Source organism: Glaciimonas soli, from assembly GCF_009497155.1.
Lineage (GTDB): Bacteria > Pseudomonadota > Gammaproteobacteria > Burkholderiales > Burkholderiaceae_D > Glaciimonas > Glaciimonas soli.
This window is the reverse complement of sequence record NZ_WINI01000001.1, coordinates 115,343-228,035: the sequence shown is the minus strand read 5'-3', so window position 1 is coordinate 228,035 and position 112,693 is coordinate 115,343. Positions and strand designations below refer to the sequence as shown.

119 protein-coding genes, 1 tRNA gene and 2 pseudogenes (1 of these 122 only partly in view) are annotated in these 112,693 nt (G+C 50.1%); 49 read left to right on the top strand and 73 right to left on the bottom strand.

Features of this window, described 5'->3' with window-relative positions:
- Window positions 1–19 precede the first annotated feature (19 nt).
- The 5 genes from GEV47_RS01125 to fdxA form a co-directional block, all read right to left on the bottom strand.
- Window positions 20–1,177, bottom strand: coding sequence for a tetratricopeptide repeat protein (locus GEV47_RS01125; RefSeq protein ID WP_153232886.1), 1,158 nt, complete (start codon window positions 1,175–1,177; stop codon window positions 20–22).
- A 170-nt stretch (window positions 1,178–1,347) separates the two neighbouring features.
- Window positions 1,348–1,599: a hypothetical protein gene (locus GEV47_RS01120; RefSeq protein ID WP_153232885.1), complete on the bottom strand. Its 252-nt coding sequence runs from the start codon at window positions 1,597–1,599 to the stop codon at window positions 1,348–1,350.
- A gap of 23 nt (window positions 1,600–1,622) precedes the next feature.
- The gene (locus tag GEV47_RS01115; protein WP_153232884.1) at window positions 1,623–2,963 is read right to left on the bottom strand and encodes a chloride channel protein; all 1,341 of its coding nucleotides are present in this window, start codon (window positions 2,961–2,963) and stop codon (window positions 1,623–1,625) included.
- A gap of 170 nt (window positions 2,964–3,133) precedes the next feature.
- Window positions 3,134–3,508 (bottom strand): group III truncated hemoglobin, encoded by a 375-nt coding sequence (locus GEV47_RS01110; RefSeq protein WP_153232883.1) that lies wholly within the window; start codon window positions 3,506–3,508, stop codon window positions 3,134–3,136.
- Entirely contained in the window at window positions 3,505–3,867 is a 363-nt protein-coding gene (fdxA, locus tag GEV47_RS01105) for a ferredoxin FdxA (RefSeq protein WP_153232882.1), read from the bottom strand. The genes GEV47_RS01110 and fdxA overlap by 4 nt, the downstream gene beginning before the upstream one ends.
- A gap of 229 nt (window positions 3,868–4,096) precedes the next feature.
- Here fdxA and GEV47_RS01100 point away from each other — a divergent pair, with 229 nt between their 5' ends.
- The 4 genes from GEV47_RS01100 to GEV47_RS01085 are packed head-to-tail and all read left to right on the top strand — an operon-like array spanning window position 4,097 to window position 6,760.
- Window positions 4,097–4,507 (top strand): OsmC family protein, encoded by a 411-nt coding sequence (locus GEV47_RS01100; protein WP_153232881.1) that lies wholly within the window; start codon window positions 4,097–4,099, stop codon window positions 4,505–4,507.
- 13 nt (window positions 4,508–4,520) lie between these two features.
- Window positions 4,521–5,105 (top strand): NADPH-dependent FMN reductase, encoded by a 585-nt coding sequence (locus GEV47_RS01095; protein WP_153232880.1) that lies wholly within the window; start codon window positions 4,521–4,523, stop codon window positions 5,103–5,105.
- On the top strand, window positions 5,102–5,428 hold the full coding sequence (locus GEV47_RS01090; protein WP_153232879.1) for a hypothetical protein: 327 nt from the start codon (window positions 5,102–5,104) through the stop codon (window positions 5,426–5,428). The genes GEV47_RS01095 and GEV47_RS01090 overlap by 4 nt, the downstream gene beginning before the upstream one ends.
- A 30-nt stretch (window positions 5,429–5,458) precedes the next feature.
- On the top strand, window positions 5,459–6,760 hold the full coding sequence (locus GEV47_RS01085; RefSeq protein ID WP_153232878.1) for a mechanosensitive ion channel family protein: 1,302 nt from the start codon (window positions 5,459–5,461) through the stop codon (window positions 6,758–6,760).
- Between the two features lie 52 nt (window positions 6,761–6,812).
- Here GEV47_RS01085 and GEV47_RS01080 read toward each other — a convergent pair whose 3' ends face one another.
- Entirely contained in the window at window positions 6,813–7,679 is an 867-nt protein-coding gene (locus GEV47_RS01080) for a pirin family protein (protein ID WP_153232877.1), read from the bottom strand.
- Between the two features lie 137 nt (window positions 7,680–7,816).
- Between GEV47_RS01080 and GEV47_RS01075 the strand changes: the two genes are divergently transcribed.
- From GEV47_RS01075 to GEV47_RS01065, 3 genes are all read left to right on the top strand, one after another.
- Complete coding sequence (locus GEV47_RS01075) at window positions 7,817–8,731, top strand: LysR family transcriptional regulator (protein ID WP_153232876.1); 915 nt, start codon at window positions 7,817–7,819, stop codon at window positions 8,729–8,731.
- Window positions 8,732–8,891: 160 nt separating this feature from the next.
- Window positions 8,892–9,338: a DUF1801 domain-containing protein gene (locus tag GEV47_RS01070; protein WP_153232875.1), complete on the top strand. Its 447-nt coding sequence runs from the start codon at window positions 8,892–8,894 to the stop codon at window positions 9,336–9,338.
- A gap of 162 nt (window positions 9,339–9,500) precedes the next feature.
- Window positions 9,501–10,208, top strand: coding sequence for a right-handed parallel beta-helix repeat-containing protein (locus GEV47_RS01065; RefSeq protein WP_153232874.1), 708 nt, complete (start codon window positions 9,501–9,503; stop codon window positions 10,206–10,208).
- Window positions 10,209–10,379: 171 nt separating this feature from the next.
- Here the strand turns inward: GEV47_RS01065 and GEV47_RS01060 are convergent, their stop codons facing one another.
- Complete coding sequence (locus GEV47_RS01060; protein ID WP_228124512.1) at window positions 10,380–10,658, bottom strand: lytic transglycosylase domain-containing protein; 279 nt, start codon at window positions 10,656–10,658, stop codon at window positions 10,380–10,382.
- A 67-nt stretch (window positions 10,659–10,725) separates the two neighbouring features.
- On the opposite strand from GEV47_RS01060, the gene GEV47_RS01055 reads away from it, so the two are divergent.
- Window positions 10,726–11,163 (top strand): NUDIX hydrolase, encoded by a 438-nt coding sequence (locus tag GEV47_RS01055; protein WP_153232873.1) that lies wholly within the window; start codon window positions 10,726–10,728, stop codon window positions 11,161–11,163.
- 55 nt (window positions 11,164–11,218) lie between these two features.
- On the opposite strand, the gene GEV47_RS01050 is transcribed toward GEV47_RS01055, so the two are convergent.
- Together GEV47_RS01050 and GEV47_RS01045 are read right to left on the bottom strand one after the other, a co-directional pair.
- Window positions 11,219–11,383 (bottom strand): Na+/H+ antiporter NhaA, encoded by a 165-nt coding sequence (locus GEV47_RS01050; RefSeq protein ID WP_153232872.1) that lies wholly within the window; start codon window positions 11,381–11,383, stop codon window positions 11,219–11,221.
- A 49-nt stretch (window positions 11,384–11,432) separates the two neighbouring features.
- Window positions 11,433–11,666, bottom strand: coding sequence for a hypothetical protein (locus GEV47_RS01045; protein ID WP_153232871.1), 234 nt, complete (start codon window positions 11,664–11,666; stop codon window positions 11,433–11,435).
- Window positions 11,667–12,691: 1,025 nt separating this feature from the next.
- Between GEV47_RS01045 and GEV47_RS01040 the strand changes: the two genes are divergently transcribed.
- Both GEV47_RS01040 and katG read left to right on the top strand, forming a co-directional pair.
- Window positions 12,692–12,889, top strand: a complete 198-nt coding sequence (locus GEV47_RS01040) for a hypothetical protein (protein ID WP_153232870.1) — start codon at window positions 12,692–12,694, stop codon at window positions 12,887–12,889.
- A gap of 37 nt (window positions 12,890–12,926) precedes the next feature.
- Window positions 12,927–15,071, top strand: a complete 2,145-nt coding sequence (katG, locus tag GEV47_RS01035) for a catalase/peroxidase HPI (RefSeq protein WP_153232869.1) — start codon at window positions 12,927–12,929, stop codon at window positions 15,069–15,071.
- A 179-nt stretch (window positions 15,072–15,250) separates the two neighbouring features.
- Here the strand turns inward: katG and GEV47_RS01030 are convergent, their stop codons facing one another.
- Complete coding sequence (locus tag GEV47_RS01030) at window positions 15,251–15,979, bottom strand: glutathione S-transferase (RefSeq protein ID WP_153232868.1); 729 nt, start codon at window positions 15,977–15,979, stop codon at window positions 15,251–15,253.
- A gap of 138 nt (window positions 15,980–16,117) precedes the next feature.
- On the opposite strand from GEV47_RS01030, the pseudogene GEV47_RS19435 reads away from it, so the two are divergent.
- A pseudogene (locus GEV47_RS19435) lies at window positions 16,118–16,436 on the top strand (transposase); the annotation flags it as partial.
- Between the two features lie 28 nt (window positions 16,437–16,464).
- On the opposite strand, the gene GEV47_RS01020 reads toward GEV47_RS19435, so the two are convergent.
- Together GEV47_RS01020 and GEV47_RS01015 are read right to left on the bottom strand one after the other, a co-directional pair.
- Entirely contained in the window at window positions 16,465–17,211 is a 747-nt protein-coding gene (locus GEV47_RS01020; protein ID WP_407646179.1) for a cysteine hydrolase family protein, read from the bottom strand.
- Window positions 17,212–17,782: 571 nt separating this feature from the next.
- Window positions 17,783–18,664 carry a DNA-binding protein gene (locus tag GEV47_RS01015; RefSeq protein ID WP_153232867.1) on the bottom strand — a complete coding sequence of 294 codons (882 nt, stop codon included), beginning with the start codon at window positions 18,662–18,664 and terminating at the stop codon, window positions 17,783–17,785.
- Window positions 18,665–18,880: 216 nt separating this feature from the next.
- On the opposite strand from GEV47_RS01015, the gene GEV47_RS01010 reads away from it, so the two are divergent.
- The gene (locus tag GEV47_RS01010; protein WP_153232866.1) at window positions 18,881–20,020 is read left to right on the top strand and encodes a tyrosine-type recombinase/integrase; all 1,140 of its coding nucleotides are present in this window, start codon (window positions 18,881–18,883) and stop codon (window positions 20,018–20,020) included.
- Window positions 20,021–20,167: 147 nt separating this feature from the next.
- On the opposite strand, the gene GEV47_RS01005 is transcribed toward GEV47_RS01010, so the two are convergent.
- Together GEV47_RS01005 and GEV47_RS01000 are read right to left on the bottom strand one after the other, a co-directional pair.
- Window positions 20,168–20,473 (bottom strand): helix-turn-helix transcriptional regulator, encoded by a 306-nt coding sequence (locus GEV47_RS01005; RefSeq protein ID WP_153232865.1) that lies wholly within the window; start codon window positions 20,471–20,473, stop codon window positions 20,168–20,170.
- A gap of 126 nt (window positions 20,474–20,599) precedes the next feature.
- A complete protein-coding gene (locus GEV47_RS01000; protein WP_153232864.1) occupies window positions 20,600–21,166 on the bottom strand; it encodes a DUF2726 domain-containing protein in 567 nt (188 codons plus the stop codon).
- 17 nt (window positions 21,167–21,183) lie between these two features.
- Here GEV47_RS01000 and GEV47_RS00995 point away from each other — a divergent pair, with 17 nt between their 5' ends.
- From GEV47_RS00995 to GEV47_RS00965, 7 genes are all read left to right on the top strand, one after another.
- Entirely contained in the window at window positions 21,184–21,369 is a 186-nt protein-coding gene (locus GEV47_RS00995; RefSeq protein ID WP_153232863.1) for a hypothetical protein, read from the top strand.
- Between the two features lie 74 nt (window positions 21,370–21,443).
- Window positions 21,444–21,755, top strand: a complete 312-nt coding sequence (locus tag GEV47_RS00990) for a hypothetical protein (RefSeq protein WP_153232862.1) — start codon at window positions 21,444–21,446, stop codon at window positions 21,753–21,755.
- A 323-nt stretch (window positions 21,756–22,078) separates the two neighbouring features.
- On the top strand, window positions 22,079–22,288 hold the full coding sequence (locus GEV47_RS00985; RefSeq protein WP_153232861.1) for a major capsid protein: 210 nt from the start codon (window positions 22,079–22,081) through the stop codon (window positions 22,286–22,288).
- A gap of 115 nt (window positions 22,289–22,403) precedes the next feature.
- The gene (locus tag GEV47_RS00980; protein ID WP_153232860.1) at window positions 22,404–23,819 is read left to right on the top strand and encodes a hypothetical protein; all 1,416 of its coding nucleotides are present in this window, start codon (window positions 22,404–22,406) and stop codon (window positions 23,817–23,819) included.
- 5 nt (window positions 23,820–23,824) lie between these two features.
- Complete coding sequence (locus GEV47_RS00975; RefSeq protein WP_153232859.1) at window positions 23,825–24,130, top strand: DUF2523 domain-containing protein; 306 nt, start codon at window positions 23,825–23,827, stop codon at window positions 24,128–24,130.
- Window positions 24,130–25,308, top strand: coding sequence for a zonular occludens toxin domain-containing protein (locus tag GEV47_RS00970; RefSeq protein WP_153232858.1), 1,179 nt, complete (start codon window positions 24,130–24,132; stop codon window positions 25,306–25,308). Before GEV47_RS00975 ends, GEV47_RS00970 begins: the two co-directional genes overlap by 1 nt.
- A 467-nt stretch (window positions 25,309–25,775) precedes the next feature.
- Window positions 25,776–26,669: a rolling circle replication-associated protein gene (locus GEV47_RS00965; protein ID WP_153232857.1), complete on the top strand. Its 894-nt coding sequence runs from the start codon at window positions 25,776–25,778 to the stop codon at window positions 26,667–26,669.
- On the opposite strand, the gene GEV47_RS00960 is transcribed toward GEV47_RS00965, so the two are convergent.
- The gene (locus GEV47_RS00960; protein WP_153232856.1) at window positions 26,650–27,192 is read right to left on the bottom strand and encodes a hypothetical protein; all 543 of its coding nucleotides are present in this window, start codon (window positions 27,190–27,192) and stop codon (window positions 26,650–26,652) included. The genes GEV47_RS00965 and GEV47_RS00960 overlap by 20 nt on opposite strands.
- Before the next feature lie 183 nt (window positions 27,193–27,375).
- Between GEV47_RS00960 and GEV47_RS19430 the strand changes: the two genes are divergently transcribed.
- From GEV47_RS19430 to GEV47_RS00900, 12 genes are all read left to right on the top strand, one after another.
- Window positions 27,376–27,798: a hypothetical protein gene (locus tag GEV47_RS19430; protein ID WP_228124511.1), complete on the top strand. Its 423-nt coding sequence runs from the start codon at window positions 27,376–27,378 to the stop codon at window positions 27,796–27,798.
- Between the two features lie 124 nt (window positions 27,799–27,922).
- Complete coding sequence (locus GEV47_RS00950; RefSeq protein WP_194270545.1) at window positions 27,923–29,572, top strand: replication endonuclease; 1,650 nt, start codon at window positions 27,923–27,925, stop codon at window positions 29,570–29,572.
- Between the two features lie 230 nt (window positions 29,573–29,802).
- Window positions 29,803–30,336, top strand: a complete 534-nt coding sequence (locus GEV47_RS00945) for a hypothetical protein (protein ID WP_153232854.1) — start codon at window positions 29,803–29,805, stop codon at window positions 30,334–30,336.
- Window positions 30,337–30,339: 3 nt separating this feature from the next.
- On the top strand, window positions 30,340–31,104 hold the full coding sequence (locus tag GEV47_RS00940) for a hypothetical protein (protein WP_153232853.1): 765 nt from the start codon (window positions 30,340–30,342) through the stop codon (window positions 31,102–31,104).
- Between the two features lie 103 nt (window positions 31,105–31,207).
- Window positions 31,208–31,813 (top strand): hypothetical protein, encoded by a 606-nt coding sequence (locus tag GEV47_RS00935; RefSeq protein WP_153232852.1) that lies wholly within the window; start codon window positions 31,208–31,210, stop codon window positions 31,811–31,813.
- Window positions 31,814–31,815: 2 nt separating this feature from the next.
- Window positions 31,816–32,199 (top strand): M15 family metallopeptidase, encoded by a 384-nt coding sequence (locus GEV47_RS00930; protein WP_153232851.1) that lies wholly within the window; start codon window positions 31,816–31,818, stop codon window positions 32,197–32,199.
- A 2-nt stretch (window positions 32,200–32,201) separates the two neighbouring features.
- Window positions 32,202–32,402, top strand: a complete 201-nt coding sequence (locus GEV47_RS00925) for a hypothetical protein (RefSeq protein ID WP_153232850.1) — start codon at window positions 32,202–32,204, stop codon at window positions 32,400–32,402.
- The gene (locus GEV47_RS00920) at window positions 32,392–32,535 is read left to right on the top strand and encodes a hypothetical protein (RefSeq protein WP_153232849.1); all 144 of its coding nucleotides are present in this window, start codon (window positions 32,392–32,394) and stop codon (window positions 32,533–32,535) included. Before GEV47_RS00925 ends, GEV47_RS00920 begins: the two co-directional genes overlap by 11 nt.
- Window positions 32,536–32,574: 39 nt before the next feature.
- A complete protein-coding gene (locus GEV47_RS00915) occupies window positions 32,575–33,243 on the top strand; it encodes a hypothetical protein (RefSeq protein ID WP_153232848.1) in 669 nt (222 codons plus the stop codon).
- A gap of 2 nt (window positions 33,244–33,245) precedes the next feature.
- Window positions 33,246–33,839 (top strand): hypothetical protein, encoded by a 594-nt coding sequence (locus GEV47_RS00910; protein ID WP_153232847.1) that lies wholly within the window; start codon window positions 33,246–33,248, stop codon window positions 33,837–33,839.
- Window positions 33,827–34,231: a hypothetical protein gene (locus GEV47_RS00905; protein WP_153232846.1), complete on the top strand. Its 405-nt coding sequence runs from the start codon at window positions 33,827–33,829 to the stop codon at window positions 34,229–34,231. Before GEV47_RS00910 ends, GEV47_RS00905 begins: the two co-directional genes overlap by 13 nt.
- Before the next feature lie 35 nt (window positions 34,232–34,266).
- Window positions 34,267–34,515, top strand: a complete 249-nt coding sequence (locus GEV47_RS00900; RefSeq protein WP_153232845.1) for a hypothetical protein — start codon at window positions 34,267–34,269, stop codon at window positions 34,513–34,515.
- A gap of 3 nt (window positions 34,516–34,518) precedes the next feature.
- Here the strand turns inward: GEV47_RS00900 and GEV47_RS00895 are convergent, their stop codons facing one another.
- The 3 genes from GEV47_RS00895 to GEV47_RS00880 form a co-directional block, all read right to left on the bottom strand.
- Entirely contained in the window at window positions 34,519–34,998 is a 480-nt protein-coding gene (locus GEV47_RS00895; RefSeq protein ID WP_153232844.1) for a hypothetical protein, read from the bottom strand.
- A gap of 516 nt (window positions 34,999–35,514) precedes the next feature.
- The gene (locus GEV47_RS00890) at window positions 35,515–35,892 is read right to left on the bottom strand and encodes a hypothetical protein (RefSeq protein WP_153232843.1); all 378 of its coding nucleotides are present in this window, start codon (window positions 35,890–35,892) and stop codon (window positions 35,515–35,517) included.
- A gap of 475 nt (window positions 35,893–36,367) precedes the next feature.
- Complete coding sequence (locus GEV47_RS00880) at window positions 36,368–37,444, bottom strand: tartrate dehydrogenase (RefSeq protein WP_153232841.1); 1,077 nt, start codon at window positions 37,442–37,444, stop codon at window positions 36,368–36,370.
- Between the two features lie 136 nt (window positions 37,445–37,580).
- On the opposite strand from GEV47_RS00880, the gene GEV47_RS00875 reads away from it, so the two are divergent.
- Both GEV47_RS00875 and GEV47_RS00870 read left to right on the top strand, forming a co-directional pair.
- Entirely contained in the window at window positions 37,581–38,501 is a 921-nt protein-coding gene (locus GEV47_RS00875) for a LysR family transcriptional regulator (RefSeq protein WP_153232840.1), read from the top strand.
- Between the two features lie 108 nt (window positions 38,502–38,609).
- Complete coding sequence (locus GEV47_RS00870) at window positions 38,610–39,683, top strand: linear amide C-N hydrolase (protein ID WP_153232839.1); 1,074 nt, start codon at window positions 38,610–38,612, stop codon at window positions 39,681–39,683.
- A gap of 157 nt (window positions 39,684–39,840) precedes the next feature.
- Here the strand turns inward: GEV47_RS00870 and GEV47_RS00865 are convergent, their stop codons facing one another.
- The 5 genes from GEV47_RS00865 to GEV47_RS00845 all read right to left on the bottom strand — a co-directional run bounded on the left by GEV47_RS00865 (window position 39,841) and on the right by GEV47_RS00845 (window position 44,479).
- Entirely contained in the window at window positions 39,841–41,091 is a 1,251-nt protein-coding gene (locus tag GEV47_RS00865) for an acyl-CoA dehydrogenase family protein (RefSeq protein ID WP_153232838.1), read from the bottom strand.
- Window positions 41,092–41,152: 61 nt separating this feature from the next.
- On the bottom strand, window positions 41,153–41,917 hold the full coding sequence (locus tag GEV47_RS00860; RefSeq protein WP_153232837.1) for an SDR family NAD(P)-dependent oxidoreductase: 765 nt from the start codon (window positions 41,915–41,917) through the stop codon (window positions 41,153–41,155).
- A gap of 19 nt (window positions 41,918–41,936) precedes the next feature.
- Window positions 41,937–42,701 (bottom strand): SDR family oxidoreductase, encoded by a 765-nt coding sequence (locus tag GEV47_RS00855; protein WP_153232836.1) that lies wholly within the window; start codon window positions 42,699–42,701, stop codon window positions 41,937–41,939.
- Between the two features lie 51 nt (window positions 42,702–42,752).
- Window positions 42,753–43,784: a phosphotransferase family protein gene (locus GEV47_RS00850; RefSeq protein ID WP_153232835.1), complete on the bottom strand. Its 1,032-nt coding sequence runs from the start codon at window positions 43,782–43,784 to the stop codon at window positions 42,753–42,755.
- Between the two features lie 23 nt (window positions 43,785–43,807).
- Window positions 43,808–44,479, bottom strand: coding sequence for a histidine phosphatase family protein (locus tag GEV47_RS00845; RefSeq protein ID WP_153232834.1), 672 nt, complete (start codon window positions 44,477–44,479; stop codon window positions 43,808–43,810).
- 119 nt (window positions 44,480–44,598) lie between these two features.
- On the opposite strand from GEV47_RS00845, the gene GEV47_RS00840 reads away from it, so the two are divergent.
- Entirely contained in the window at window positions 44,599–45,507 is a 909-nt protein-coding gene (locus GEV47_RS00840; RefSeq protein WP_153232833.1) for a LysR family transcriptional regulator, read from the top strand.
- A 93-nt stretch (window positions 45,508–45,600) separates the two neighbouring features.
- On the opposite strand, the gene GEV47_RS00835 is transcribed toward GEV47_RS00840, so the two are convergent.
- The 7 genes from GEV47_RS00835 to GEV47_RS00805 form a co-directional block, all read right to left on the bottom strand.
- Entirely contained in the window at window positions 45,601–46,167 is a 567-nt protein-coding gene (locus GEV47_RS00835; protein WP_322741548.1) for a P-loop NTPase family protein, read from the bottom strand.
- Between the two features lie 115 nt (window positions 46,168–46,282).
- A complete protein-coding gene (locus tag GEV47_RS00830) occupies window positions 46,283–46,840 on the bottom strand; it encodes a DUF2726 domain-containing protein (RefSeq protein ID WP_153232832.1) in 558 nt (185 codons plus the stop codon).
- Window positions 46,841–47,103: 263 nt separating this feature from the next.
- On the bottom strand, window positions 47,104–47,847 hold the full coding sequence (locus GEV47_RS00825; protein ID WP_153232831.1) for an SDR family NAD(P)-dependent oxidoreductase: 744 nt from the start codon (window positions 47,845–47,847) through the stop codon (window positions 47,104–47,106).
- A 107-nt stretch (window positions 47,848–47,954) separates the two neighbouring features.
- Window positions 47,955–48,599, bottom strand: coding sequence for an NADPH-dependent F420 reductase (locus GEV47_RS00820; RefSeq protein WP_153232830.1), 645 nt, complete (start codon window positions 48,597–48,599; stop codon window positions 47,955–47,957).
- A 58-nt stretch (window positions 48,600–48,657) separates the two neighbouring features.
- Complete coding sequence (locus GEV47_RS00815) at window positions 48,658–49,530, bottom strand: pirin family protein (protein ID WP_228124509.1); 873 nt, start codon at window positions 49,528–49,530, stop codon at window positions 48,658–48,660.
- 348 nt (window positions 49,531–49,878) lie between these two features.
- Window positions 49,879–50,835, bottom strand: a complete 957-nt coding sequence (locus tag GEV47_RS00810; RefSeq protein ID WP_153232829.1) for a LysR family transcriptional regulator — start codon at window positions 50,833–50,835, stop codon at window positions 49,879–49,881.
- 91 nt (window positions 50,836–50,926) lie between these two features.
- A complete protein-coding gene (locus GEV47_RS00805) occupies window positions 50,927–51,868 on the bottom strand; it encodes a LysR substrate-binding domain-containing protein (protein WP_153232828.1) in 942 nt (313 codons plus the stop codon).
- A 158-nt stretch (window positions 51,869–52,026) separates the two neighbouring features.
- On the opposite strand from GEV47_RS00805, the gene GEV47_RS00800 reads away from it, so the two are divergent.
- Window positions 52,027–52,725: a pirin family protein gene (locus GEV47_RS00800; RefSeq protein WP_153232827.1), complete on the top strand. Its 699-nt coding sequence runs from the start codon at window positions 52,027–52,029 to the stop codon at window positions 52,723–52,725.
- Window positions 52,726–52,780: 55 nt separating this feature from the next.
- Window positions 52,781–53,203 (top strand): DoxX family protein, encoded by a 423-nt coding sequence (locus tag GEV47_RS00795; protein WP_153232826.1) that lies wholly within the window; start codon window positions 52,781–52,783, stop codon window positions 53,201–53,203.
- 291 nt (window positions 53,204–53,494) lie between these two features.
- Here GEV47_RS00795 and GEV47_RS00790 read toward each other — a convergent pair whose 3' ends face one another.
- From GEV47_RS00790 to GEV47_RS00755, 8 genes are all read right to left on the bottom strand, one after another.
- Window positions 53,495–54,541: a WD40/YVTN/BNR-like repeat-containing protein gene (locus tag GEV47_RS00790; RefSeq protein ID WP_153232825.1), complete on the bottom strand. Its 1,047-nt coding sequence runs from the start codon at window positions 54,539–54,541 to the stop codon at window positions 53,495–53,497.
- Between the two features lie 8 nt (window positions 54,542–54,549).
- Complete coding sequence (locus GEV47_RS00785) at window positions 54,550–56,967, bottom strand: efflux RND transporter permease subunit (protein ID WP_153232824.1); 2,418 nt, start codon at window positions 56,965–56,967, stop codon at window positions 54,550–54,552.
- A 56-nt stretch (window positions 56,968–57,023) separates the two neighbouring features.
- Window positions 57,024–58,970, bottom strand: a complete 1,947-nt coding sequence (locus tag GEV47_RS00780; RefSeq protein WP_153232823.1) for a DUF1302 domain-containing protein — start codon at window positions 58,968–58,970, stop codon at window positions 57,024–57,026.
- A 93-nt stretch (window positions 58,971–59,063) separates the two neighbouring features.
- Window positions 59,064–60,440, bottom strand: coding sequence for a DUF1329 domain-containing protein (locus tag GEV47_RS00775; protein WP_153232822.1), 1,377 nt, complete (start codon window positions 60,438–60,440; stop codon window positions 59,064–59,066).
- A gap of 110 nt (window positions 60,441–60,550) precedes the next feature.
- On the bottom strand, window positions 60,551–61,957 hold the full coding sequence (locus tag GEV47_RS00770; protein ID WP_194270544.1) for a coniferyl aldehyde dehydrogenase: 1,407 nt from the start codon (window positions 61,955–61,957) through the stop codon (window positions 60,551–60,553).
- Window positions 61,950–63,233 (bottom strand): DSD1 family PLP-dependent enzyme, encoded by a 1,284-nt coding sequence (locus GEV47_RS00765; protein WP_153232821.1) that lies wholly within the window; start codon window positions 63,231–63,233, stop codon window positions 61,950–61,952. Before GEV47_RS00765 ends, GEV47_RS00770 begins: the two co-directional genes overlap by 8 nt.
- The gene (locus GEV47_RS00760) at window positions 63,230–64,441 is read right to left on the bottom strand and encodes an MFS transporter (RefSeq protein ID WP_153232820.1); all 1,212 of its coding nucleotides are present in this window, start codon (window positions 64,439–64,441) and stop codon (window positions 63,230–63,232) included. Before GEV47_RS00760 ends, GEV47_RS00765 begins: the two co-directional genes overlap by 4 nt.
- Window positions 64,442–64,448: 7 nt before the next feature.
- Window positions 64,449–65,771 (bottom strand): D-arabinono-1,4-lactone oxidase, encoded by a 1,323-nt coding sequence (locus GEV47_RS00755; RefSeq protein WP_228124508.1) that lies wholly within the window; start codon window positions 65,769–65,771, stop codon window positions 64,449–64,451.
- A 314-nt stretch (window positions 65,772–66,085) separates the two neighbouring features.
- Between GEV47_RS00755 and GEV47_RS00750 the strand changes: the two genes are divergently transcribed.
- Window positions 66,086–67,129, top strand: a complete 1,044-nt coding sequence (locus tag GEV47_RS00750; RefSeq protein WP_153232818.1) for an AraC family transcriptional regulator — start codon at window positions 66,086–66,088, stop codon at window positions 67,127–67,129.
- Between the two features lie 334 nt (window positions 67,130–67,463).
- Here the strand turns inward: GEV47_RS00750 and GEV47_RS00745 are convergent, their stop codons facing one another.
- Together GEV47_RS00745 and GEV47_RS00740 are read right to left on the bottom strand one after the other, a co-directional pair.
- A complete protein-coding gene (locus GEV47_RS00745) occupies window positions 67,464–67,847 on the bottom strand; it encodes a VOC family protein (protein ID WP_153232817.1) in 384 nt (127 codons plus the stop codon).
- Window positions 67,848–67,963: 116 nt separating this feature from the next.
- Window positions 67,964–68,443, bottom strand: a complete 480-nt coding sequence (locus GEV47_RS00740; protein ID WP_153232816.1) for an acyl-CoA thioesterase — start codon at window positions 68,441–68,443, stop codon at window positions 67,964–67,966.
- A 108-nt stretch (window positions 68,444–68,551) separates the two neighbouring features.
- On the opposite strand from GEV47_RS00740, the pseudogene GEV47_RS19830 reads away from it, so the two are divergent.
- A pseudogene (locus GEV47_RS19830) lies at window positions 68,552–68,770 on the top strand (hypothetical protein); the annotation flags it as partial.
- Here GEV47_RS19830 and GEV47_RS00735 read toward each other — a convergent pair.
- Window positions 68,703–69,746, bottom strand: coding sequence for an MBL fold metallo-hydrolase (locus GEV47_RS00735; RefSeq protein WP_153232815.1), 1,044 nt, complete (start codon window positions 69,744–69,746; stop codon window positions 68,703–68,705). The pseudogene GEV47_RS19830 and the gene GEV47_RS00735 sit on opposite strands and share 68 nt — an antisense overlap.
- Window positions 69,747–69,881: 135 nt before the next feature.
- On the opposite strand from GEV47_RS00735, the gene GEV47_RS00730 reads away from it, so the two are divergent.
- Window positions 69,882–70,496 carry a TetR/AcrR family transcriptional regulator gene (locus GEV47_RS00730; RefSeq protein ID WP_153232814.1) on the top strand — a complete coding sequence of 205 codons (615 nt, stop codon included), beginning with the start codon at window positions 69,882–69,884 and terminating at the stop codon, window positions 70,494–70,496.
- 70 nt (window positions 70,497–70,566) lie between these two features.
- Here the strand turns inward: GEV47_RS00730 and GEV47_RS00725 are convergent, their stop codons facing one another.
- Window positions 70,567–71,457: a LysR family transcriptional regulator gene (locus tag GEV47_RS00725; protein ID WP_153232813.1), complete on the bottom strand. Its 891-nt coding sequence runs from the start codon at window positions 71,455–71,457 to the stop codon at window positions 70,567–70,569.
- Window positions 71,458–71,625: 168 nt separating this feature from the next.
- Between GEV47_RS00725 and GEV47_RS00720 the strand changes: the two genes are divergently transcribed.
- The 4 genes from GEV47_RS00720 to fnr all read left to right on the top strand — a co-directional run bounded on the left by GEV47_RS00720 (window position 71,626) and on the right by fnr (window position 75,428).
- On the top strand, window positions 71,626–72,510 hold the full coding sequence (locus tag GEV47_RS00720) for an MBL fold metallo-hydrolase (RefSeq protein WP_153232812.1): 885 nt from the start codon (window positions 71,626–71,628) through the stop codon (window positions 72,508–72,510).
- A gap of 44 nt (window positions 72,511–72,554) precedes the next feature.
- The gene (locus tag GEV47_RS00715) at window positions 72,555–73,250 is read left to right on the top strand and encodes a DsbA family protein (RefSeq protein WP_194270543.1); all 696 of its coding nucleotides are present in this window, start codon (window positions 72,555–72,557) and stop codon (window positions 73,248–73,250) included.
- A 208-nt stretch (window positions 73,251–73,458) separates the two neighbouring features.
- Entirely contained in the window at window positions 73,459–74,547 is a 1,089-nt protein-coding gene (locus GEV47_RS00710; protein WP_228124507.1) for a fatty acid desaturase, read from the top strand.
- Between the two features lie 128 nt (window positions 74,548–74,675).
- The gene (gene fnr / locus GEV47_RS00705) at window positions 74,676–75,428 is read left to right on the top strand and encodes a fumarate/nitrate reduction transcriptional regulator Fnr (protein WP_153232811.1); all 753 of its coding nucleotides are present in this window, start codon (window positions 74,676–74,678) and stop codon (window positions 75,426–75,428) included.
- A gap of 21 nt (window positions 75,429–75,449) precedes the next feature.
- Here fnr and GEV47_RS00700 read toward each other — a convergent pair whose 3' ends face one another.
- Window positions 75,450–76,247 (bottom strand): acyl-CoA thioesterase, encoded by a 798-nt coding sequence (locus GEV47_RS00700; RefSeq protein ID WP_153232810.1) that lies wholly within the window; start codon window positions 76,245–76,247, stop codon window positions 75,450–75,452.
- A gap of 85 nt (window positions 76,248–76,332) precedes the next feature.
- On the opposite strand from GEV47_RS00700, the gene GEV47_RS00695 reads away from it, so the two are divergent.
- Together GEV47_RS00695 and GEV47_RS00690 are read left to right on the top strand one after the other, a co-directional pair.
- Entirely contained in the window at window positions 76,333–77,415 is a 1,083-nt protein-coding gene (locus tag GEV47_RS00695) for a calcium:proton antiporter (RefSeq protein WP_153232809.1), read from the top strand.
- Between the two features lie 96 nt (window positions 77,416–77,511).
- Entirely contained in the window at window positions 77,512–79,353 is a 1,842-nt protein-coding gene (locus GEV47_RS00690) for an amidohydrolase (protein ID WP_153232808.1), read from the top strand.
- A 153-nt stretch (window positions 79,354–79,506) separates the two neighbouring features.
- On the opposite strand, the gene GEV47_RS00685 is transcribed toward GEV47_RS00690, so the two are convergent.
- The 3 genes from GEV47_RS00685 to GEV47_RS00675 form a co-directional block, all read right to left on the bottom strand.
- Window positions 79,507–80,835, bottom strand: a complete 1,329-nt coding sequence (locus GEV47_RS00685) for a hemolysin family protein (protein WP_153232807.1) — start codon at window positions 80,833–80,835, stop codon at window positions 79,507–79,509.
- 265 nt (window positions 80,836–81,100) lie between these two features.
- Window positions 81,101–81,985: a universal stress protein gene (locus GEV47_RS00680; RefSeq protein WP_194270542.1), complete on the bottom strand. Its 885-nt coding sequence runs from the start codon at window positions 81,983–81,985 to the stop codon at window positions 81,101–81,103.
- Window positions 81,986–81,987: 2 nt separating this feature from the next.
- Window positions 81,988–83,451, bottom strand: a complete 1,464-nt coding sequence (locus GEV47_RS00675; protein ID WP_153232805.1) for an amino acid permease — start codon at window positions 83,449–83,451, stop codon at window positions 81,988–81,990.
- Window positions 83,452–83,663: 212 nt separating this feature from the next.
- Between GEV47_RS00675 and hutC the strand changes: the two genes are divergently transcribed.
- Complete coding sequence (hutC, locus tag GEV47_RS00670) at window positions 83,664–84,368, top strand: histidine utilization repressor (RefSeq protein ID WP_153232804.1); 705 nt, start codon at window positions 83,664–83,666, stop codon at window positions 84,366–84,368.
- Window positions 84,369–84,442: 74 nt separating this feature from the next.
- Here the strand turns inward: hutC and cfa are convergent, their stop codons facing one another.
- On the bottom strand, window positions 84,443–85,612 hold the full coding sequence (cfa, locus tag GEV47_RS00665) for a cyclopropane fatty acyl phospholipid synthase (protein WP_153232803.1): 1,170 nt from the start codon (window positions 85,610–85,612) through the stop codon (window positions 84,443–84,445).
- Between the two features lie 262 nt (window positions 85,613–85,874).
- Here cfa and GEV47_RS00660 point away from each other — a divergent pair, with 262 nt between their 5' ends.
- On the top strand, window positions 85,875–86,507 hold the full coding sequence (locus tag GEV47_RS00660; RefSeq protein ID WP_153232802.1) for a LysE family translocator: 633 nt from the start codon (window positions 85,875–85,877) through the stop codon (window positions 86,505–86,507).
- A 69-nt stretch (window positions 86,508–86,576) separates the two neighbouring features.
- Here the strand turns inward: GEV47_RS00660 and GEV47_RS00655 are convergent, their stop codons facing one another.
- The 6 genes from GEV47_RS00655 to GEV47_RS00630 form a co-directional block, all read right to left on the bottom strand.
- Window positions 86,577–87,551 (bottom strand): alpha/beta hydrolase, encoded by a 975-nt coding sequence (locus tag GEV47_RS00655; protein WP_153232801.1) that lies wholly within the window; start codon window positions 87,549–87,551, stop codon window positions 86,577–86,579.
- A gap of 92 nt (window positions 87,552–87,643) precedes the next feature.
- On the bottom strand, window positions 87,644–88,525 hold the full coding sequence (locus tag GEV47_RS00650) for an SGNH/GDSL hydrolase family protein (protein WP_153232800.1): 882 nt from the start codon (window positions 88,523–88,525) through the stop codon (window positions 87,644–87,646).
- Window positions 88,526–88,549: 24 nt separating this feature from the next.
- On the bottom strand, window positions 88,550–89,758 hold the full coding sequence (locus tag GEV47_RS00645; RefSeq protein WP_153232799.1) for a YeeE/YedE family protein: 1,209 nt from the start codon (window positions 89,756–89,758) through the stop codon (window positions 88,550–88,552).
- Between the two features lie 104 nt (window positions 89,759–89,862).
- Window positions 89,863–90,516: a 3-oxoacid CoA-transferase subunit B gene (locus tag GEV47_RS00640; RefSeq protein ID WP_153232798.1), complete on the bottom strand. Its 654-nt coding sequence runs from the start codon at window positions 90,514–90,516 to the stop codon at window positions 89,863–89,865.
- A gap of 22 nt (window positions 90,517–90,538) precedes the next feature.
- Window positions 90,539–91,234 (bottom strand): CoA transferase subunit A, encoded by a 696-nt coding sequence (locus tag GEV47_RS00635; protein WP_153232797.1) that lies wholly within the window; start codon window positions 91,232–91,234, stop codon window positions 90,539–90,541.
- Window positions 91,235–91,470: 236 nt separating this feature from the next.
- Complete coding sequence (locus GEV47_RS00630; protein ID WP_153232796.1) at window positions 91,471–91,875, bottom strand: acyl-CoA thioesterase; 405 nt, start codon at window positions 91,873–91,875, stop codon at window positions 91,471–91,473.
- Window positions 91,876–92,042: 167 nt separating this feature from the next.
- On the opposite strand from GEV47_RS00630, the gene GEV47_RS00625 reads away from it, so the two are divergent.
- Window positions 92,043–93,737, top strand: a complete 1,695-nt coding sequence (locus tag GEV47_RS00625) for an electron transfer flavoprotein-ubiquinone oxidoreductase (protein ID WP_153232795.1) — start codon at window positions 92,043–92,045, stop codon at window positions 93,735–93,737.
- A gap of 57 nt (window positions 93,738–93,794) precedes the next feature.
- Here GEV47_RS00625 and GEV47_RS00620 read toward each other — a convergent pair whose 3' ends face one another.
- From GEV47_RS00620 to yaaA, 20 genes are all read right to left on the bottom strand, one after another.
- Window positions 93,795–94,349, bottom strand: coding sequence for an NUDIX domain-containing protein (locus GEV47_RS00620; RefSeq protein ID WP_153232794.1), 555 nt, complete (start codon window positions 94,347–94,349; stop codon window positions 93,795–93,797).
- 57 nt (window positions 94,350–94,406) lie between these two features.
- Entirely contained in the window at window positions 94,407–94,706 is a 300-nt protein-coding gene (locus tag GEV47_RS00615; RefSeq protein ID WP_153232793.1) for a DUF2818 family protein, read from the bottom strand.
- A gap of 25 nt (window positions 94,707–94,731) precedes the next feature.
- Window positions 94,732–96,243 carry an NADH-quinone oxidoreductase subunit NuoN gene (gene nuoN, locus GEV47_RS00610; protein WP_153232792.1) on the bottom strand — a complete coding sequence of 504 codons (1,512 nt, stop codon included), beginning with the start codon at window positions 96,241–96,243 and terminating at the stop codon, window positions 94,732–94,734.
- A gap of 17 nt (window positions 96,244–96,260) precedes the next feature.
- Entirely contained in the window at window positions 96,261–97,751 is a 1,491-nt protein-coding gene (locus GEV47_RS00605) for an NADH-quinone oxidoreductase subunit M (RefSeq protein ID WP_153232791.1), read from the bottom strand.
- 47 nt (window positions 97,752–97,798) lie between these two features.
- Entirely contained in the window at window positions 97,799–99,853 is a 2,055-nt protein-coding gene (gene nuoL, locus GEV47_RS00600; RefSeq protein WP_153232790.1) for an NADH-quinone oxidoreductase subunit L, read from the bottom strand.
- 77 nt (window positions 99,854–99,930) lie between these two features.
- Window positions 99,931–100,239: an NADH-quinone oxidoreductase subunit NuoK gene (gene nuoK, locus GEV47_RS00595; protein WP_153232789.1), complete on the bottom strand. Its 309-nt coding sequence runs from the start codon at window positions 100,237–100,239 to the stop codon at window positions 99,931–99,933.
- An 11-nt stretch (window positions 100,240–100,250) separates the two neighbouring features.
- The gene (locus tag GEV47_RS00590) at window positions 100,251–100,916 is read right to left on the bottom strand and encodes an NADH-quinone oxidoreductase subunit J (RefSeq protein WP_153232788.1); all 666 of its coding nucleotides are present in this window, start codon (window positions 100,914–100,916) and stop codon (window positions 100,251–100,253) included.
- A gap of 105 nt (window positions 100,917–101,021) precedes the next feature.
- Window positions 101,022–101,510, bottom strand: coding sequence for an NADH-quinone oxidoreductase subunit NuoI (gene nuoI / locus GEV47_RS00585; protein WP_153232787.1), 489 nt, complete (start codon window positions 101,508–101,510; stop codon window positions 101,022–101,024).
- Between the two features lie 18 nt (window positions 101,511–101,528).
- The gene (nuoH, locus tag GEV47_RS00580; RefSeq protein ID WP_153232786.1) at window positions 101,529–102,596 is read right to left on the bottom strand and encodes an NADH-quinone oxidoreductase subunit NuoH; all 1,068 of its coding nucleotides are present in this window, start codon (window positions 102,594–102,596) and stop codon (window positions 101,529–101,531) included.
- Window positions 102,596–104,950, bottom strand: coding sequence for an NADH-quinone oxidoreductase subunit NuoG (nuoG, locus tag GEV47_RS00575; protein WP_153232785.1), 2,355 nt, complete (start codon window positions 104,948–104,950; stop codon window positions 102,596–102,598). The genes nuoH and nuoG overlap by 1 nt, the downstream gene beginning before the upstream one ends.
- 68 nt (window positions 104,951–105,018) lie before the next feature.
- Entirely contained in the window at window positions 105,019–106,314 is a 1,296-nt protein-coding gene (gene nuoF, locus GEV47_RS00570) for an NADH-quinone oxidoreductase subunit NuoF (protein WP_153232784.1), read from the bottom strand.
- Window positions 106,311–106,814: an NADH-quinone oxidoreductase subunit NuoE gene (gene nuoE / locus GEV47_RS00565; protein ID WP_194270541.1), complete on the bottom strand. Its 504-nt coding sequence runs from the start codon at window positions 106,812–106,814 to the stop codon at window positions 106,311–106,313. The genes nuoF and nuoE overlap by 4 nt, the downstream gene beginning before the upstream one ends.
- A gap of 51 nt (window positions 106,815–106,865) precedes the next feature.
- Window positions 106,866–108,119: an NADH-quinone oxidoreductase subunit D gene (locus tag GEV47_RS00560; protein WP_153232782.1), complete on the bottom strand. Its 1,254-nt coding sequence runs from the start codon at window positions 108,117–108,119 to the stop codon at window positions 106,866–106,868.
- A gap of 4 nt (window positions 108,120–108,123) precedes the next feature.
- Window positions 108,124–108,723, bottom strand: a complete 600-nt coding sequence (locus GEV47_RS00555) for an NADH-quinone oxidoreductase subunit C (protein WP_153232781.1) — start codon at window positions 108,721–108,723, stop codon at window positions 108,124–108,126.
- A gap of 15 nt (window positions 108,724–108,738) precedes the next feature.
- Complete coding sequence (locus GEV47_RS00550; RefSeq protein ID WP_014005578.1) at window positions 108,739–109,215, bottom strand: NuoB/complex I 20 kDa subunit family protein; 477 nt, start codon at window positions 109,213–109,215, stop codon at window positions 108,739–108,741.
- Window positions 109,216–109,219: 4 nt separating this feature from the next.
- Window positions 109,220–109,579: an NADH-quinone oxidoreductase subunit A gene (locus GEV47_RS00545; protein ID WP_322741513.1), complete on the bottom strand. Its 360-nt coding sequence runs from the start codon at window positions 109,577–109,579 to the stop codon at window positions 109,220–109,222.
- Between the two features lie 188 nt (window positions 109,580–109,767).
- A tRNA-Leu gene (locus tag GEV47_RS00540) sits at window positions 109,768–109,852 on the bottom strand.
- A 95-nt stretch (window positions 109,853–109,947) separates the two neighbouring features.
- Window positions 109,948–110,382, bottom strand: coding sequence for a preprotein translocase subunit SecG (secG, locus tag GEV47_RS00535; RefSeq protein ID WP_153232780.1), 435 nt, complete (start codon window positions 110,380–110,382; stop codon window positions 109,948–109,950).
- Window positions 110,383–110,501: 119 nt separating this feature from the next.
- Complete coding sequence (gene tpiA, locus GEV47_RS00530; RefSeq protein ID WP_322741547.1) at window positions 110,502–111,254, bottom strand: triose-phosphate isomerase; 753 nt, start codon at window positions 111,252–111,254, stop codon at window positions 110,502–110,504.
- A gap of 257 nt (window positions 111,255–111,511) precedes the next feature.
- Complete coding sequence (gene yaaA / locus GEV47_RS00525; protein ID WP_153232778.1) at window positions 111,512–112,288, bottom strand: peroxide stress protein YaaA; 777 nt, start codon at window positions 112,286–112,288, stop codon at window positions 111,512–111,514.
- Between the two features lie 34 nt (window positions 112,289–112,322).
- Here yaaA and GEV47_RS00520 point away from each other — a divergent pair, with 34 nt between their 5' ends.
- Window positions 112,323–112,693, top strand: the 5' portion of a protein-coding gene (locus GEV47_RS00520; protein ID WP_153232777.1) for a putative toxin-antitoxin system toxin component, PIN family. It continues 79 nt past the right edge of the window; the window shows 371 of its 450 coding nt (coding positions 1–371); the start codon lies at window positions 112,323–112,325; its stop codon lies off the right edge, out of view.

The window sequence follows — 112,693 nt, the reverse complement described above, 5'->3', positions numbered from 1 at the left end:
TCGTACGTTCGTGGTGTGCTTAATGAATTTGACGCGCCTTGAGCAGGTCAAGCTTGGCGGCATACAGATCGTGATCATGTCGGGTCGTGCTATTTTTCAGCGCGATCGACAAATGCTTCGTGGCTTCATCGGTCTCGCCTAAATGCAGGCACGCGATACCAAGCCAGAATTGGAACTCGTGATAGTACGGATCACGTGAGAGCTCTTTGATAAATAGTGCTTTGGCTAACTTGTAATTTCCAGCCCGCATTGCATCCATACCCAAATTGAAATAGTGGAACGGGGCTTCAGGTTCGAGTTGTGCCAGTTTGGTGGCCAATGCTTCAGATTCGGCTACACGTCCTTGATCGTGTAGCACTGCGACCAGGTTGTAGATGATCACGGTATTGTTCGGTTCCAGCGCTAATACTTGGCGAAATGCTTGTTCAGCTTGCGCCAAGTTGCCATGGCGTCGATAAATGACGCCGAGCGTATTGTAGGAACTTAAGAAATGCGGATCTTGCCGGATTGCTTCGCGCACCCACCAATAGGCATCATTTACCTGTCCCGCGGCCAATGTTTCCGCCGCCCGGTTATTCATATACATGGCGATGACGGTGGCTTCGTCGATATCGAGCAAGCGTTGACCAGTGATGTCTTCCGGCGGCAGAAAATCTATCGTCATCAAACGGCTCTGGTCGTAGGGAGTCTCAATGATGGAATTGTGTTTTTTAGCCAGGCTCACGTTGACGTGGTCGCTGGCGAAATAGATATCACCGTTGCGGGTCCAGGATGCATCCATTATCACTTGCTGGAAGTGTACTGTCAGGCCAAGTTCACGCGCGAAAGCAGCAGTCATAATGACTAGCGACAGGCAATTTCCATAGCGCGTATCGAATGTTTGCGCGGCGTTGCGCGTCATCGTCGATTCATACTCAAGTTTGAGTTGGCTTTTAATATATAAGGCATTGAACAGGCCGCTTTGCGGTCCTTCTGTGTGAATTTGACGAGCGATGTCTGGACTATTGAGATAGTTCTTCATCGCGCTGCTGACGGCAAACACATCGGCTACGTCAATACGCTGTGACGGCGGGGTAAAAAATTGATCGTTGAATAAGTTATCAGCCCGCGGTGGGGCCTGCGTGCTAGCGCAGGCGGCGAGCAAGAAAGATAACACCAGAATGAGAAATCTCTTCATTTGGCACCACCGTTAAGATGGGATTTAATTCCGGGCCGAACTCAGTCCGCGTTCATTAGAAATGCAGATAATTGAGCATACACCTGCCGCAGGCTGTCGTGAATCCGATTTAAAAACAGCCTGATTGCTATTAATGATAATACAATTAATTCACGAGGCGCGTATAGCTTTTAGAGCAGCTGTTGTTGCACGAGTTTGATTAGTAATGCATGTTCCGGTTTCGAATTAACCGACATGCGTTGGAAGTCGGAGCCGATCTTTAGGTCAGCAAACAATCCAGTCGGATCATCATGGAAATGTAGAAACGGCTTTGATCGGAAATAGAACACGCCGCGCGATCGCTCGCGTAACCCGATGATGGATTGTAAACTGGTAAGCAGTTCTTCTAACGAATCTAATGTCGCAGAGCCGGCGTGCTTCATTGATGCTTTCGTTTGATTCGATCTCAGGTTTCAGCCGATAGGCTGCCATTGTTCTGAGACTGGACCAAAAGCGCAGCGTTTCGCTTCTGTTTTACGTGTCCGAGCACGCGGCATACTGCCACCGAGCCAACCACAGAAAATAGCATAGGCACCAAAAAATCATGATTAATACGGGTGAATTCTGCTACCAGAATCACCGCAGTTATCGGCATATTCATGGAGGCTGCCAGGAAGGCAGTCGCACCTATGATTGCAAACGCGCCTGATGGCGTACCCGGCCATATATTGGCCCACAAGCCGCCTAGCAGGATAGCGAGCAACGCGCCAATTGCCAGACCTGGCGTCAGCAAGCCACCTTGTGCTCCGGCGCGCAAACTGCTGGCTGTGATAACGACACGTAACAGTAAGAGGATGGCCGCGAGGCCTATTGTCAGTTCGTTGTTGATCCCGAGTTGTACCGGTGTTTTTCCGTTCCCCAGAAGTTGCGGAAAACTGATCGCCAGTAAGCCTATCATCGTAAAGTTAAGGACTGACAAAACCGGAAGTTGCCAATCGCTGGGGGCTGAATCACGTGCACGGCTGGTCAGTTCGACGAATCCGAAAGCGGCAATACCGAATAGCGGCCCCATTACGATAGCCCATATGATGAGGCTGGTACTCAGGACGAAATGAGAAATTGTGTATAGGGACTCGTTACCAAGTCCGATCCATGCAATAACTGCCCCAATCACCGACGTTGCAAGGGCGGGCAGCAGCGCTGACATGCTGAATGTCCCAACCAGCACTTCAAGCACAAAAACGGCACCGCCGAGTGGCACGTTGTACACTGCGGCCAGACCGGCGCCAGCGCCACAAGCGACCATCAAGCGACTTTCTTGCACCGTCAATCCGGCCCGATGTGATAACCAGCCGGCGATCATGGAGCCGATTTCACGCGGCGCAACTTCACGGCCTAATGGCGACCCCAGAGCAACCGTAATAATTTGCAGCAGCGCATGGATAGTCGTAGAAACAATGGGCATACGCGGATCGTCAGACTTTACCGCCTTTTTAATACTGATCAGTTTCGTCCCGAAGCGGTATAACAAATACCATCCGCATCCTGCGACCAGACCGCAAACAACAAGTACAGCGACTCTACGCTCCGGTGATGCTGCGCTGGCACCCTCAAAGAAGCTCTCGGAACCGATCAATTGATGCAGACTATAGCCATACGCACCATGCTGGATCGCATGCAACAGCAGTGCGAGCAACATGCCGCCGATACCACCGCCAATGCCGACCAAAACAGTGACGGTAGCAAGCTTTATCAATGGACTTTTCTGATCAGCATTGTTGTTTTGAGTGAGCGTAGGCTTCGGCATATTGAGAAGTGATGCAATATCTGAAAAGGAGGAGGGGATCTAAATTATCCCCGTGGATTATACAGAGACCGTGCGGAAAGCTTATTCGTACTCAATATTTGAAATTTAGCCACGGATCTTAATATCGGTCAAAGTTGAGTATTTAGATTGTCGCGCGTAATGATGATGAGTTAAGGAACGACCACCTCACCAAAAAAACCTAATTGCAAACTGCTACCGATTCTATGTGCAACGATATTGAATTGTGCCGCTTGTTCGGCTTCAAACATGCGGCCGGTAGTAAGTTCAAAATGATTCAGCCAGCGAGCAAAATGCTCCGGTTCGATGCCGCTCATTGCCATATGCTTACCGTAGACATTGCCTTGGAAGCCTCCAGTTCCCAGCACTACTGAACACCAGAATTTGACCATGCGTTCCAGATGCGATGTCCAATCGCCCTGAATATGATTTGCAAAGACAATAGATAGCACCGGATCTTGTCTGACTTCGGCATAAAAATTCTCGACCAGTAGTTTGATCGATGCTTCGTTTATTTCTAATTTCATTGTTTTTTATGGGAAGAAAGCGTGGATGGGGAAATTTCCAAAAAAGCTAATTTGTCATGTGCAGAGCTCCACAGCGCATGTTCTGACAATGGCGTTTTTGAGCGGGTGATCGGCTTCCAATCTGAACGCGCCGCCAGTTCTGCATTTAATCTGCTGAAATGGCGCTGATCGTCTGGCAAGTCAATCTCGTTATAAATTGCGCCAACCGGACATTCCGGCACGCACATTGAACAATCGATGCACTCGTCCGGCGCGATGACCAGAAAATTCGGGCCTTCACGGAAACAGTCCATCGGACAGACGTCGACGCAGTTGGTGTACTTGCAGAGAATGCAGGAGTCGGTGACTACAAAGGGCATGGCGAATTTCTGGAGTTGACGGTCGCTTTAGGCTTTACCCGGCGGCGGAGGATTTTCTCATATTCGGCTGTTGTGTGTTGCCGCGACTAAAGTTAGCCTCTTGACCTGTTATTCACAAAAAATTGTGTAAATTTCCATTTTTTTTGCAACTTGTTCTGAATATGCAATATTTTAGGTATTCTGTACGCATCAAGCGAAATATCCCGATGGCAATAAAGGAGAGTATGCAATGACCATATCCACTGTACGCGCCGTTAGCGGCACTACGCCTTACACGGTAACGTTGACGGACGATCAGGGACACCAATGGCTAGGTGATGAACCAGCGGAAGCAGGTGGTGCCGATGCAGGCCCTTCGCCATCCCAGATTTTGCTATCCAGCCTTGGCACTTGCACCATCATCACGCTGCAGATGTATGCGGCACGCAAACAGTGGCCGCTGACTGGTGTTGAGGTGAGGCTACAGTTCAATCCCAACGGCAAGCCTGCTGCGGACGTCACTGACATTACCAGGCATATCACTTTGCAGGGCGATCTCGATAGCGAGCAACGCGAACGCCTGTTACAGGTAGCTAATGCCTGCCCTATACACAAGGTTTTGAGCGGCGAAATTCACATCGCCACCGATTTTTCTCAGTGATCAGGAGTCTCAAATGTCCGCCGCCATCAAAATCCTTGCCATTTCGGGCAGCTTGCGCCGTCAGTCTTACAACACCGCATTGTTGCGAGCCGCGCAATCCTTAGCCGAGCCCGACATTGCGTTAGAAATCGCCACTTTGCATGGAATTCCGCTCTACGACGGTGATCTGGAGCAGCAGGACGGCCTGCCGCAAGCCGTGAGTGAACTCAAAGCACGCATATTGGACAGCGATGCCTTGCTGTTGGCTACGCCGGAGTACAACAACGGTATTCCGGGCGTTTTCAAAAATGCGATTGATTGGCTTTCGCGTCCTTCGTCGGATATAGCGTTGGTTTTTGGTAGTCGCCCGGTTGCGATTGTCGGTGCCTCGCCAGGCGGCTTCGGCACAATTCTGGCGCAGAACGCTTGGTTACCCGTCATTAGGACACTGGGAGCGCGTCATTGGAGTGGCGGTCGCCTGATGGTTTCCAGAGCGCACAAAGTATTTGACGATAGTGGAGAGATGATTGATGAAGGCGCGCGCAAGCAACTGAGCGATTTCATGCGTGGCTTCGAGCAATTCGTCCGCGCCAACCATATCCGTTTGAGTGAGGGATGATGCCGATGGTACGCGTTGGTTCTCTATTTCAGGCGTGGCTGGCTTTGGCTTTCCTGGTAGCCACGGTGCTTATCCCAACTTTGGCAAATTCTGCAGAAACGAATTCCGTAGCAGGCACTATGCACGACGTTACTGCCACCCTAAAAGTATTCAATCGCGACATCGTCACATTCAGATCAACATTGATGGGTATCTCATCACATGACCGGGCGTTACGTGCCAAGGCTAGGATTGAAGATCAGCTTGATAATCCGGGACCGAAAAAGGTGACCATACAAGCTAGCCCACTGGGTAGTCTGGTGCAAATTGACGGCGCGACCTAGTTTATTGTCACTGCCGACGATGCGGATACGTTGCAACAGGAATCTCTTGAGGTAGCGACACGCAATGCAGCGACTGCGCTTGCTGGGGCAATCGAGGCGACGCGTGAAAGCCGTTCGCTCGACAGCGTTGTGCGGTCGGTGGTGATCGCGGCTATTGCCACCGTCGTCTTGTTCGCTTTGCTGTGGGGATTGCGATGGATTCGGCAAGCAATTGAGCGTTGGCTGGTCCGAGTAACTCAGGCGCAAACGGATGCTTTGCGTGCGCATCGGGTGGAGTTCGTTCGCCAGGATCGTATGATCTGGTTCGCCCGCACTACAGTCAAAACTTTTCATCGAATTTTGATACTGCTTCTGCTCTATGAGTGGGTCAGTCTGGTGCTTGCGCAATTTCCCTACACGCAAGTGTGGAGCGCCCATCTGAATGGATTCCTGTTCGGCCTTGTTGCCGGCATTGGTAGCAGCATCCTCAACGCAGTTCCCGGCATGTTGACCGCTCTCGTCATCTTCTTCATCGCGCGTTTTGTCGGACGGATGCTCGATAATTTCTTCGAAGGAGTACGCACTGGCCAGACCAAAGTAAGTTGGCTTGATCCCGAAGTAGCTACGACTACACGCCGCATCGCCAAGGCGATAGTCTGGTTATTCGCATTCGCGATGGCCTATCCGTATTTACCCGGTTCACATACTGACGCATTCAAAGGGGTATCGGTTTTAGTGGGCTTAATGATTTCTCTGGGAGCATCGAATCTCATCGGGCAGGCGGGTAGCGGTCTGATTTTGACCTATGCCCGCGTTTTTCGCCGTGGCGAATACGTGAGTATAGGCGAGCATGAGGGCACTATCACCGATCTCGGCATGTTTGCCACCCGCTTGCTAACCGGGCAGGGTGAAGAATTGACATTGTCGAACTCGTTGGTTCTCGGGGCCGTGACGAAAAACTACTCACGTACTGTCAATGGACCGGGCTACATACTCGAAGTCACGGCGACTATCGGCTACGATACGCCATGGCGACAGGTGCATGCAATGCTGATCGAAGGAGCGCGGCGTACTCCGGGTGTATTAACTACTCCGGCACCGCAGGTGTTTCAAATGTCACTGTCCGACTTTTATCCAGAGTATCGATTGGTTTGCCAGGCCATCCCGACTGATGCACGCCCGCGCGTGGTATTTCTGAGTGCCTTGCATGCAAACATTCAGGACGTGTTTAACGAATTCGGCGTGCAAATCATGTCGCCGCATTACTTCAAAGACCCGCAGGATCCCAAGATCGTCCCACAGGGACAGTGGTTCACGCCGCCGGCTGAACGACCCAATCCTAAAATGGAATGACAGCCTGAGCCTGATAGAGGGTGCTGAACTTGTCAGCGCCCTCTGTTTACGATCAAGCTTGCATCTGACCGAAACGACCGTTGTTGAAATCGTGCATAGCCTGCGTGATCTCTTCCGCCGTGTTCATCACGAAAGGACCATACCAAGCCACCGGCTCGTCGATAGGTTCGCCGCTCAACAGCAACACCGTCGCCTCGGTGTTCGCTTCCAATGAGATGTCAGTTCCATCCCGATCCAGCATCACCAGCTGACCTTCGTGGGCGACCTGGTTGCCATTAACCAGTATCGTTCCATGCAGAACAACCAGCGCAATCGTTCTGGCTTCAGGCACACTCAGCTCCGCGTAACCACCTTGCTTCAAACGCAGATCCCACACATCCATCGGCGTGAAGGTGTGAGCCGGCCCCTGATGACCGGCATAATTACCCGCAATAACGCGAACGCGACCGGCATCGTCAGGCAACGCTACTGATGGAATGTCACCGTTTAGTACAGTTTGGTAGCCCGGCGCGACCATCTTGTCTTTTGCCGGCAGATTGACCCATAACTGCACCATCTCAAGAGTGCCGCCTTTACGCGTGAATTCCTCCGAATGGAATTCATCGTGCAGAATGCCGGAGGCAGCGGTCATCCACTGAACGTCACCAGGGCCGATGCGTCCGCCGCCACCGGTTGAATCACGATGTTCCACCTCACCCTGATAAACGATGGTGACCGTTTCGAAACCACGATGCGGATGCTGACCCACGCCACGCGGTTGCGACGTCGGCGTGAATTCCATTGGCCCGGCGTAGTCCAACATCAGGAACGGACTGACGTGCTGGCCTAAGGTATGGTGCGAGAACAGTGTCCGCACTGGGAAACCGTCGCCGACCCAATGCTGCTTGGGGCTACTGTAGAGGCCGAGAATTTTCTTCATCATTACTCCTTGTATTACTCTCGTTTAAGGCCAAGGTGGCCTGATTAGCATATATGGAAGCTTAGTCTATGAAGATTGATGTGAATAGCGGGTGTAATGTAAAATCAGTTTCCTATTTATAGGATAATGGCGGCTGTATGTTGCAAAACCTGGATGATCTTTTCTTTTTTGCACAAGTGGTCGATCATCATGGCTTCGCGCCTGCTGGACGAGCGCTGGGGATCACGACGTCAAAGTTGAGTCGGCGCATCGCATTACTTGAGGAGCATCTTGGCGTTCGTCTTATTCAACGCTCAACACGGCGCTTTTCAGTCACGGAAATAGGACAGGGCTATTACCAGCATTGCAAAGCGATGCTGGTTGAGGCTGAAGCGGCGCAGGAATTCATCGAAATGAGCAGAGCCGAACCGCAAGGGATAGTGCGGCTGACCTGTCCGATTGCCTTGCTGCATGCAAACGTGGGAGTAATGGTGGCCGATTTCATGGCTGAAAATCCACGGGTTTCTGTGCTTCTGACAGCCACTAACCGTCGGATTGACGTGATTGGCGAAGGCGTTGATGTCGCCATTCGCGTACGTCCGCCACCTTTGCAAGATAGCGAGCTGGTGATGAGGGTGCTAGGGGAGCGCTTATGGTCGCTGGTCGCGAGTCCGACTTTCCTGGAGCAACACAACGTGCCCAAGACGCCCTCTGATTTGATTGGCTTACCGAGCTTGGGTTTAGGCTCGCACCTTGCAGAACATATCTGGCAGCTAGACGGGCCTGACGGCGCTTCGATGGCCGTTAGACATACCCCGCGCCTGGTAACTGACGACATGATCGCGTTGAAATTGGCGGCTATCGCCGGAGTGGGGATAGTAGAGTTGCCAACCATGATGATGGCTGACGAAATCCGGGACGGTAAGCTGGTGAAACTGATACCCGACTGGGCATCGAAAGGAGGAGTGATCCATGCCGTTTTCCCCTCAAGACGCGGCTTGCTTCCTTCTGTTCGTAAGCTCATTGATTTTCTGGCGATGCGCTTTGCGGAGATAGAAGAGGTCGTGCAATGATAATCGGGTTGTCTTCAACGGCCCGGGTAAATCGGTCATTTTATGGTAGTGTTTTCAGATGCAAGAACATGTTGGAAGCGATATGCGATGGACCATGTGCTGCTAGTGATATTCAAGTGATGCGCGAGCAACAACAATCATTGAGAAAGTGATCACAATCATGACGAAGATGAAGATAGCCTCGGCGGAAGGAAATGGAGAAGAATCTCCCTCTCAACAAATAGATGCAAAAATCAAAGAGTTGAATGATTGGCGGGGCAAGATGCTCGCTCGGGTAAGAACTCTCGTTAAGCAGGCAGACCCCGAAGTTGTCGAGGAGATGAAATGGCGAGGTGTTCCAGTATGGTCGCACGCTGGAATTATCTGTACCGGTGAGACCTACAAGAATGTCGTAAAAATGACATTCGCCAAAGGTGCTTCGTTGGAGGATCCTGCCGGACTCTTCAACTCTAGCTTGGAAGGCAACACCAGGCGTGCCATCGATATCCATGAAGACGATAAGATTAATGAAAAGGCATTGAAGACGCTCATTTGCGCTGCGGTGGCGCTGAACATGTCTTCAGCCGCCAAGCGCTCGGCGACGAAAGCAAAGACGACCAACGCATAATGTGACCGGATGATACTGGCAGGATTTTGTCTGACAGACTCGAAACTGGCAATGGAGGCAGTCATATAGATCGCAGAAGCAAATGCTACTGCGTTACGCTGCATTTATTTCTCACCTTTGCATGAGCATAGTAGCAACTCCACTTGCAACAACGGAGGCATCATGCGTAATCAAATATTGAAGCAATTTGCGATTATTGCGCTGAGTATAGCGGGACTGACGCCGGACATGGCCTCGGCAGCCAGCGCTGTGATTCCTATCGATCCCAATCGACTAGCTGACACATCGAATGGATTTCTTGTCGTTATTAGCAAACCAGGTAGCTATCAATTGACTGGTAACCTGAACGTGCCGAATGCCAACACGACAGCCATCGAGATTAACGCCGATAACGTCACCATAGATCTCAACGGCTTTACCATTCAGGGACCGGCACGTTGCTCGTCGCGCCCTGTCATTTGCTCTCCTACAGGCCCAGGCAATGGGATACATGCGGTGCTGCGAGAGAATATCGTGATCAGAAATGGCTATATTCGGGGAATGGGCAATCTGGGAATATATTTAGAGACGCATTCGGCTCGCGTTGACAAGCTGAACCTGATCGGCAACGGAACCGGCGCTGCTACCATGTTTGGTGGATTAATAAGCAACAGCGTCGTCAAATCCAACGGTGGCGTTGGCATTTTTGGACTCGACATTAAGGTGCGCGAAAACATCATTCGTGACAATCGTCTCTTTGGTCTGGAAGCCTACGGCCATTCCGTGTACGCGAACAACAAATTTCGCGGCAACAATAACAACGCGGCGCAAGTCAACAAACAGCCGACACAAGCCGGCAGCAATCTGTGCCATGCGACGGACTGTCACTAGGAACAGGTCAGAGTGGTGACATGCGCAGGATGTTTAAGGTACAAGAGACCGAGCAGCATTTGAGTTACATATATCGTACGACGAACTGGAAACACGAACTGGAAACAATATAACGTTGTATTAAAAAATCGCGGCACCTTGCCTCAATGCTCGGGGAAAAGGCGGTTGATACTAAAACCGTAATGAATTCTGATAAACCCGATCGATATATTCCATTTTAAATTTTGGCGTACGCGAATGATAGTGCCCGACGCCGTCCCAAAAGCTACCGTTCGCTGAATTAATTTCATAGCGCAAGATGTAAGCACCGGCGCGCATTGACCAGCAAAAATCATGCGTAATCATGGTTGCCGTCACGCCAAAATTTGCCTGCAGCCGTTGTGCCCAGACCGTGTTAATTTGCATCGGGCCATAATCGACCGTGCCGTTGGTATTATTACTTTTTAACACCTTCTCAAAATCATTGGGCGTCGGTGCTCATAATGTTGGAACATTTCTCAATGACTCATTTAATCCTATGCAAATATCTAGGAATGCGTGGGATGCACTTCAGAGCGGTGATTCGTTCGCCATTGCTGCTGCTTTACTGATCGGTTCTAACGGCAAGACGCTCTTGGTACGCAAACGCGGTACCACTGCATTTATGCAACCTGGTGGAAAGATCGAACCCGGTGAACCGGCAGCCACTGCGTTGGCCCTCGCGTTAGATGAAGAGTTGGGAATACAGATCGATACTGCTCAAGCCCAATTTTTAGGAATGTTTAGCGCTACGGCGGCAAACGAGCCTGGCTTTGATGTGCATTGCGAGCTGTTTCGAGTTGTCATCAACGGTCCAGTTCATGCAGCTGCTGAAATTGAAGAGGCTGTATGGGTCGATAGCCACAGTTATGTGCAGATGCAACTGGCACCGCTAACGCAGGATCATGTGATGCCTATCTATTTGAACCGCTGTTAGAGTTTATTTTGGAAGCCCGAAAGCTTCAGGTCTCGTATCCACGCTAATCATTCGCTCAGAAAATATGACGCCAACTCAAATCCAGCGGCAATTTGCAACTGCCCAGAGCTATGCCTATGAAGCACATCAATGTAATGCCTAATGGCTTGCCGACTAATAGTCCCGCAGCGATGCCGATGCGAACGTTGACCCGCTTGCCGATGCTGGCCAATAGCCGCATCGGGAAATTGCTGCCGCATCACCGGATATCCGCCGACTATTCTTTACCATCAAGGGAAGGTCAAGTCCAACCCCAGCATCCTGGCAAGGACGAAGGTGACGAGCCCCAATCCCAGAAGCGATAGCATGAAGATTGCGGCCACCTTGCCGCTCGCGCGTAGCACCGCGCGCTTCTCCGTCTCCTTCTTCCCTTGATCGTAATGCCACTTGATGGCGAAGAACATGCCCGTGCCGAGCACGAGAACCTTGAATGTAACGAAGACTATAGGGATCCAATCTATCATTTTGAGTATTTCCAGCCTATTACTTGACACTATCTATCGTGAGGAGCGCTACCTCAAAACGCTGCTTCAGCAGCTTCATTTTTTGTTCAAACCATCGTCGAATCCAACTTCCATCATAACAGACTCATCACACAGCATAGGATGCAGAGCTCAATTTGCACTATAGTCGCTAGGTCCTCTAACGAGAAAAGAATAAAAAACTTGGGATAAAGATACGGCGAAGAATGTGTTCCGATCTACGGCTGCTAGGGGCGGTGGTATTTTTTCCAACGAGTCCTAACAGACTATTGGATAGATATTTTGAGCGCGAATGGCGCCTATTTTTAAATGTGAGACCGTGGCGACTTTAAACACGGATATTCAGCACACGTGAGCCGCGACTCCTTGCCGGCTCGGGGAGGGAAGTAGAGATTGGGATGTAAAGGACACCGAATGGCGAATCAAATCCGAGTTAGCGCATATGAGTCTGTACACGACATTTTAAGGCTTACCTCGTCGAACCAGTCTATTCTTCGCATTTTCATATTTGATAACTGCAGCTTGACGACCCGGAAACTATCATGCAAGAAAGCGGCCAGGAAACCCTGCTAGGCATTGAGCGCCAGCTATTTACAAATCCGTACTTCCGGTCTGGATCGAACTAAGCTCGTAGTGAGTGGCTCAAAACGACCAGAAGCATGCATGCAGCAGAATGGCGGAGAAGATTTATCGGGGCAAGTCGTGGATTTCGTGACTCAACATTTTGATAAACCGGGATAGTTGCCTGGTAAGTATGAATACCGGATACTTTGCGAGGGTAGGACGGACGCAAAGTGTTGGTACGATTATGGTGGCGATGACCAGCGAATCGAGTGCTATAACGGCGACTCGGAAGAATGGCCGGTTGGTCGAATGACTCGAGCGACCTTAGTCTAAGTTGCGCAAATGATCGCATATAACTATTGATTCAATTAAATTAATTAATTTTATTTATTATTGAATTGGAATTACTATGTGTAAGCTATTTGACAATCAGGAGATGCCTCATGAAAAACATTTCACTCCCCGGGCGCTATATCGGACTACCGGCTTTATGTGTAGCGACAATCGCGGTGGCGGTCATTGCTCTTAGCAACGGTTCAGGCATTGCAGCAGCCCCCACTGGAAATAAGGGCGTAGCAACAGAAGATAATCAAAGTTTGCAGACTGTTGGCCAGAGCGGCCAGATTAAAGAGATATTGTAGTCGCCTCACTCACTTACCCACGACCAAGGAGATCCGCATGTCAACTGAAGCCAAATGTCCTTTCCATCACGCCGGCGGCGGCACCACGAACAAAGACTGGTGGCCGAACCAACTACGCATTGATTTGCTGAACCAGCATTCCAACAAGTCCAATCCCTTGGGCGAGAAGTTTGACTACGCTGAAGAGTTCAAGAAACTTGACTACAAGGCACTCAAGGCGGATCTGGTCAAGCTCATGACCGACAGCCAGGACTGGTGGCCGGCCGATTTTGGCCACTATGGTCCGCAGTTTATCCGCATGGCCTGGCATTCGGCCGGTACCTATCGCACTCTCGACGGTCGCGGCGGCGGCGGTCGTGGCCAACAGCGCTTTGCGCCCCTGAATTCGTGGCCCGACAATGTCAACATCGACAAGTCGCGCCGTTTGCTCTGGCCGATCAAACAGAAGTACGGTCAGCGAATTTCCTGGGCCGACCTGTTCATCCTGACGGGCAATGTAGCGCTGGAATCCATGGGCTTTCGCACCTTTGGCTTTGCCGGCGGCCGTGAAGACGTGTGGGAACCAGACTTGGACGTGAACTGGGGCGCGGAAACAAAATGGCTGGGCGATGACAAACGTTTCCAGGGCGACCGCGAACTGGAGAGCAATCTGGCCGCCACCCACATGGGGCTGATCTACGTGAATCCGGAAGGCCCGAACGCCAGTGGCGACTACATGGCTGCCGCCAAGGACATCCGCACCACTTTCAATCGTATGGCGATGGACGACGAAGAGATCGTTGCCTTGATCGCCGGCGGTCACACCTTTGGCAAAGCGCACGGTGCGGCGCCCGAATCACACAAGGGCCCCGAACCAGAAGGTGCGGGCATTGAAGCTCAGGGTCTGGGTTGGAACAGCAACTTTGGCAGCGGCCACGGCAAAGATACCGTATCCAGCGGTCTGGAAGTGACCTGGACTAAGACCCCTGCATTGTGGAGCAACAATTTCTTTGAAAACCTGTTCAAGTACGAATGGGAGCTTACCAAGTCACCGGCCGGTGCCAAGCAGTGGCAGGCCAAGGATGCCCCGGACATCATTCCCGACGCGCATGTGCAAGGCAAGTTCCACAAGCCGACCATGCTCACCACTGACTTGACGATGCGCTTCGATCCAGAATTCGGCAAGATTTCGAAACGTTTTTACGAAGACCCGCAAGCCTTCGCCGAAGCGTTTGCCCGCGCCTGGTTCAAGCTGACTCACCGTGACATGGGCCCAAAAGCACGTTACCTCGGCCCCGAAGTGCCGAAGGAAGATTTGATCTGGCAAGACCCGCTGCCAGCTGCCACGCACCAACCATCGCCGGCCGATATTGCCGATATCAAGGCCAAGATCGCTGCCTCCGGTCTGTCGGTAGGCGAACTGGTGTCGGTGGCCTGGGCTTCCGCCTCCACCTTCCGTGGCGGTGACAAACGCGGCGGCGCCAATGGCGCACGCCTGGCTCTGGCTCCTCAGAAGGACTGGGAAGTCAACGCAACGGCTGTAAGTGTTTTGCCAAAGCTGATCGAAATTCAGAAGGCTTCAGGCAAAGTCTCGCTGGCTGACGTGATTGTGCTTGCCGGCGGCGTTGGCGTTGAACAGGCGGCCAAGGCGGGCGGGATCTCGATCGAGGTGCCTTTCGCACCGGGCCGCACCGACGCCAAACAGGACCAGACGGATGTCGAGGCCTTTGCCGTACTGGAGCCGCTTGCCGATGGTTTCCGCAACTACAACAAGGGCAAGTTCAATGTTGCGACCGAAGCGTTGCTGGTCGACCGGGCCCAGTTGCTGACGCTGACTGCACCGGAGCTCACCGCGCTGGTCGGTGGCCTGCGGGTACTCGGTGCCAACTTTGATGGCAGCAAGCACGGTGTGTTCACCGACAAGGTTGGTGTACTCAGTAATGACTTCTTCGTCAATCTTCTGGACATGGATCTGGAGTGGAAAGCCGTGGACAGTGAGGTCGAATTGTTCGAAGGACGCGACCGCAAGACTGGCGCGGTCAAGTACACAGGCACACGCAACGATCTGATCTTCGGTTCCAACTCGGTGCTGCGCGCATATGCCGAGGTCTATGCAGGTGGCGATGCCAAGGAGAAGTTCGCCAAGGACTTCGTCGCGGCTTGGGTCAAGGTCATGAACGCGGACCGCTTCGATCTGGCGTAATGGTGACTGCGGCCCTGTCTGGTTCAAACACAGACAGGGCCCGCTGCGCCTGCGTCGCCAGTACGTGGTGACGCTTGTCTTTCAGAATATAATGCGGCCAATTTGTTTCAGGCCTCAATCCAACAAGAGATTTCTGCAGTCCGTTTTTGAGCGAGACAGGTTTAATCTGACTGTCATCGTCAAACATCGAGCTCGTTATAGTGACGAAATATGCCTTGCTTGGAAAATGGAACACGACGCGCCGATTTGAGGTAGCGCGCGATTCTTGGTTGTAATGCGACCCGGCGATGCAAATCCAATAGCAGCGGATAACTGGACTCTGTTTTTTTCATTGCATTAGGAAATGCGTAACGCAGTCCTTCGATAATTTGAAAAATTGACAAATCCACGTAGCTGAGTTGCGCACCAATCATGAACTGATCACCAAAAGGATTGCATTCCATGACGCGCTCGAAGTAGCCAAGGAACTTCGGTAGTCGCGTTCCAATAAAATCTGCAGTGCGCCTTTTTGCCTCTGGCTTTTGATCTTTATAATACAAGCTGCCTGCTATCGGATGATGTGTATCATGCACTTCAGTCACAAAATCGGAGATCGTCAACTGCAATTGGTGGGCCCAGATTCGGCTGCTCTCGTCGACGCCGATCAAGTTTAATTGCGGTCCAAGGAACAACAGAATATTTGCAGTTTGAGCAATAATCAGCTCACCGGCTTTGAGAAATGGTGGGGCAAACGGCGGATACGGCAATTCGTTGTTGTTCATCAAACCAACCATCGCTCGAACACCCATTCCACTACTTTCGGCGCGCCGTGCGACATCAATATACTTCGCACCTCCTTGTTCTAGCGCAAGTCGAATGTATTCGCCTCTGCCTTGTATGGTCGGCCAATAGTAGAGTTCAAAACGCATAGAACTATCCTCTCATTCTCTGTGGAGTCGGATGACTACGACGCCGTATAGAATCACTCTAAGTCGCTCAAGTTTAACGTGAATAGTGGATGGGAGAAAAAAGATACTTGTTGCTGAACCCAAACCAGTCGCGCTAGGCATGACTGTAAGGCAGCACCAGAACTGATCGCTAAATTATCGCGCAGGTGCCATTGTTGGGGATAAAGACTATGACAGTGAAGCGATACGAGAACAAATTGCATAGAAGGGGAGTCGTGCTGTTATCCCAAGAAAAAGCAACTCTATCAAGGGAAACGGCGATATCGATATAGAACTATACCGATATCGCCACCTTGTCGAAAATGCCTTTGCACGGTTAAAACAGTTTCGAACTTTGGCTACACGGTTCGATAAGGTCAAAAGAAATTATGAACGTGTTGTTGCCACGGTCTGCGTTTTTTTGTGGTTGCCTACGTAAAACGCCAACACGCTCTAGTCTCAATAAATTAACGCACTGGCAAAGCGATAATTTTTGAAGTCGTCATAACATCGCCAAATGTATCTTCGATCGTTGCCAGACTTGCGCGATGCAAGGCTTTAGCGTCGACTGTTTCACCATCAACACGCGTGATAGCACGGGTTGCCGACGCATCTGAAGCGACGATGACATTAAATCCCATCGCAGCAGCACTGCGTGCCGCAGCTTCAACACAAGCGTGTGTCATTAAACCAGTGATGATGATAGTTTTAATGCGGCCGGCTTTAAGTTGTTTCTCAAGATCAGTGCTAGCGAATACATCTACTGTATCTTTTTTAAGCAACTTATCGCCTGAGCGTGGCTCCATACCTGCATGAAAATTCACTGTTTTGCCATCAATCGCAAAAACGGCCGAACCTGCTGGCGTAACGTGCTGCACCTGGAATACAGGCATTTTTTCCTTGTCTGCAAACTGCAGCAAGCGCTTGGCATTTTTCTCCGCGGCTAATCCATCTGGAATAGGCATTTTGCCACCAGAGAAATATTCATTTTGGAAGTCGATCACAACTAAGGCTGTAGCCTTAGGATCAAGCTGACTCACTTCCTTAGCGCCTGACATTGCGCGGATAGTAGGATGCGCATTGGCATCCATATTAGCGGCCATCGCCGTACCAGCGACAGCTAGAAGCAAACCTGAAACCAGCGTTTTAATCCTGGTCGAACGGGAACCCAAAGTATTGCGACCGGAAAACTGGAAGAAAGAAAACGAAGCCATAAAAATCCCTCAAATAAGAAGTTGAATATTGATTGAAACTGAAGCACTGAAACGCAGCGCTATGGTAACGATCTCAATATCCAATAAAAAGGTGGCAAGCAAGACAAGTATTGTGCAAAAAGTGCACAAATCATTGCATCGCTGACCACCTTCGCCTTATCAAATTCGCGGAATACTTTAGGGCGTGCTGACGTTTCACATACGCACCCACAAAAACGCAGGCCATATATGCATCGTCAGACGTAAGCTGCGCTTGTTATAAATACGTTCTTGGAGAAGAATCGTCTTCGGCTTCGACCGGAGTTCGTCGTCGAGCAGCAATCGGGGTATGGCAAACTCGTGTCGAGCCAGTGATAATTTTCCCAACGAGCCCTAACAGACTAACGGATATTTTGAGCGCGAACGGTGCCTATTTTTAAATGTGAAACAGTGGTGACATTAAACGCGGATATTCAACACGCGAGAGCCGCGATTCCTTGCCGGCTCGGGGAGGGGGCGGAGATTGGGATGCAAAGGACGCCGAATGGCGAATCAAATCCGAGTTAACGCATCTGAGCCTGTACAGGATATTTTAAGGCTTACGTCGTCGAACTGCGCCTACGCGATGTTTACCAATGCCGAATCGTTGCTTAGTCGCTGGCACTACTGTGTTTGAAGCAGCTAATTCAGTCACCAATATTTCCATTCGTCTATTTGCTTCCGCAAGCGATTCTTCTACGGCGCTCAGTCGCCCGTGCGTACGAGATAATTCGTTATCGAGCACGGCGATCTTTTCACGATAAACCTGTGCGGCCGATTTAGTTTCAGTCTCAACCCGGTTGAATTCGGCTTTCCAGTGCTTCGACTCACCGCGCGCCCTGTCGATTTCGAGCAAGCTGTGCTTGCGTAGCCCATCAAGCTCAGCCAAGCCGGCCGCTTGCTCCTCTGCCTTGCGACTCAGGTCAACGGTCAAGCCAGCGATCCGTTCGTCCTTCGCCTGCGACGTTGCGCGCTGTTCCGATAGTATTTCCTCCAGGCGTTTGATTTGTTCGTCTCGGGCGAGGAGGGTAGCGTTAGCGATCGCTAGTTGTTCCTTCAACTCATTGCTGGTCGTAATGGCCGCCAGCGTGCCTTCCTTCGCCAAGTCGATCAATTTTTCCGTTTGCGCCTTTTCTGCGGCAAGTGCCGTGCGCTCATCGGTGAGCGTGTCGTTCGCCGACTCCACAGCGAAATGCCACAGCTCACGGGTGAGGGCGGCCACGGCGTCCGGCAGTCCAATGATGCCTTTATCCCGTTTCAACTTAAGCAGATCGGCATACCAGTCGTTGATGTCCTTTTGTACGTCGCCGTCAGATCCCTTTTTGGCGCCGGTCGTCGCAATTGTCCATTCGCGTACCAGTCCAATCGAGGGTTTTTTGCCTTGGGCGGCAAGTGTGTCGCAGGCGGTCCAGCTGAGATTCTGGCGTTCGGACATGATTTTTCTTTCTAGGCATTTGAGCAATGAATTTTACCAAATTAATTAACTAAAGTAATTATTATTACGTAATTAAAATGTAATTATAATTACGTAACATCACATTAAATCGAGATTAGGTATATAATCTCGACTTAATTGACATATACGCTTAAATCGAATGCGGCTCTGAAAAATGCAGCCTTTTGACCTTTCAAACTTCTTTTTGATGCCCGCATGAACAATTTTGAGCCGATGGATTTTGACCGACCAGGCGAGGTTATCGTGCATACGATTGACTTGTTTGCGGACGAGGAGGCAGAGCCGCTGGTGGCGGCACGAACCGATTCCGAGCTGGCGCGCGCCTTTCTTTACAGTAGCGAGTTATCGGAAAATTCGATCAAGAGCACAAAGAAAGATCTGGGGCGTTTTTTGCTATGGTGCCAACATCGATCCAAAATGCTGCTTCAGGTGAGTATCGAAGATCTCATCGCCTACAAGGCTTTTTTAAAAGATCCGCAACCCATCGCAATGTGGGTATCGCCAACCAAGTGGCCACGCAATGACGATCGCTGGCGGCCTTTTTCTGGGCCGCTGTCGGAGCCCAGCGTTCGACAAGCTTTTCGGGTGGTGAAAGCATTGCTGGAATTTGCGAAGAACGCCGGATATCTACAACGCAACGCTGGCGCGCTCGTCAAAAATATCAAAACTGTCCGTGATGCACGCGTCACCCGGTATCTGAGCACGCAAGCCATTGACTATGTGTATGCCGCTATTGACGGCCTATCCACAACAACCCCAGCAAGAATAAAAGGCAAGGCGCGTGATCGTTTTTTATTGATCAGCTACATCACGACCGGCGCCCGGCTATCCGAGCTGACCGAGGCTAAGATGGGCGCGATGTACACAGAAGGAGATGGACGGTGGTGGCTCGATGTGGTTGGCAAAGGATCCAAACCTCGCAGACTCCCGGTTGCGCCTGCAATGCTCACTGCCTTTCGCGATTATCGTTTGGCGTTTGGACTATTGGTTCACGCACAGCGCGATGAATCTACACCATTGGTGCTTTCAACTCGCGGGCGGGCGCTTGTTTCGATTACAGACGAGGCGGCATCGAATGCGATGAAATCCTTATTCGCTGACGCGGGAGCTTTGGCTGAGACAGATGGCGACCTGGATAGCGCTTCATCTTTGCGCCAGGCGTCCGCGCACTGGTTGCGACACACCATGCTAACGACCCATGCCAACAATGACGTGTCTCTTAAGGCATTACAGGATACAGCCGGTCATGCCAATATATCGACTACCGCGACATATCTTCACAAGAGTGATAAAGAACGGCATGACGAAATCATTGAGTCACTCGCTGGTAAATAAAAAAGTGGTGTTCGGAGCGCGGCTGAATCCAGCATGTATGCAAAGAAATGACCGGCATAGCCTGTCATTTTAGTAAGTTTTCTCTTGCCTTAGAACCATTCATAATTTCCTAATTTATAAGAAGTCAAATAGCCAAAATACTACCTATCACCCCACGCAAACGTAATGTTTATGCGGGTTGGCGCGTGATAGGAGGTTAAGAAAAGACACGGAAATCTTTTCCATTGTTGAGTGTTTTTGCTTTCGTTTTAGTTCTTCTTCGGCCAGCATTTCAAAGGCTTCTTCTAGCCCCATTCCTGCCTCTTCAGCCATGATTTTAGCGGTCGCAAAGTCCGGCAATCTTTCACCGTTTGCATATTTTCTTAATGTCGGTTGCGGTATTCCCCATTGCTTTGAAGCCGAAAGGACTGATCGTCCTTTAAGCGCTCTTGTGATCATTTCTAAGTAACTCATAGTTTTTTCTCCTAAATAATTCGCTTGCACAACTATTACGAACGTAATAATCTGCAATTGTTCCAAACGTAATTACTTCGAATGGAATAACGCTTGGAGTTTAGCACTTGTGCAGAAAAGGTAAACCTATTCAGCTTTTGGCTGTTGTTCTAAACGTTTTGCCATGTTGAAAAGTTGCTGCTCAAGGATTTTGATTTTAATTGCATTTTTGTCTTGCGATGGCTTCGGTGTGAATGAAAATTCTTTCTGAATTTCTTCATGTGATGGGTGCGGTACGGCAGGCCAGCGAATGAGTTTTATGCCAGCGGTTTCAAGGGCTTTGTTTTTAGTTGCATCACGTTTTATTGCGGTAGCTTTTTTGTGTGATTTATCGTCAATCTCAATGCCAGCAACGATTTCTAAGGATTTGTTGCAGATTACGAAATCAAGGCTTTTACCTTTAATGGTGTTGTGTGCGCCGGTGCCTTTTGCCTCAATACATCGTGATAGCTCTACTTGTGAAAGAACGACATGATCTGGTAACGCACTGATGAGTTTCCAGTACATGGCTTGTTCGTTTGGTGAAAGTGGATTTTTTCTTGTGTAGCTGTATTCGCCTTTTTCAGGTTGTGATTTTTCATTTTTTTTATTGGCTTTGGCTACTAACAAAGCAAGTGCAAGTACTACAAATATTCCGGTAATAAAAGTGATCATATTTATATAAATAATTTATGAAACAAACAAACGACAAATTTACGGTTGATGCATTCGATAAGCGCGGTAGAGGTCGTCCACTTAAGCACGACGCAAAAACATCAGCTCAACGTCAGAAAGAATATCGCCAACGCAATAGATTCAATTTGCTTGATTTGATTTTGGATGAGAAGCAAATAAACGTAACGCGTAACGAAAAATAGCACGTTTCCACAAAGTAATTTAACCAATTTTCACCCTGCGCAATGAGGCGCTTTATACACACTAGGAGTTTCAAATGACAACATCTATCGACACAAAAAACCTGATCGAAATTTTGGCTATCAATGTTCAGTCCGGCAAAAGCAAGAAAACTGGCAATGACTATGAGATTCATAAAGCGCAATGCGTAATTCGCGGTGCTAACGACTCTACTCAAGTTGGCGAATTAAATTTGCCGAAAGAGTTGGCTTTGACTGTGCCGGGTAAGTACTTGGCCGAGTTTGAGTTATCAATCAATTTTGACCGTTTGGTTATTCCTCGCGTGATTGCGTTGCACCCGTTTCCAAATCGTTCTGTTGCTCCTTCGCCAACTCCTAAGGCTGCTTAATCATGCCCCGCCAACTTTTTCTGTTTAGCTGTTTTTTCATCGGCTTGTTGGCGGGTGGCGGCTTAATTTTTTGGTGGGGTGCGTAATGGCTGCATGTGCTGTAGCTGTACCTCAATCTGACGGTTCTTATCTGTTCGGTCTATATCCGACGGATTTCGATGTCTCCACGTGTCAATACGTGGTGCTAAGTAGTACTGATATTTCTGGGTCACTCCTGATGATGTCAGCAAATGATGGTGCTGTTTATTCTGCTGCGATAGTGGCGGTGTGGATTGGTGCTTGGGTATTTAAAATGTTAATCAAAACTTTACGAGGTGATACAAATGATTCAGATGACTAAAAAGCTGTTGGTGAAAATCGGTACTGGTGTTGCTGCAATGGTTGGTAGTGCTGCGGCAATGGCTCAAACTGCGCCGACTGTAGACACTAGTGCGATTACTAGCGCTGGCGTGTCTGTTGCGACTGTTGGCGCTGCTGTGTTTGCGGTGTATGTCGGCGTGAAACTGTTTAAATGGATTCGCGGCGCGTTGTAATCCGAATGTGTACACGCGGGGGCTTCGGCCTCCGTTTTCAGTTTACGGGGGGGGGGGATATGGGCTTGCTAGTGATTGTTGCGACTTTGGGCGCATTCTGGATTTTGTTTAACGCATGAATTACTTAATCAAACGTATCGTGGTGGGTGTTTGCGTCGCAATCGTCATGATGATGGTTCATCATATAGCGCGTGCTTCGGATTTTGTCTGGTCTTATGCAGGTGCTACTAAAGGTTATCCTACGGCAATGGCTGCTTGTCTTGCTGCGAATGCTACAACTACTCAAATTGCTCAGACTGTTCAGGGTTATGCGTGTAAAAACGGTACTAATACGCTTTCTAATGTTTACATTGTTTCGGGTACTTGTACGGCACCTAATACGGTTAATCCGGCCACGGGAGTTTGTGCTGCTCCTGCTGCTCCCATTTGTACTGCTGGTGCGTCAACGACGTTTAATGCGTCTGCGCCGTCTGGTTCTTTGCTGACTGCAGCAACAGCAAGGGCTGCTATTCCTACTAACGATGGTTCTTGCAATATTCAGTCACATCCAACTGTTGTTGATTGCTGGCATTACACTTCATCTCCGACGTCAGGATATTGCACATATACCGGTATTCAGACTGGTGTTGCGGCTCCACAAAATGATGCATTTACACCGCCAACTGGTGTGACGCCTTTGCCTGCATCGGTAACGGCCAGTGGCGATCCTGCTACGGGTTGCCCCGCAGGTCTTTCTAATATTGGAACTGATTCGACCGGTACACCGATTTGTTCCGGATCGGGTACGTCGCCTGCTACATCTCCAAATACGACGACGACCAATCCCACGACGACAAGTACTTCTGGTACGGGGTCTAGTGCTGTGACGACGACGACAAGTTCGTCAAGTAATCAAAATTCTGATGGTAGTAGTACAACCAATACAAACACGTGTGTTACTCCGGCTAGTACTGGTTCTACTACGTGTACAACCACTCAATCGACTAGCGCTTCATCGTCGGGTGCTCCGGGAGTTGCTGACGGCAAATCTGCTGCTGCATCGGGCAGTAGTGGTGCGGCTTCTACGCCACCTGATGATATGTGTTCATTGCATCCAGAGCTGAATGCATGCACAAACAGTCAAGTAACTAGTAGTGGTTGTAGCGGTGCTGTTTCGACTGTTGCGGTTACTGGTGATGCCATTCAGGGGGCCATTTTGCAGAGTCTGGCCAATGAGCAGTGTGCTAATTCTGTACCTACTGCGGCTTCAACGCTTGGGACGCAAATGATGAATGGTCAGGACCCGCTGCAAAGTTCGTTGCCGACTAAAGCAAACGGTTCGACGGTAAATGGTACAAATTTAATCGATCAAACTGGTTTTTTGGGTGGTGGTTCGTGTATGGCTGATCAGTCGTTTGCGTATGCGAATACCACGCTAGTAATTCCGTTTTCAACGGTATGTCCTTATCTGTTGCCGTTACGTGCGGCGATTATGTTGGCGGCATTGATAGCGGCTTATTACATGCTATCTGGCGCAATTCTTCGGGAGTAATTGTTATGTTTTTAGCTGAGCTTATACCCGCGATTTGGGGTGCATTAGCGCCTGTTTTAGGTTCCTTGGTGGGGCGTGTATTGCTTGCGCTGGGAATTAGTTTTGTGACGTATCAGGGCTTGAGTGTGGGGACTGATGCGCTGTATGCATCGGTGCAAAGTTCGTTCAATGGTTTGCCATCATCGATCATGTCATTGATGGCCTATTTGTGGGTTGATAAAGCTATTAGTACTGTGTTTTCTGCATTCACTGCGGCGCTCACAATCAAGCTTGCCTCTGGCACGTCATTAACCAAAATGATCATGAAATAATGCTAAATCTATTCACTGGATTACCCGGTAACGGTAAAACGCTTTATACACTGTGGTATGTAAAAAAGTGGATAGAGAAAGAAAACGCTGAACGTGCAAAAGAGGGGAAAGAACTGCGCGAAATTTTCTATCACGGCATTAGTAATTTGATGTTGCCGTGGACGAAAATCGACCCGCAAAAATGGATGGATTGTCCACCTGGCTCTGTGATCGTGATTGATGAGGCGCAATTCGTTTTTGAGAAGAAACCGAATGGCTCAAAATTACCGGCGTTTTATGAACAGCTCGCCGTGCATCGTCACAAAGGTTTTGACATTGTTCTGATCACACAAAATCCGAGCTTAGTCGATAATTTTGTGCGTAAGCTGGTCGGTAAACATTTGCATATTGTTCGCACCTTCGGTATGGAACGCGCAGTTGTGCATGAATGGATGTCAGTGCGTGAAAGTCCTGAGCGTCCTTCGAATCGTCGCGATTCGATACAGCATAAATGGGGTTATCCGAAAGAGGTCTATGCGTACTACAAAAGTGCTGAGCAACATACGGTAAAGCGTAATATTCCAATGAAGGTTTGGGGCTTTGGTCTGGTGTTGATTATCTTGGCCTGCTTGGTGTATTACATTTACGGTTCAATTCAGAAAAAGATTCATCCTGATAAAGCGTTACCGGCTGGTGCCGTAGCGCAACAGCAAGTGCAAGGCGGTGTTGCGCATGCATCGTACAAAAACGCAGTTGAGGATGCGCATCAGTTTTTGTTCGATCGCACACCGCGCGTAAATGGACTTCCGCAAACTGCGCCGCGTTACGACGAAATCACAAAACCAACGACTGCGCCTTATCCAGCCTCGTGTGTTTCCAATCCAAAAAAATGTACTTGTTATACGCAGCAAGCAACACCGATTAATGTGCCTGAAATTTTGTGCAGGGATATTGTGGCGCGTGGTTACTTTTTGGATTTTGATGATAAGGCTGGTGAACGTAATCAAATGGGAAAAGGTTCTTTTGCTGCCTCTGACGAGATTGCAAAGCACTCCAAAGAAAAGCCGTCCTATCAACTAAATGAACCGCTAAGCAAAGATGTTTTGTCGCGTGGTGGTTTTGGTGAGATTGATGGGGATGGTTATGGGGTCTTGGCTACGCATACAGGCGGTACACAGGCAATTAAATCAAAACTATAAGGGTTGGTGCAGGGGCTGTGAACACATGCTCTGCTGATGGCGCTGTTGCGATAGTCGCGCATAATCAAAAGGGGCGATTTGAGTCTGACCGAAGGGTCAGATTCCGGCGTAGCACGGAACCCCTTTAGTAATTCGGAACCATGGCGCGGGCGGGAGCTGCGACGATGGTTGTGCGCACCGAAGTGAAATAAGCGGCGCTGTGTTCGTTTTGATGTTGGTGGTGGATTTGATTTTGAGGTAGAGCGGTGATTGCGACGCCGCCGGCCGCGCAGCGGACGAGCAAGGCGCAAAGCGCCGCTAGACTTGTAATAGGGACACTTAACGTAAATCAAGTAATGGCGGGGCTTCCCAGCTAGGTACACATTTAAGAAATGCTTTTTTGAAGTTCTGTTTTTAGAAATGAAAAATGGCTGCACCTCTGGAAAGGTCAGCCACACGATCAACGTAGTATTCACGGTACAACGCCAATGAACGCAATTGTAGACCACTCAACCCAGTTTGACTATTCACCTGTTGTAAACACGTCAGCGCCGCACGAATGGGACGAATTTTCCTATGATGGCGACAATCAAGTACTTTCCTCTAGTAGCGCAGCTCCTAAAACGGTCTGGATGGTCTATGACCGTACTTTTGACGACGGCCAGACAGAAATCTGTGTTTCTAAGTCCTACCGCTTTAAAGACAGTTACACGCCCACAAAACACGCCAAGCGCGGCGAATCTGAAAACAAAGAAGCTAATCAGGAGGATGCGGCTGCACGTGCTCGTCAAAAGGTTAGATTAAATTGCAAGGCCATTTCTGCTGATCGCATGATCACATTGACCTATAGAGAAAACATGCAAGATGTAGTGCGATTAAAGAAGGATTGGGACGTTTTCCGGCGCAAGATGAGTAAGCATAAGGTGTTTCATTATGTCGCCGTGGTCGAGCAACAGGAGCGTGGCGCGTTCCATATTCATATCGCGGTCAACGGTCGTCAAAGTTATCACTTGGTACGCTCAATATGGACTCGCATTGTAGGTACGGATGAGCAGGGCAGAGTGAACGGCAATATTGATGTGCGCAATCCTCAACGCTTCGGTGGTCAAACTAAAAACGCTCGTCATAAAATAGCTGCTTACATTGCTAAGTACATAGCAGAGGAAATGACCGTTAGAGAATTCAACGGAAAACGTTACTGGGCTAGTCGTGGCATCGTTGTGCCTGAGAAAGTAGCTTATCAACTACCGTATGGGACTGACCAATGGGGGGCATTTGCCCACGCCCTGAAACTGGCCTGTGATCGGGGTATTGAGGGTGCTAACGTTTGGCAGAATCAAGGTATGGGCGTTTTGTGGATGGCTACCGCTGCGCCAATTTAAAATCTTCGGTATCGAGTGAGTAATCCATTTCGGCGGTAACTGGCGGCTTTGGTGATCCGTTATTAATGATCGTTGCTTTTCTAAACACTAAAATATCAGCGGTTGGCATGACGATGCCTAATTTTTGACTTCTGATATTCATCTGCTGTAACTCTCGGTAACATTCTTTGTCGCGCAATTGCAACAGTTCTGGCACCCAAAATGGAATTTTTTTCTTGCCTTCATACCAGTCTTTGATGGTTCGTTCTGTTTTAAAAAGCTGCTCGGCTATAGCTTTTGCGCCGTAAATATCGACGTAATATTTAAAATATCCATCTCGTGCGTAACGCAAATTCGGACACTTCATATTTTCCTTTTGGACAAAAAAAAGACCAGATTTTGGTCTGGTCTGTAAGTGAATGTAACTGTGTTTCTTTCCAGTATTTCGACTATTCAAGTTCGTATAATTTATAACCTGTTGAATTATGGAAATACCGATCAGTGCGGCTTGAAAGCCGCACCAGTCCTCGCTTTCAAGCCACACTCAGGGCTGAAGAAGGCAGGACAAATTGTCTATTAAACGCAAAATATTCTCGTCGGTTGACCGCAAAAAAACCCCATTACAAATCATCATTTGTTTTCTCAAAGACATTTTGTCTACTGAGGATTCGCACCTAGATTTTCACTCAGACAATTTGTACACACCCCCGTCAAACTGGGAGTGGTTATGGTCTGCACTGCTGTGCGGACTCGCTATGGGTGGGCCGATGTTGTTGGTCGCGCTCGGCTGGGTAAAGGGGTGATGGTGATGATAGAAAACCACCTGTCATTCGCATCAGCAACGCCAATCTTGCAGGCGCGTGAAACCGGATTGCCGCCAACGCCGGCAGAGGATGCGCGCGCGCACTTAGCGGTGGTGCGTAGCCAAATAAAAATCCGTGATGACGTGAGTAAGGTGCAGCGCCTGATTGCGCAATCATGGGGAACCACGCCCACTAATGCGCGGCGCTCGGTGTTACGTGCAGCGGGGGTGGATGTTGAGCGATACGATCAGCCAATCCACTCTTTTAACGATGCAGAACGTGCCGCCATTAAAGCGGCGGCATTGGCTGCGGTGCGGGTATTTGAACGGGTGCTCAATGCAGTCTAAGCGCATCGTTTTATCGCCTTCGGTATTACATCAATCTTTCATCAAATCACGGCCATTTAACAGGGAGTTGCAACGGGTGCCGCACAAGTGGCGAACCCGTTTAACGTCGCGCATCGTGGAATCCATGAAGTGGTTTTCTACGCAAAAAATCTATGAGCCTATCGGCTGGGGAATACTCAACACCTACCTGGCAGACTATGTGCCAGAAGGCTTGGATTTGTCCGCTGATGATGGCGATATTTGCGCACTGGCAGACAAGGCAGCGGCGCAAGTTTCAACCGCATTATGGGCGGCGAGTGGGGACGCGCACGCCTTTAAAATCATCGCTTGTGAGTGTGCTGAATACAGCATTTCGCCGCCTTCACGCTGGCCGGATGTGTATAAATTATCTCAGGTAGTGGCACGTGTGATTGACCCGCGTTGGTGGCGGCGACAACTGCGCAAACGACATGGCCGCGCCTTTGAAGCGGGAAATATCCGATTAGGTTACGTGCAATATCGGGTGGAACCCTATGCAAGCACTGACACTGTATTGCGGCGTTTATCGCAGAACCGGCGCAACGCGGCTGCATTGGAATCGGTCGTGATGGAAAATGAAAAAGGCCACACGTATACGCTGGCCGAACTGTCTGCAAAATCGACTTCTAATAAAACTATTCGTCGCGGCGAACTGATGCTACGCATGAAAGGCTTTGAAGATATCGCCATAGAAAGCGGCGATGAGGGCTTGTTTTTAACGTTGACTTGCCCGTCACGTTTTCACGCAACGCATCGTTATGATGGTAGCGCCAACAAGAAATTTGAAGGGGCAACGCCACGCGATGCACAGGACTATCTTTGCAAGCTGTGGACGCTGATTCGTGCCTCGTTAGCCCGCGCCGGTATTGGTGTATATGGTTTCCGGATTGCAGAGCCGCACCATGACGGTTGCCCACATTGGCACTTGCTGCTATTCGTGCGCCGCACCTCTGAAAAGCTGTCTCACTTGACCGATTTATCCGTGCGTACGTGCCGCATCTTTAAGCGCTATGCATGGCGTGCTGATCGTGGCGAAACAGGTGCATTTAAATACCGTTTCGACGCTAAGAAAATAGATCCTGCTTTGGGTAGTGCATCAGGTTATATAGCCAAGTACATCTCTAAAAATATCGACGGCGCAAACGTGGGCGATCATAAAACAACTGAGGGAAATGTCGTCACACCAGACTATGTAGGTGACGTAGAAATACAGCCATCACAACGGGTAGAGGCATGGGCGGCGTGTTGGAGCATACGCCAGTTTCAGCAAATCGGCGGTGCGCCGGTAGGTGTGTGGCGTGAGCTGCGCCGCATCAAAAAAGAAATGGTCACGTATGCCAGCGATCAAATGAAAACCGCATGGGCGGCGGTGCAACGTGACGACGAACTGGGACAACGTGCAGATTTTGCGAGGTATCTCAAAGTGCAGGGCGGCGCGATAGTGCCACGAGCACTGCGGATGTTATCACTGGCGATCAGGGAAACCCGTGTATTAGGCCGCTATGAGGAAACCGACAAACTAATGCCGTACGGGGTGGAATGCGTCTACGACTATGGTGTGGTGTTTTATTCCCAGCGCTATCAATGGAAACTTGTCACAGGAGATAGAAAAAATGCCGCCGGTGTTGGGGTGGCTTTTGACCTTCCTCGGACTCGTGTAAATAAGTGTACGCAGGGCGACATTTCCGGCACGAATGGCGGCATCAACATTTCGCATCGTGAAAAATATTTCCATGAGTCAAAGCAAATGACGTAACATTTATCAATAGAATTTAGCTATTGTAAATAGCGCCAAAATAGCCGAAGCAATGCAAAAAGTGCTCATAGATAACGCCCCGCCAAAAACGGGGTTTTAGCTAAGTGCTCATTGATAACGCCGGGGAAGCTATAAATGGTGGACTGTGGGCGGCATTAGTCGGGGGTGAGACGAATAAACAGCCTCAATTTGCCTATTCAAACAGGGTTACAGAGAAAAAAGGACGGGATATGGATGTATATGTGGGACAGAGCGTGCTAGCTCGGATGTTGCGAAAAGCCGGAGATTTGCAGGTAACTTTGACGCTGCTTTCCAAGAATCCGGCGCGATTTAGCGCAGGTTTTACGATGGATGGCGGGAGCAACTACGTGCTATGCACTGACGGTTTTAAGCCGCGCCGGTTGTCGGGATTGGCTGATGTGGAAAGTTTTGTGCGGCGTTCGTGCAAGGTATTACAAACGTTCGCTATCACTGTGGTCGATTTTGGCAATCTGTGCGGCAAACCTGCTCAGTCAACGGCAGAATTAGCGGCGGCAGCAACAAAATTGGCGAGCTTGGCGACGGCGGCGCAAACGGTGGTAACTGCTGATACGGCAACATTGGCGACCATCAATTCCACATGGGCAGGTAGTGCTCATAAAACACAGCGCGTCAATGACTTGACAAATGAAATACAGGCAGCGCAAGGGGTGCTAACGCTGGCGCAAAACGGCACGTTACCGGATGGATCAACCGATGCCACGGTAACACCGAGTGGTGGGTGACCTATGAATATAAGCATGCCGTTAGTGACGATAGAAAAGATCAAAAGTGGTCTTTATTTGTCGCAACCATTTGAATATCAGGGGCAGATTTACATTGGTAAAAAAGGGCTGCTTGGCGGCTTTCAAGGTAAATTTGTGGAAGCTTCGTCAGCGACGGTGTCGTTGAAAACTTATCCTAATAGCACAGGCTATGCAGCGGTAAATGACTATCAGGTATGGCGGGCAAGTGTCGGCGTAGCGTCGAATAATAGTGCTTATGTAGACGACATCGCAAGCTGTTGGTCTAGAGGGACTAGCTGGGCGGCGCAGGATGAGTCGTTATTTGAAAAATATGTTGCCGCATATACCGCCGCTGGGGACGCGGTTGCATGGTGGACATACCATGTGGATTGGGGGCGGTATTACCCTAGCCCGACAAATGGCTATGACTATCATGGTTACGGCATTTTGGTAGCAGGAGCAACTATCCAATATCTGGGGCGTGTGAATGGTGACACTTACGGCTTTTCTAGTACTGCTAACGCGCAAAAATGGATAGATCACAATATGGAACGTGATGCACAAAACCGCCCTAAAACCGGTGCGCCGCTTAAGCGTAAATTGGCTGGCATGGGTAAATATGCAGAAAGAGTAAGTGCTAGTTTGGCGCTCACACCTCGTCGCAAATTTGCCGATGAATCGAAAAGAAGCCTAGTTACGCAGGCATTGCTGGACGAACTAAACGAGGTTCAGCGTCGCATGGCATTAGAGGCGAGCGGCAATTTTTAGGTAACAACAATCAATTTATAAATATTGATTTACAAAAACTATTACTCCATTTATATTTCATATCGTGGAATTTCCCACTATGTGAAATATAAATGGAGTAATCATGAGTACATTGGTAGCGCAAACAATTTTTGCAAAAGACCTCACCGCATTGGTGGGTGATGTCACCGTAGTATTAACGTCGAACGGTGCAAAGAAACCAAAATACAATGCCGTAGTGACGGACAGCAATGGTAGTTACAGCACTTACGACACGAACGGCAAAATCAAGACCTATGCGGATGCTGGTGCAACGGCAAAATTCGTCGGCAAATTCATGCAGCAAGGAAACACCATCACTGTGTCGATGCCATCCGATGCACTGGCAACAAAAGCGGTGGCTAGTACAGACCCGACCAAAGCCATTGCAAGCGAAACGACTACGCTCAATAAAGACATTACCGCCGCTAATGCAGTCCTGACGAAAAATCAGGCATTGGTAGCGTCGGCAACCTCTCTGGGCTGGGCGACCGGTAACAGTGCAGAGCAAGCGGCGCTGCAAGGTTATAACGATGTGATCACGTTGATGACGAGCTACGTCGCCAGCCTGAATGCAAGCCTTGCAGCGCTGACGGCACCAGCTACAGCGCATGCGCCAGTTACACCGGTTGTAGCAGCGACAGCGCATGCGCCAGTCGCACCGGTTGCAGCTCCGGCAGCAACAGCGTAATCATGGCTGACCGATCATTAGATGCTCTCTTGCCACACGTCGCAGAAATGGCAAAAACATTTCTTGCGGCGTGTGAAAAAGCCGGTATTTCAACGGTCGTTTCATGCACCTATCGCACCGATGAAGAGCAAGCGGCGCTCTACGCGCAAGGCCGTACTACGCCAGGTCGAATAGTGACCGATGCAAGGGCAGGGCAGTCATTACACAACGTGCGTCGTGCGCTGGATGTTTATCCACTGGTGAATGGGAAGTTGTGTGGCAATGAGAGCGCCGAAGAAATCGCACTTTGGCAAAAAATGGGAGCACTAGGAGAAGCCGCAGGCTTTGAATGGGCGGGGCGTTGGGTGCATTTTAGAGAGTTTCCACATTTTCAATTTAAGGGGTAAAAATGTTGTCTATTTTTGGAGCATTAGCAGGTAAAAAAACGTACATCACTGCGGGGCTGGGCGTGCTAGGTGCTGTGGCTGGCGTACTGACTGGCGGGCTGTCGTATTTTGCGGCAGCGCAAATGATCTTAACTAGCGTGCTGGGTGCAACGGTACGTCATGGGGTTGATAGCGCTGTAGCTGGCGCTGGCGATGCCAATTAATGAAATTCCTTGGGGGGTAATAGCTGGCTTTGCTGTGCATGCTGTTGCCGTCCAATTTGCAGCGTTTAGATACGTGATGAAAATTGAATTACGGCTGGCGCGTATTGAAGCAAAAATGGGAATTGAGAAATAAAAGGCCGGTTGATTCCGGCTTTTTTTATGGGGGGAAATTATGATCGCATTGTTGCCTGAGTTGATAGCATTTTTAGTGGAATTAGTGGCTGCTGCTGGAGCTGTCATTGCTAGGGCAAGAGCTTATGCATGGGCGCTGTATATTATTGATAAATTATGGTGGCTGTTCAAAAACGAAATAAAAAACTGGTTGAAAAAGGACTCGAAAAAAATAATAGCTTATGCAATTTCATCATTGGTGGGGATTGATTTAGAAGTGAATGATGATGGTGAATTTGTGATTACTGAAAAATCGATAACCCAAGCAATAAACAAAGAGTTAGGTACATCGTTTAACAATGTGTTTGACCGTGATGCGCTCAAAAACGATTTGGAAAAAATTGGCATAGGTCAGCTAAACCACGCGCTAGGCGCACCACCAGACAAGCCAATCATTACCGGTTTGAACGATCAGGATGTACTGCGCCAACGTATGCATGGTTACGTTGCAGAACAGGTAAAAATAGCGATGGAAGGCGGTGCAAGCACCCTTATAGATGCGAGTGCGCGGCAACGCATCATCACGGCGGCAATGGCGTTTGAAGCCAATTACGACAAGTTAAAACCGCAAGAAAAGCAACCTCTGATCATGACCACGGCAGCAATTAAAAACCGTGAACGGCAGGCGCGATACCGCGCTAAACATAAACGTATGTGGGTGGAAAAATAGCGATGAGAAAATTTGAGGTGAAATATAAAGCAGCTTTTGATGAGGTGGCAGGGCAGGTGGCGCACTCCATCGTAGAACAATTGAAAGCTGGGAATTACGACGCATCAAGCATTGCTAATGAAACCATCACAACACTTGAAAATAGCATGATGGTGCATGTCAGAGCGGCGATGCGTGAGAGCGGCTTTGAAATAGGCGACGATGAATTCGTTACTAAAGACGTGCTTACGCGTGAGGTAAGTCGTAAGACAGGAATTGATTTCACCGACATCACTAACAAAGATGCTGTGATTACTGATATCGATAAGCACGTCACCAACAAAATAAATACGGCGTTGAGCACCGAGTTTGTCAGCGTAATGAATGCAGAGACGTTAAAGGCAGAAATTGTTGATGTAATTGTTGCGCAAGTTGCGAAGGGGGGAATTGGCGCGGTGATGGACGGTAAAAAAGCAAAGGCGCTGAGGTCTGGTGTTGTATATGCAGCATTCGATAACAAAACGACATTCACAGTTTCCGTTGAGCATCGTAAAATGATGCAGCGGATTTATCAGAAGCGCTATAAACGAAAACACAAAGAAGTATGGATAAACTAGGGGCGCGAATGTTTAAGAAAATATCGCTAACGATAGCAAATGTTATATTTGTTATTTTAATACTGCTTTTAGTAAGATTGATTTTATCTCTTTTTGAATACTCAAAGTTTGAGTTTTACATTGATTGCGCGGTGGTTATTATGTGTGGGTGGTTCATTGGTTTAGTGTGGACAAAGAGCGAGAATGCCGGGACGCTAAAGAAGATAGTGATAACGCTGATTGATTTATTTGCACTGATATTTATTTGGTTTGTTATGGGTGTATTTTTTGCTTTTTTTAGCGACGCACAGAGGATTGAATTTTGCATTGATATGGCAATGGTTGTTTTGTGTGGTTGGCATATAAAATCAGTGTGGAAAAGAAATGTTAGGGCAATTGCATTAGATAACTAAGAGTTATCATTTACGCAAACTATTTTGAGGTGGTAATGACAGAATTTGAAGAACGGCGTATTAAAGTACAGAATGCAATGAAAAATGAGCAGAATGCGTTTGAGAGGCGTCAAAGGTTTTTTCAAAAGATCATTAAACCGTTAGCACCAGAAGACGGTGGCGCTCCAACAATAGCGGATATAGAAGAGCTTAACGCCGCAAATGAAGACTATAAGGCGGCTGTCGCGGAGACGAATTTCATCTTAGATGAGTTCACATCGGCAACCGCAGATAGACCAAAGTAAAGATTATCTCCGCTGATGGCGTCTATATGATGCCTTCAGCTTAAACGCCGTAAAAGCATGTGGATTGCGAGGCTCTCTCTTAATTCCATATGTTGCATCATTAGAGGCGCTTGATATGGCAGCGGTATGTTTTTCCGCTTCGGCCAATGCGCGGCGGGTGTCGGCCAAGTTAGTCTCTAAATTCCGTACTTGGCTCTTGAGTTCATTAATTTGCATGAACTGTATTTGCCGGTCGTTAAAAGCCTCGGTATAGGCAAGTTGTTTTCCCCATTGTGATTCGTGATACAGCGCATAGCAGATAGCACGTGGAACGTGCGTTTCTCCTGAAATATAGCGTTGCATAGTTTTGAGACTGATATCTAGCCATTTGCATAGAGCTTGGATGCTTTCTGGCTTCATAGCCGTTAGGTCGTGCAGATACTCCTTGAATGGATTGATTCCCCATGCGTCGCGGGGCGTACGTCGATAGTGATAGCCATTCATAATCAAAAAGCCCTCAATCATAAATATAATTAAGTAGCTTTCAAGCAATTAAAATTAGACAATTTGTCTCGCACTGGCGAATTTCGCATAATTTATATTATGTAAAATACGATGCCTGCGCTTATCCAAGAAAACCAGATCATCTAGAGCAAAATTTGCAGCCCTTAAACGGTGGCTTCTTTCCCTCACACTTCAACCGGCAACAAGCTAAGAGATCTGGTAATTCTCTATTTGAAATGCCTCCATCTAGGAGGCGTTTTTTATGGATAGCGATAAAACGATATTCTTGTCTTCGCCTAGCCATGTTCCAATTCTTAACCGGTAACCAGTTGGGTAGTCTGGCAAGCGATAACAACGCACGTTACGCGTACCGGGTGGAAGCAATTTTTCTAATTTCAAACATAGTATTTTGATTGGTAATAGATTGAAATTTACTAGTCATTTTAGCAATGACGTAGGACTATTTGAGAAATTAGTGAGAAAGTACAAATCGATATTTGTATATATTTTCAATACCTATCCCTTTTCTTCCTGCTCCCACCGCTCCAACAATTCCAGCGGAATACACTGCACTACTTCAGAAAACCGTCTCCCCACCATCTTCTCCGCCTGCCGTAATAGCACTGACACCGGACTGCTCGGCTCAGCCTGCTCAAACCATTCCCGTGCTTTGATCATCGCTTGTAAGGCCATTTCACGATCCTGAATGGAGTCGTCTTGTAGTTCGAATGAATTGGTTTGCATAGGCGAAGCTGGTAATGATGGTGGTTGATTGGCCGGTTCGGCAGGTGTTGCGATGGCGGCCTGAATAACATTCAGCAGTTTTTTGGGCGCGGAGATACTTGCATTTTGTGGTTGATCTTTTCTACTAAATAAACCTACCAGTTTTTGCACGGCACGTAAATCCGGCGCGACATCATAGCTCCTCCACTCTGATCATATGATTTAGTTGTTGCTGTGCGAATTTAACGGCAGAAGGAAATTCTTTCCCGTTAATGCTTCTTATCGCCTCCAAAGTGCGTTGATCAGACCAGCGCTTGTAATTGAATGCTTCAATGAACATGTGACTGCCTTCCATAAAAAACCGAACGATGCTGTAGGAAAATATTCATCGTGCCAGTAATCAAATGGAATGGCAATCGCGACCAGCTCGGTTTATCTGAACTGATGCGTTCGTGTCAGACAGACAGATTTCATCCCGTTGCGGCGGACCATTCAAATCTCGTGATCGGTCGTTGTACATGAACAGTCAGTCATTCATAGCGCTCACCGGTGCGACCCGGATAAGGTCAATGACATGCCGCCCTTTCAGGAACGACATTGAATTGTTGTTTTTCACCGTGATCGTTTAGGATCAAAGCCTTTCAGGTCAGAGCGCGGCGGCGATTGCCTTGCCAACGTCGGTCGTGTTGCCGCTGCCACCGAGGTCGGGCGTATTTGGGCCCTGCACCAGCACGGTTTCGATCGCCTTCATGATGGCGTCGTGCGCAGCCGTGTAGTTCGCGTCGCCATTTCCAAGGAAGTCCAGCATCATCGCGCCGGACCAAATCATACCAATCGGATTGGCGATGTTTTTACCGAAAATATCAGGCGCTGAACCATGCACTGGCTCGAACAGCGATGGAAACGTGCGATCCGGATTCAGATTTGCCGACGGTGCGATGCCGATCGTACCGGTGCATGCAGGACCAAGATCGGACAAGATGTCGCCGAACAGGTTTGATGCCACCACCACGTCGAAACGTTCCGGCGAGAGCACGAAGCGAGCGCACAATATATCGATGTGATACTTATCCCAACGGACGTCGGCATACGATGGCGCCATCGCTTCCACACGTTCATCCCAGTACGGCATGCTGATCGAAATACCGTTCGATTTAGTGGCTGAGGTCAGGTGTTTCTTTGGCCGGCTTTGCGCCAGGTCGAATGCATACTTCAGTATCCTGTCGGTACCCTTGCGCGTGAAAATCGCATCTTGCACCACAAACTCACGGTCGGTGTTGTCGAACATCTTCCCACCAACTGATGAGTATTCGCCTTCAGTGTTTTCGCGCACGACGTAGAAGTCGATGTCGCCCGGCTTGCGGTTGGCCAGCGGGCAAGGCACGCCAGGCATCAGGCGTACCGGGCGTAAGTTGACGTATTGATCGTAGTCGCGCCGGAATTTGAGCAACGAGCCCCACAACGAAATATGATCGGGCACTTTGTCGGGCATGCCGGCAGCGCCGAAATAGATCGCTTCGAAACCGTCGAGCTGCTGTCGCCAATCGTCTGGCATCATCTGACCATGCTTGAGGTAATAATCGCAATTGGCCCATTCCATGGTCGTGAACTCAAGGGCAATGTTAAATTTACGCGCGGTCGCTTCCAGCACGCGCAAACCTTCCGGCATCACTTCGTTACCGATGCCGTCGCCAGCAATTACTGCAATTTTATGGATTTTCATAGTATTTACCGTTAACCGGTTCGAGAGAGTTAGCAAACAAACTCATATTACTAAATACGAAGAAATATATAATTAAGTAATTCGTAGCCAAAAAGAACACGTATCGTGAATAATGCTTTCGACTTGAACCGCGTTTATGCGTACAGATATTAAAATAAACCGGCCCCTTCTGGACGATCTCAGCCTCTTTTGTGTTGTTGTGCGTAAGCAAAGTTTTGCTGCGTCAGCACTAGAGCTTAGGGTTTCCAACGCGCTCGTGAGCAAGCGCATCGCCATCCTGGAAAAAACTTTGCGGGTACGATTACTACATCGGACAACACGCAAAGTCTCGTTGACCGAGCACGGCAGTATTGTCCACGAGTGGGCGCAACGCATCCTGGAGGACGTCGACCAGCTTGGAGAAACGATATCCCAGAAAGGAAGTTCGCCACGTGGACTACTGCGCTTGTGCACCAGTTCAGGATTTGGCCGCAATTGGATTGCACCAGCCATCTCGGCGCTGGTGCGTGAATATCCCGAGCTGGAAGTGCAGCTCGAATTACTGGACCGGCCGGTCGATCTTATCGCTGAAGGATTTCATCTCGATATTCGCGTGGGTCAGGTACAAGAGTCGCATTTAATCGCTCGACGGATAGCCGCGAATTCACGCATTCTGTGCGCCTCGCCGACGTATCTGGAGCGCAATGGCACGCCGCAACAACTCGCCGATCTTCTGCAACATAAATGCATCGTGATCCGTGAACGCGACCAGGATTTCGGACGCTGGAAGCTGTCCGGATCCCACGGCCCCGAAACCGTGCGGGTCAAAGGCCCTCTTTCGACCAACAACGGTGAACTGGTCCATCAATGGGCAATCGACGGTCATGGCATTATCTTGCGCTCGATCTGGGATGTTGCCCCTAGCCTTGCCGATGGGCGTTTGATCAGGGTACTTCCAGATTACAGCCAGGAGGCCGACGTGTGGGCGATTTATCCTACGCGATTGGGAACGACAGCGAATGTGCGTGTATGCGTGCAATTTCTGGAAAGCTGGCTAGCGGAGCCGCTGCGGAAATAAACGACGATTAGCAAGTACAATCCACCAAACATCGTTAGTGAGCGCAGCACGTTCGCTGTCAGTGCGATGATTAGCTACTTCAACATAATTCTGATTGGAGATTGCGAAATGGACAACAAAATTCGTTGGGTTAAACCTCTCGTATGTGCGGCAATTTTTGCTCTCGGTGCGCCGGCGACTCCCGTCGATGCGTGTACCCGGTTGGTTTATTTGGGTGCGAATGGCGATGTTATTACTGCCAGATCGATGGATTGGAATGAAGACATCGGCACTAACCTCTGGGCGTTTCCGAGAGGTATCCATCGTACTGGTCAAGGCGGCCCGAATTCCCTGGAATGGACTTCCAAATACGGCAGCGTTATCGCATCAGCATATGACGTGGCAACCACAGATGGATTAAACGAAAAGGGTCTCTCAGCCCAACTTTTGTGGCTCGCCGAATCACAATATCCGGCTTACACAAAGGACAAACCAGCCTTGGCCCTTTCTCTCTGGGCCCAATATGTTCTAGATAATTTCGCGACAGTGGCCGAAGCGGTCAGTGTCCTGGAGAAGGAGCCGTTTCTTGCCGTGACTGACAATGTGCCGGGACAAAACCGTCTAGCTAATCTTCATCTCTCCATATCCGACGCCAGCGGCGACAGTGCCATATTTGAATACATTGGTGGGAAGCTCGTCATTCATCATGGACGTCAGTTTCAAGTGATGACCAATTCGCCCTCCTTCGATCAGCAACTGGCGCTGAACGCTTACTGGAAAGACATTGGGGGCACAGTCATGCTACCAGGCACCAATCGCGCCGCTGATCGCTTTGCGCGTGCATCCTTTTACATTAACGCTATTCCTAAGAGCGAAGATCCAGTTGTCGCGCTTGCCAGCGTTTTCAGTGTCATCAGAAATACGTCAGTGCCATTTGGCATCGTCACCGAAGGACAACCTAATATATCGTCAACTCGCTGGCGCACGGTGGCCGACCAAAAACGGATGCTCTACTTCTTCGAGTCGGCTTTAACTCCGAATACGTTTTGGGTCGATCTTAAGAAAGTGAATTTTGATGCCACCAATGGCAAGGTTTTAAAACTGGATCTTGGAAAAAATCAGCGTAATACGTTTAGTGGCGATGCGAGTTCGCACTTTCAGCCATCCAAGCCCTTCGTGTTTCTAGGTCTTGGAGGCGGATAGCTGCTCCCTGTTTCGGTCACGATATGGCCAGCAGGCGTTCAGTGGGTTCTCAGTTTTCCCCACATGCACTTGGCCCTGCGACGATGTGAAGTATCCATTTTTTTGTCGCCTAATGGAGAAGGTTAATATCTTGCGTAATGTCTAGTTTTTTAACCAGTTACTGCCGTATCGGCGGCGTAAGATAAGCCGCCGTGCTCCCCGGTGTTTTCTGGCTTTCCTTGATTTCCATGTTGGCGATGGATTTCAGATGCACCTCATCAGGGCCGTCGGCGTAACGCAGGGCCCGGCCCCACGTCCAGTGGTCAGCGAGCGGCGTGTCGGGACTAAGTCCCATAGCGCCAAAAGTTTGCATGGCGCGATCGCAGACTGCTGTGTGAACCGACGGTACTAATGCTTTGATCATGGCGATCTCCTTGCGCGCGTCCTTGGCGCCGACGTTGTCGATCATCCATGCCGTTTTCAAAACAAGCAAACGTGCCTGCTCGATCTCGATGCGCGAACGTGCAATCCACTCCGAAATGATGCCATGTTGATGCAAATACTTGCCAAAACTTTGGCGTTCTTTTGCTCGCGCTATCATCAACTCTAATGCCAGTTCCGCCGCCCCTATCGAGCGCATGCAATGATGAATGCGACCTGGCCCCAAACGCGCCTGAGCTAGCGCAAAGCCACTGCCCTCCTCGCCTAGTAAATTGCTGACTGGCACGCGCACATTGCGAAACACTATCTCGCAATGTCCTTCGGGGGCGTGATGATTCATGATATTGATGTTCCGTACAATCTCTACGCCAGCGGTATCCCGTGGCACCAGAATCATGCTCTGCTGCTGATGAGATGCGGCAGTCGGATCGGTCTTGCCCATCAGGATAAAAATCTTGCAATTCGGATGCGCGGCGTTGGTAATAAACCATTTGCGACCATTGATCACATAGTCATCACCATCGCGCTGGATCAGGGTAGTGATGTTGGTTGCGTCGGAGGATGCTACGTCCGGTTCTGTCATGGCGAAGGCGGAACGAATCTCGCCATTCAGTAACGGCTGCAGCCATTGTTTACGTTGCGCCTGTGTGGCAAACATATGCAGCAATTCCATATTGCCCGTGTCCGGCGCATTGCAATTAAATACTTCTGACGCCCAGCTGATACGCCCCATGATTTCTGCCAGTGGCGCGTATTCGAGATTACTCAAACCGGTGCCGGGTTCGCTATCGTCCAGATGAGGCAAAAACAGATTCCACAAACCTTCCGCTTTCGCCAGTGCTTTCAGGTCTTCCATGAACGATACCGGGAAGATGCCAGCATGTACCTCTTCGTTATACTGACGCACGCGCGGCAGGATATGTTGATCCATAAAATTGCGCACGCGGGTACGCAGACCTTCTACCTTTGCTGTATATCCAAAATCCATGATGGACCTTTCTATTGCGTTCAATGTTGGCAATCATTGATGGTGATTTACGTTGCCGAAATTAGCTAGCCGATACGCCGCCATCAACCGCGATTGCCTGACCGGTCATATAACTGTTTTCAGGGGCGCAGAGCATTAACATCACACTGACAATCTCCTGAGGCTGACCGAGACGCTTCATCGGTGAGCCGGTGGCAAGCAGTTGCTGAGACTCCAGATCGCCCGCCAAGCTGTCGGTAACCATCGGCGTCAGACTATAAAAGGGGCAGATAGCATTGACGCGAATGTTTTTGCGCCCGAACTCGATCGCCGCCGTTTTGGTTAAACCGACGACGGCGTGTTTAGAAGCACAATAGGCAGCCAGCTTAGGAGCACCGCCGAGTCCGGCCATAGAACTAACGTTCAAGACCGTACCGCCACCTTGCGTAAGCATCTGTTTAATCTGGTATTTCATGCCGAAGAAAACACCTTTCGCGTTCACTGCGAAATTAATATCCAAATCGCTCTCTTCGGTGTCCAACAGTGATTTCATAGGCGAAGACAAACCAGCGTTATTTACGCCGATATCCAATCGACCAAAATTTTTTACACCCGCATCTACCAACGCCTTAACATCCGCTTCATGACTGACGTCGCAGCGCATGGCAACCACTTCGGCACCACTTTTCCGCAGTAAAGCGGCGACCTCAGCCAAACCAGTTTCGTTCCGATCACCAAGTATCAGTCGGGCACCAAGACCGGCCAGTTGCTCAGCCAATAATTTTCCAAATCCGCTGGCGGCACCGGTAATCATGATCACCTTGTTATGAAAATTTTCAATTTGCATGGTTATCTCTTTCATTCATTTAAAGGGTGAGGCCACCATCGACGACTATGCATTCGCCGGTGGTGTAACTGGCTGCATCGGAAACCAAATACAACACGGTGCCAGCCATTTCCCGCGGTTCGGCATGACGGCCCATGGGCACATGCGCGATAACACTTTGGTAGATTTTTTCGCTCTCGAACAATGCCCCTGCAAATTTGGTCTTGGTGATGCCGGGCAGCAGCGCATTGACACGAATCCCCAATGGCGCGCATTCCTTGGCAAAGGCCTTGGTCATATTGACCACCGCAGCCTTGGTAATCGAATAGATACCTTGCATATCGCCGGGCTGCAGAGCGTTGATCGATGCAGTATTCACAATCGCGCCGCCGCCGTTTTCTTTCATTAACTTACCGGCTTCAACCGACATGAAGAAATAGCCGCGAATATTGACGTCAACAGTCTTGTTATAAACAGCCAGGTTGGTGTCGAGAATATGGCCAAAGTAAGGATTGGTGGCCGCATTATTTACCAGGATATCCAGCTTGCCGTGAGTCTGTCTGATGTGTGCAAACACCGCATCGATATCCTCCATCAAACCGACATGACAGGGAAAAGCTTCGGCGCCGCCACCTGCCGCAATGATGGCTTCCGCGACTTGTTGGCAACCGTCTAGCTTGCGGCTAGAGACAATCACATGAGCGCCCTGTTCGGCTAACAACTTGGCTATTTCTTCGCCAATACCGCGGCTGGCACCTGTCACAAGAGCGATCTTGCCAGTCAAATCAAATAGTTTTGTGCTCATTTTTTCCTCAGGAAGTTTGCGGCTGTTTTAGCGATTCAATACCAGTTCAATCTAACGGTCATTCTCAAACAATGCGACCGCCAATTGCGCAAGATGTCCGGCCATCTTGCCAACTTGTGCAGCCTTGTCGCTGGAAGCATTGCCGTCCACGGAGCGCTTCAGTACACCCTGAAGTATCGCCGCCAGTCGAAAAAAGCTAAATGCCAGATAGAACGGCCAATTGGCTATGGTGCCGATACCGCGCAGTGCGCAATATTGCGCAACCAGTTCGGCTTCGGTAGGAATCCCCAATTGCTCGCGATTTTTATTGGCCAGCCCGGAAATGTGACCGACGGAGGGCAAGCGCAAACACATGCAGAAATAGGCCAGATCAGCCAACGGGTGACCGAGAGTCGAAAGCTCCCAGTCCAGCACTGCCAGCACCCGCGCTTCTGCTGGATGAAATATCAGATTATCAAGACGGTAGTCACCATGAACCAGACTGAGCTGATCATCCGCCGCCGGCAGATTTGCTTGCAACCATACGATCAGCGTCTCCATTGCAGCGATGGTCTCGGTTTCAGCCGCGCGATATTGTTTGGTCCACATACCGACCTGACGTTCGAAATAATTACCCGGGCGACCGTAATCGCCCAACCCGACTGCATTCACATCGACATCGTGCAACGTCGCTAACACGCGTATCATTTCACTGTAAAGCGGCGCTCGTTGCTCGCTCGGCAGCTCTGGCAGCGCCGGATCCCAGAAAATTCTCCCCTGCACAAAACTCATGACATAGAACATGCTGCCGATCACCTCAGGGGCCTCGCACAGGTGATAAGCGTGAGCTACCGGGACTCCCGTATCTCTCAACGCGTCCAGTACGCGGTATTCCCGATCAACGGCATGCGCACCTTTCAGCAAAGACCCTGACGGTTGACGACGCAATACATATTCACCGCTACGGGCTTTTAGAAGAAAAGTAGGATTGGACTGCCCACCCGTAAACTTCTCGGCAGTCAGTGGTCCTTGAAAACCAGCTATCACGCTTTCCAGATAAGCCGCGAGTCTGACCGTATCGAGACTATTCACATCAGTTGTCATTTATAAAATCTCCATATTTTTTATTATCCATAGGTGATCGCGTCCAAGCGCTCCAATTGATCAAGATGCGGGATATTGTTGAAACTCGCGAGCTTGACTGACTGCTCATTAAAAAAATAATGCGAAAAGCTACTATTTTTAATCTGTAAATTCAATTCGATAGCGATGTTCGCGGGAGCCTCCAACACTAGTCGACTCATCATGCCTATTGGCCCGCCAGAACTGACCACCAGAACCCGTTGCGCTCCGCAATGCTGAATAAAGTGACGTGCATCATTAACCCGTTGAGTGAAGTCCTCCCAGCTTTCAGGCAAGGCTCCCATCAGTTGGTCAAGAGTCCAGAGCTGCAATACCTGCTTCAGTCCTTTATAGAAATCACGCTTGTCGCCAGATGCCAACCGCTTTAATGCCACATGATCTTCACCGAGAGCGTTATACAGCGCATGAAAATCGTATTCATTGAGCCCGGCGTGCTCAGTAAAAATGGGGGCGTAAGCCATGCCGCGGCAAATTTGCTCAGCAGTTTGGCGATGGCGTAATTGGGTGCCAATGATGACACTATCAAATTGCATTCCCCGCTCGGCAAAATACTGCCCCAGCCAGAAGGATTGCTGCTTGCCTAACGACGACAGTCGATCATAGTCATCCGTCCCGAAAGACGCCTGGCCGTGCCGTACCAGATAGAACTCCGCCATATCGCACCTTTGCTTTGCAAAATCAAATAATAGCGATAGCATCAGTATTTTTAAAATTTATTATATTTATACCTAGCCATAATTATTAATTATGGCTTTGAGCGAAAGAAGGACCAGTTATGCGATTAAATCAAGTTGATCTCAATCTGTTTGTGATTTTCGAGACGATCTATGCCAAACGTAATCTCACCCGGGCAGCGGAGGTATTGTGTATTTCCCAGCCAGCGGTGAGCAACGCGCTGCAACGAATGCGTAAGACCTTTAACGATCAATTGTTTGTCAGTACTCCGCAAGGCATGGTACCGACACCGGTGGCGGAAAATATTATTGGTCGCGTCGGCGAGGCTCTGCAAATGCTCAATGCCAGCGTTCAGGAAGCCGATCAGTTTTTACCAGAAAATGCGCAAAAGGTATTCCGGGTAAGTATGAACGATTTGGCGGAAACCTTGATATTGCCGGCTTTGGGCGAAGTGCTGCAACGGCAAGCACCTGGCATTCGCATTGAGAGCTACTTTAGCAGCCGGCGCGATGTCCCCCGAGAGCTGGCGGCGGGGGCGCTGGATCTGGCTATTGACGCCCCGCTGATCAATGATCCCCAGCTATGTCACAGTCCGTTGATGAGCGAACGTTATGTCTGCATGTTACGCAAAGGGCATCCACTAGCCAATCAGCCGCTCAGTCTGGAAAATTATCTGGCATTGGGGCATATCCACATTTCGAGTCGCCGTGAGGGACTGGGGCATGTTGATGCAGCGCTCAACAAACTAGGCAAACCGCGCAAAATTCAGATGCGGGTTCAACACTATATGATGGCCCCACTCATCGCCATGCGCACTGATCTGGCACTGACAGCGCCGTTAGGATTGGTGCAAGGTTACGACGCAATACAACTAGAATTGCCGTTTGAACTGTCGACCATGGAATCGCACCTGTACTGGCATCGTAGCGCTGACCGAGATCAGGCTAATGTCTGGTTGCGGAACAAGTTATTGCAGTTTATGCAAATCGAAAATTGCGTTCAGAGCTAGATTGAATGGAAACAATCGTGCGCATAATTGGGTATCCGATACTGGCCGGACTTGGTCATACGCGAAAGATCGAATCCAATCCGAAACATCATCTTAAGCAAGATCAGCTAGAGCATTCCTGACCAAACGCACTCGCTCATCAACAGAAATATCTCCATCTAAATGAAGTATCGGACAGCTGCGCTGGCCCAGCCAATTCTGGTGCCGCGCCAAACTTCGTCCAGTCTGAATACCCTCGTCGTACTGGCTTGCCCAAGAAAGAAAGGTCGCATCGACCTTACCAAATCGCTCAATCTCCCTTTGAATAATCCGCGCCATCCTGATATCAGCTGGCAGATAAAGAAACACTATCAAATCAAAGGAGTTTTCAAGTTCTTCGCCCCACTCCAGAATCGAGCCTGCTACGACAGCATTTGGTAAAGACGCCAATTTTTCGGTAATTGCGCTTAATCGCTCCACACGATCTCGCTTTGCTTGAAACGGCGGCAACGTCGGTAGCCAATAGTAATCGTCCGCTTCTACGTGCTTAAATCCCACCGCATTTTCTAACGCTGCTGCAAGGGTCGAAGTGCCGGCGCCGGAGGCACCGATAATAAGAATTATCATTGAATAGGTAAGCCTTATTAATTCGGTTTCGATATAACTAATAAATAACGCCACCAAGATGATACGTGCTTAGTGCCAGCTTCAACCTTTGCATGATGTACTCAACGACACTTAATTGAATCTGGCCGGCTCCATTAACCGACCAATGCCAAGTCCAGGCTTTGACAACTCAACCCGCGCCGGTATTGCGGTACTTGCCAATCCCAATGCCAAAAATGCTGGTTTGAAGACTCTTGCTTTTCACTACTCTCGGCTTTCTGCCCGGATCCAATAAGGTAAATCGCTCTCTGATATCCGCTTCGCTTGGCAGCGAATTTGCACGCCATTTGATGATGTCGATGCCTGCTTTTTTCAGCGCCTTGTATTTTTTTTCATCCTCTTTGCTGAGAATCTTGTTGTTATGCGTCTTGTTATCTATTTCAATGACCGCCACCACGTCACTGGCTTTATCGCAAATCACGAAATCCAGATTCTTCGACGCCAGGGTATCCAGGCCGGCGCTGTCTTTAGTGCCCAGACAACGGCTCAAGCCGACTTGCGCCAACACCATGTAATCCGGAAGTGCGCCGACCAGCCGCCAGTACATGACTTGCTCGTTGTTCGATAAAGGTTTTTTCTTGATGTACTCACGACGCTTTTCCTGGGTCGCCTGTTTTTCCCGAGTTAATACGGTGATAACCACCATGATGACGAGAGTTAGCACCGTCAGTGCAATGATCGCTTTCATTATTATGTTTCCCCTGATTTGAACGCAGCGGCAATTATATTTCCATATGGAAATATAATGAAGTCCAAAATGCGGTACTTTTTACCGGTTTGCTCTAATCGCAGGCACGAGTTGGTACAAACGGGCATCTGGTGCGGTTAGCCGAAACGGGCGGCATCCATTTCGAGTCGAACACAGCAGCTCCTGAATCACTGAAAACGTCGCATTTCTGCCGTTACACTGAGGGAAACGCTGCCAATGAATCGGCGAAAATCATTGGCGGCCTAACCGATCCGGTAAGAACCACCGTCTACAACAATCGCCTGTCCGGTAATGAACGCAGCGTCATCGCTTGTTAAGAACAGAATCGCACCCGTAATGTCTTTCGGCTCGCCGAGCCGCTTGATCGCTTGCTGTTCCCAAGTGGCGCGTTTCTGAGCGTCGGGTTGAGATTCAGTAGCCTGCGTATTCGTCAAGCCGGGCAACACGGAATTTGCGGTGATACCGTCTTGCGCTACGTCGTTCGCCAAGCCTCGCATGAAGCCGATGATTCCCATCTTCGATGCCATATAGTGGCTCATGCCGGGCACAGCCAGACCGATGATATTGGACGATATGCCGATGAAGCGTCCCCATTTTTTTTGTCTCATCGCCGGCAGAAAATATTTGACGCTCAGGAAATGAGAATCCAGGTTTGTGACCATAGTCCTTCGCCACGTCTGCAGGTCCAAATCGTCAACAATGCGGTTGGGGAAATATCCCGCATTGTTGACAACGATATCAACACCACCCATATCTCGGGCTTTGGCGGCGACAGATTGCCAATCCTCTTCTTTCGTGACGTCAAGCTGAAGTGCCTGCACGACGGAGTCGTTTCTACTGGCGGTGTATTCCGGAGCAGCCAGGTCCGTCGCAATCACGTGCGCTCCGCGTTCCGCCAGTGCCAGCGCTATCGCCTGACCGATACCTTGGCCAGCGCCTGTCACCAGCGCCACTCTGCCTTCATGGGTTTTTATCGACTTGTTCATTTCTACACTCCTAAATCAACATTAATTAGAGGCCGCGCATCCCCAATAGCTAGCCGATACGACGAACACGGCTACGCTATCGGGGTAAGTCGCGACCATTCGTCGCCTCAGATTTTGATGAAGCCAGCCCCGCCCAATGCGCCGAACGGCAACGATGTCAGTGGTCCGCCTGCATCCAGCGTGCCGAGATCAACGCCAACGAAGCCGATCTTCTCCAATAAGGCGCGGACAGTCGTTTTGGCTTCGGTGTCGTCGCCAGAATAGAAAAGCACTCGGCGTCCACCCGATGTTTCCGGTTCTGCAAGAGCACGCGCATCGAGGTGATTGAATGCCTTGACGAGATGTGCGCCGTGAACGATCTCACGGACCACGCTACTCGAATGGCGGCCGCCGAGATCAACCGCCTTAATGCCGTATGTGGCCAGCGGATTGGTCGGATCCTTCGCGTCTGGGGAATCCGGGTCTATCCATTCGACGGGGTTGGTGGCGTCGACGACGATGCGTCCGTTCCAGGCAGGTAGTTGGTCAAGCACACGCTTTACGTCTGCCCAGCGAATGGCGACGACGACGATGTCAGCCTTCGCGGCGGCTTCCGTCGTGCCGGCTTTGATCGTGGGAGCCAGCTCTTTGACCAATTCAGCAAGGGATTCGGGCCCTCGACTGTTGGAGATGACGGCTGGTATGCCTGCTTTGGCGAATGCCCGTGCAATGTTGGATCCGAGCGCGCCTGCACCAATAATGCCAATGTTCATGATTTACTCCTCTATAAATTGATTCGGCTTAGGCCGCCGTGGCCATTTCTATCTGCCTTTATCGTGTCTGTTCGAAGACGCCTTGCGCGTGCAACCGCCTGCCTATCTGCGTGATGTTGCTTTCACCTTGCGACAGTGCGGCCGCATTGGTGTGAACAGAGTAAAAACCGGTGATCAAATCGTAAGGATGCTTGATGGCAGAGCCGAGAACGAAGCGCGTGTCGGAATTTGCTTCAAAATGGATTTCGTCTTCGGATTCATCAAACACGGCGAGTTCACCTGATGTAATGTGTTCTGTTGCCGACACTTCTCCTTCAGCAACGGCGATCCATGCCACATCGTGCTCTTTGGGCGGAACGAAGCGCCAGCGTTCACCCGCCTTCAGCCGCACATCGAGGTAGGTCATACCCGCCGGTGCTGCAACGATGCTTTTGTGCCCTTCGTATTCGCCCATGATGATTCGAGCGGGGCCAACTGCCTCAAAGGCGGAAGCGTCAAGATACTGGCTGTGCGGTTCGGCCAATTCAAATTCCGGCGGCATCGCGACCCAAAGCTGAAATCCTTTCCCGCGCTCCTTGCCATACAATCCGCCGGTGTGCCAGACGCCGCTGCTTGCACGCATCCATTCGACACCACCCGTGTCGATAATGCCCTCGCGCCCGGTCGTTTCCTTGTAGAAGGCCTGACCCGACATGATCAGCGTCAGTGTCGCGATGCCGGAATGGGGATGGAATCCGAACTTGGGGGCATTTGCCGCGTCGGCTTCGAAATGATCAAGAAATACGAACGGCTTGATCAGTTCGCCGACATCGCCCGGACTGACCAGTCGGGTAATCGCGCCGTGCGCATGTCCGCGGGTGCGCAGTATCACTTTGCGCTGCCGTTGACTGTCACGCTCAAATTGCGTGGATTCTGTGTGTATGGTCATCATTTTCTCCATGCCATAAGTTTCATAATCGGATTTGCCGCAGCTCTTGCCAGTTCGATAATCACACCTTGATACAGCTAAATGTCGAATTGGAGGTGAAGCGTTGATGAAAGAATAGATCTGCGCAATTCATCTGAATAGACGAAATATTTGGATGCTAACCATCGGTTTAACAGATGGATAACGGCGACCGTTTTGCCGCGTCTGCGATCCTCGTTAATTTCGAACGGTAGCGGGATGAGCGGAATTGACGATCTGACTTCGCTGACTATGAAATGTCGCTGTCGTCTGAATATCTTCTGGGGGAAATGTCGAAATCAAAGGCGCGAAGGATGAGTACGAAACCGATAACTACAACTTCGATTTGATGGCGTTTTTGCCTGGTGATTTTGCTGCGGGAATTGTGCTCGCTGGGGTGGGTATTTGCTTCAAGCGCTCGATGAACCAGCGCCCGGCGGGCCCCGGGGGCGACGAAGTCTGCCAGATGGCGGACATTGGCAAAATCGTTCCTTCGGGAGGAACATCTTCGATCTGCAGTACGGACAAGCGTCCGTTTTCAATATCGTCGCGTACGATATGCAGCGGCATACCGCCCCATCCCAGACCGTTCAAGAGGAAATGATGTTTGGCAAAGAGATCGCCTAGCCGCCAAGTCAAAGGCGACATCACGCCAAACTCACGGCCTTTTGACAGATCCGACCGGTCCGTCAAAACAATTTGCGTGTGCATCGCCAAGACATCCTTAGGAATCTTGCCACTGTACGAAGCTAACGGATGGTCACTGGCGCAGAGCATGAGAAAAGTCACGCCGGTGAGTCGCTCATAAGCAATCTTCGGTGGAATATGCGGCAGCGAACCGACGATTCCAACACTACAGCGCTCATCGAGGACAGGCTGCACGGCGCCCCCTAACGCTTCAACATAGACGCGCAGCGCGACACCGGGATACTGCAGCCTGAATTCTTTTGCGACTTGCGTCACCGCAGCAATCGGATACATGACATCGACGACGACGGATAACTCCGGCTCTAACCCAGCTGATATGCCTTTCGCGCGCGCCTTCAGCAGATCAACGTTTGTCACGATATTTCGCGCATCGGCAAGCAGCACAACGCCGGCCGGCGTCAGTTTTGGGTAACGACCAGATCGGTCAAACAGTTCGACGTCTATCTGCTGCTCAAGATTACTGATGGTTTGGCTGATGACCGACTGCGCTCTATACAGTTTGCGCGACGCAGCAGAGAAGCTGCCCTCATCGGCCGCGGTGATAAAGGTTCGCAATTGATCAAGCGATACACCGTCAAGCATGGGAAATGAATAGCGTCGTAGTCGATGGATAAATCGATCATATCCGGTTTCTACCAGATGGACAATTGCGTGCCAATTGCCAGCCGTTTGCCTACTTGTCCTCGTCTTCCTGCATCAAAGACTGCCAGGAACTCTCAGCCAGTTCGGCAGCCAGAAAATCGAGCAAGCTTCTGACCGCAGGAATCATCCCGCGCCGTGACGGAAATATGGCATGGATGATGCCCGAACGTGTACTCAAGTGCGGCAGCAGTCTGATTAGCATGCCTGCTCTCAATTCCGTCATCACCGCAAGCGCGGGCACGCAGGCTACGCCTATGCCCCGTAGTGCAGCAGAGCGTAGCGTGAGCAGGTCGTCGGTGTGCAGTCGCGGTGTGTGCACCAGCTCTTGAGTTTTGTTGTCCTTATCTTGAAAGCGCCATGTGACCTTGTCACCGGCATAGCCCATGGCGACAATCGGCATGCGCGCCACGTCCGCAAGATGAACAGGCATGCCTAGTTCTTGTACCAGTCGCGTGCTGGCGACGAGGATCATTTTCGACGGCCCGAAGGTGCGCATGGCGAGATCGGAGTCTTCAAAAGGTGGCACCCGGACACGGATGGCGATGTCGATGCCTTCATCGACAACGTCAACGCGACGATTAGTTGCGTCGAGCGCGACGCGTACCTGCGGTTCCGCGACCAGAAATTTGGCGAGGATGTCGGCCACGCCTCCTTGCAGCAGACCAACCGGGCAGCTCAGACGCACTAGTCCCTGTGGCGAAGAAAGCGTTTGATGTACGGCATCCTTTGCCGATTGCGCTTCCGCAATCAAGGCCACGCAATGGCCATAAAATGTCTTGCCGATCTCAGTCAGAGAGAGCCTGCGCGTAGTACGGTTAAGCAAGCGCACCCCCAACTCCGTTTCCAACGCACTGACGCGTCGACTCAGCTTGGACGTCTGCATGTCGAGCGCCTCGGCTGCAGCAGAATAGCTGCCTGCATCGACGACTTTGACAAAAAAGACAAGATTATTCAGGTCATTGATCGGTGCCATGCTTACTCTCCCATCGTCCGATTTCCGTTTATTTTTCTATTTTCGACAAATATCAATTCTATTTCAAGCCATTAATCTTAATTTGTTGCTGGATTATGCTGTATTCATCAGCTCGTAAGGTGCACTGCGCACCAACTTGACGACTCATGGAGAACAGCATGTTACAAATTCGAAACTTGGATTCACTCGCCAGCAGCGACTTGACCTGGCTAAAGGCCAAACATCATTTCGCACTCGATGGATACAACAACGCGGCACACGCGCCGTTGGGCAGCCTGATCGTCTTGAATGACGACGAGGTGGCACCTGGCACAGGGTTTCCGATGCATGGCCATCGCGACATGGAAATCGTGACTTATGTCAGGGAAGGTCTGCTCGAACACGTCGACAATTCCGGCGGGCGCGGACAGATTTCAGCAGGTAACGTTCAGGCATTTTCTGCAGGCAGCGGCATTCGCCATTCGGAAACCAATCCAGGTAGCGTACCGCTGAAGCTTTTCCAAATCTGGCTGCGCCCGCGTCGCCTCGGTATCGCGCCACGCTGGTCGACGAAGCCGTTCCCCAAGGCCGAACGGGCTAATCGCTGGATAGTGCTGGCGAGTGGCATGCCCGACGATAAGCAAGCCATTGCAATCGAAGCGGACGCCCGCGTGCTTGGCGCGACGATCTCAAGCGGCCAGTCTTTGGACTATCAAATCGGCGGTTCTCGCTACGTCTATCTGGTGGTTGCGCGCGGCACGGTTTTGGTCAACGGATTGCGCCTTGATGCACGCGACGGCATCGCGGTCAAAGATGTTTCAAAGATCATCGTCGCAGCAATCGGCGATGCGGAAGTTGTTCTTGTCGATGCAGTTTGATTTTCGCTGTTTTTATTTTTTTAATTTTTAATTTTTAATTTTTTAGGAGCACATCATGTACACACCCAACAAATATCTGCCTTTGATCGGCCGTATCCTCATTGGCGTACCTTTCATCATGAGCGGCATTGGAAAACTGACTTCCTATGCTGCTACCGTCGGTTACATTACCAGCGTCGGCTTGCCGCTGGCGGGATTAGGATTTGCCATCGCGGTGCTGATGGAAGCTGGTGGCGGCACCTTACTCCTGCTAGGCTACCGCACGCACCTGGTTGCCCCCTTGATGGCCTTGTTCACATTGGCGACCGCTATCTTCTTCCATCACAACTTTGCGGATCAGAACCAAATGATCCACTTCCTCAAGAACGTCATGTTGATGGGTGGTTTGCTCAACATTGCCTACTTCGGCGCCGGTCCGGTCAGCCTCGACAGTGCGTCGGGCAGGCAAGCCTTAGCACCAGCCGGGCAACACACCTGACCACGGCACAACGGGACTACGGGCAAAACCGACCCGCAATTTCCTGGAGGGCATGGATCAGACCGATCCATGCCCTCATTTTTTTGCCATTCACATCAAGCTCCCGCTAATTTGTATAGCGACGCCACACCAAAAAAATAAGAAAGAAAATAAGAATCGTCGCTCAACTTAATTTTGTTCCCGTATTGCCGTTATCTCAGTCACGCAACTAAGTACTCCTCCCTTCCCTATTCCTCACAAATTTTCAATAATTTTCAATACTCGTCCGCTAGCGTGTCAACTTCTGATGATTTATTGGATCGCTTTTGTGTCGCCATCAACGCTCACCACTCCAGCCAACGAAAACGGTATCAGGGTTGCTGCTCCTTTACCTGCAATCTTGGCCAGCGCAGTAATGGGTTCATCGCCGGCGCTATGCCGCAGCGTAAAATGGCGGCCGCCGTCCTCGCTGTGCAGCAAGGTTCCACCCATGCCGCCAGCCACCAGTTCATGATCGGACAGCTGGATCACATCGGTCAGCGATTGGGTGGTGCCAGAGCTAACTGCTTGCCAGCTTTTTCCATCATCGCTGCTGCGGATGATATGGCCGCGCATGCCGACTGCAACCACTGTGCTGACGCCATTATCGGAAAACGTGACGGCACTCCAGAGTGAGCCTTTTTCGCCGGTATCGATCACATCCCAATGCTTGCCGCCATCCTCAGATCGAAATACCGTACCGGCCTCGGCAATAATCAATACGGTGCCGGTGCCGGTAGTAACAATGCGGTACAGATGACGGTCTGCTGCATCGCCGCTGCTCAGTTTGATTTCGCTCCATGTGACTCCGCCATCGCTGCTGCTCAAGGCCATGCCGAATAAGCCCACCGCCAGCCCCCGATTGGCATCGGCAAACCAGATCGACAATATCGGTTGTTCCTGGCCGTACTGTTGACGCAATAATGACCAGTTTTCACCGCCATCGACAGTTTTAAGCACTACGCCGTCATGACCTGCAGCCCAACCGGTTTTATTGTCGATAAAAGTAACCGAGGTCAGCATGGTACGTGTCGGTACGCTGTGCGCCTGACGATATTTTTTGCCGTCGTCGGACAGCAAAATCACGCCATGATCACCGACCGCTATCACCCTGCCGCTGGCCGTGGTTGTCGCTGCCAGCAACGCTGTACTGACAGCTTGTTGCTGCAACTGTGCGGGCCGGTTAGTCGGCCAATCGGATGGCGCCTGCTCGACCGCACCCACATTTGCACTAACGAATATCAATGCGGAAAATAGTCCGGAAAACACCATAGAAAACGAAACAAAATTTCCATGCGAATTTTTGAGTATTGATGACATGTGCTTCCTCAATGAGCAACCAACGATGACGTGTGTACCGCGCCAGCGCGGCGCGGGAAAATGGATTCCAGCACCACTGCGAAAGCGGGCAGCAAGGTCACGGCCATCACCATATTGACCAGGAACATGAAAGTTAATAATTTGCCCATGTCGGCCTGAAACTGCAATGGCGAGAACGACCAGGTGGCGACGCCAATCGACAGAGTCAGCGCAGTAAATATGGTCGCAACGCCGGTTTCATGCAAGGCGCGTTCGACCGCATTGCTGATATTCATGCCCGCTCCCAGATGCAGTTGCAGGCGGTTATAAATATAGAAAGCGTAATCGACGCCGATGCCGGTGGCCAGCACCATGACCGGTAGGGTCGCCACAGTCAGGCCAATATTCAGATCTTTCATGAACCAATAACCAAGCCAGGTTGCCACCGTCAACGGCAAACAACACGCCAGCATCGCACGCCAGTCGCGATAAGCCAGCAGCACCAGTACCAAAATGGCGGCGTACACATAGAGCATCATCGGCAATTCGCTTTTTTCCAGGACCTCATTGGTCGCTGCCAGCACGCCCGCGTTACCGCTGGCCAGACGGATATTGACTCCGCTCAAATGATTTGCCTGGCGAAACTTCTCTACCGCAGCGACGACACCCTTGATGGTAGTTGCCTTGTGATCGCTCAGGTACAGGTTGACACCTTGGGCACGACAATCCGATGAAGAAAAGCCGTGCAGCTGGTCATTTGCGCTGCCGAATTGCGATCCCAGTCCACGCGCATCACGGGTGATGGTGGTCATCTTCGGATTACCTTCGTTGAGTCCGGCATTGATACCCTTCAGTACATCGGCCACGGAGCGTATCGACATCACACCAGGAACACTGCCCATCTGCTGCGCAAAATCATCCATGAAAAGCTGTGCATCTGGACGGGCGCAAGCGTCCAGCTTGCCATTCGGCGCAACTTCAAACACCACTGTCAGCCAATCCAGCCCGACATTGAACCGCGACGTAATATCGGCGGCGTCACGATTGAAGCGTGCCTCGGGACGCAACTCGTCGGCACCAGCCTGCAAGCTGCCGACGTGACGCCCCTGACTTTGCCAGACCGCTACGCTGAACAAGGCAACGCCTAGCCCCACAACAATCCAGGCGTTGCGTGGGCGTGCTACCAGTGCCAGCCAGCTGAGCCAGCGGCTGTGCTGTTCACGGCGGCCGATGGCTCGTTGCGCGTATTCTTGCGAAAAGCTGAAATACGAAGCGGCAAGCGGCAGCATCACAAGATTGGTAATAATTTTATAGCCGACACCTATCGAGGCCGCAATTGCCAGCTCACGTATCATCGGAATCGGAATCAGGGTCAGCGTAATGAAGCTGATGAATGCTGTCACCAGCGCCAGCGTTCCCGGTATCAGCAATCCGGTGAAACTATGGCGTGCCGCCAGTTCGGTATTCTTGCCGTCGGCGATTTCACGCACAATGAAATTAATCTGCTGCACACCGTGCGAAACGCCGATGGCAAATACCAGAAACGGCACCAGAATCGCTAACGGATCGAGACCAAAACCCAACAGTCTCAAGGTGCCGAACTGCCATACCAGCGAACTGAGGGAACATACCAGCGGTAGCAGTGTCAGTCGCCAGGAACGGCAATACCAATATACCGAAAGCCCGGTCAGCAGCAAGGCGATTCCGAAGAAAGCCGTCACCCGGCTGGCTTCCTCACCTATATCGCCAATCGCCTTGGCGAAGCCGATGATCTGGATCTCGACGTCGGCATTTTCGAAATGCTTGCGCACCTTGTTTTCCAGCAGTTGATTAAAGGCGCGGTAATCGAGCGGCTGGCGGGTTTGCGGATCGCTATCCTGCAATTCCGCCAACACCATCGCACTGGTCTGATCGCGCGATACCAGATTGCCGAGATAACCACCGGCAGCAACCCGATCGCGAATGTCGGAGATCACTTGCGGATTCAGTTTTTCTGGAATGATGTCGCCGCCGGTAATCGGCATCGCTTTGAAACCATCCTCCGTGATTTCGGTAAAAAAAACATTCGGTGTCCATAGTGACATAACGCTGCTGCGATCTACTCCTTGCAGATAATTCACAGCCTCAGTCACGCCCAGCAATTGCCGTAGCACTGGCGGATTCCAGATCGTACCGTGCCGCGCATGTACCACCACGATCAGGCGATTGGCGCCGAACAGTGCTTCCCGGTATTGATTAAACGTCTTGATGTATTCATGTTGCTGCGGCAGCGTCTTTTCAAACCCTGCCGACATACGTAAACCTAGCGCCAGTACTGCCATGCAAAGCGTGAATACGCCGAACGTCAGCAGCACCGCAAAACGGCGCTTGAACAAGGTCAATTCCAACCTTGCCACCAGACGCAGCAGCCAGCTACCCTTGATAAAATTTTGCGTTGAACCATCCATGCCTGCATCCGATCATTGGTTAATCTACTGTCTTTCTGCCCTACTTTCGATCCGCGTCAGAATGACGTCGTCAAGCTGAACGTGGCAAAGTCGCGATCACGATACGAGTTGGACTGCCCACCGCCGTAGTTGTGAGTGTAATCAACGCGCATCTTGGTCCCTGGCTTGGTCTTGAAATCCACCGTCAGCCCGACCACTACCGCACCCGCGCCTTGTATGAAGCCAGGCAAAGCGCTGGCAGAAACGCCCGAGAGTCCATACGACAATGCCAGGTCTGGCGCGTAGGATGCCTGGCCGCCAAATGCCGCTGGATAGTTGACACCGATCTGCGCCACCATGCCAGTCGACAATTTGGTCGGCACCCGATAATCGGAAGTCACCGAAAAAGGAATGCCTTCATTGAGGTTCAGATCGGGATAGAAGGCGGCCGCCAGTTCCCCGGTAAATGTTCCCTCAGTCGCACCCAAGGCACGCAGCAAACCGCCGAAAGTGCCACCCGGGGTAAAGATGTTCAACGCGGTCAGGTGGAACTGATATTTTTTCTCATCAATAGCACCGCGACAGACGTAGCCAGTAGGACGATAGTTGGCAGGATTCAGATCGGCATTGCAGTAGTACGGATCATTCGGATTAATGACGATGGTTGGGTCGATTGGCGTGCTTTCTTTTGGTCGAAACGAGAGTTCCGTGCCAAACGCCCAATCGCCGGCGCGGGTATTGTACGAGACACCAAACAGATTGCGATCTTCCGCGTAATCCAGATAGATATCCTGCCAGCCGAACGGATTAGCGGTGGTGTTCCGGTCAACACGAATGCTGGCAAACGGCACCTTGTCGTTATAGCGAATATAGTAAAACGCCAGTTCATCGCCGCTGTCAGGAAACGAGTAACGCGTCGATAACCCGAACTGTCCGCTATTTTTGGGATCGTGGTCCATTCCCCGCGGGATCACACTACCGGTTCCGATCAATGGGCCGTACAGTGGATTGGTACTGGGGTCGGCCAGTTGGCCGACTGTCAAGCGCTGGTTGTACGGCAATCCGGTGGCCGGGTTAACGCCGATGATACGAGTTCCGGTATCACCGACAGTGCCCGGCGGTGCCGGTGGCAAACCAAGTGGACCGGTAACGGAATTGACCAGCGATGTCGGCAGGAAAGCGCCGCTGGAACCAGGTCCGACAATATCGCTGGTCGAGAAAAAGGTGCCTACCGGGTCGAATTTATATCCATTCCAAAGAACCTGATAATAACCTTCGACACTCAAGCCTTTAGCCACTTCGGCATTCAGAGACAAGATAGGCGCCGGGCGAAAAATCTCTTTCAGTTGCACGCCGGGACTATGCGCACGCTCCACATCAATAGCATTGATAGAGTTAATCCCGCCGGGAATGAAGATATCCTCGCCCCAACTGATGACTTGATTACCAGCCCGCACCCGTACCGGATGCTCATCTATGTCGAACTCTTTATTGACGTAGGCATCGAGCATCCGGATGTCGCTTACCGCGGCACTACGCGCATCGGGTTCCAGAGGCGCATAACTGGTGTGATCTACAGCAAAATCGTAAGACCAGGCAGCGCGAAACAGGCCACTCCAGCCATCCGGTCCCTTTATGTACAGATCGTGTACACCGCGTAAGGCAGCCGAGGTTAATTGCCCGCTTTTATAGTTGAGATCGCCGTTGTCCTGATTCAATCTGGCAAGATCATAAGTTTGATTAAAGTTGGTTGGATCGCGGCGCGCAATGTCAACCTGATTGGTGCTGGCACAACCACCATTGTCCTGACCTATGAAGGTACAGTTCGGGCTAGACGTACGCACTGCCATACCAAAAGAAACGGCTGAATCAAAACTTCCACTGATACCGTTGCCAAGATCGAATTGTTCCGCCATCGCTGAATGGCCAAATATCGTCGAACTGCCCAATACGAGTGTCACTATCATGCGCGGTTTGAAACTGGATCGTCTTTTTTTTGCTATTTTTTTTGCTATTTTTTTCATTGTTGTCTCCCCCAGGAATGCAAATAAACTGTGCGCAGTATGTTGATGCGCGACGACCCGTTACTTACCGGCCGTCGCCGCCTCAAACATCAATCAACGCGTAGCAAAACGGCGCAAGCCGTCAGGCTCGAACATCGACTCTTTGACTCGTCCATCGCGCCCAGCCAGCCAGTCTGATTGTTTTTGTCCAGCCGGAATCCGCTCCGCAATGTAGCGCCCAAGTGACAGATCATGACTGGCATAGGCTTCCTGCACGCAAGCCGGCAATTCGGTCGCCATCACCACGCCGCTTTCCATCACGCGCTGCACTTTGCCCTGACCGTCATACAGATCTTGCACCAGCACTTGCCAGGAATCCTCGTCCAGATAAAAAACCCGCTTCGGGAAAGTGTGACGTGCGCCCTGCTTGACTGTTGCCTCCACTTCCCACACCCGATGAATTTCATAGCGCGTCAAATCGCGATTCAGAAAAGTCGGCTGCACCACATCGCTAATCTTTGCGGTCACCGAGTTAAGCTTGTTCCAGTTGTAGGGAACGATCATCTCCTTCTTCCCTACCAGCTTGTAGTCGTAACGATCCAACGGGCCGTTGTACATGGTGTATTGATCGATGGTTTCCAGATTTTCATCATTCAAAATAGGTGCATCGTAGGAATAAGTTGGCGCGCGCCGCACCCGACGCTGACTGGCGAAGTACAGCCAGATATCATTCGGCTTACCGATGTAACTGTGCGACAAAGTCACATCACCGGCAAATTGGGCAGGCGCGATGTAGGGACTCAGATACAGGGATTCAACACCTTTGGCACCGGTGATCGTGTTGTTCTGCGCAGTCGACAAGGGAAACAGGATGTAGTCTTCCTGAATCAGCGGTTCGCCGATGCCGCTTCCACCTTTAGGCGGAACCACTGTCGCATACGCCCAGGTCAAACCTTCGCCCTGATAGCGCATTTTGAAATTCCACATCGCCTCAACCCCACTGGTCGGCATCGGGAACGGATAACCCGCAGTCTTGGCCTCGGCCAGCTCATAGCCATTGGCAGCGAGCTTGGCAAAACCAACATTTTCTTTGGTGCGCTGGTACACGAAATCCGGATAGCCGCAAGAGCGATGAGTCGGATACACATCCATCCGATAACCCTTGATACTCTTGATCAACTGCACTTGGCCCGGCGACAGTTTACTGGCGTATTTATCGACATTAGCAGCGTTGATTGTGGTCACGACCTTGTCCGCCGCATATGGATCCGGACGCGGCTGCCCGGCCTTGTAACCGGCTGGGGCAGTAACATCACCACCACTCCAGGCTGGAATCGTGCCATCTTTGTTGCCAGCTTTTTCGGCACCTACCGGGGTCAATTCACTTCCCAGTTTTGCGGCTTGTTGTGCCCACAACGGTGTGGTCAGCAGGCAGCAGGCACAGACTGCGGATAGCATCAATACAGATGCTTTAGGTTTAATCGGATGCATTTATTGTCTCCTCGCAAGGTCAAATTACAGAATGGTCAAAATATGCCGATTTCTTGTTACGTCTTTATATTTATTAGGTACAACGAATTTCAATAAACGCCAGCCCGCTATCAGCGCACCAGCAATCTCATCATCATCTTGAATGTCCTCCCATATGGCGGCTTGAACAGCGACAATCCATTGATCGCAGACTGATGAAAAATCGGCTTCATCTTCGACAATGTCTGGAATCCGTACTCACCGTGATATGCACCCATACCGCTGGCACCAACACCACCGAACGGCAGATCATCCTGAGCGATATGCAGCAAGGTGTCGTTGATAGAGACACCGCCGGCCACAGTATTGGTCATCATCCTATTGATGTTTGCATGGTTCTTTTCGAACAAATACAGCGCTAGTGGGCGCGGATGCGAGTTGATATACGCGATGGCCTGCTCCAGAGAGCCATAAGGCATCACCGGCAAAATAGGTCCGAAAATTTCTTCCTGCATCACGCGCATATCGTCATTCACACGCGTCAGCAATACCGGCGGCAAGCTACGCGACGCGACATCCGGCGCGGCATCCGACAACGCGATCACTTGCGCGCCGCGCTGCCCGGCTTCATCGATCAACGATTGCAGCCGCGCGAAATGTTGTGAGCTAACGATGCTGGTGTAGTCGGCGTTGCTTGCAAGATTTGGATACAGTGTGCCAAACACGCGTATTGCGGTATCGATAAAGCGCTGTAGCTGGTCTTCCGGCACCAACACATAATCCGGCGCAATGCAGGTCTGCCCGGCATTGAGTAGCTTACCGACCAGAATACGCTCCACTGCCTTATCGAAATCACAGTCAGGCCCGATAATGGCTGGCGACTTGCCGCCAAGCTCCAGCGTGACCGGCGTGAGATGCTCACTCGCCGCACGCATCACGTGACGACCGACTGCGGTCGACCCGGTGAACAGCAAGTGATCGAACGGTAGATTGGAAAATGCACGCGCTACCTCAGCATCACCATTAACGACGGCGATCTCGTCCGCTGCGAAATTGGCGGCAATCAACCGTGCGAACAGATCGGCAAAACGCGGCGTGTATTCCGACTGCTTGAGCATCACGCGATTGCCCGCTGCCAACGCTGCCGTCAAAGGACCTATTGCCAACATCAACGGATAATTCCACGGCACCACGATGCCGACAACGCCCAACGGTTGCGGCATCAGTTTTGAAGCCGCCGGTTTGAACCAGAGACCTGTGGAGCGCCGCCGCACGCGCATCCAGCGCTTGCCATGGCGCAGCGCATGCGCTATGCCTTCGACCGAGGGAAATACCTCTGCCAGTTCGGTCTCCTGCTGTGGCCGGTTACCGAAATCGGCCGAAATCGCTGCAGCGATGTCAGTCCGATTATTCATCACCAATGCACGCAGCCGGCGCAAGCGATCTGCTCGCGTAGGCCAGTCTGGCATTGGGGTTTGGCGACTGGCGACATGCATCGCATCAAAAACAGCTTGGATTTTAAGCATGGCATTAAGCATGGTGAACACCTGCACATTTCGAAGTTTGCACCGGAGCACTGTTTTCCTGACGTGGCCCTTGATCAGAGGACCCGAGGACAGGCCAGTAGTCGATAATTCGGCCTTGACGCACAATCACAAGCGCTCCGAATTGCAACATGACAGCCTCACTTTGGGTTGGTCGCAAAAAGATATAGTCATCCGGCGACAAACCTGTCGCCGCAGAACCATTGACGAACTGTTGATTGGTGCTATAACCCATCATCGGATGTTCGATCAGTCCGCGCGGGGATTCGTAACGCGCCAGCCAATGTCCGCCATAAAGAAAGTATGTGCGGCGTCGATTTGGATTCCACCATACGCCAAGTCGACCGATCCAATCAGCTCCCGGAACTTTGGTTCCTTCCAACATCTTCAACACAGGCGTGGCAATAAACATCGCTGGTCGATGTTCAGTCAACTGCGGCAAATCGAAATCTGTCGGTTTAACCAGCGCGGAACCCACAGATATATCGTTGATGATTGTCTGTCCTTGATACAGACGATATGACATGCTGCCACCGGCATTCAGTATCAAATCCTGCGTTCTCAGTTCGGGAAAAACCGCCTCGGCAACCTGCACGAAATCCTGATACCGAGCCATGACTTGCGCATGCAATTGCGCTTGTGTGCCAAAGACGCGTGGCAGTTTGGCGATATGCGGTTCGTATCCCATGAAGCCGCCGAATGTCAGATGTCCGGCATTGCTCTTGATGAGCTTTAGCATGTTGTAAAGCACTTGCTTGTCCGTCACTCCGCCACGATGCAGGCCGACATCAAGTTCGATGTTGATACGCAGACGAAGCCCGCGCCCCTGAGCAAGCGCCAGATATTGCACCAGGCGCTCAGGCGTATCGACCAGCCACTGCAATTGTCGTGCGGGGTCAAATGCACCGCGCAACTGTTCATAGAATGCGGCAACAGCGCGAACTGGCATCGGTTTCCCAAGCAGAATGTCAGCGTCGGCAAACCGTTGCGCTTCTTCATTGAGGAAAGGCTGATGAAACGCCATCAATCGGTTGGTACCGGATGCTTTAAGAATATAGTCGAGCAAATCAAGTGAAGGCAGTGATTTCGCGACGACGCGCAACGATGCGTCTGAACCAACCGTTTTTCTGACGATGGCGAGATTGTGATCCAGCTGGTCAAGATCAACAACTAGACAAGGGTGCGCCGGACCATGCTTGCGCAACTCCGCGTTGAGCGTCGAAAAATAGTGATCATGCGGTGCGCCGCGGTCAACACGTATCGGCATCATGCCTCTCCCACATGGACGAGCAGGTGACGCCGCATCGCTGGAGCAAAGCGCAGCAACACGCACAGTACTGCGAGCATGCACAAGATCAGCATGATCACCGCTTGCGGCCAGCCCAGCATGTTTTTGATACGTTCGAACAAAACGGTCATCGCCAGCACGCCTGCATTCCCCACCGTCCAGAACAGGCCCGCAGCAATCCCGGCATGCGTCTTTGGTACCGCTTCGTCAATCACGGTCAGCGACAGCGGCAACAGCGGTAGCCAGAAAAATCCGAGCAGCGCACCGCAAGCGATACCCCATGTGACGCTGCCAGCGGCGAATAGCGGATATATCAGTAATGCCGAAGGCAACAGGCAAGCGGTGATCATGCCAAGCACGCTGCCGGATTTTGTAGCCAGGGCCGGAATGATCATCGCGCCGACTATCCCTCCTCCCACCACCGCAGCCATGGCAAAACCGGCATCGTCGATACCGAAGCCACGTGCGCTCCAGACCGCCTCCAGCCAGGTAGTCGCGGCATTGAAGCAGCCTTGTATCAGGAAACTGGCAATCAGAATCACCAGCAATGCGATATTGCCTCTGACCTTAAGCGGTGCTGGTTTTTTGATTTGGGCGGCTGGCGTTGCGGACTGCCGCTGCTGGTGATGGACAAATAAATACGTCAGCAAGAACAACAGAAAAGCGGCAGCGGCATGAATTGCCATGGAACCGGCAAGATGGAAAGCCGCGAACAACACCGGCGATACTGTCATCGCCAGCGCCAGACCTGCAAAGATGGCGATCGCGCAAATGCCGGTTATCTTGGCTTCGTCACGGGCGTCGAACCAGTCTGACGCCAGCACCGTAATCGGCGTGACGATGAAGGGAGTGGCGATTGCAACGCCGGTTTGTGCCAGCACCAACACCCAGAAATTATCTATCACCCGCAACATGCTGCAGGCAGCCATCAAACCGGTGCCAATAAGTAGCGAGAGGCGGTAACCGCGGTTATCGATCAAACGTCCGGCTGGTGCCGAAACCAGAATGCTCATCACTGGAAACACCAAAATAAGCAGACTGGCAAACAATTCGCTGACGCCGTAATGCTCCGAAACAAAGGTCAATATCGGTGCAAAGTCATACCAGAACACCTGCACCATCATCAGTGCTGCGCAAAAAATGGCCAGAACTCCCCAACGCTGCCACGGTGAAATATGCACGTTATTCATATTGTTCTTAGCCCTCAAAAAAACGTTTCAGCAACGGGTTGAGGAAAACGCCTGAAGGATCGATCTGATTGCGTAAAGCGATAAAGTCGTTCCAGCGCGGATAAAGTTTGCCGAGCTGGCTGGCACTAAGATTATGCATTTTCCCCCAGTGCGGGCGGCCGCCATGATTAAGGAAAATCGCTTCGGCAGCACGAAAATAAGCATCATGTTCCATGCCGACATACTGGTGCACCGAAATCGACGCGGAATCACGACCATAGAATGGCGAGAGCCAGATGTCATCGCCTTTCACATAACGGTACTCGACAGGAAAATGTACCAGCACTTTATTTTTTTCGATATATGCAGCCAGTTCGCGCAGCGCTTCCGGGCCCCGTTCGGCCGGGAGTTCGTACTCCATCTCATTGAAGCGCACCAGGCGCTCGGTCGAAAAGGCACGATGGCAATCGGCTACCATCACAGGCGCTTTGTCGCCAACCAGTTTGCCGATCAGCCTCGCAATCCCTGGCGCACGCGCAGGCTTGGCTCTTACCAGACGTGACAGCAACCCAAAGACACCGTTTTCCAGCGCCATTTCCATCGCACTCGTCAAACCCTGATTGGAAACCGGCGCATCGGTCTGATTCATCAGCTTGGCCACAGTCTTGCGGGTGTGGGGAAACCAGTAGAACTCGAAATGACGATTTTTTTGCGCCAGTGCCGGTGCCATGTCAAGACAGACATCCAGATCCATGGTTTGCTTGATCAATTCAAGCCGGTAAGCAGGAACGACGTCGATCTTGATCTTCGCCATGACGCCCAGACTGCCCATCGCTACGCGCGCCGCGGAAAAAAGATCGGCCTCTTGTGTCGGCGAACAGTCGACCGCTTCACCATTCGGCATTATCAGCGTCATGGCCCGCACCTGCGTCGAAATTGATCCCAATCCTATCCCGGTACCGTGGGTACCGGTTCCCACCGCGCCCGCCAACGACTGCTTGTTGATGTCACCCAAATTCAGCATGGCGCAACCGCTTGCGCTTAACTGCTCACCGAGCGTTTTGAGATCGGTACCGGCCCAGACTTCGGCAACACCCGCGTCTATTGCGGTAACGCCGCTCATGTTACGCAGCGAGAGCAGCGAGCCACCGGTTTCTACCAACGGCACAAATGAATGGCCGCTGCCCACCACGCGCAAGGATTGCCCGGAGGCGACAGTAGTGCGCACTACTGTCTTCAATTCGTCCATGGAGCCGGGTGAGAAATACTGCGCGGGTGAAAACTGCACGGATCCGGACCAGTTACGCCAATCTGTCCGCCGTTCTTGAGGCACCGAAATTGCTTGATCCAAACTACACTCCTCGATTGCTGCTACACCATCTCCGGTTGGGTATCGGCTGCTTCCCTCTATGTGGGCAACAGCAAACATCCAAATTATTGTCTTATCATCATCTCCAAAATACCTGCCACATACGCGCCAAATTCGCACGAGTTCATTTCTTACGGGCATTTTTTTGATGTAATATATTCGAAATAATTATAGGTACTCAGTACTGGGGATGACAGGACAGCAACAGCAAATATGGGAACATATCCGGCCAAAATGCACCTTGCAAAAAACGTTATCCTCAGCATTACTGGGCAATCGAGACGAGGAGTTGACGTATGCGTTACAGCAAAGGAAGCGGTCTGACGAGTGATGACAAAGCGTCAATTACTCCCAACATCGCGCTGACCCTGACACAGGTTCTTTCCGAAAATGACATTGCGCCGGCGCGCATGCTGGCGCGCTTCGGGCTGACTATCGATGATCTGGAAGATCCTTCTTTCAGGCTGTCACGCCGCCAGACCAGTGGCATGATCGCGCAGGCGATCATGCTGTTGCCGACATTGCCGCTTGGTCTGCTGGTCGGCAGCAAGCAAAACGTCAACTCGCTCGGCATGGTTGGCTTTGCCATGATGACTTCCTCCACATTCGGCGAGGCCATTGAGCATTGCCTGACGTATCACAAGGAAGGCGGCACCATGGTGGATATAGAGTTCATGGCGACCGAACAAGAATGCACGGCAGTATTTCGTAACCAGGGCAATGCCGCGATTACGCCTTTTTTAGTCGAAGAAGTCACGGCACACCTGATGAATATAGGGCAAGCGATGCTGGGTACCCGAACGCTGCTAAAGCGTATGGAGTTTGACTACCCTGCACCATCCTATGTCGCTAACTACCGGCAACTATTCAACTGTCCTATGCAATTCTCGGCGCCGCGCAATTGCATAGTCTGCGAAGCATCCCTTTTCGCTGTGCCGCTCAACACCCACAACCCGCTGGCACAGCGTCAGGCTCTCGAACACTTGCAACGCATGGCGATGCGCGATCCCGATACGCCGGATCTGATTGAATCTATCGAAAGTGTATTTCGCCGCAACTGGGAATCACCGCCAAACATGGCGGAGATCGCAAAAAACCTCAACCTTACGGAGCGAACACTGCGGCGCCACCTCGATCAATGCGGCATGTCATTTCAGCAAATACGCGCGCAGATGCAGGAACGTCGAGCCAGAAACCTGCTCGAAACCCGCCATTTAACACAGAGCGAAATCGCAGAACAGCTCGGCTTCACCGACGTCAGAAGTTTTCGCCGCGCCTTCAAATCATGGACTGGCAAAACGCCCGGTGATTACCGAATTAATCACAGCCTTACTAGTTAAATGGAATCTAAGTGGAATCTTCAGGGCGCGCGTCTCAATGACGGCTTGCTGTCTATGTCCGAACAATGAATATTGATCGACACGGGGAGAACGCAGAAATACAGCGCATCCTGGACAATTATCACGCAGCGATGGCAAGCGCGCGCAGATGCCCTGGAAAGCCTGCTCGATAAAAATTTTCGTTGGTGCACATAACGGGTTATGTACAACTCAGCGCGGAATGGCTAGCCGTCGTACGTAGCCGGAATTTTGATTGCCACGCTATTCAGTTGCATAAGCCATCACGGACGTTGGAATAGCCCAGCAACAATCGGCCTGGCATTCTCAACAAAAATCAAGTTTTTGGTGGTTCCCAAAGCTCGACCCGATTACCCTCGGGGTCCATCACCCATCCAAACTTGCCAAATTCCGACTCATCAATCTTGGTATCAACAGCGCAACCTTCCAGTCGCAACTGTGCGAGCAAAGCATGTAAATCATCAACGCGATAATTGATCATGAAAGGTTGCAGACTCGGTGCAAAATAATCCGAGTCGCCAGGAAATAATGACCAGGCAGTTTTTTCATTGTCGATAAGGCCATTGTCGCCATTCGATCGAAATACCGCCCCACCCCATTTTTCTAAATTAAAACCAAGATGATCCCGATACCACTCGCGTAGTTTTTCAGGATTATTTGCTTTAAAAAACACGCCGCCGATACCAACAACACGTTTCATATCGCCTCCATAAAGACATCTATCAAAAAATCCAGATTCGCTCTATTTCGTCATCCAGTAATTTGTCGCCAACAAAGTTGAAAAGCGTGTACTAGCCCAGCATCAGCCCGCTATCCTCAAGTGGCTTTAACATCGTCAAAACGGCTCGCCAATTCCTGGCGTAATCGCTTGCGTAAGATCGCGCCTTCGAAACGTCGCTTCTCTTCGGCGCTGAACGGACGTAGCGGCGGCACAGCCACCGGACGGCGGTCGCCGTCCACCGCCACCATCGTGAAAAAGCAACTGTTAACATGACGTACAGCCTGAGTCCGGATATCTTCGGCTACCACTTTGATGCCAACTTCCATTGACGAAGTACCAGTATGATTGACGCTGGCAAGAAAACTAACCAATTCGCCAACATGGATAGGCTGGCGAAAGGTCACCTGATCGACACTCAACGTGACCACATATTGTGCTGCGTAACGGCTAGCGCAAGCGTAGGCTACCTGATCAAGTAATTTCAGAATCGCGCCTCCGTGTACATTACCGGAAAAATTGGCCATGTCGGGCGACATCAGCACGGTCATGGTGAGTTGGTGAGACGGCATATCCATAGTTGACAGGTTTTCTCTTTGCTTTAGGAAGAACGCGGGAGCGGCAAGCTTATCTAAAATGGCAAAGACTAGCAACAAGCAAGATGGTTACGCTTTGGGCCGGGACTATCATCGCTCGACAGGCGTAATGGTAAACCACGCATTTTTACTGTAGCAACGATAGTCGGCATGGTCATTTTTGAACGCATGGAGCGATTGCCCGCACGTCACAAGCAGGCATCGAAACAAAACAGAATGGCGGCGATGGCGTTAATGTCGTTCAGACATTCGGTGTCGGTAGTAGTTTTCGCCACCATCGTTTGCCCAGGTCCGGGGCATTCAAATTGAGCATCTCACCCATCTGGGGTGTACTGACCGGAACACCCTGATCCTCCGCTATCGATACGATACGTTCAAACGGGTCTTGCCATGGATGCATGGCCAGGTCGAAGGTACCGTTATGTACCGGTAACAGATGTTTGCCGCGCAAATCCAGATGCGCTTGTAGTGTTTGTTCCGGCTGCATATGCACGTCCGGCCACTCGCGGTCGTAGGCACCGGTTTCTATCATGGTTAAGTCAAACGGGCCATATTGTCTGCCGATTTCCTTAAAGCCATCGAAGTAGCCGCTGTCGCCACTGAAAAACAATCGCAAATCGTCATCCTGTATTACCCAGGAAGCCCACAAGGTTCGGTTGCCATCAGAAAGACTGCGTCCCGAAAAATGCTGTGCTGGTGTAGCTACCAGATGTAGCCCAGCAACCTGGGTGCTTTGCCACCAATCCAGTTGTTGCACCTTCTCTGCTGGCACGCCCCATTTCATTAGCGTATCGCCCACTCCAAGCGGCGTAATGAAATGTTCTACCTTCCCGGTTAATTGTTGGATGGCGTTGAAATCCAAATGATCATAGTGATCGTGCGACAGAATCACTCCCTTGATGGGCGGCAGGTCGGCAATATTGATTGGCGGCTGATGAAAACGCTTCGGCCCCAGCCATTGAAACGGTGACGCACGATCGGAAAATACCGGATCGGTCAGCCAGAAATCACCACGCAACTTCAGCAGCATGGTGGAATGCCCAAGGCGGAATAAGGAACGATCTGGCGCGTCGAGCAATTGCTGACGATGAATCGCTTGCACGGGAATCGGCTGCGCGGGCACGGTATCGGCAGGCTTTTCAAAACTGAAACGCCACAGGATTTGCATGGTTTTCCAAAAACCTGGTTTTTTCCTGGGATGAAGATTTCTGAATTTACCATCACGCCGCTGTGACGAAGGTGGAGAAACTTGCAGATTGCTTAATTCATGTGTTTCACTTGTCATACCATCACCTTTGTTTCAATACCGATTTGCAGAGGGTTTTATTACAACAACAAATAACACTACGCAGTGTAGTTTTTTATCGAAAAAAAGTAAACTGTATGGTGTAAAATATTTTGTAACCAAGGTATGAGAATCATGACAATAAACCAAAAATTAACTGACCGTAAACGTGAGGCAATCTTGCAAGCCGCCATTGCCGAATTTCATAGTAACGGCTTTGAAGCTACCAGCATGGACAAAATCGCCGCCAGCGCGGCAGTGTCCAAACGCACCGTATACAACCACTTTTCGAGCAAGGATGACTTGTTCGCCGCCATTCTGGGACAGCTTTGGGACTGCTCAGCCGCAGTGACGGAGACTGTCTATCGAACAGACTTGCCGTTACGTGATCAACTGATGGAAATGATGCAGCAAAAAATGCGTATGCTGTGTGATCCCAGCTTCATGAATTTGGCTAGAGTCGCTATTGTGGAAGGCATACATTCACCCGAACGTGCAAAAGAAATGATCTCCCGCATGGGGCAACGTGAGGAAGGCGTCTCTGTCTGGATACAGGCCGCCCAACAAGATGGAAGGCTTAAGCCAGTCGCCCCGGAGTTCGCATCCCATCTGCTGCAAGGCCAATTGAAACTCTTTGCTTTCTGGCCACAACTGGCAATGGGGCAAGCTCCTCTACCGGAAGCCGAACAGGTCACTGTCGTGCAGACCGCCGTGGATATGTTTTTGGGTTACTACCAGGTTGCCAGATAAATACCCAAAAGCTGCGCAGCCCTGTCATACGAATCGAAAAATCTTGCTGCGTCTAGTGTCGGCAAGTCGTTTAGTTGACCGGCTTCTCGAACCAGCTAACCAAAAAGTCGAGCATGGTGCTCAGAATCGCCGGCTTATGCCGACGTGAGGTGTAGAGCCCGTGGATGCCCAGCGTCTGCGGTTTATCCTGCGCAAGCAAAGCCACCAGCCGGCCATCGGCAATCAGTGGCGCTGCAGAAAATATCGGCTGCATGGTAATTCCCGCGCCCTCAACGGCCGCCTGTAGCAACACGACGGATTCGTTGGCGCTCAGGTTGCCGCCCACTGGCACGCTGATGGTCGCCCCTGCCCGTTCGAAATACCAAAGGCTTTTGCCGAAGTAGGTATAGGTGAGACAGTTGTGCAAAGCCAGATCTTCGGCATGTTTCGGTATTCCATGCATCTTCAGGTAGGCCGGTGCGGCGCAAACTATCGAGGGACAGCTGCCTAGCGGGCGGGCGATCACGCCGGGGTCGAGTTGATTGGTGATACGAATGGCCAGGTCGATACGTTCTTCGACAAGGTTTGCTGCTTTGTTATCTATCCGAAGGTCAATCGCAGCATGTCGGTAACGCCGCAAATAGGCAGTCACCGCTGCCGCTAGCGAGGCTTGCGCGAGTGATTGCGAACAGGCGATGCGCAGGATGCCACGCGGTTCTTCCGCCCCGGCGTCTCCCACCACTGGCATTTGCTCGGCCAGCGCCAGCATCTCACGGCAGCGTATCAACGTAGCGTCGCCCGCTGCAGTGAGGTTGATGCGGCGTGTAGTACGGTGAAATAGGCGCGCACCGGACCAACTTTCCATCTCTGCCAGATAGCGCGTTACCATGGCACGTGACATGTCGAGCACCTCGGCGGCGGCGCTCAAGCTGCCCCGCTCGGCAATGGTGACGAAGACTTGCGCTGCGACGATACGATCCATATTAATGCCCTATTTGTCTGCCCGATCACGTGTCCGTCTAATGATTTGATCGCTATACGCAACAATTAATTGCATTTTAGACTGTTTATCAAGCAGGAAGAAACCTCTAATCTTCACTCATTGACCGAAAATTACCCAGTTTGATTGAATAATCCAGAGGAAAACACCATGAATCGCCGCCAACTCATCACCACTTTATCTGCCATTTCCCTCACGCTTGCCGTGTCGGTATCCCATGCAGCTCAGCCGCTGCAGGTGCAGGTCTACAACCCGGGCGAAAAGGCCATTTTTCCTGTGACCTCCGTCATCATCAGCGGCGAGCACGACGCGGTCCTCATCGATGCCCAATTTCAGCGCAACGACGCCGAACAACTGGTGCAGCGAATCAAGCAAAGTGGCAAAACCTTGCGTACCGTATATATAAGCCATAGCGATCCGGATTACTACTTCGGCCTGGATGTTATTCACGCCGCGTTCCCCAACGCGAAGATCATTGCCACGCCGCAGACCGTGGCCGCAATCAAGACCAACATGAACGGCAAACTCGCCTACTGGGGGCCGATTTTGAAAGAAAATGCGCCGCAAAAGCTAATACTGCCGCACGCACTGATGGTCGATCACCTGACGCTGGAAGGCAAGGCCATCGACATTAAAGGATTGAAAGGGCCAAGCCCGGATCGCAGCTACCTATGGATTCCTTCGCTAAAAACAGTGGCTGGCGGCGTGGTCGTTGCCAGCGGCATTCACATTTGGATGGCAGATACGCAAACGGCGCAGTCGCGCAAGGATTGGCAAACTACGCTGAATAATATAGCTGCGTTGAAACCGGCCATCGTCATTCCCGGACATTTTCTTGGCGAAGCACCCAAGGGGCTTGGCGCAGTGACTTACACCAGCGAATATATCAAGGCGTTTGGCGCAGAAGCGGCCAAAGCCAAAGACTCCGCCGCTCTCGTGAGCGCCATGAAAACGCGCTTCCCGCAAGCCGGCCAGCCAGCGTCGCTGGAGTTGAGTGCCAAGGTCTTCAAAGGCGACATGAAATGGCCGCAATAAACACCTCACGCGCAAGCTTGGAAACAACCGATAAAGGAAACAGCATGACAACTCTTCACTACATATTCGATCCATTATGCGGCTGGTGTTACGGCGCCGAGCCGCTGATTTCTGCCGCACGCACCATCCCGGGGTTGACGATCGCTTTGCATAGCGGTGGGATGATGGCTGGCGCCAACCGCCATGCCGTCACATCGCAGCTCCGCGATTACGTTATGGGGCACGATAAGCGCATCGCGCAAATGACCGGGCAGCCGTTCGGAGATGGTTACTTCAATGGATTATTGCGCGACACCAGCGCCATTCTGGATTCTGCCCCGCCGACAACTGCCATTCTTGCGGCCGAGGAGCTGGCCGGGAAAGGATTGGACATGTTGCATCGTCTTCAACGCGCACACTACGTTGAAGGGCGGCGCATTGCAGAGACCACCGTCCTGTTTGAACTGGCAAAAGAGTTGGAGATTAACGCTGCCGCCTTTGCCGAAGCCTTTGATCGTCTTTCGGGCGCACCTACCGTGCAGCATTTCAATGAGAGCCGCATTCGACTGACGCAGGCTGGCGGACAAGGATATCCAACCCTCGTACTGGAACGCGCCGACGGCACGCTAGAGCGACTCGATATCAGCGGATGGCTAGGTCGCGCAGCGGAATGGACCGATCACTTGCGACTACGCACAGCGGATAAAACGCATGCGGAAGCCGCCTCAGATGGTGCGTTTTGCGGAATTGATGGCTGCTAGATCCGAAATCAGTCAGATTTTTCAACCCGGCACCAGGTAAATTGGCGGTCAACATGGGGACGCTATTTTGTTGGGATTAGGCGCACGAATAATCAATCCGATCAATGTCATTGATTTTCATCAAAACTTGATTTGGATCAATATCAAGTCATTTCAAACCGCCTAAAATTATTGCATTTCACCGTAGCTTTTTGTCAAAGACTTGCACATGATTTTTCCCCAACTCCCCGACCCGATATTGCCGTCGGCGGTGATGCCACATCGCAAAGTAATTCGCTCGTGGCTGCTACCGATAATGCAACGCAGCTCCGCCCACGCGCTGACACTGGTTTTGCTTGATCTGATCCTGTTTTTATTGGCCATAGGCGCCACTATCTGGTTTCGGAATATCGCCGCAAAACTACTGTTTGGCGTTGTTGCAGGCTTTGTCATCGGACGCCTGTTCATTCTCGGTCACGATGCATGTCATCAAAGTTTCACGCCGAATAGACGCCTCAATCGCTGGATAGGCCGCCTGGTTTTCCTGCCCTCGCTGACGCCTTATAGTTTGTGGGATGTCGGTCATAACGTGGTTCATCACGGCTACACCAATTTGAAAGGTTTCGACTTTGTCTGGCATCCGCTTTCTCTGGATGAGTTCCAGGCGCTGCCGCGCTGGCGCCAATTGCTGGAACGGATATATCGCAGTGGCTGGGCACCCTGGTTGTATTACTTTATTGAAATGTGGTGGCAACGGATGTACTTCCCTAGTCGGAAAAAAATGCCAACACGACGGCCAGTATTTACTTGGGATGGCGTACTTGTCACTGCTGCGGCAATGGTTTGGGTAGCCGGATTGGCCGCCGCCGCAATAATCACCAAGCAATCAATAGGAATAACTTTGCTGGCAGGCTTTGCATTACCTTTTCTGTTTTGGAATGCGATGATCGGCTTTGTCGTATACGTTCATCACACGCATACCAACATCGCCTGGTATGACGATAAAGTAGCGTGGGCGGCAGCGCAGCCTTTTGTCTCCACTACTGTTCACCTGACATTTCGTTATCGTTTCGGCGCATTAATGCATAACATCATGGAACATACCGCCCACCACGTGGACATGAGCATTCCGCTATACCGCTTGCAGGAAGCACAAAAAATTCTTGAAGTCATGTTGCCACTACGCATAGTGATACAGAAATTTTCCTGGCGCTGGTATTTTGATACGGCGCGTCGCTGTAAGCTGTACGACTTTCGCCGCCGTTGTTGGACCGATTTTTCCGGTCAACCGACAAGCGGGGCTGAAGTAAGCTTGTAATCGTTCCTGATGCACTCTGATCTAGATGGGGACACCGCCATTGCGCACTGCATGGCGGTAAAATAGCGCGTCGTAACAAGTTGCAAAGTGACGACAATGCCGGACCCTATTCTCTATCAGACCACGTAATGAAGCCACCCACATCCCTTGCAGCACCGCTGCTTGACATCCCCGCCCTGCGCAACAGTTGCTCATCTTGCAGCATGCGACAACTTTGCTTGCCAATGGGACTGGAGCAATCCGATATGCAACGCCTGGACGGTATTATTGGTCGTAGCCGCGTCAGTCGTGATGACACGCTTTACCGGATTGGCGACAAGTTCAACTTTTTGTTTGCGGTGCGGGCTGGACAGTTTAAAACCTACCAAGTCAGTCCTGACGGAGCACAACAAATTACTGGCTTTCAAATGGCCGGCGAATTGCTCGGCATGGACGCCATCGGCACCGGAACTCATCAGTGTGATGCTGTTGCATTGGAAAATAGTGAGGTTTGCAAAATTCCGTTTGTCCGTCTCGAAGAATTATTCGCAACCATCCCGGCATTGTTACGACATTTTCATCGCATGATGAGCAAAGAAATCACGCGCGAACAAAGCGTTATTTTACTTCTTGGAAATATGGGAGCAGAACAGCGACTTGCTGCGTTTTTAGTCAACGTATCGTCGCGCTATGAAGCTCGCGGCTACTCTGGCACCCATTTCAAATTACGCATGACGCGTGAAGACATCGGCAATTATCTCAGCCTGACGATAGAAAGCATTAGCCGCTTGCTAACGAAATTAAAAAAAGACGGCATGATAAATGTCAGTAACCGAGAAATAGAAATAATCGATTTATCGGCACTGAAGATGTTGGCAACGGGATCTAATGTCTGTGGCTAATACGACGTTATTACCCTCTTTTCACCCAAACAACGCGACCACCTGCCGAGACAACGCAACAAGACCGCCATCCGGTCCGTACAAGCCGGCATCCTGACTCGCATAGCCATCCTGAGCCGCAATAATCCGTGCATCAATACGCCACCATTCAGTTGATGCAACTGGCGGTAAATGACGCACGAATTCAAAAGACCAGGAGAGCGAACTGGCTGGTGCCGGCTGGTCGAGTAAAGACAGCGCCGGTGACGGAATCGCGTCACCCAGTGCCACAACATGTAACGCACTAAGCATTGCCGCGTCACGTTGACGAACGTGGATACGCGTTTCGCTACTTGTGCTGCCCGAAAACGGCAAACCACCGACAGCCCAGTGATAGGAGTAATGCTGAGTAAAGTTAGGCGTGATATTGGGGACGAACGGTAGCTCAGCCGAGGAGTTAATATCCTGAGAAGGTGGTGCGACTTGCGGCGGGTTTATCTTCACAGCCGATGTTCTCGAAGCGCCGAAGATCGCAACAACGATGCACGCACTCTCCCCATTCACCATCAAACGCGCTTCCATTTGCGTCGCAGAACGTCCAGAGCGTAGTATTTTTACCTCACCATGCACCGTACCGGGCGGTACAGGGGCGATAAATGTCGTTTGCAGCGACCAAAGTGCAGGAGCATCCGGTAGCAACAGAAGCATTGCCTCAAGTGCAAGCATGGCCTGTAGACCACCGAACAGCGTACGACCTTGCGTCCAATCGTCCCCGACTTCAGCGGTAAATGTGGAATTTCCCGTCATCTTGACGGAGCTGCTGATTTCATTAATGTGCATATTGCCCCGTAATAATCCAAATTAACTGAAAAAGTTGATCATACCGTAGCTTGCCAAAGATGCCAGAGTAGTGTCCAATAAGATCATGAAAAAAAATCCCACTCTCCCACTATGGACTATCGTTGCCCCGATTGCTGGCTGGCTTTTGCTGGGCGGCGCAAAATTTGATCTCGGCGCCATTTACTCATTATTGCTGGTTGCAGGCCTTATGGGCAGCGTGCTCGCTGCCGTGCACCATGCGGAAGTCGTGGCACATCGCGTCGGCGAACCGTATGGAACGCTGGTGTTGGCGTTGGCGGTGACGATGATTGAAGTGGCTTTGATTGTGTCGCTAATGCTGGCTGGCGGCGAGGAAACAACGGGATTGGCACGCGACACGGTATTTGCCGCCATCATGATTATCCTTAATGGCATCGTCGGTATTTGTCTGTTGGCCGGCGCCAGTCGCCATAAAGAACAAACGTTCGGCTTACTGGGTGTAAGTACATCGCTGGCTACTTTAGGTGCAATTGCGGTGCTTACGCTAGTGTTACCTAACTATACGTCGAGCGTAGTCGGCCCTGTTTATAGCGCCGGTCAACTGGGCTTTATTGCCGTCATATGCTTAGTTCTTTACGGCACTTTTGTTCTGGTGCAAACGGTTAGACATCGTGACTATTTTCTACCGGACGAAGCAACCAATGATGAGGAAGTGCATGCGGCTCCGCCATCAAACAAAGTAGCCTGGACTAGCGGCGGACTTTTGCTGGTTTGCCTGGGCGCGGTAGTTCTACTGTCGAAGTCACTGGCTCCGACGCTGGAGACCATGGTGGCGAATGCTGGTGCACCAAAATCCCTGGTTGGAATTATTATTGCTGCAGTGGTTCTCTTGCCTGAGGGATTGGCCGCTGTGCGCGCAGCCCGTGCTAACCGGTTACAGACCAGCCTTAATTTGGCGCTCGGCTCAGCATTGGCAAGCATAGGATTAACCATTCCGGCGGTAGCGATCGTTTCGCTGACGACTGGTTGGACTTTATCGCTCGGATTAGACATTAAATCGACGGTATTGTTGTTACTGTCTTTCATTGTCGCCACTTTGTCTCTTGGCACTGGCCGCACAACTGTGATGCAAGGGACCATTCATTTAGTGATTTTTGCGGTCTATCTTTTCACAACGATAGTTCCGTAAATAGAGGCCACCCTAATGGCCGCTTTCCCTTGAATACAGTCTTGCAGTGCTGCAACGTATCTCCTTATGTAACGAAGCCGACTCAAAGGAAAGACTATGCGCGCAGTAATAGTTATCACAGGGAGCTTGTTGTTATTGTTGGGGGCTTGTAACTTAACCGAAAAAAACTTACCCACCGCGGCATCTACAGCCGACGTTATTTACTTCGACGGTACTATCATTACCGTCAACGACGCACAACCGAACGTCGAAGCTGTTGCTCTCAAGGATGGGAAAATTCTTGCGGTTGGAACGCGTGCGGACATCGAGAAGCAAAATAAGGGCGCGACCACCCAGATGATAAATCTCGGCGGCAAGACGATGATTCCCGGCTTCGTTGATGGGCACAGTCATTTTGTTGAGGTTGGCACGCAATCGGTTTCAGCGAATCTGTTGCCCGCACCCGATGGACCAGTTAACGCGATTCCGGAACTACAGCAAGCACTGCGCGATTTTATGGCGACGTCAGCTATCGTCAAAGCGCATCACATCGTGGTTGGAATGAACTACGATAACTCCCAGATGGTCGAGCAGCGCCATCCGACTCGACAGGAACTTGATGCAGTTTCGACCAAGATACCTATCATGATCAGCCATCAGTCTGGCCATATCGGGGTGCTTAACAGCAAGGCTTTAGAGATGGCGGGCATCAGCGCGGCAACGCCGAATCCTCCGGGCGGTGTGATCGAACGCGAGGCCGATGGCAAAACGCCGAATGGTGTGCTGCAGGAAACTGCGTTTTTCATGGCAGCGCCAAAACTCATGCCGACATTCACGCCTGATGAACTAATAGCGCAAATACAGGGTGGTGAAGCACACTATATCGCCAATGGCTTCACTACGGCGCAAGATGGGAAAACTTCTGTTGCAACACTCAAGGTACTGCCAGAAATAGCCAGGATGGGCGGATTCAAGATTGACGTGGTTTCATATGCCGATTTAGTGGCGGTGGTGGATGCGGGTGACGAAGCCATATTGCAAGGTCCATTGATGTCACGTAGCTATACCAATCATTTCCGCATCGGCGGTGTCAAACTGACACTGGACGGTTCGCCGCAGGGAAAAACTGCATGGTTCACTCACCCCTATTTCAAAGTGCCGTCGGGTCAGGACAAAAATTATGCCGGATACCCGGCGTTTACCGACGCTAAGTTACACGATTGGGTTAACCTGGCCTATAAAAATAACTGGCAACTGTTGGCACATACCAACGGCGATGCTGCAATTGACCAACTGATCCGGATAGTGCAAGACACTGCTGCAAGCTATCCTCCTAAAGACAGGCGCACCGTGATGATTCACGGTCAGTTGTTACGCGCAGACCAAATCCCGCAAATTAAAGAGTTGGGGATTTTCCCGTCAGAGTTTCCTATGCATACGTTTTATTGGGGGGATTACTACCGTGAATCGGTAGTCGGACCGGCGCGCGCAGAGAACATCTCGCCAACCGGCTGGTTGCTAAAAAGCGACATGAAATTCAGCATCCATTCCGACGCACCGGTTGTTTTCCCCGACGCCATGCGGCTCATCTCGACCGCCGTGAATCGCGTAACACGTAGCGGCTATATATTGGGTCCCAAGCAACGTATCAGCCCACTCGTAGCGCTCAAAGCCATGACGATCTGGCCGGCTTACCAGCACTTTGAAGAAGCAACGAAAGGGTCCATCGAAGTCGGCAAGATCGCAGATCTGGTGATACTCTCGGACAATCCCCTGACAGTAGATCATGCAAAGATTATCGACATCAAGGTTGATGAGACGATCAAGGACGGTAAAGTGATCTATCAACGAGGCTTAGCAACTACACCACCAGCTATCAACTGCGCAACAGATACTGCGTGCGGAAAAGCACTGAATGCACCAGCCCAATTTTTTGTTCCGGCTGCAATCGATGATTGAACTCCCGTTCTGTTAAATGAAGAATCGCTGGCACGGAGTAGCTACAAGAAATATTTTAGCGCCACCAAGACTGTCGGGCTACTCCCGACATCGCCCGCACCACGAAGTGACGCCTGAATCAAGATAGCTTATCTGAGCATGATTGCCCAATCGCTACTGGTGAGAACTATCAATCACTATCGTCTCAGCAGGAAATACCTGCACCAGCTCAATACGCGGCCCGTTCATTTTTTTGACGACGACGTCAAATTGCTCGAACGCGATTCTCTGATCCTCTACTGGAATATCGCCCAATTTTCCCATAATCAATCCACCCACTGAATCGGCGCCTTTCAGATTGAATTCTTCGTTCTCAATATCAATGCCCAGAATTCGTTCTAACGTGAAAATCGGCATGCTGCCTTTGCCAATTAAACTGCCATCTTCTAGCTGCTTCCAATCATGATCGCTTTGGCGAAACTCATCGCTAATTTCACCAACCAGTGCGCCCAGTAAATTATCCAGCGTCAAAAAACCTCTCGGCTTTTGATCCTTGTTGCCGACGATGACGAAGTGTGGTGCGCCCTTACGAAAGTGTCTGAACAATTCTCGTGCAGGCATATTTGGAGGAATGTGCTGCACAGGGCGTAGATAATCGCTCCAATTGGTGATGGATTTTCCTTCCTGTTGGGCGAGAAACAAATCCTTCAAGTGAATCATACCCAGCACTTGTGTTCCATCAAAATACGGATAGCGACTGAAGCGATTACGAGTCACGGTTTGCATGTTTTCCTGGAAGGATAATGAACTATGCAAAGCGGCAATTTCATGTATCGGGCGCATGAGGTCAGCAACATCCAACTCATTGAAAGCCAGCGTTTGCGCCAATACGTTCCGTTCTTCACGATTCAATTTATTGTCTGGGTGGCTGGTGCGCAGAATCAGTTTGAGTTCTTCAGATGAATAATGATCGTGCGCGTGTGTACTTCCCAGGCCGACCACCCGCAATATCCAGTTGGCACTGGCATTGAGTACCCAGATCGCCGGATACATCATCCAATAAAAACAATAAAGCGGCAGCGCGCTCCACAAACTAATTTTGTCCGGGTTACGAATCGCCATCGATTTTGGTGCCAACTCACCGATAACAATATGCAAGAACGAAATAATCAAAAAAGCGAATGCGAATGAAATGCTATGAATGGCAGCCTGCGAGGTAACGCCCGCAAAGCGAAACAAGGGTTCTAACAATCGGGAAAAAGCAGGTTCACCGATCCAACCAAGACCGAGCGATGCAAGCGTAATGCCGAGCTGGCAGGCCGACAAATAAGCATCAAGCTGGGTATGGACTTTTACGAGTATTCGGCCCGGTAATCCGTGTTTTTTAGCAATGGCACTGATACGTGTTTGACGCAGTTTGACCAAGCCAAATTCTGCGGCCACAAAGAAGCCGTTGAGCGCAACCAACAAGAACGCGACAACGACTAATAAAATATTTTCCATGGGAAAGTTTTTTGTTGATAAGCGTAATACTATACATTGCCGACATGCGTCTCCCCACAAAAAAAATTTGGATGCTGTTTTGGATGCTGTTTTGGGTGCTATTAATGAGCGATTGCTAAGTTATTACGCGACGGCTTTTTCGCGAATCAGTACGACGATTTTTCTTCGATTATGTGACGTAGTTTTATGGATGAAGTAGCCAGCGAAATGTACGACAGTAACATCATCGTTTCGCCCTACTCCATCACATTTCGAAAAGTTTACATTAGGATGCCCGAGGAAGCACCATCACAGACACAGGCGAAGCCTGGATAATTTTGTTAGCGTTGGAACCTAAAAATACACGCTTGAGTACGCCCATTCGACTTGATCCCAGGATCAGCATTTCACCGGGCAGCCAGTCAAAACTATTGAGTGCTTCTTCCCATGTTTCTTTCACCGCCACGGCGATTTCGACTGGGGTTTGTTGAGACGCCAACTGTTTTTTCACTCGTGTTAGCGAGACCTGCGCTTGCTCACGCCATGCATCGGCCAGGCTTTCTTCTGCCTGGTAACCGACTAGCGGCGGGTACATATGTCCATCACGCACAGCAAAACTGACCAAGCGCAGCGGCACCGCCATCGCAGTAGCGATCTCATGTGCTTTGTGCACCGTGCCGCTGGCAGCTTCCAGTCCCGAATAGGCGCAGGTGAAACGCTCAATCACTGCATTTTCGCCAGCACTGTAACCGCGCGGTGCGATCGCTATCGGGAACTCGGAACTGTGCATAATTTCGCTGATCATGCCGCCGGTTGAGATACCTCCCACAGGGCCGCTGCGTGATGAACCCAACACGATCAAATCGGCGTTTTCCTGTTTTGCGGCCGCCAGTAAGCCAGCACTGACCGAGGTTGAAGCGAATCTTATATAGCGCACGTTCGAAGTATTCACCAGAAAAGCTTGCGCCTTGTCTATGCTTTCTTGCGTATGCTGCGACAGAAAGTTGGCGTATTCGACGTCGAGCTTGGCCAGTGAGGGATGGCCCCAGGCCTCCGGTGCTACCACACAGACAACCAAAGTCCAGCCATGGGCACGCGCCCAGATGCGCGCCAAAGATAACGCTTCTTCGCCCGCAGCATCTGGCGTATAACCTACCAAACAGGTTTGCATGATCATGTTCCTTTCAAAGCGAGTTTAGAGTTTTGGATACCGTATATCGCGTAGCCCAGCACAGCAAAGCCGATCCACACGGCAAATATGGTGTAGGTAATGCTGCTTAAGCCGACCACGATCCAGGCACAGGCAAGCACACTCAAACTCGGAATAACCCAAGGGCCGAAAGGAAGAGTGAAGCCGCGTACTAATTCAGGGGACTTTAGCCGCATCACCGTCACCCCGATAGAGACCAGCGAAAATGCCACGAGGGTTCCCATGCTGACCATATCCCACAAATAACTTGAATCCACAAATCCAGCGATCAATCCCACCATGACAGACACAATTAGCGTGTTAGCCACTGGCGACAGCGTTTTCGGATGCACGGTTTGGAAAACTTTGGGAATCAGCCCGTCACGACCGATGACGAACAAGATGCGCGTTTGACCGTAAATCAATACGAGAGTCACGCTGAACACGGAAATGATGGCACCGGCGGATAACAAAATAGCAGGCCATTTTTGACCGGTAACGTTTTCCAGAATGGCGGAAAGGCCAGCCTCCTGTCCAATAAAAGCGGCCACCGGTTGTGCCCCCATCGCGGCCGTAGCCACCAGGATATAAGCTGCAACTACAATTAGCAGCGCCAACATAATACCTAAGGGAACATTGCGTTTCGGATTATTGCTTTCAGCACCGGCAGTGGCGACCGTATCAAGTCCGATGAATGAAAAGAAAATGGTACCAGCGGCAGGAACTATCCCCATACCCGTCTCGCCTGTGTGACCTAGCATGCCATGAGGATTGAAGGGAACGAAGTTATGGCTGTTGAATGCCGAGAAAGCAATCACAGAAAAAAACACCAGAATGGCGATTTTGATGAGCACCATAATGCCGTTCACCATCGCGGATTCTTTGGCACCGCGTAATAGTAGAAGACAGCACATAGACACCAGAATAATGGGAGGTAAATTAAAATTACCCCAATGCATTTCCAGCCCGTTGGCGCCGCTGACCATTAAGGGGCTGCGCCAGTGCAGTGGAATAGACCAGCCGATGGTGTGTTGCAAAAAATTGTTTAAATATTCCGACCAACCGATGGCGGTAGCACTGGCGGCCAAGGCGTATTCCAGCAACAGACAAGCGCCTACGATGTATGCCGGAAACTCGCCGACGCTGACATAGGTATAGGAATAAGCCGAGCCAGACGCCGGAATAAAAGAAGATAATTCGGCATAGCACAATGCGGTTAAGCCAGCCGCAATGCTGGCAATGACAAAAGACCAGAGTACCGCAGGCCCGGCTTTCGGCACAGCCTCAGCCATTGCGAAGAAAATACCAGTACCGATGGTGGCCCCTACACCGAGCATTACCAAAGAAAATAAGCCCAGACTACGCTTTAACTCGCCACTGCCGTGATCTATGCGCGTATCATCGTTGATTGCTTTTTTACGTATGAGTGCCGTTAAAAATGGTTTCATCTTGTCTCCTGAATGGATTTGACACATGTGACTTTTGTTTTTATATTTTTTCAACCATCAATTGGTTGATAATACAAATATGACATACAAGCTTGTAAATGTATATACATATAATGTATATGCTAAACTTATGCCTCAGGACAATTTAAGTTTTGCGAGTGCTGATAGGCGGCAAAAAAATAATAATCACTACCTTTACAGAGCGGCATTCCATGACAACAAATAATCTCCCCGCCTTCCAGCGCATCAAATCCTATGTGCTGGATCAGATTCAAGCCGGAATCTGGAAAGAAGGAGAAGCGATTCCAACAGAGGAAGCCTTGACGCGTGAATTCGGGGTGTCCCGGATGACGGTGAACCGCGCCATCCGCGAACTTAGCGACGAACAAATCGTGCTCCGCGTACAAGGCTCAGGGACGTTTGTAGCGCAGCAAAAATATCAGTCCACGCTGGTCGATATTCGTAACATTGCCGAAGAAATTGCGGGGCGCGGCCATGTGCATCGCAGCGAGCTACAACAATTGGAGCGCTGCAAAGCGGATGAAGCCTTGGCTCGCCAGTTTGAATTGCCGACACAGCAAATACTGTTTCATTCGGTTGTGGTGCATTTTGAGAACGCCCTGCCAATTCAAGTCGAAGACCGTTACGTTAATCCGGCAATCGCCCAAGATTATCTGGCACAGGACTTCACCAGCCAGACACCGAATGCCTATCTGATGCGCGTGGCACCACTACAGGGTGTGAATTTTGCGATCGAAGCACGATTGCCGCCGGCCGATATTGCAGAGCTGCTAGGAATGACGGCGCACGAACCGTGTCTGGTGCTTAAGCGCCGCACCTTGTCGCAGGGCCAGGTAGCATCGGTTGCGTCGCTATGGCATCCAGCTTCACGTTATCAATTTACCGGCAGTTTTTGATTTTCGGCCTGATAGCAGTGATGTTATCAGGCCGAAAATTTGATGCAGATGATGTGAAGTCGGGGCGGGAGTTATTAGCGTACGGAACGATAAGGTTGAATGCGACCTCGTTTGCTGAGTACGATTTGCCAGAGTTGCCCCTGACCAGATCGGAAAAATCCAGCAGAAGAAAGTAAGAAATATTTCCACATCCGATAGAAACGTTCGCCGTATTTATCTTTCAATGTTGGCCATGCACGGTCGAAATTTTCCCACCAGGCCATCAGAGTCAAATCATAGTCCCGACCAAAATTGTGCCAATCTTCAATCAGGAAGCGGTTTTCCAGGACGCTCGCAAGCTCCTTCGCGGATGGCAGATGACCATTCGGGAAGATGTAAGTATCCAGCCAGACATCCCTTTTCATTTCGGTCTCGTAATTGCCGATGGTATGCAACAGAAACAAGCCTTCCGGCGTAAGCAATTTCCTCACCACATCGAAGTAGACCGGGTAATTTTTAGCGCCGACGTGTTCGATCATACCCACTGACACCACCTTATCGAATTGACCGGTGAGTTGGCGATAGTCGGTCAGTTCGATCTTTACCGGCAGTCCCGCACAGCGTTCCTGCGCTAGTTTTTGCTGCTCTTTTGAAATCGTGATGCCGACTACTTCAACCTGATAATTCTGCGCGGCGTAACGCGCCAACCCGCCCCAGCCGCAGCCGATATCCAGTAGACGCTCTCCCGGTTTCAGTTCCAGCTTGCGGCAAATCAAATCGAGTTTATGCTGCTGCGCTTCTTCAATATTACTGGCGTTTGGCCAATAACCGCAGGAATACATCATGCTCGAATCGAGCATTTTTTCAAACAAGTCGTTCCCGATATCGTAATGCTGCTCGCCGACCTGAAAGGCACGGCTTCGGCTTTGGAGGTTGAAGAATTTCTGGCGCAAGATTTCCAGGCCAAACATGATTTTCGCGGGCCCATGCACCGTTTGCTCAAGGTCATGACTGCATATTCTGAAAAAAAACTCATCGAGCCGGTCGCAATCCCAATCGCCATCCATGTACGATTCACCGATGCCTAGCTCCCACTTCGAGAACATTTTCTGAAAAAAGATAGTGTCGTGAACTTGCATATCCCATGGCTGATTCCCATTCAATTGGATGCCTGCATGTTGAAACAACTGATTGATAATTTTCGGCGCACCTGCGGTCAAATCGAGAGCCGCAGTAGTTGACTGACTGTCTATTTCCATACTCATGTTGTACGTCACCTTTAGATGTACCGCTGTGGAGTGCTATGGGATCAACAATTATATAAATCAAATTTCAGAAAAAAAATGTTCCGGAGATATTATCAAGTTGATGGGAAAAAGCTAGTTATATTACTGTTACATATGCTTATAAAACTGCCCATATCAGAGAGCGCCCAACTTTGGTTGAGACCTGCCACGTCGATTGACCCGGTCACCGCTGTCCAATAAACTTCTGCTTTCTTACCTCATAAAATAGAAGGTATTTCCCATGCTTAGTCTAAGCACACTTGCACTGTTTTCAGGTGCGTGCCTCGCGTTGACGCTGACTCCCGGTCCCGATATGTTGTTAATCGCTTCTCGTAGCGTCAGTCAGGGGCGTGCTGCAGGCTTTGCATCATTGGCAGGGATTCTGGCTGGCACTTACTGCCATGCTCTGGCTGCCGCATTTGGTCTCTCCGAGTTATTTTTGGCTGTACCGATGGCCTATGATCTGGTGCGATTTGCCGGGGCTGCCTACTTGCTTTACCTGGCCTGGAAAACCTTTCACGCCAACGGGACAATACTGGCGCCGACAGCTTCGATGCATTGTTATCCATTAGGTAAAATTTTTCGACAAGGGCTTTTTACAAATCTACTCAATCCTAAAATGGCCTTATTTGTGTTGGCATTGTTTCCCCAGTTTTTACAACCGCATGCCGGACCTATCGCAGTTCAGATATTAATACTGGCGACTATACTCAATTTGATTGGCTTTTTCATCAACGGCGCAGTAATTCTGACAGCGAGCAAGTTGAGCCGCAGATTGTCAGCAAACCGAAAGCCGTCCCGACTGCCGCAATATTTGCTTGGGTCTGTGTTTACAGGACTGGCGGTCCGATTGGCGTTGGCCAGCCGCCGTTGAGCACACGGACATCGCCTCGCCATTTCATTCTCATTTTGCTTTTGAACTCAAACAACGGATTCCGGCTCTCTATTTCAGCGATGCATCCATTGATTTCACAGCGGATATAGCAGCTTGAATCGCTGTCGGATCAAGTGTGAGGGCGATGTGCCCTATGCCGGGAATTAATGTGACAGGTATGTCCTTACCCTCAGCTTTGAAAGTCTGTGAAAAGAGATCGGCATGAAACGCCTCATCGGATTGACCTGCAACCAAAAAAAGCGGTTGTCGAACAGCACGTATGTTTGCCCGCCAATCTCTTTCGGGCCCAAAATTCAATAATAACGCATACGAGTATTGAGGCGTCAGGAAGGATTTTGCCTCTTCACTGAGTGCGAATTTAATGACAGGCAGGTGATTAAACGTACGCACGCCAATGGCATTAAGCGCACTAACTGCTATCAGGCGAGGAACACCGACGCTGACCCAGCCCCCGCTATTTGGACGAGAAGTAGGCGAATCCAGGCCGATAAATGGAGATAGCAACAGATAATTGGAGAACAGCTGCTGTTTCGCACTACCCGCGAAACGCAGCACGAACCCGCCGCCAGACGAAAATCCCGCTAACGTCGCCGGCTTCTGCGGTTTTATTGCGCTGGAAAAGTCCTCAAGGTCATTCTCCAATTGGCCGACATAGTCAATGTATCCTTTAGTGCCAGAGCCGCCATGTCCACGAACGTCAAGTGCGAAGGCAGTGTAGCCAGCAGCTGCAAATGCTTTAGCCATCTGGTGCATGCTTTTCCCGCTCGCGGATGACCCATGAATTAGCACTACACTGCCTTTTGGCAAGCCATTGGCGACTTGGTATTCTCGAAACGATAACTTTGCTCCGTCGCGTGCAGTGAACTGACGTGGCGCCGGCAAATCGGAGTAGTCGACACCGCTGAAAGGATCGTTGATGCTGGACATTGGCGGAGGATTGCCAGGCCCACCGAGCGTGATGGCAAGGGTAATTGCGGTGACCAGGCCAAGAAATATTACGCCAATGATGATCAGCAGTTTCATATTAGTGTGCGCTTTCAAAAGTGGATCAGGAGCACCATACAATTTTGGGACAACGGATATTCAACTGCTCCGTCTGGATTAGCGAACTCTGATCAAATGCGCCCAGGAAATCGAGACCGCAGCGCATCGACAAATTTAGCGGTAATAGCAGCGAATCCTATTGGAGTCGGGTGGAGCTCGTTTGCCCATTGCGTATCCGACAAAGTACCCTGTGTCTGCACATGCACAAAGTTATTGGCTGGATCGGCCGCGAAATCATCGAGCATGCTATTGAATTGCAACAGTAAGTCTTTGACGATGGTTCGCGCAAATATTTGATTGGTCCAACCCCGATCATCGAGTCCTAGGCGCAGCCACGGACCGACGCAGACGATGCCAATGCCGCTTGGAATCGCGAAATCATAGCTATGAGCGAATATCGGGATAGTTGGATCGACTTTATCGCGGGCCAACATCAGATCCTCATATCCAGCTCTGACCACGCCAAAAATGGCAGCGATGCGGCTGTCATTGAGGCCGTTGGCAGGATCGTCATTTGCTGCGAGCGCATCGTTGAGCCAGAGCCTGAACTGATTTCCAACCAAATCGTTGCCACCGCCCGAGAACAAGATCGCATCGAACTTACCGTTAGCCGGGTCATTGAACTGATCGAAGAGATCGTGGATTTTTTTGACACCTAGCATGTCTTCAGCGCTTTCCCCATACTGCGCCACTGACAGCACTTCGGGAACCATCGCGGGCAGTCGCTTGAGATGGGCAACGATATCGGACTGATTGATGACAGGCACCGGCAGCGGATAATCGAACCAGCTGTCACCCTGCGCAATCAGGTTCAGCGGTAGGTGTTGGCCAGCTTTCATCGGCATGCGCTTGACACCGGCAATGCGGGCTTGATGCGCCAGCACCCTATCTTTCAACTCACTTTGGAGAGATGCTCGCAGGTCGCGATAGGTTGTGCCAGGCAACGTTGCCATTCATCTCTCCATAATAATGCTTCTTTAATTTTTCGATAGCCCAAATAGAGGACGCGCCCAAACGCCGAAATAGCTACCTGCCAGCGCAGCCGCAAACCATACCCAGCCATGCACGCTAGCGGAAGCAATGCCACTGAAATACGCGCCAATATTGCAGCCATAGGCAAGTCGAGCGCCGTAGCCCATCAATAATCCGCCGACAATTGCGGCAAGCAGTGAGCGCAACGGAATGCGCCAAACTGGCGCAAATTTACCGGCTAGTGCAGCCGCGAGCAACGCGCCTAGCATAATGCCAAAATCCATCATCGAAGTAATGTCGGTAGCAAGACTGCCACTGAGTTGCGCTTCGCGTGCGGGTGACGACCAATACGACCACGACGCAACATCGACTCCTGTTATGGATAGCAGTTTCGCTCCCCATAGTGCGAAAGCGGACGTAATTCCCCATGGCTTTCCTGCCAATGCCAGCGTCGCGAAATTGAGTATTGCCAAAGCAAGCGCACCTGCCAGCAGCGGCCAGGTACCCTGCAATACGCGACGCCAACCGTTCGCGTGAGCCGATACCGGTGTCAACAATCGGCCATGGCGACGGCGCTCAAGCAGGACGGTGAGGCCCGCTATACCAGCAAATATCACCAGATTCAGCAATAACGCTGGGACTAAACCAAATTGCTTCAACAGTGAAATGCCGTTGAGATGCGGTGTCGCTTCCCACCAGCCCATATGCAGCGTCCCCAATACAGAGCCTGCGATAAAAAAGAAGAGAGTAACGATCATGCGTATGCTGCCGCCGCCGACCGTATAAAGCGTACCCGAGGCACAACCCGACCCTAGCTGCATGCCAATCCCAAACATGAATGCACCTACCAATACCGACATGCCGATGGGATCAACATTTCCCTTGACCGGCGTGCCAAACAGCGATCCGGCAGCAAGTGCCGGAAAAAATAACAGACAAGCCAACGCCAGCATTGCCATTTGCGCACGCAAACCGGCGCCCCGACGCTCGGAGATAAACACACGAAATGCCGACGTAAAGCCAAATTGTGCGTGATACAGCACAACGCCCATCAGACCGCCAACACCAAATAACATGGCTAGCCGCCATGAGACGACTTCTGCCAGCCATAGCCCAACTATCAACAACAGCATGACAGCGAAACCCGCAACCACCCCATTCACGCTTGGCTTATTCAACTCAGAATTTGGTATCGCAAAAGACGCATCTGCCATTTTTAACTCCTAAAATATTCTATATCGTGTATTTATACCTCTTATGCAAAACGCCTGCATGCTTCAGGCAGGCAGGCGTTTTACGAAGAGGTGCTGCAGAAACGTCAATTCAACTGACTAAAATCAAGTTTCGCGCCTGTATTCGCAATCATATCTTCTTTGCTGACGCCAGTAGCCAGTTCTACCACTTTCAACCCTTGAGGTGTCACATCCAATACGCCCAGATCAGTGATGATGCGATTGACCACGCCGACACCTGTCAGCGGCAAGTTGCAAGCCTCTAAAATTTTGTGTGAGGTAGAACCGTCTTTAGCTTTAGCAACGTGCTCCATCAACACCACCACACGGCCAACCCCGGCGACTAAGTCCATCGCACCGCCCATGCCTTTGACCATTTTCCCGGGAATCATCCAGTTGGCAAGGTCGCCATGTTCAGACACTTGCATCGCGCCCAACACCGCCAGGTTGATTTTGCCGCCACGTATCATGGCGAACGAATCCGCTGAACTGAAAAATGACGAACCTGGTAAAGATGTGACGGTTTGCTTACCTGCATTGATCAAATCTGGATCGACTTTATCATCTTTAGGAAACGGGCCAATACCGAGCAAACCATTCTCTGATTGCAGCCACACTTCTACGCCTTTTGGAACATGGTTGGCCACCAAAGTCGGCAAGCCTATGCCGAGATTAACGTAAAAACCATCTTGTAATTCTTGCGCCGCCCGTGCGGCCATTTCGTCGCGAGTCCATGCCATGTCTTTTCTCCGTTTGTTCTAATTAAGCGCTGACTGTGCGTTGCTCAATGCGCTTTTCTGGTGTCGCGTTAACGACGATGCGGTGAACAAAAATCCCCGGGGTATGAATTTCATCAGGATCAAGCTCGCCGACTTCGACCAGATGCTCAACCTCAACGACCGTGATTTTTCCAGCCATTGCCACGTTAGGATTGAAATTACGCGCAGTTTTGTTATAGATCAAATTGCCGCTACGGTCCGCTTTGTACGCTTTGACTAAAGATACATCAGCCGTCAGCGAACGCTCCATTACGTATTTTGCGCCGTCGAATTCACGTATTTCTTTCCCTTCAGCGACCAAGGTTCCGACGCCTGTTTTAGTAAAGAATGCGGGAATGCCAGAGCCTCCGGCGCGCAGTTTTTCGGCCAAAGTACCTTGCGGAGTGAATTCAAGTTCTAATTCACCCGCCAAATATTGGCGCTCGAATTCTTTGTTTTCACCGACATAGGAGGAAATCATTTTTTTGATTTGGCGTGTCGTCAATAATTGACCTAAGCCGAAACCATCAACGCCGGCGTTGTTTGAAATAGCGGTCAGATTTTTTACGCCGGAATCACGTAAAGCCAAAATCAACGCCTCTGGAATGCCGCACAGACCAAAACCACCCACCGCGATGGTTTGCCCATCTTTAACCAGACCAGCTAACGCGCTATTGGCGTCAGGATAAACTTTATTCATGCCGCTATCTCCTTTGTTTAAACCTACTCGACTATGTAAGGCCGTATAACTGTTTAGCCCGGGCGCCCCGCAGCTGTGAGTACTTTAAAGTACGGCAACGCGGAGGCGACGGCCTACAAACAGTTATGCCGCCTTACTTAACTGCTTAGTTCTGCTTGAATGCAAATGGTTCGTAAGGATAAGCCGAAGTAATTGATTCGACAATGTATCTCTGCAGATTTATCCCGTCTGCTTCCTCAACGTAGCAAATCTGGCAACGGTGTTGACTTCCCTAATTTGAAGTCGATCCAGACAACTTTTGCAGTTCCTTCAGCAACGAGCATATCAGGCGTATCAGTGCGGCGGATTTCATACATGGTTTCGATACTAGAACGACCGGATACCCCGGTATAGCAAGTCACTTCTATTTCCCCCGGATAAGTAAGCTGGCTCAGGAATGTGCATTGTGCATTGACCAGTACCGGTCCCTGCTCCCCCGCCAGATTGCCACCCAAGCTCTCCATCCATTCAATTCTGGCCTGTTCTATGTAGCGGAAATAGACCGTATTATTAACATGACCAAATGCATCCATATCGCCCCACCGAATCGCCATGCGACTACGATGAACCAGTTTTTTTTCGACGAGCGGCGTGTTATCCATGCGACATATTCCTATTTTGCAAAAATGTTAGACCCAATTTAGAGCAACAATGCTATTGTCTCAGGTCACCAAAACCTAGCATTTTGCCGCAAAATCTCGGACAATTAGCACGATCGTTCGAAAATTATTCAAAAATGACAAACTAGCAATAAAAAAGGTAAGAGACAATGACACTATCTGCACCCGAATCACAACAGCAAAGCATACTGGAACAATACGGCCCACGCGAGGCGATGGAATATGACGTCGTTGTCGTCGGCGGTGGTCCTGCTGGTTTATCGGCGGCGATACGTTTGAAACAGCTGGCGGCAGAACAAGGCAGAGAAACCTCGGTATGTGTGCTGGAAAAAGGCAGTGAGCTCGGCGCGCACATTTTGTCGGGCGCTGTAATGGATCCGCAAGCATTGACCGAGTTGATTCCAAACTGGAAAGAGCTGGGAGCCCCTCTCAACACGCCGGTCACCGAAGATCGCTTCTTATTTTTGTCTGAGAAAAAAGCCTATAAAACGCCTAATTGGTTATTGCCTGCTTGCTTTCAAAATCATGGCAATTACGTTATCTCGTTAGCCAACGTAGTGCGCTGGTTGGGCCAGCAAGCTGAAGCGCTGGGCGTGGATATTTTCCCTGGTTTCCCGGCAGCAGAAATTCTGTATAACGATGATGGTTCAGTCAAAGGTGTCGCCACTGGCAATATGGGCGTTGGGCGCGATGGAAAACCGACTGAGGCTTTCCAGTTAGGAATGGAACTGCATGCCAAATACACCATGTTCGCCGAAGGCGCGCGCGGCAGCTTGGGCAAACAGTTGATCGCCAAGTACGATTTAAATCAAGGTAAAGATCCTCAAACCTATGCCATCGGTATCAAGGAATTGTGGGAAATTGATCCTAAATTGCATCAACCCGGGCTGGTGATACACACTGCAGGCTGGCCGCTCGACACCAAGACGTATGGTGGTTCATTCTTCTATCATCTCGAAAACAATCAGGTCGTCATAGGCTACGTAGTTGGCTTGGCTTACGAAAATCCATATCTTTCACCGTACGAAGAATTCCAGCGCTACAAAACGCATCCTGAAATCAGCAAGTTCTTCGTCGGCGCCAAACGCATTTCATATGGCGCGCGCGCAATTACCGCAGGTGGCCTGCAATCATTACCTAAGCTAACCTTCAATGGCGGTGCGTTGATCGGTTGCGAAGCCGGCTTCCTCAATGCCAGCCGCATCAAAGGCAGTCACGCAGCGATTAAGAGTGGCATGCTGGCAGCCAATGCCGCCTTCGAGGCGCTGAGCCAGGATCGTCAGCACGACGAATTGAGCGCCTATTCCACCGCATTTGAGCAATCGTGGTTACATGAAGAGTTGCACAAGGCGCGTAATTTCAAACCGTGGATGAGCAAAGGTTTGTATCTCGGCACATTGATGGTCGGCGTCGATCAAGTTGTATTCGGTGGCAAAGCACCGTGGACATTACATCACTCTCACGCTGATCACGAATGCTTAAAACCGGCAGCCAACTTCGCACCGATTAACTATCCACGACCAGATGGAAAATTGACGTTCGATCGCCTCTCGTCCGTTTTCATTTCCAATACTAACCACGCGGAAGAGCAACCTATTCACTTGACGTTGAAAGACCCTAACGTACCAGTGAATATTAATCTGGCGCGTTATGCCGGACCAGAAGCACGTTATTGCCCGGCAGGCGTATATGAATTTGTGACCAACCCGGACAATACCGAACGTTTGCAAATCAACTCACAAAATTGTGTGCATTGCAAAACTTGCGATATCAAAGATCCGACGCAGAATATTGTATGGGTCACACCAGAAGGTGGTGGCGGGCCAAACTACGCGAATATGTAGAAATATGTAGAAACAAAAAAAGCGCCAAAATTTGGCGCTTTTTTTTTGATTTATAACTTACAGCTTCCACTGCCCTGCAACTATCTTCTCCAGCCAAAACGCTCCAATAATGGTTTTGACATCGGTGATCTTTCCTTCTCTCACCCATTGCAGCACTTCAGTCACCGGCGCTTTGAAGACGTCCAGAAATTCACCGTCGTCAAGTTTACGCTCACCGGCAGTCAAGCCACGGGCCAGGAAAATTTCCAGATGCTCATCGGCATAAGCAATCGCATTATGTATCGTACAAACATATTGCCAGTCATTGGCGGTATAACCAGTTTCTTCTTGTAGTTCGCGCTTGGCACAGACTAAATGATCTTCATTGGGATCGATTTTCCCTGCAGGGAATTCGATAAAAACATTATTCAGTGGATAGCGAAACTGGCGTTCAAGTAGCACAGTTCCATCATCGAACAACGGCAAAATCACCACTGCACCGGGATGCTTGATATATTCGCGTGCGGTATGTTTGCCATCTGGCAGTGCTACGGTATCGCGCTGAACCTTAAGAAAGTGGCCGTCATAGACTAATGCGCTATCAACCTGCGTTTCTTTCAGATGCTGGTCCATGCAAAAACTCCTACTTTTATTAAGTTCAAAGCGCCCGGCGACTCGATACCAACGCTATCAGGAGTGCTTTTTGCGCAAATAGCGATACACAAAGCCAGGGAAAGCGAGTACCAAAAACAGGCATGCAGTGATTGCGTAGAATTCCCACGTCTGGGTAAATGCATTACCTAAGCGTGATTCAAGCACATTCGCAATGACACCGACTAGCGCGTATAGCACAAACAATTCAACTATACGCAACCAGACTGATTTGGCTTTGAGAGGAATGAGCGCGAACAGGCGCTCATTTATAAAAGGCAGATTGGCGGCCAGCACCGCCAACAGAATTACAATCCAACTGGAAGAAGAAACATTCATGTCGGTGCGCCGTGGGACTTCAGGCTTATGAAGCCAGACGACCAACGAAACTGGCTAATGTCCGTACGATTGCAGCGTGGCTAGCATCCATCAAGAATCCTGGGAACAAGCCCAATGCCAGTACCGCAATACCATTCAGACTTAACACCACACGCGCATCAAAATGGCTAACGATTTTATTCGTGTCTTGCGCATCATCGAAATACATCACTTTGATTACGCGCAAATAATAGAATGCACCAATCAACGAGAATAAGACGGCAACGATAGGTAACCAGAGTTGACCGGTGCCCATTGCTGCACGCAATACTGATAACTTGGCATAAAAACCCATTAACGGCGGTACGCCAGCCAACGACAGCATCAACACCATCATGACGGCAGCAAACCATGGACTACGTTGATTCAAGCCTTTGAAATCGTCGATGTTTTCTGCTTCGAAACCAGAGCGTGTCATCAGCAAGATCACACCGAAGGTACCAAGTGTTGTTAGTACGTAAGTGATGGAATAGAACAATGCCGCGCTATACGCATTGATAGCGGAATACATATTGCCGCCAACCACACCTGACAATAAACCTAACAGCATAAAGCCCATATGCGAAATGGTCGAATATGCCAGCATCCGTTTTATATTGGTTTGTGCAATTGCCGTGATATTACCGATCGCCATCGACAGCACAGCCAGGACCATCAACATCTGTTGCCAGTCAACTGCCAACAACAACAAACCTTCAACAAGCAAGCGGAAGCAAATCGCAAACGCAGCCAATTTTGGTGCCGCACCCAACAACAATGTGGCGGCCGTTGGTGCACCTTGATACACATCCGGCACCCACATATGGAACGGTACTGCGCCCAATTTAAAGGCTAAACCAGCCACCAAAAAGACTACGCCGAATACCAACGTTGTATGCTGTCCTTCGGTGATGCCAATCCCAAGGATTTTGGTCATTTCGATCAGATCCAATGTTCCCGTCGCGCCGTACAACATCGACATACCGTACAACAGGAAACCGGAGGCCATCGCACCCAAGATGAAATACTTCATTGCCGCTTCGATTGCTGCAGCGTTATCGCGACGTAATGCAACCAGCGCATACAGCGACAACGACATCAATTCCAAACCGAGGTAAATGCTGAGGAAATTACTCCCAGAAATCATCACCATCTGACCAAGCAAAGCAAACAATGCTAACGGATAAAATTCACCACCCAGATGACCATTTACCATCTGGCTATCGCTCGTATATTGACGCGAATAGACTAGCGTAATGGCAACCGCAGCGTAAGAAACCAGTTTCAATAGATGTGACAATGGATCTGACACAAACATATTGTGGAAGGTGTAAACCGTTTCGCCAGATTGGAAATCACTTAACGTTATTAACGCACAAACAGCGATTACCAACAGCGTCAAATAATAGGTAATGTGGCGCTTTGCATCCGAGAGAAACATATCGATCAGCAACACAGCAGACGTTGCGATCAGCAGAAAGATTTCTGGATAAACAGGGATGAGATTCATATTGTTCATTTATTTGCCGCTTCTTATTAGTTTAGCTTTGAAATGGCGACATGCTTGAGCAAATCAGCCACCGACACTTGCATCGCATCGGTGAATGGTGCTGGATAAAAGCCCATCGCAATTACCGCAATCGCTAACAATCCGAGCATGAAGAATTCGCGTTTATTGAGGTCAAGCATATCTTTTACATGCGAATTGGTGATCACACCAAATACCACACGCTTGACCAACCACAACGAATACGCAGCGCCGAGGATCAAAGCTGTTGCTGCCAACAGACCGATCCAGAAATTATGTTGTACCGCACCCAAAATCACCATGAACTCACCGACGAAGCCTGAGGTACCCGGCAAGCCGCTGTTAGCCAGCGAGAACAGAACAAACAATGCTGCGAAGCGCGGCATCACGTTGACCAAACCGCCGTATTGATCAATTTCACGTGTATGCAAACGGTCATACATCACACCGATACACAAGAACATTGCGCCCGAAACAAAGCCGTGCGAAATCATTTGAACGATACCGCCCTGCACTGCCATTTCGTTAAATACGAAGAAGCCTAGCGTGACAAAACCCATGTGTGCGATGGATGAGTAAGCCACCAGTTTCTTCATGTCTTTCTGTACCAAGGCAACCAGACCGATGTAAATCACCGCGATCAGCGACAGAGTGATCATAAAACCTGACAGGTAATGGCTTGCATCTGGCGTGATCGGCAGCGAAAAACGCAAGAAGCCATAACCACCCAGTTTCAGCATGATCGCAGCCAACACAACCGAGCCGCCGGTAGGTGCTTCAACGTGCGCATCCGGCAACCATGTATGGACAGGCCACATTGGTACTTTCACGGCAAAAGCCATCAGGAATGCCAGGAAAATATAGATCTGGGCTTCCAACGACAATGGCAGGTCATGCCAAGTCAGAATATCGAAGCTGCCGCCAGAAACAAAGTACAGATACAGCAAAGCAATCAGCATTAACAGCGAGCCGAAGAATGTGTATAGAAAGAATTTAATCGCAGCATAAACACGATTTGCACCACCCCACACACCCACGATGATAAACATCGGGACTAGCGTAGCTTCAAAGAACACATAGAACAACATGCCGTCCAGCGCGCAAAACACACCTATCATCAGGCCGGACAAAATAAGGAATGCTCCCATGTATTGAGCCACGCGCTTTTGTATCACTTCCCATGCCGAGATCACTACCATCACGGTAATGAAAGCTGTCAAAGGAATGAACCACAATGACAGACCATCTATCCCGAGATAATAATTGATGTTGAAGCGATCGATCCAAGCCATCTTCTCGACAAACTGCATGCCGTGGAAGCTGTTATCGAAATGCATTACCAACGGCAAAGTCACCACAAAACTGACCAGTGAGCCTAGCAGCGCCAACCAGCGCGTCAAACTAGGATTGTCGTCACGGCCAAATGCCAGAACGAGAAGACCGAACGCAATCGGACACCAAATTGCGAGGCTTAAAAGAGGGAAAGTTGACTGCATCATGTTTGTTATTTATTTTCGCTTCGATTTATAACTTCGCTGAGCTCAGATCACTTAGCAAACGGTGAAGGCATGAAATACACCAGGAAGCCCAGTACACCAAGAATCATCACAAATGCATAGTGATAGATATAGCCAGACTGCCAGAGACGTGTGATTTTCGAGAACCAGTTAACCGCTTTGGCACTGCCATTGACAATCAAACCATCGATCAGACTACGATCACCGACATTCCACAGACCGCGCCCAATCATTCGCGCGCCACCAGCAAATACCACTTCATTAAATTTGTCGAGGTAATACTTGTTATCCAACAGCGTGTAAATGCCATGGAAACGTTGTTTGATCGCTGCCGGTACGCGTGGATTGACCATGTAGAAATAATAGGCTGTTGCTACCCCCGCCAACATCAACCAAAACGGTGCAGTAGTTAAGCCGTGTATCACCATTTCAACAGGACCATGGAAATTAGCGCGTAATTCTTCCATAGCAGGATGTATGTCATTAACAGTAATAACGCCATTGAAGAATGAGCCAAACAACAACGGTTCAATCGCAAAGAATCCTATTACTACCGATGGAATTGCCAACAAGATCAATGGGATAGTCACAACCCATGGCGATTCATGTGGTTTTTGTCCTGGCGCCAAACCATGATGCGCGTGATCATCAGCGCCTTCCTCTTCATGATGGTCGTCATGATGATTACCGTGGCCATGCGCTTTACCAAAACGCTCTTCTCCATGGAACACCATGAAATACATGCGGAATGAATAGAACGCCGTAACAAAAACGCCTGCCAGCACAGCGAACTTAGCAAAGCCGGAACCATATAAATGCGTCGCTTCGACTGCTTCAATGATGCTGTCTTTTGAATAAAAACCTGAGAAGAACGGTGTACCTATCAATGCCAAAGAACCGATCAACGAAGTGATCCAGGTAATCGGCATATATTTACGCAAACCACCCATATTGCGCATATCTTGATCATGATGCATCCCGATGATGACCGAACCGGCACCAAGGAACAACAAGGCTTTAAAGAATGCATGTGTCATCAAATGGAACACGGCCACTGAGTAAGCGGACGCGCCCAATGCAACGGTCATATAACCCAACTGCGACAGCGTCGAATAAGCTACCACGCGTTTGATATCCGTTTGAATCATGCCCAAGAAGCCCATGAACAACGCGGTAATCGATCCGATGATCAGGATGAACGATAGCGCTGTGTCCGACAATTCAAACAATGGTGACATACGTGCCACCATGAAAATACCAGCAGTCACCATCGTCGCAGCATGGATCAACGCAGAAATTGGTGTAGGACCTTCCATCGAATCAGGCAACCAGACATGCAATGGAAATTGCGCTGATTTACCCATCGCGCCGATGAACAAGCAGATACAGGCAACAGTCAACAACGCCCAATCACTACCTGGCAACGTCAGTTGTGCCAATGCTGTTTTTTGTGCGAAAACTTCGCCGTAGTTCATTGTTCCTGCATAGGCCAGCAATAATCCAATCCCGAGGATAAAGCCGAAGTCACCTACCCGGTTAACCAAGAACGCTTTCATATTGGCGACGATCGCAGTTGGTTTGGTATACCAGAAACCAATCAACAAATACGAAACCAATCCGACCGCTTCCCAACCAAAGAAAAGTTGCAGGAAGTTATTGCTCATAACGAGCATCAACATCGAGAAGGTAAATAAGGAAATGTAAGCAAAGAAACGATTGTAGCCTTCGTCATCTTTCATATAGCCGATGGTGTAAATATGCACCATCAACGAAACGAAAGTGACAACGCACATCATCATCGCCGTCAAACTATCGATTAAGAAACCGACTTCCAGTTTGAGTGAACCAACCGTCATCCACGTGTATACCGTGCCGTTATAAGATGCGCCATCCATAACAGCCAATAAGGTCATCACCGAAATGATGAAGGCGATCAACACACCCAAGATGGTGACCGTATGCGATGTCTTGCGTCCGATCAGATTGCCAAAAAATCGTGTGCCAAACAAACCTGCAATAGCTGCACCAGCCAGTGGGGCTAATGGAACAGCTAGAAGTAATTGTGGGTTAAGTTGCCCCGCCATGATCAACCTTATCTTTTTATTTGCTTAATGCGTTGCTAATACGTAGTTCGCTGCTTAATTTTACTCAAGCGCGCTATTTAGCCTTTTAGGCTATCCAGATCTTCTACATTGATGGTATCCAGATTACGGAACAGCGCCACCAGGATTGCCAATCCGATTGCCGCTTCAGCAGCCGCCACCGTCATGATGAAGAAGACAAAAATCTGACCTGCTGCATCACCTAAATAATAGGAGAATGCGATGAAATTTATATTGACGGCTAACAGCATCAATTCAATCGCCATCAACAAGACGATGATGTTTTTACGATTCAAAAATATGCCAACGATCGCGATCGAAAATAAAATCGCCCCGAGAACCAAATAATGTGACAGAGATAAAGTCATTTGCGTTCCTCTTATTTAGCTTCTGGTGTTGCGGACGTCGGTGTTGCAACTACTGCTGCCGCTGCCGCCGATAAGCCATGTGGTTTTGCTTCTGCTGCCATTTTCACCAGACGAACACGATCACCACTTTGTACTTTTACTGCTGCAGACGGCGAGATTGCCTTAGTGTCTTTACGGCGACGTAAAGTCAATGCAACTGCTGCCACAATCGCCACCAACAAGACCACCGCAGCAATTTCAAAAGCGTAGACGTATTGTGTATAGATCAGTTTCCCCAGTTCTTTGGTGTTGCCGATATTTGAGGAAACAGCAGGCACTTCACTTTCCGGTGCCCAGAAGCCGCGCAGTAATACGCCCGACATTTCCAGCACGATAATGACGCCAACCGTAGCGGCCAGTGGAAAATATCCCCAAAACCCCTCTCGTAACTTGTCGAGATTAATATCCAGCATCATGACAACGAACAGGAACAGCACCATCACGGCACCGACGTAGACCAGTACCAGAACAATCGCCAGGAATTCGGCTTTGAGTAACATCCAAATGCCGGCGGCAGAAAAGAAAGCCAACACCAAAAACAGCGCGGAATGCACTGGATTGCGGGCGGTGATAACGCGTAACGCGGCGATCACCAACACCACCGAAAACGCATAAAACAAAAATGTCTTGAAATCCATAATCGACCAAAAAGTCAGCTAAAAAGTGAAGCTTGATGTTCACACCTGTTGCGTAATGAAAATCCCATCACGCATACAAGCAAGGAGGAAAAAATAACGGTGCTGTTAACGATATTTCGCATCGGCTGCACGTGCAGCCGCAATTTCAGGCTCGTAACGATCACCAACAGCAAGTAACATTTCTTTGGTGTAGTACAAATCACCGCGCTTTTCACCGTGATATTCCAAAATATGCGTTTCAACGATGGAATCAACCGGGCAAGACTCTTCGCAAAAACCGCAAAAAATACATTTCGTCAAATCAATGTCATAACGTGTGGTACGGCGTGAGCCATCTTCACGTTGCTCTGATTCGATCGTAATCGCCATTGCAGGACAAACGGCTTCGCATAACTTACAAGCGATGCAACGTTCTTCCCCATTAGGATAACGACGTAGTGCATGCAAACCACGAAAACGTGGGGACTGCGGTGTTTTTTCCTCTGGAAATAACACCGTAATTTTGCGTTTAAACAAGTAACGGCCAGTCAGCTTCAGCCCTTTTAACAACTCCAATAGCATCAAGCTACCGAAAAAATCTTTGATCGCAACCATGTTCTGTCAACCTTCCTATTACTTCCAGATATTCCACGGACTTTGTATCCATGCCGCGACGATCACCAAATAGGTCAACGTCAATGGGATAAACACTTTCCAACCGAGACGCATGATCTGGTCATAGCGATAACGTGGGAATGAAGCACGTACCCAGATAAACACAGAGAGCAGAAAGAACGTTTTAACACCTAACCAAATCCAGCCAGGAATGAAATCCAGGAACTGCACTGGCGAAGCCCAACCGCCCAGGAACATTAATGTCGCCAAAACCGAAATCAAGATCATGTTGGCGTATTCAGCCAAGAAAAACATGGCAAATGACATGCCTGAATATTCAATCATGTGACCGGCAACGATTTCAGATTCGCCTTCAACAACGTCAAATGGATGACGATTAGTCTCAGCGATACCAGAAATGAAATAAATGATGAATACCGGGAACAGCGATAACCAGTTCCACGATAAGAAGCCGAAGCCTTTATCGAAGAAGTAACCTTTGCTTTGTGCCATGACGATGTCGGTCAGATTTAAACTGCCTGATACCATCAAGACAATCACCAGCGCAAAACCCATCGCGATTTCGTACGACACCATTTGTGCCGATGCACGCATCGCGCCCAGGAAAGCGTATTTGGAGTTAGATGCCCAACCCGCGATGATCACGCCATACACTTCCATTGAAGTGATGGCCATAACAAATAGCAAGCCGGCGTTAACATTGGCTAATACAGTTTCTGGACCAAACGGAATCACCGCCCATGCTGCCAAAGCAGGCATGATGGTCATGATCGGTGCAATAAAGAATAGATACTTGTTGGCACGTGACGGCAAAGTCACTTCTTTAAGCAGCAGCTTTAATGCATCAGCAATTGGTTGCAACAAACCAAAAGGACCAACACGATTCGGGCCTAAGCGAATGTGCATCCAACCAATCAGCTTACGTTCCCAGTAAGTCATGTAAGCGACGCACAGCAACAGTGGAACGACAATCACAATGATCTTGAGCAAATTCCAGATCAACGGCCAAATCATACCCAGATGTTCTGAACCAGCAGCGTTGAGGGTAGCAATAAGTTGGTCCATTATGCTTTCTCCACTGCGATTGCGCCAAACATCGCACCAAGTGCAACGGTCGATGCATGTGCTGCTGCAACACGCACTACGCTGTCCGGCAACGCTTTATCTATTGCCGCAAACAAGGTTGTACTTCCCTGCCCTTGCTTCACATGAACCCTGTCGCCATGCGCGATACCCAATTTCTCTGCCAATGCTGCCGACAACCATGCTTGTGGCGCTTGAGCATCTGTCGTTTCTTGCAGAGATGCGGCACGACGCACAACTGCATCTGCAAAATAAATCGGCACATCCGCAATGCGTTCAATTCCGCTTGCCGCACCATTTGAAGTAGATACTTGCAATGGCAGATCCGCGATATTGTTCAAACGCGTATGTAAAACAGTTGGCAAAACAGGCTCTACAACGTGTCCAGCGTTCAGCACGTCGTTCCGGATCGCTTCCGAAGTGTCGTAATCAAACTCCGCCAGACCTAGCAAGTTACCCAGCACGCGTAAAACTTTCCAAGCTGGACGAGCATCACCTAATGGTTTAACCGTACCGTTGAAACTTTGCACACGGCCTTCGCAATTAACGAAAGTGCCAGATGTTTCAGTAAATGGCGCAATTGGCAGCAACACATCGGCGTAATCCATACCGTGTTTGTAGGCTGATAAAGCAACCACCATCTCAGCCTGATTCAACGCAGCGCGTGCAGTTTGCGGATCAAAACTATCAAATTCAGGTTCTGCGTTCAGCAACACATACGCTTTACGTGCTTGTGCGAACATTTGCTGTGCGTTAGCACCGCCATCGCTTGGCAGCGCATTTGCCACATAACCACCAACGGTATTACCCGCTTCGGTCATATATCCAAATTTCGCGCCAGTATGCTCGGCAATCCATTGTGCTGCCATATGCAATTGCGAGGCTTGTGGGTGCTGAGCTGCTGCGTTACCCAACAACACGCCTTTTGCATCATCTGACAACAGGCTTGCCGCAATTGCTTGCGCTGCGGAGGTAGCGGTAACTTTCTCGAAACCAGCAGGAGCGGCGATTCCTTTGGCTTGTGCCACTGCAACAATGATTTCGCCCAAGGCAGCCAACCAAGCGGATGGTGCGACGATCATTTTGTTTGCAACAGGCATCAACAAATCATCGTCTGTCGCATGCAAAATACTTAGCTTGGCACCGCGTTTGACACTCAAGCGCAGGCGTGCAGACAACAATGGATGATCTTTGCGTAAGAAAGATCCAATCACGAAAACGCGATCTAATGCGGCGAAATCGTTGATCGACATACCGAGCCAAGGACTGACTTTGCCGTCTAAAGTAAAGTCAGATTGACGCGTACGGAAATCGATATTGCCAGAACCGATGCCGCGTACCACTTTTTGCAGCAGCGATAGTTCTTCTAATGTTGAATACGGCGTACCTAAAGCGGCAATCGCGTCAGCACCATGCTCATGTTTGATATTACGCAATCCGTGCGCCACGTATTCCAGCGCAGTTTGCCATTCAACTTCTTGCCATTTGCCATCTTGCTTGAGCATAGGCTTAGTCAAACGCTCTGCACTATTCAAGCCTTCGTAGGCAAATCTGTCTTTGTCAGACAACCAGCATTCGTTGACATCGTTATTTTCTAATGGCAGTACACGCATCACTTTGCCGGACTTGACTTGAACGATCAAGTTAGCGCCTAAACCGTCATGCGGGCTGACTGATTTTCGGCGTGACAGCTCCCAGGTACGAGCGCTGTAGCGGAATGGTTTAGAAGTCAGCGCACCGACTGGACATAGGTCAATCATGTTGCCCGACAATTCGGAATTAACAGTCTTGCCAACAAAGGTGGTGATTTCGGAATGCTCACCACGGCCGATCATACCGAATTCCATTACGCCGGCGATCTCCTGACCGAAACGAACGCAACGTGTACATTGAATGCAACGACTCATTTCCTGCATGGAGATCAGCGGGCCTGCATCCTTAGGATTAACAACGCGCTTTTCTTCTTCGTAACGTGATGAGGATTTACCGTAACCGACCGCCAAATCCTGTAGTTGACATTCACCACCTTGATCGCAGATTGGGCAATCAAGCGGGTGATTAATCAACAAAAATTCCATTACACTTTTTTGCGCTGTGACTGCCTTATCGCTAGCAGTGCGCACGATCATACCGGCGCTGACTGGTGTAGCGCATGCCGGTAAAGCCTTCGGTGCTTTTTCCACCTCGACCAGACACATGCGGCAGTTAGCTGCAATTGAGAGTTTTTTGTGATAACAAAAATGAGGAATGTAAGTACCAATTTTATTGGCAGCATCCATTACCATGCTGCCCTCTTGGACTTCCACTTTTTTGCCGTCTATTTCGATTTCGACCATGGCTTTTGCTTTTCTTGCCTAAGTATTTTGCTTACGGTTTATTTTGCAGTAGTTACGTACAGCTCTATTTAAACGTATGCCGGTACCAAGCAGTGTTTGTGCTCGATGTGATATTCAAATTCTTCGCGGAAGTTTTTCAGGAAGCCTCGTACTGGCATCGCTGCCGCATCACCCAACGCACAAATAGTGCGTCCCATGATGTTACCCGCAACCGTATCCAGCAGTTCCATATCTTCAGGACGACCGTGACCTGTTTCAATTCGATGTACCAAGCGATACAACCAACCCGTACCTTCACGGCAAGGTGTACATTGACCACAAGATTCTTCGAAATAAAAGTAGGACAAGCGCAGCAATGATTTAACCATGCAACGTGTATCGTCCATCACAATGACGGCGCCTGAACCGAGCATAGAGCCGGCTTTTGCAATCGCATCGTAATCCAGATCGGTATCCATCATGACTTCGCCACGAATTACCGGCGCCGAAGAACCACCAGGAATCACTGCTTTGATTTTCTTGCCGCCGCGCATACCGCCGGCCAGCTCCATCAATGTCGCAAATGGTGTGCCTAATGGCACTTCATAATTGCCTGGCTTTTCAACGTCGCCAGAGATAGAGAAAATTTTGGTACCACCATTGTTCGGCTTACCTAATGCGCCATAGGCTTCACCGCCCATGTTCAACAGGAAAGGAACAGCGGCGAAAGTTTCGGTGTTATTGATCGTGGTTGGCTTGCCATACAAACCAAAGCTGGCAGGGAACGGCGGTTTAAAGCGCGGCTGCCCTTTTTTACCTTCCAACGACTCTAGCAACGCAGTTTCTTCGCCGCAGATGTATGCGCCATAACCGTGGAACGCATGCAACTGGAAATTGAAATTGCTGCCGAAAATTTTATCGCCCAATGCGCCCGCAGCACGCGCTTCTTCCAGTGCTTCTTCAAAGCGATCGTAGGCTGACCAAATCTCGCCATGAATGTAGTTGTAACCAACGCTAATGCCCATAGCAAAAGCGCCAATTGCCATACCTTCAATCAAGGCATGCGGGTTATAACGAATAATGTCGCGATCTTTGAAAGTACCCGGTTCGCCTTCATCCGTATTGCAGACCAAATATTTTTGACCTGGAAATTGACGCGGCATGAAGCTCCACTTCAGACCGGTTGGAAAGCCCGCACCACCACGGCCACGCAAAGAACCGGCTTTCAGTTCAGCGATAATTTGTTCGGGGGTAATACCTTCGGACAGGATACGTTTTAACGCAGAATAACCACCGCGTTTAACGTAATCGGCGTAATGCCAATTGTCACCATTGAGGTCTTTAAGAATAAGGGGATTGATGTGGCGATTATGTAGACTGGTCATTTTGGGGCTGCCTCACTGAGTTCCGCCAACAGGCCGTCAATTTTATCATTCGACATCCAGCTACACATGCGCTTGTTATCTACCAACAATACTGGTGCGTCACCGCAAGCGCCCATACATTCACCTTCAACCAGTGTGAATTGGCCATCCGCAGTAGTTTCGCGATAGTCGATCCCGAGTTTATGCTTTAGATGCGCCGCGGCTCTTTCGCCACCAGATAGTTGGCAAGGCAAATTAGTGCAAATGCTGATCTTGTGCTTGCCAACAGGTTTCGTGTTGTACATGTTGTAAAAAGTTGCCACTTCTTGCACCGCGATCGCAGGCATTCCGAGGTAATCGGCAACATCCTGCAACGTTTCTGGCGCGAGCCAACCTTTTTCATCCTGCGCAATCGCCAACGCAGCCATTACCGCCGACTGTTTTTGGTCGGGCGGGAATTTCGCCACTTCGCGATCTATTTTTTTGTATGTGTCTTGACTTAACAACATGTTGTTGGCCATTCTTTAAAATTCTTAATGCTTACCGGATGCTTCTGAGGATCGATTATTAAATTAACGATCAATCTCACCGAACACAATATCTTGCGTACCAATGATGGTCACGGCATCAGCAATCATGTGACCTTTTGCCATTTCGTTGAGTCCCTGCAAATGCGGGAAACCTGGGGCACGGATTTTCAAACGATAAGGCTTATTCGCACCATCAGAAACGATGTAAACACCAAATTCACCTTTCGGATGTTCAACCGCAGCATACGCCTCGCCCGGCGGCACATGGAAACCCTCAGTGAACAATTTGAAGTGATGGATCAACTCTTCCATATTCGACTTCATATTCACACGTGAAGATGGTGCAACTTTATGGTTATCCGTCATTACCGGACCACCGTTATTGCGCAGCCATTCTACGCATTGTTTGATAATGCGGTTGGATTGACGCATTTCTTCTACGCGTACCAGATAACGATCGTAGCAATCACCATTTTTGCCGACAGGAATATCAAAATCGAGCAAATCATACACTTCGTATGGTTGTTTCTTGCGTAAATCCCATTCGATACCGGAGCCGCGCAGCATAGGACCAGAAAAGCCCATCGCTTTCGCACGCTCAGGAGACACCACACCAACGCCGACCAGACGCTGCTTCCAGATACGGTTATCGGTTAGCAGCGTTTCGTATTCATCGACGTAAGTTGGGAAGCGAACGGTAAAATCTTCGATAAAGTCCAGCAACGAACCTTGACGATTTTCATTCAAGGCATTGATCGCTTTCGCATTGCGCACCAGCGATGCTTTGTGCTGCGGCATAGTGTCAGGCAAATCGCGATAAACGCCGCCTGGACGATAGTAAGCCGCATGCATACGTGCGCCAGATACGGCTTCGTAGCAATCCATTAAATCTTCGCGTTCACGGAATGCATACAACAATACCGCCATCGCACCGACGTCCAATGCATGTGCGCCGATCCACATCAAATGGTTCAGCAAACGCGTAATTTCGTCGAACATGACACGAATATATTGCGCACGCAGTGGCACTTCCAAGCCGAGCAAACGCTCAATTGCCATCACATAGCCGTGCTCATTACACATCATCGACACATAATCGAGTCGATCCATATAAGGCACAGATTGCAAATAGGTTTTTTGTTCGGCTAATTTTTCAGTTGCGCGGTGCAACAAGCCAATATGCGGATCTGCACGCTGAATTACTTCACCATCGAGCTCCAGTACCAAGCGCAAAACACCATGCGCGGCAGGATGCTGAGGACCGAAATTGAGCGTGTAGTTTTTAATTTCTGCCATTACGTTACCCTTTGATCCCGTAATTTTCTTCACGAATTACGCGCGGCGTAATTTCGCGCGGGTCTATCGTTACGGGTTGATAAATGACGCGTCGTTGTTCTGGGTCGTAACGCATCTCGACATAACCAGATACTGGGAAATCTTTGCGGAATGGATGACCGATAAAACCATAATCAGTCAGGATACGGCGCAAATCGTTATGACCTTCAAACAAAATGCCAAAGAAGTCAAAGGCTTCACGCTCATACCAATTGGCCGCCGACCACACGTCCATTAACGATGCCAACACTGGCATATCGTCATCCGGCGCGAAGACGCGCACACGCAAACGCCAGTTGTGCTCGATGGACAGTAAATGGGATACGGCAGCAAAGCGCTTGCCATCCCAGGCGCCATCGCCATAGGCCGAATAATCGACCCCGCACAAATCGATCAATTCTTCAAAACGCGTATCCGCATGATCACGCAGCGTACGCATTGCCGATAAATAATCAGCGGCTTTTACAATAATCGTCACTTCGCCAAAGGCAACAGTCAGACTTTGAATAGAGTCGCCAAGCGCATTGCGCACGGCGGCTTCAAGGGTTTCCAGTTTCGTCGTCATTTGCTCTATGCTCTCTTAGCGTGCAATCGTATTAGTGCGACGGATTTTATTTTGCAGCTGAATAATGCCGTACAACAGTGCTTCAGCGGTCGGTGGGCAACCAGGGACATAAATATCCACAGGAACAATGCGATCACAACCGCGCACAACCGAATAGGAGTAATGGTAATAACCACCACCATTTGCGCAAGAACCCATAGAGATAACCCAACGTGGTTCTGGCATCTGGTCATACACTTTACGTAACGCCGGAGCCATTTTATTGCACAAAGTCCCTGCTACTATCATCACATCAGACTGACGCGGCGATGGACGGAAAATGACACCAAAACGGTCCATATCGTAACGCGACGCACCTGCATGCATCATTTCAACCGCGCAGCAAGCCAGACCAAAGGTCATTGGCCACAGCGAGCCGGTACGCGTCCAGTTAATGAGTTTGTCAGCCGTAGTGGTGACAAAACCTTCATTCAACACACCTTCAATAGACATCTTTTTACTCCCAATCCAAAGCGCCGCGCTTCCAGATGTACCAGAAGCCAACTACGAATTCGGCGATAAACACCATCATCGTAATAAAGCCCTGCCATCCAAGGTCGCGCATCGCGACGCCCCACGGGAAGAAGAAAGCGGTTTCCAGATCGAACAAAATGAACAAAATGGCGACAAGGTAATAACGCACATCGAACTTCATACGCGCATCTTCGAATGCCTCAAAGCCGCACTCGTATGGGGAAGTTTTTTGAACGTCAGGCCGATGCGGCCCCAGAAGACGACCTAGCAATTGCGGCATAACACCAACCGCAATACCGATCAATATAAATAACAAGACGGGAAAATAATTTTCGAGGTTCACGATTTTTCGCTAATGCTAGTAGTTTGAGCGATGGAAAATAGCACGATTTTTAAAAATTAAAGCTAGCGCACTTAAGGCCGATCTACAACTTAAGCCCACAACTTCAATACATCAAATCAAAAACCAAGCACTATAAATTCCTCGATAAAAAAATCAGATCAAGAGAGGCTTGATCGATCTTTATAGCTTGGTGCCGACGACGAGACTCGAACTCGTACAGCTTTCGCCACTACCCCCTCAAGATAGCGTGTCTACCAATTTCACCACGTCGGCATAAAGGGTTATTTTAACCCGATTTAGTGCTTTTGTTCAATGCACAATTTGATCAAAACCCAATAAATACGCTGATATTTTGCATACAGCGCTACTTATTTTGGAATTTGATTAGACTGCTCCGAGCCATGTGCCGATGCCGATGAGCTTACCGCCGCTGCCGCTGCCGAACTAGCCGAACTTGCCGCCGCACCTGTCGGCACTTCAGGAGTTGATGTCGCTGGAATTGCTGCAGCCGGCGCAGTTGCCGCCGCTGGCAAATTGGCCATCACACCGCCACTTTCAGCAGTACGATGATTACCCAAAAATACCAACGCCAAAGTCGCGCAGAAAAAAATCAGCGCAGCCAAGCCGGTTGACTTAGACAAAAAGTTAGAAGAGCCAGTAGCACCAAACAAACTGCCCGAAGCACCCGAGCCAAAAGCTGCACCCATGTCGGCACCCTTACCATGTTGAAGCAAGACCAGGCCAATGATCGCCAATGCAGATAACACTTGAACGACGATAATGATAGTAAGTACAGAGTTCATTTAATGATTTTCCAAATAGGGAGGGTTAATTCTTTAATTATCTTTACTTTGCTGCGGACTTTTCATTTCCACATCTTCACTGCTACATCTACATAAACCAAAACTTGCTCAAAAATTCTTTAAGCCGCAGCTGCTATCGCTAAAAAATCAGCAGCCTTTAATGCAGCTCCGCCAATCAAGCCACCATCGATATCCACCATGGCCATCAGCTCTGCCGCATTATCCGGCTTCATGCTGCCGCCGTACAAAATGCTTATCATCGGCGCAGCACCAGCATCTTTCGCCGCCAACCTCAGGCGTAAAGCTGCGTGCACATCTTGCGCCATTTGCGGCGTCGCTGTTTTTCCAGTACCTATTGCCCAAACCGGCTCATAAGCCACTACAATTTTTGCCACATCTGACGCGTCTAAAAGCGCCAAAACCGCATCAAGCTGCTGCCCGACTACCACATCGGTGCGCCCTGCTTCGCGCTCTGCCAATGTTTCACCTACACATACGATAGGCGTCAATCCCACTTGCAAAGCAGCGACTGTTTTTTGCGCTACTAACTGACTTGTTTCCGCGTGATAAGCGCGTCTTTCGGAATGCCCAACAATCACATAGCGACAACCAAAGTCACACAACATAGTCGCAGCAATTTCGCCAGTATAAGCGCCCGACGCATGAATCGAGACATCTTGCGCACCCCATGCCAACGCTGAACCTGACAACGCAGCCTGACATTGCGCCAAATATGGTGCCGGCACACAAACAGCAATATCACAGTCAATTTTCTCAGACATCAATCCAGCAGACAAATCCGCCAACAATGCCGAATTGGCAGCCAAGCTGCCATTCATCTTCCAGTTACCGACTACCAGTTTGCGACGCACCATCGACAATATCCATCATTTCAATAACCCAACATTGTAACGCGCCGTAACCAAGGCGGTCAAACCGGATATACCTAAGACAATCGCATTTTTTGATGATTTTGATGAAAAAGAGGTTTTCCTGATGGAAATTGACAGCATGTCATTAAAATGCAAGGCAAAGCTGAACAACTTGTTGCCATTAAGCATCTTGAGAAATGGCATGAGCGCATGATGGATTAATGCGCCTCAGCAACACATTTCGAAAATTTCCATACTTAAGCCTCCAGCCGCCGCCGGAAAATCCAGCGCCCCTGGCTTGCCTCGTCACTGACAAACTTATATCCTTCTACGTCAAATTTTTTGAGCTGCTCAGCTTGTGTCACTTTATTCAACGCCGCATAGCGAGCCATCAAGCCGCGCGCACGCTTGGCGTAAAAAGAAATAATCTTGTATTTGCCATTTTTGTGATCCTCAAACACAGGCGTAATGACATCGGCATCAAGTAATTTAGGCTTCACCACTTTAAAATACTCTTCCGATGCCAAATTGATCAGAGTCTTTTCTTTTTTACTTTCCAACTCCTGATTCAAGGCTAATGTCACCGCATCATCCCAAAATGCATAAAGATTCTTGCCTTTCGCATTGATTAATTGAGTCCCCATTTCAAGGCGGTAAGGCTGAATCAAATCCAATGGTCGCAACATGCCGTATAAGCCGGATAAAATACGCACGTGATTTTGTGCGTAAGTAAGCTGCTTGTCATTCAACGAGCCAGCATCCAGACCGCCATACACATCCCCATTGAACGCCAAAATTGCCTGTTTTGCATTACTTGGATCGAATTTCTTTGTCCATGAATAAAAACGCGCGACATTCATATGCGCCAAAGCATCGGAAATTTTCATCAAACTACCGACTTGATCTGGCGACAACTGCTTTAACACGTCGATCAGCTCTGCCGATCGCGGAATGAAATCTGGCAGGGTATGTTGTTGTGTGGTGGGTGGTGTTGTGTAATCGAGCGATTTGGCAGGCGATAAAACGATCAGCATAAATAATATCGAAACTTTAAAAGAATAGTCCGCAATGATACCGAATCGCATAGTAATTGATACCAACGTTTGTTTAGATTTATTTGTCTTCCGCGATCCACGCTGGGCAGCATTGATGGCAGCATTGGAATCCGGCGCAGTTGAAGCAGTGACGCGCGCTGATTGTCGGATGGAGTGGCAAATGGTGCTGCATTATTCCCACTTACCCATTACTGACGAGTCCCGCCCAGCCATTAACGCGCAATTTGACGCATTAATTACTTGCATGGCGCCAGAGGCACTTTCACCACGCACTGATATTCGCCTGCCGATTTGCACAGATAAAGATGATCAAAAATTCCTGGAGCTGGCTTTAGGCGCAAATGCAGCCATGTTGATCAGTAAAGATAAAGCGGTTTTAAAACT

What these genes read in the sequence shown, in the direction of transcription:
- GEV47_RS01110 (WP_153232883.1), bottom strand. Translation starts at nt 3,508, where the DNA reads ATGAAATTAGAAATAAACGAAGCATCGATCAAACTACTGGTCGAGAAT.
- fdxA (WP_153232882.1), bottom strand. Translation starts at nt 3,867, where the DNA reads ATGCCCTTTGTAGTCACCGACTCCTGCATTCTCTGCAAGTACACCAAC.
- GEV47_RS00725 (WP_153232813.1), bottom strand. Translation starts at nt 71,457, where the DNA reads ATGGATCGTATCGTCGCAGCGCAAGTCTTCGTCACCATTGCCGAGCGG.
- GEV47_RS00875 (WP_153232840.1), top strand. Translation starts at nt 37,581, where the DNA reads ATGCGTACAGATATTAAAATAAACCGGCCCCTTCTGGACGATCTCAGC.
- GEV47_RS00775 (WP_153232822.1), bottom strand. Translation starts at nt 60,440, where the DNA reads ATGCATCCGATTAAACCTAAAGCATCTGTATTGATGCTATCCGCAGTC.
- GEV47_RS00730 (WP_153232814.1), top strand. Translation starts at nt 69,882, where the DNA reads ATGACAATAAACCAAAAATTAACTGACCGTAAACGTGAGGCAATCTTG.
- GEV47_RS19430 (WP_228124511.1), top strand. Translation starts at nt 27,376, where the DNA reads ATGGTCTGCACTGCTGTGCGGACTCGCTATGGGTGGGCCGATGTTGTT.
- GEV47_RS00815 (WP_228124509.1), bottom strand. Translation starts at nt 49,530, where the DNA reads ATGATGACCATACACACAGAATCCACGCAATTTGAGCGTGACAGTCAA.
- GEV47_RS01075 (WP_153232876.1), top strand. Translation starts at nt 7,817, where the DNA reads ATGTTGCAAAACCTGGATGATCTTTTCTTTTTTGCACAAGTGGTCGAT.
- GEV47_RS00555 (WP_153232781.1), bottom strand. Translation starts at nt 108,723, where the DNA reads ATGACGACGAAACTGGAAACCCTTGAAGCCGCCGTGCGCAATGCGCTT.
- GEV47_RS00845 (WP_153232834.1), bottom strand. Translation starts at nt 44,479, where the DNA reads ATGGCGGAGTTCTATCTGGTACGGCACGGCCAGGCGTCTTTCGGGACG.
- GEV47_RS00950 (WP_194270545.1), top strand. Translation starts at nt 27,923, where the DNA reads ATGAAGTGGTTTTCTACGCAAAAAATCTATGAGCCTATCGGCTGGGGA.
- GEV47_RS00625 (WP_153232795.1), top strand. Translation starts at nt 92,043, where the DNA reads ATGACACTATCTGCACCCGAATCACAACAGCAAAGCATACTGGAACAA.
- GEV47_RS00675 (WP_153232805.1), bottom strand. Translation starts at nt 83,451, where the DNA reads ATGAAACCATTTTTAACGGCACTCATACGTAAAAAAGCAATCAACGAT.
- GEV47_RS01100 (WP_153232881.1), top strand. Translation starts at nt 4,097, where the DNA reads ATGACCATATCCACTGTACGCGCCGTTAGCGGCACTACGCCTTACACG.
- GEV47_RS00640 (WP_153232798.1), bottom strand. Translation starts at nt 90,516, where the DNA reads ATGGCATGGACTCGCGACGAAATGGCCGCACGGGCGGCGCAAGAATTA.
- GEV47_RS00785 (WP_153232824.1), bottom strand. Translation starts at nt 56,967, where the DNA reads ATGGATGGTTCAACGCAAAATTTTATCAAGGGTAGCTGGCTGCTGCGT.
- cfa (WP_153232803.1), bottom strand. Translation starts at nt 85,612, where the DNA reads ATGAGTATGGAAATAGACAGTCAGTCAACTACTGCGGCTCTCGATTTG.
- GEV47_RS00700 (WP_153232810.1), bottom strand. Translation starts at nt 76,247, where the DNA reads ATGCACATTAATGAAATCAGCAGCTCCGTCAAGATGACGGGAAATTCC.
- GEV47_RS00750 (WP_153232818.1), top strand. Translation starts at nt 66,086, where the DNA reads ATGCGTTACAGCAAAGGAAGCGGTCTGACGAGTGATGACAAAGCGTCA.
- GEV47_RS00780 (WP_153232823.1), bottom strand. Translation starts at nt 58,970, where the DNA reads ATGAAAAAAATAGCAAAAAAAATAGCAAAAAAAAGACGATCCAGTTTC.
- GEV47_RS00710 (WP_228124507.1), top strand. Translation starts at nt 73,459, where the DNA reads ATGATTTTTCCCCAACTCCCCGACCCGATATTGCCGTCGGCGGTGATG.
- nuoL (WP_153232790.1), bottom strand. Translation starts at nt 99,853, where the DNA reads ATGGCGGGGCAACTTAACCCACAATTACTTCTAGCTGTTCCATTAGCC.
- GEV47_RS01040 (WP_153232870.1), top strand. Translation starts at nt 12,692, where the DNA reads ATGAAAAACATTTCACTCCCCGGGCGCTATATCGGACTACCGGCTTTA.
- GEV47_RS01115 (WP_153232884.1), bottom strand. Translation starts at nt 2,963, where the DNA reads ATGCCGAAGCCTACGCTCACTCAAAACAACAATGCTGATCAGAAAAGT.
- GEV47_RS00870 (WP_153232839.1), top strand. Translation starts at nt 38,610, where the DNA reads ATGGACAACAAAATTCGTTGGGTTAAACCTCTCGTATGTGCGGCAATT.
- GEV47_RS00720 (WP_153232812.1), top strand. Translation starts at nt 71,626, where the DNA reads ATGAATCGCCGCCAACTCATCACCACTTTATCTGCCATTTCCCTCACG.
- GEV47_RS00910 (WP_153232847.1), top strand. Translation starts at nt 33,246, where the DNA reads ATGAGAAAATTTGAGGTGAAATATAAAGCAGCTTTTGATGAGGTGGCA.
- GEV47_RS01045 (WP_153232871.1), bottom strand. Translation starts at nt 11,666, where the DNA reads ATGATAGATTGGATCCCTATAGTCTTCGTTACATTCAAGGTTCTCGTG.
- GEV47_RS00905 (WP_153232846.1), top strand. Translation starts at nt 33,827, where the DNA reads ATGGATAAACTAGGGGCGCGAATGTTTAAGAAAATATCGCTAACGATA.
- GEV47_RS01080 (WP_153232877.1), bottom strand. Translation starts at nt 7,679, where the DNA reads ATGAAGAAAATTCTCGGCCTCTACAGTAGCCCCAAGCAGCATTGGGTC.
- GEV47_RS00590 (WP_153232788.1), bottom strand. Translation starts at nt 100,916, where the DNA reads ATGGATTTCAAGACATTTTTGTTTTATGCGTTTTCGGTGGTGTTGGTG.
- GEV47_RS00945 (WP_153232854.1), top strand. Translation starts at nt 29,803, where the DNA reads ATGGATGTATATGTGGGACAGAGCGTGCTAGCTCGGATGTTGCGAAAA.
- GEV47_RS00865 (WP_153232838.1), bottom strand. Translation starts at nt 41,091, where the DNA reads ATGGATTTTGGATATACAGCAAAGGTAGAAGGTCTGCGTACCCGCGTG.
- GEV47_RS01065 (WP_153232874.1), top strand. Translation starts at nt 9,501, where the DNA reads ATGCGTAATCAAATATTGAAGCAATTTGCGATTATTGCGCTGAGTATA.
- GEV47_RS01010 (WP_153232866.1), top strand. Translation starts at nt 18,881, where the DNA reads ATGAACAATTTTGAGCCGATGGATTTTGACCGACCAGGCGAGGTTATC.
- GEV47_RS00630 (WP_153232796.1), bottom strand. Translation starts at nt 91,875, where the DNA reads ATGGATAACACGCCGCTCGTCGAAAAAAAACTGGTTCATCGTAGTCGC.
- GEV47_RS00860 (WP_153232837.1), bottom strand. Translation starts at nt 41,917, where the DNA reads ATGCAAATTGAAAATTTTCATAACAAGGTGATCATGATTACCGGTGCC.
- GEV47_RS00825 (WP_153232831.1), bottom strand. Translation starts at nt 47,847, where the DNA reads ATGAACAAGTCGATAAAAACCCATGAAGGCAGAGTGGCGCTGGTGACA.
- GEV47_RS00995 (WP_153232863.1), top strand. Translation starts at nt 21,184, where the DNA reads ATGAAACAAACAAACGACAAATTTACGGTTGATGCATTCGATAAGCGC.
- GEV47_RS00965 (WP_153232857.1), top strand. Translation starts at nt 25,776, where the DNA reads ATGAACGCAATTGTAGACCACTCAACCCAGTTTGACTATTCACCTGTT.
- GEV47_RS00645 (WP_153232799.1), bottom strand. Translation starts at nt 89,758, where the DNA reads ATGGCAGATGCGTCTTTTGCGATACCAAATTCTGAGTTGAATAAGCCA.
- GEV47_RS00655 (WP_153232801.1), bottom strand. Translation starts at nt 87,551, where the DNA reads ATGAAACTGCTGATCATCATTGGCGTAATATTTCTTGGCCTGGTCACC.
- GEV47_RS00695 (WP_153232809.1), top strand. Translation starts at nt 76,333, where the DNA reads ATGAAAAAAAATCCCACTCTCCCACTATGGACTATCGTTGCCCCGATT.
- hutC (WP_153232804.1), top strand. Translation starts at nt 83,664, where the DNA reads ATGACAACAAATAATCTCCCCGCCTTCCAGCGCATCAAATCCTATGTG.
- GEV47_RS00840 (WP_153232833.1), top strand. Translation starts at nt 44,599, where the DNA reads ATGCGATTAAATCAAGTTGATCTCAATCTGTTTGTGATTTTCGAGACG.
- GEV47_RS00685 (WP_153232807.1), bottom strand. Translation starts at nt 80,835, where the DNA reads ATGGAAAATATTTTATTAGTCGTTGTCGCGTTCTTGTTGGTTGCGCTC.
- GEV47_RS00765 (WP_153232821.1), bottom strand. Translation starts at nt 63,233, where the DNA reads ATGATGCCGATACGTGTTGACCGCGGCGCACCGCATGATCACTATTTT.
- GEV47_RS00690 (WP_153232808.1), top strand. Translation starts at nt 77,512, where the DNA reads ATGCGCGCAGTAATAGTTATCACAGGGAGCTTGTTGTTATTGTTGGGG.
- GEV47_RS01015 (WP_153232867.1), bottom strand. Translation starts at nt 18,664, where the DNA reads ATGTCCGAACGCCAGAATCTCAGCTGGACCGCCTGCGACACACTTGCC.
- nuoH (WP_153232786.1), bottom strand. Translation starts at nt 102,596, where the DNA reads ATGGACCAACTTATTGCTACCCTCAACGCTGCTGGTTCAGAACATCTG.
- nuoE (WP_194270541.1), bottom strand. Translation starts at nt 106,814, where the DNA reads ATGGCCAACAACATGTTGTTAAGTCAAGACACATACAAAAAAATAGAT.
- GEV47_RS00550 (WP_014005578.1), bottom strand. Translation starts at nt 109,215, where the DNA reads ATGTCTATTGAAGGTGTGTTGAATGAAGGTTTTGTCACCACTACGGCT.
- GEV47_RS00930 (WP_153232851.1), top strand. Translation starts at nt 31,816, where the DNA reads ATGGCTGACCGATCATTAGATGCTCTCTTGCCACACGTCGCAGAAATG.
- GEV47_RS00810 (WP_153232829.1), bottom strand. Translation starts at nt 50,835, where the DNA reads ATGCTTGACGGTGTATCGCTTGATCAATTGCGAACCTTTATCACCGCG.
- GEV47_RS00770 (WP_194270544.1), bottom strand. Translation starts at nt 61,957, where the DNA reads ATGCTTAATGCCATGCTTAAAATCCAAGCTGTTTTTGATGCGATGCAT.
- GEV47_RS00935 (WP_153232852.1), top strand. Translation starts at nt 31,208, where the DNA reads ATGAGTACATTGGTAGCGCAAACAATTTTTGCAAAAGACCTCACCGCA.
- GEV47_RS00745 (WP_153232817.1), bottom strand. Translation starts at nt 67,847, where the DNA reads ATGAAACGTGTTGTTGGTATCGGCGGCGTGTTTTTTAAAGCAAATAAT.
- GEV47_RS00760 (WP_153232820.1), bottom strand. Translation starts at nt 64,441, where the DNA reads ATGAATAACGTGCATATTTCACCGTGGCAGCGTTGGGGAGTTCTGGCC.
- GEV47_RS01090 (WP_153232879.1), top strand. Translation starts at nt 5,102, where the DNA reads ATGATGCCGATGGTACGCGTTGGTTCTCTATTTCAGGCGTGGCTGGCT.
- nuoF (WP_153232784.1), bottom strand. Translation starts at nt 106,314, where the DNA reads ATGACCAGTCTACATAATCGCCACATCAATCCCCTTATTCTTAAAGAC.
- GEV47_RS00660 (WP_153232802.1), top strand. Translation starts at nt 85,875, where the DNA reads ATGCTTAGTCTAAGCACACTTGCACTGTTTTCAGGTGCGTGCCTCGCG.
- GEV47_RS01020 (WP_407646179.1), bottom strand. Translation starts at nt 17,211, where the DNA reads ATGGCTTCGTTTTCTTTCTTCCAGTTTTCCGGTCGCAATACTTTGGGT.
- yaaA (WP_153232778.1), bottom strand. Translation starts at nt 112,288, where the DNA reads ATGCTGATCGTTTTATCGCCTGCCAAATCGCTCGATTACACAACACCA.
- GEV47_RS01125 (WP_153232886.1), bottom strand. Translation starts at nt 1,177, where the DNA reads ATGAAGAGATTTCTCATTCTGGTGTTATCTTTCTTGCTCGCCGCCTGC.
- GEV47_RS00925 (WP_153232850.1), top strand. Translation starts at nt 32,202, where the DNA reads ATGTTGTCTATTTTTGGAGCATTAGCAGGTAAAAAAACGTACATCACT.
- GEV47_RS00635 (WP_153232797.1), bottom strand. Translation starts at nt 91,234, where the DNA reads ATGAATAAAGTTTATCCTGACGCCAATAGCGCGTTAGCTGGTCTGGTT.
- secG (WP_153232780.1), bottom strand. Translation starts at nt 110,382, where the DNA reads ATGAACTCTGTACTTACTATCATTATCGTCGTTCAAGTGTTATCTGCA.
- GEV47_RS00855 (WP_153232836.1), bottom strand. Translation starts at nt 42,701, where the DNA reads ATGAGCACAAAACTATTTGATTTGACTGGCAAGATCGCTCTTGTGACA.
- GEV47_RS00985 (WP_153232861.1), top strand. Translation starts at nt 22,079, where the DNA reads ATGATTCAGATGACTAAAAAGCTGTTGGTGAAAATCGGTACTGGTGTT.
- GEV47_RS00830 (WP_153232832.1), bottom strand. Translation starts at nt 46,840, where the DNA reads ATGAAAGCGATCATTGCACTGACGGTGCTAACTCTCGTCATCATGGTG.
- GEV47_RS01055 (WP_153232873.1), top strand. Translation starts at nt 10,726, where the DNA reads ATGCAAATATCTAGGAATGCGTGGGATGCACTTCAGAGCGGTGATTCG.
- nuoN (WP_153232792.1), bottom strand. Translation starts at nt 96,243, where the DNA reads ATGAACAATATGAATCTCATCCCTGTTTATCCAGAAATCTTTCTGCTG.
- GEV47_RS00880 (WP_153232841.1), bottom strand. Translation starts at nt 37,444, where the DNA reads ATGAAAATCCATAAAATTGCAGTAATTGCTGGCGACGGCATCGGTAAC.
- GEV47_RS00620 (WP_153232794.1), bottom strand. Translation starts at nt 94,349, where the DNA reads ATGGACCAGCATCTGAAAGAAACGCAGGTTGATAGCGCATTAGTCTAT.
- GEV47_RS00605 (WP_153232791.1), bottom strand. Translation starts at nt 97,751, where the DNA reads ATGATGCAGTCAACTTTCCCTCTTTTAAGCCTCGCAATTTGGTGTCCG.
- GEV47_RS01070 (WP_153232875.1), top strand. Translation starts at nt 8,892, where the DNA reads ATGACGAAGATGAAGATAGCCTCGGCGGAAGGAAATGGAGAAGAATCT.
- nuoG (WP_153232785.1), bottom strand. Translation starts at nt 104,950, where the DNA reads ATGGTCGAAATCGAAATAGACGGCAAAAAAGTGGAAGTCCAAGAGGGC.
- GEV47_RS00900 (WP_153232845.1), top strand. Translation starts at nt 34,267, where the DNA reads ATGACAGAATTTGAAGAACGGCGTATTAAAGTACAGAATGCAATGAAA.
- GEV47_RS00740 (WP_153232816.1), bottom strand. Translation starts at nt 68,443, where the DNA reads ATGGATATGCCGTCTCACCAACTCACCATGACCGTGCTGATGTCGCCC.
- GEV47_RS00975 (WP_153232859.1), top strand. Translation starts at nt 23,825, where the DNA reads ATGTTTTTAGCTGAGCTTATACCCGCGATTTGGGGTGCATTAGCGCCT.
- nuoI (WP_153232787.1), bottom strand. Translation starts at nt 101,510, where the DNA reads ATGGTTGCGATCAAAGATTTTTTCGGTAGCTTGATGCTATTGGAGTTG.
- GEV47_RS00990 (WP_153232862.1), top strand. Translation starts at nt 21,444, where the DNA reads ATGACAACATCTATCGACACAAAAAACCTGATCGAAATTTTGGCTATC.
- GEV47_RS00850 (WP_153232835.1), bottom strand. Translation starts at nt 43,784, where the DNA reads ATGACAACTGATGTGAATAGTCTCGATACGGTCAGACTCGCGGCTTAT.
- GEV47_RS00980 (WP_153232860.1), top strand. Translation starts at nt 22,404, where the DNA reads ATGAATTACTTAATCAAACGTATCGTGGTGGGTGTTTGCGTCGCAATC.
- GEV47_RS01030 (WP_153232868.1), bottom strand. Translation starts at nt 15,979, where the DNA reads ATGCGTTTTGAACTCTACTATTGGCCGACCATACAAGGCAGAGGCGAA.
- GEV47_RS00790 (WP_153232825.1), bottom strand. Translation starts at nt 54,541, where the DNA reads ATGTCATCAATACTCAAAAATTCGCATGGAAATTTTGTTTCGTTTTCT.
- GEV47_RS00715 (WP_194270543.1), top strand. Translation starts at nt 72,555, where the DNA reads ATGACAACTCTTCACTACATATTCGATCCATTATGCGGCTGGTGTTAC.
- GEV47_RS00800 (WP_153232827.1), top strand. Translation starts at nt 52,027, where the DNA reads ATGTTACAAATTCGAAACTTGGATTCACTCGCCAGCAGCGACTTGACC.
- GEV47_RS00970 (WP_153232858.1), top strand. Translation starts at nt 24,130, where the DNA reads ATGCTAAATCTATTCACTGGATTACCCGGTAACGGTAAAACGCTTTAT.
- GEV47_RS00560 (WP_153232782.1), bottom strand. Translation starts at nt 108,119, where the DNA reads ATGGCAGAAATTAAAAACTACACGCTCAATTTCGGTCCTCAGCATCCT.
- GEV47_RS00820 (WP_153232830.1), bottom strand. Translation starts at nt 48,599, where the DNA reads ATGAACATTGGCATTATTGGTGCAGGCGCGCTCGGATCCAACATTGCA.
- GEV47_RS00920 (WP_153232849.1), top strand. Translation starts at nt 32,392, where the DNA reads ATGCCAATTAATGAAATTCCTTGGGGGGTAATAGCTGGCTTTGCTGTG.
- nuoK (WP_153232789.1), bottom strand. Translation starts at nt 100,239, where the DNA reads ATGACTTTATCTCTGTCACATTATTTGGTTCTCGGGGCGATTTTATTT.
- GEV47_RS01120 (WP_153232885.1), bottom strand. Translation starts at nt 1,599, where the DNA reads ATGAAGCACGCCGGCTCTGCGACATTAGATTCGTTAGAAGAACTGCTT.
- GEV47_RS00615 (WP_153232793.1), bottom strand. Translation starts at nt 94,706, where the DNA reads ATGAATGTTTCTTCTTCCAGTTGGATTGTAATTCTGTTGGCGGTGCTG.
- GEV47_RS01000 (WP_153232864.1), bottom strand. Translation starts at nt 21,166, where the DNA reads ATGATCACTTTTATTACCGGAATATTTGTAGTACTTGCACTTGCTTTG.
- fnr (WP_153232811.1), top strand. Translation starts at nt 74,676, where the DNA reads ATGAAGCCACCCACATCCCTTGCAGCACCGCTGCTTGACATCCCCGCC.
- GEV47_RS00915 (WP_153232848.1), top strand. Translation starts at nt 32,575, where the DNA reads ATGATCGCATTGTTGCCTGAGTTGATAGCATTTTTAGTGGAATTAGTG.
- GEV47_RS00735 (WP_153232815.1), bottom strand. Translation starts at nt 69,746, where the DNA reads ATGACAAGTGAAACACATGAATTAAGCAATCTGCAAGTTTCTCCACCT.
- GEV47_RS00680 (WP_194270542.1), bottom strand. Translation starts at nt 81,985, where the DNA reads ATGCAAACCTGTTTGGTAGGTTATACGCCAGATGCTGCGGGCGAAGAA.
- GEV47_RS01005 (WP_153232865.1), bottom strand. Translation starts at nt 20,473, where the DNA reads ATGAGTTACTTAGAAATGATCACAAGAGCGCTTAAAGGACGATCAGTC.
- GEV47_RS00805 (WP_153232828.1), bottom strand. Translation starts at nt 51,868, where the DNA reads ATGGCACCGATCAATGACCTGAATAATCTTGTCTTTTTTGTCAAAGTC.
- GEV47_RS01050 (WP_153232872.1), bottom strand. Translation starts at nt 11,383, where the DNA reads ATGCGGCTATTGGCCAGCATCGGCAAGCGGGTCAACGTTCGCATCGGC.
- katG (WP_153232869.1), top strand. Translation starts at nt 12,927, where the DNA reads ATGTCAACTGAAGCCAAATGTCCTTTCCATCACGCCGGCGGCGGCACC.
- GEV47_RS00940 (WP_153232853.1), top strand. Translation starts at nt 30,340, where the DNA reads ATGAATATAAGCATGCCGTTAGTGACGATAGAAAAGATCAAAAGTGGT.
- GEV47_RS00895 (WP_153232844.1), bottom strand. Translation starts at nt 34,998, where the DNA reads ATGAATGGCTATCACTATCGACGTACGCCCCGCGACGCATGGGGAATC.
- GEV47_RS00795 (WP_153232826.1), top strand. Translation starts at nt 52,781, where the DNA reads ATGTACACACCCAACAAATATCTGCCTTTGATCGGCCGTATCCTCATT.
- GEV47_RS01095 (WP_153232880.1), top strand. Translation starts at nt 4,521, where the DNA reads ATGTCCGCCGCCATCAAAATCCTTGCCATTTCGGGCAGCTTGCGCCGT.
- GEV47_RS00650 (WP_153232800.1), bottom strand. Translation starts at nt 88,525, where the DNA reads ATGGCAACGTTGCCTGGCACAACCTATCGCGACCTGCGAGCATCTCTC.